Genomic DNA, 114,047 nt, shown 5'->3' on the forward strand with positions numbered 1-114,047 from the left:
GAGCAGGCCGCGGGTGTAGGGATGCAGCGGCTTTTCGAACAAGGCCCGGGTGTCCTGCTCCTCGACCAGCCGGCCCTGATCCATGACCCCGACACGCCGGCACATATTGGCGATCACGCCGAGATCGTGACTGACCAGCAGCACGGCCGTTCCCTCGGCTTTGCAAAGCTCGGCGATCAGTTCCAGGATGCCCGCCTGCACCGTCACGTCGAGCGCGGTGGTGGGCTCGTCGGCAATCAGCAGGTCGGGCCGGCAGGCCAGCGCGATCGCGATCATGACGCGCTGGCGCATGCCTCCCGACAGTTGATGCGGATAGGACCGGGCGCGTTCCTCCGGTGACGGGACGCGAACGCTTTCCAGTGCCTCGACGGCCTTGCGGCGCGCCTCGGACCACCCAAGGCCGCTGTGGATGACGAACATTTCTGCGATCTGCCGGCCGATCGTCACCAGCGGGTTGAGGGCCGTCATCGGCTCCTGGAACACCATGGCCATGCGCTCGCCGCGCAGCCGGCGCCTGGCGCGGCTGCCAAGCTTCAGGACATCCTGGCCCTGGAAGACGATCGAGCCGCCGGTCACTTGCAGCGGACGCTTCAGCAGCCCCATCACCGATAGGCCGGTGATGCTTTTGCCGGAGCCGGATTCCCCGACAAGCCCGTAGGTTTCGCCCGGCAGGATGTCGAAGGACACGTCGTGCAGGAGTTCATTGCGCCTGCCGACGCCGATGCGCAGGTTGCGGACGGACAGGACCGGATCGGGAAGAGCGCTGCTCATGTCCTGCGGGTCCTCATATGGGGATCGAGCATGTCGCGCAGCCCGTCGCCAAGCAGATTGAAGCCAAGCACGGTGATGAAGATGGCGAGGCCGGGGAAGATCGCGGCCCAGGGCGCGCTGCGCAACAGTTCGCGCGCGTCGGTCAGCATGTTGCCCCAGCTCGGCTGCGGCGGACGGATACCGACCCCCAGGAAGGACAGCGCCGCTTCCGACAGGACCGCCCCGCCGATGCCGAGCGTGGCGATGACCAGGACCGGGCCGAGGATGTTCGGCAGGATCTGCGTGCGCATGATGTTGGCGTCGCCGAAGCCCGCCGTCCTGGCGGCCTGCACGAAGCCCTGGTTCCTGAGCGACAAGGTCGAACCGCGGGCGATGCGGCAGGTCCAGGACCAGTTGGTCAGGCCGAGCGCGATGAGAAGGCTGGGCAGGCCCGGCCCCAGCACCGCCATGATGGCGAGTGCGAAGACCAGGGACGGGATCGCCAGCATGACATTGGTCAGCCCGTTGACCAGGTCGTCCCACCAGCCGCCGAAATAGCCGGCCGAAACGCCGAGCGCCGTGCCGATGACAGAGTTGATCAGCTGCGAGACGAGACCGACGGTCAGGGATACCCTTGCGCCATAAAGCACACGCGAAAGGACGTCGCGGCCCTGCCCGTCCGTGCCCAGCCAATGCTCCCAGCTCGGCGGCATTTCGGAGTTCATCAAATCCGCGTCGATGATCGGATCGTAGGGCGCGATCCACCCGGCGCAGATCGCGGCGACGACCACGAGCAGCACCAGCGCGAGGCCAAAGGCGAAGTTGAAGCGCAGCCGCATCGATCAACTCACCTTGATGCGCGGGTCGATCGCCGCATAGGCGATATCGACCAGCATGTTGATGACCAGGAACCACAGGACGATCACGATGACCGTACCCTGCACGACAGGGATGTCGCGCGCCGACACGCTGTCGACCAGCAGCGATCCGATCCCCGGCCAGGAGAACAGCTTCTCGATCACGATCGCCTGGCCCATCAGCGAACCGACCTGGAGGCCGAGCGTGGTCAGGATCAGCACCAGCACGTTGCGGGTGACGTGGCTGCGCACCAGGCGCGGTTCGGACAGCCCCTTGGCGCGCGCGGTGCGGATGAAATCGGCGTTCATCACATCGAGCACGCCGGCACGGGTGGTCCGCGCCAGCAGCGCCATGGGCGACACGCCGAGCGCGATGGCGGGCAGGATGATGTGTCTGAAGCTGCCGGCCTGATAGCCGAAGCTCGGCAGCAGGCCGAGCTCCAGCGCAAAGACATACATCAGCAGCAGGCCGAACCAGAATTCGGGAAGCGACAGGCCGGAAACCGCCACCATCATCGTGCCGGTGTCGAACACGCTGCCGGGCTTCAGCGCCGCGAGGAACCCCAGCGGAATGCCGACCGCGGCAGCAAAGCACATCGCAGCCAGCGCCAGCTTGACCGAGGGCCAGAGCCGCGGCTCGATCACGTTCCACACCGGCTCGCGGGTGCGGTAGGAAATGCCGAGGTCGAAATGCCCGAGGTTCCACAGATAGTCCCACAGGCGCACCGGCAGGGGTTTGTCCAGGCCGAACTGCGCGTTCAGATGCGCCATCACGTCGGCATTGGTGGCATTGCGCCCTTCCGCCATCAGGCTCGATATGAAGCTGCCCGGAATGACGGAGAAGATCACGAAGATGATCACGACGACCGCCAGCAGGGTCGGGATCATCTGCAATGTGCGGCGAAGGATGAAGCGCAACATCTGCGGGCTCGGCCTTTCGTTCGGCGGTCGCAAGGCATCGCGTGCGACCGGCGCAACCGATCCCACGCGATGGCCGTCTCAGCTCGCTATTTGCGCGATGCCGGCGCCTTGTCGTCGATCCAGATGTCTTCGTAGTCCTGGATCGCCAGTTCCATGGCGTTCGCCTTCAACCCGTGCACCCATGGCTGGTAGGCCATGACGGCCTTGTTGTAGTTGAAGAACCAGACCGGCGCTTCTTCCTGCAGCAGGTTGTTGGCCTGCTTCAGGAGATCGCTCTGCTTGGCCGGATCGGTTTCGTTGCCCGCCTGTTCGATGAGCTTGTCGAAGTCGGCGTTGGAGAACTTGACGTAGTTGCAGGCGGTCTGCGAGGTCTTCGAATAGAAGCAGTTGAGATATTTCAGCGGGTCCGGACCCGACGAGTTCGACCAGATGAAGGTTTCGAAATTGTCGGACAGGATCTTGTCCGACAGGACCGAGCTTTCCACCGGATCCGTCGTGACCTCGACGCCGACCTTGGCAAGCATCGGAATGATCGCCTCGACGATCGGCACGCCCCAGCTTTCATTGGAAGTCGCGGTGACCGAGAACTTCAGGCCGGTCTCGAAGCCGGCTTCCTTCAGCAGCGCCTTGGCCTTTTCCGGATCATAGGCATAGGGCTTGGCGTTCTTGTCGAAAGCGGGCGACGAGATCGGCAGCCAGGAAACCGCCGGATAGGCCTTGTTCTTCAGCAGCTTGGTGACGATCACGTCCTTGTTGATCGCGTAGTTGATCGCCTGCCGGACACGCTTGTCCTGGAACGCCTTGACCTTCGGGTTGAAGCCGATGTTGCGGGTATAGACCTCGGCCACTTCGAGGATGTGATCCTTGAGTGCCGGATCCTGATTGTAGGCGTCGTACTGCACCGGGCCCAGGATGTTGGCGTCGATCTCGCCGTTGCGGAAAGCGACGTCGCGGGCCGAGGCTTCGCCCATCAGCATGATGTCGAGCTTGTCGAGATGCGGCTTGCCCTTCTCGTAGTAGCCGTCGAACTTGGCCAGCTCGACCTTGGAGCCGGGAACGTAGTTCGCCAGCTTGAACGGGCCGAGGCCGTTCGGCTTGGAGGCAAGCTGGTCTTCCGGATAGTCCTTGGAATAGATCGGCGCATAGTTCGACATCAGGTTCCAGCCCGGATCGGCCAGATTGACGACGGTGATCTCGACGGTCCTGTCGTCGATCTTCTTCACCCCGGAAATATGGTCGGCCTTGCCGGCCTGGAATTCGGCGACGCCGGCGATCTGCAGCATCTGCTCGGCGCCCGGCAGCGCCTTCTTGGGATCGGCCAGGCGGTTGTAGGACCAGACCACGTCATCGGCGTCGAGCTTGTCGCCATTGTGGAAGGTCGCTTCCCTCAGCTTGTAGGTATAGGTCTTGCCATCGTCCGACTTCGTGAAGGATTCTGCGAGGTCGAGCTCGGGCTTGCCGCTTTCCGGGTTCCATTTGTAGAGCGAGCGGTTGATCGCTTTGGCCACGATCTCGTCTTGCGTATGCGGTGTGGCGGTGATGTCGAGCGACGTGATGGAGTTCCCGTAAGCCGCGGTGAACACCAGTTTCCCGCCATCCTTCGGGGTGGCATCCTGCGCCAGCGCGGCGCTGGCCGTTCCAAGCGCAAGCGCTGCGATAAAGCCAAGTCTGGTCAACATCCCTCAGTTCCTCCCTGGGTGTTTCTCTCTCGTTGCTGACTTCCTGTGGAAATCCCCTGTCTCAGCTTCGTTGGTGGACGATGCGCCCATTCAGAATTGTCATCTCGCAGCGCGTTTCGCGCAGGATCTTTTCCGGCGCCGCCGTCAGAAGGTCGTTGGAGAAGACGGCGATGTCGGCGAGCATGCCAGGCTCCAGCCGGCCCTTCACGGTTTCCGCGCCCTGCGAGTAGGCGCCATGTTCGGTATAGGCGCGCAACGCCTGTTCGGGCGTCAGCATCTCGGACGCGTCCATGACCGTGCCCTTGTGCGTCCTGCGCGTCAGCATCGCGTAGAGGTCGGGGAAGGGATTGGGCGAACAGACAGGCGAGTCGCTGCCGGTGGACGGCTTCATGCCCAGGCGGTCCCAGGTCGCGATCGGATAGGAGCGCAGGCCGCGCTCCGGCCCGAGAACCGAGACGTAGGCGTCGCCGAAATCGTAGATGAAGGCCTGCTGCGGCGCGGGCAGGATGCCTGCCTGCAGCATCCGCCGGTTGATGTCATCGTCGACATAGCCGCAATGCTCGATGCGGTGCCGGTGGCCGTGACCCGGATCGGCGGCGCGCACGCGCTCATAGGCGCGCACGAGCTGGTCGATCGCGGCGTCGCCGATGCCGTGGCAGACCATGGTGTAGCCCATGGCGGTGTAGCGGTCGACCAGTTCGAACAGTTGCGCGTCCGGCAGCATCCGGACGCCGAAATTGTCAGGCTGGCCGACATAGGGCCGGCGCATCCAGGCCGTGCGTCCGCCGGCCGAACCATCGGTGAACACCTTCACGCCGCCGATGCGGAACATGTCGCTGCCGACGCCGGTGACGAGGCCGGCGGCATGGCACGGCTCGACGATGGACGAGCCGGGGTCGCCCAGAAGCGTCGCCCAGACCCGCACCGGCAGCCGGCCGCCATGTTCGGCCTGCCGGTAGGCCTCGATCTCGGTCATGCCGTCGACCTGGCCGACAGCCGCGTCCATGCAGGAGGTGATGCCGAACTGCAAAAGATGACGGCCGCCCGCCTCGATGGCATCGACGATCTCGGCGAGCGACGGCGTCGGCTGGATGTCGTAGACGAGGTTCTGCGCATTCTCGGCCAGCATGCCGGTGAGCGCACCGCCCTCGCGCCCGATCAGGCCGCCGTCGGGATCGGGCGTGCCGATGTCTATCCCCGCCAGCGCCAGCGCACGTGAGTTCACGACCGTGACATGGCCGCAGGCGCGGGTGACCGAAACCGGGTGATCCGGCAGCGCTGCATCCAGTTCCTTGGCGCTCGGCATCAATCCGTCGGGATAGCGGGTCTGGTCGAAGCCGCGCGCCATGACCCATTTTCCCCTGGGCGTTTCGGCGGCACGCGCCTGCAAGGCGGCCATCAGGGCGCCGCGGGTCGGAGCGGCGTCCGGTGTCGCGTCGACCTTGCCGCGCAGCAGCCCGGTCGAGATCAGATGCAGATGCGCATCGTTCAGACCCGGCATCGCAAAACGCCCGGCCAGGTCCACGACCTTGGTACCCGATCCGGCCAGGGCCTTGATATCAGAGTTGGAGCCGCAGGCCAGGACCCTGTTGCCCGCGATCGCGATCGCCTCCACGACCGGATTTCCGTATCCGGTCCAGATCTTGCCGCCATGCAGAACGAGATCGGCCTGGGAATTCATGCTGCTTTTTCTTCTCCCCCCGGCGCTCATGAAGCGTCGCCGATTCCGAATGGTGCGCGGTACGTTCCTTCGCTGGCAGCGATAGGGTTTCGCCTGGCACTCGATTTGCTTTCGACTGACAGGTTGCGGTGTCAACGGTGACATGGCCAATTCGGTTTTCGCAATCACAAATGCAAAAATTGCATAAGGTTGCAATTGTGATGGAACGCCCAGGCGTTCGACGGCAGTTGGCCGCATCGGAGGACGCCGCGTGGAAATCAAATGGCTCGAGGATTTTGTGACGCTTGCGGAAACATCGAGCTTTTCGCGCGCGGCCGAGATCCGCAACGTCACCCAGCCCGCTTTCAGCCGGCGGATCAAGCAACTCGAGACCTGGATCGGAGCCCCGCTCATCAGTCGCGCCACCTTGCCCGCGGAACTCACGCCGGCAGGCCGCAACTTTCTTCCCATGGCCCAGGATGCGATCCGAAGGTTCTATTCGGTGCGCGAAACGCTGCGGCCGCCATCGGCGCAGGGGCTCGTGCGCTTCGCAGCGCTTCACACCTTGACCATCACCTTCTTTCCGATCTGGCTGCGGGAACTGCAGGGCGACAACCGCATGTTCGGCACGTCGTTCATCGCCGACAGGGGCGGCATCGAGGCGAACCTTGCCGCGTTGACCGACGGCGAAGCGGACTTCTTCCTGACCTACGCGCATCATGAGGTGCCGTTTCACCTCGACCGCGACAAGTTTTCCTCTGTGACGATCGGATCGGACCGGCTCATCCCCGTCGCCGCGCCGGAGCTGCGTCTCGACAGGTCGCCGGTGCCTGCACGAGGCATCCTCGACAAGGTGGACACGACAAAGCGCACCTTGCCCTATCTGGGCTACGGCTACAGCTCCTTCTTCGGCGTCGCCCTCGGCAGCATCTTTTCCAGGCGCTCGCCGTTCCGGCGCCAGACCGTGCATGAAAGCACGATCAGCGCAGGCCTCAAGGAATTGGCACTGACCGGTGTCGGCATCTGCTGGCTGCCGGAAAGTCTCGTCGAGAAAGACATCTCCAGCGGCGGCCTTGTCGCCTGTTCAAGCGATCGCTCATGGATGCTCGACCTCGAGATCCGATTGTACCGCAGCTCGGAGAAATCGAGCGGCGCGACGATGGAAGCAATCTGGCAATCGTCGCAGGCGCTGGCGGCGAAACGTCTCGGCGCTTCTTGAGGTGGCAACCGGATGCGTCGGTGAACCGCTCTAGAACAGGCTGAGGGCCAGATAGGTCAGGCCGGAGATCGCCGCGGTGGCGGGCAGTGTCACGACCCAGGCGACGACGATGTTGCCGGCGATGCCCCAGCGCACGGCCGAGACGCGGCGTGCGGCGCCCACGCCGATGATCGCGCCGGTGATGGTGTGCGTGGTCGAGACCGGGATGCCCAGCCAGGTCGCCGCGAACAGGGTGATGGCGCCGCCGGTTTCGGCGCAGAAGCCCTGCATGGGATTGAGCCGGGTGATCTTGGAACCCATCGTGTGCACGATGCGCCAGCCGCCGAACAGCGTGCCGATGGCCAGCGCGCTCTGACAGGTGATGACCACCCAGAACGGCACATAGAAAGTGTCGCCCAGCATGCCTTGCGAATAGAGCAGCACCGCGATGATGCCCATGGTCTTCTGCGCGTCGTTGCCGCCATGGCCAAGCGAATAGAGAGAGGCCGAGAAGAACTGCAGCACGCGAAAGGAGCTGTCGACGGCGAAGGGCGTCTGCCGCACGAACGTCCAGGACACGATCAGCACCAGAACGAGCGCCAGCACGAAGCCGGTGAGCGGAGAGAGCACGATGGCGGCGACCGTCTTCAAAAGCCCGCTCCAGACGATGGCGCTGAAGCCCGTCTTGGCGAGGCCCGCGCCGACCAGCCCGCCGATCAGCGCATGCGAGGAGCTGGACGGAATGCCGGCGAGCCAGGTGACGATGTTCCACACGATCGCGCCAGTCAGGGCCGCGAAGATGACGCCCGGCGTGACGATGTCGGCATCGACGATGCCTTTGCCGATGGTCTCGGCGACATGCAGGCCGAAGACCGTGAAGGCTATGAAGTTGAAGAAGGCGGCCCACAGTACGGCGTATTGCGGCCGCAGCACCCGGGTCGAAACGATCGTGGCGATCGAGTTCGCGGCATCGTGCAGGCCGTTCAGGAAATCGAAGAACAGCGCGACGCCGATCAGCGCGACCAGGATCGGAAAGGCGATGGTGGGATCCATGCTGGTCAGACGTTCTCGATGACGATGCCGCTGATCTCGTTGGCGACGTCCTCGAAACGGTCGACGACCTTCTCGAGCTGCCCGTAGATCTCGGAGCCGATCATGTAGGCCATCGGATCGGACTTGCCGTGCCGGCGGAAGAGATCCTTGAGGCCCTGCTCATGCAGGTCGTCGGCGCGGCCCTCGACGCGCATCACCTGCTCGGCGATGGCGTTGAGCTGCGTCGCATGCGTGCCGATCTTGTTCAGCAGCGGGATCGCCTCCGCGACCAGCTTCGCCGCCTCCACGATGACGACGCCCATCTCCTGCATCAGCGGGTCGAATTCGCGCTTCTCGAACAGCTTCACCGTCTTGACGGTCTTGTGCATCATGTCGATGGCATCATCCATCGACTGGATCAGGTCCTTGATGTCGCCGCGGTCGAACGGCGTGATGAAGGAGCGGCGCACCGCCAGCAGCACTTCGGCGGTGATCGCGTCGGCCTGGTTCTCGAGAGCGACGATCTCCCTGCACCAGCGCTCGACATCGTTGCCCGACAGAAGCTGCTGCAAGGCTTCCGCACCGCCGACGACGGTCTGGGAATGCTGTTCGAAAAGATCGAAGAAACGATCTTCGCGCGGCAGCAGCCGCCTGAACCAGCCCAACATGATTTCTCTCCGCATCGTCTGAACGCCGGCAAACGCAATAGCGCCATTATGCCGGATAACGCAAACAGATAGCCGGCTTTTGAACACCGATCATTTTCTGCTTATGCGGGATCATCGCGTTCGCCGGGCTCGGGAACGCAGGCGAAGGTGCAGCTCTCCAGCACGAGCTTCGGCCAAGATCAGCCCGCGAGGCGCGCACGAAACAACGTGCCGCCGTCCTTCATGCGCGACCTGGTGATGCCCCGGAATCCAGCCTCGGTCATCCATGCGCGATACTGACCCTCGGTGTAGGATTCGCCGTGGCGATAGAGGTTCAGGAAGGTGAGGTTGAGAAAGACACCCTCAGGCGGGCCGAGGCGGTCGTCATCGATGACACCCGATCCCGCAATCGCGATCTCACCTCCCGGTGTGAGGCACCGCGCCGCGTTCAGGATCGCGCTGCGCGCCTGATCCGGCGGCAGGACCTGGACGACGGCTTTCAGGATCGCCAGATCGTGCCGGCCAACCGATGGCGCGACGGTTATGTCGCCCTCTTCGACCACCACGTCGCCGGCACCGTATTCCGACAGGATAGCTGGCGCTACCGCCGCGACCGTCGGAAGTTCCATCAGCGTCGCCACAATCTGCGGCCGCCGCTCGCGAAGTCCGACGAGAATGGTCCCGGGTCCCCCGCCGATGTCGATTACCGAACCGATCGCCGAGAGGTCTATTTCCTCGGCCAAATTTCGGCCGAAAATCAACCCGCCCGGCGCGAGTCTGCGGCCGAAGGCGGCCGCCGCCTCGGGCCCCGCTTCGGAAAAATCGTGCAGCGCAGCCGGCTGGTTCCGCCGCAGCGACTCCGCGGTCAGGAGGTCGGCTGCCCAGAGCTCGCGCAGGAGCGCATGATCGCCGCCGCGATAGGCCGGCTTCGAAGCGTCGAGGAAAGCCGATGCTTCGGCTCCGTTGCGAAATCGACCGTCCCTGACTTCGAGAAGACCGATGCTGGCGAGCGCGTAGAGGAGCCGCGACAGACGATCGGGCTCGACTTCGAGCGCGGCCCCGAGGCTGTCAGCGGTCGCGGCGCCGCCACCGAGCCGGGTGAAAATGCCGAGATCCAACCCGGCGCGAAGTGCCAGGGCAGCGGGTACCGCTGCGATCAGCCTGTCGATCCGATCAGGATCCACCATGTCACATCCCTTTCCGCAGTCCAGGACCGATTTTGAAGCAACTCTGAAGATCGAATTCAACGACGATTTGCTCACCCATCGCGGCGATGAGCCATCAGCATCCTTTACGGCGTCTGAATGCCGGCAAAGGAAGTAGCGCCATTCCGCCGAAGCAACAGATGGCCGGCTTTTGAACATCCTTTGCCATCCAGGGCGATTGCGTATGGCCGTGGTGGAGCCGTTCTGATCAGCGTTCCGGAATGGATCCCCGACACTCTCCAGTCGCTTCGCTCCTCGCGAGGTCGAGGATGACGGAGTTCCTATGTCTCACGCCAATCGCCAACGCTGTTGCGGCCATCACCGTTGGAGATCAGCTACGGTGCTTCCACCTTTGTCATCCTGGGCACGCCCCGGTTGCTTCGTTCCTACGAGGCCGGAGACGAGGATGTTTCCAGTTCGCTTGGATTTATCATCAGCGCAGATGTCGGGTGGCGACGGTTGCGGTTAGCGCGGATCGCCAATACAGCCCGTCATCCTCGACCTCGTGAGCGACCGAAGGAGCGGAGAGTGTCGGGGATCCATTCCGGAACGCTGATGAAGGCACGGCGGTCCAGACCCGCTTAAAGTCGCGCCGGGCGGCTTATGCGACTGCCTTGTGCTGCCGCCAGCAAACCGCCGGTATTCACAGCGGGTCACAAAATGGTCAAGTTCCGTATGTCACCATGAGCGACGATACTGAAGGGGCGCGAAAGCGCTCTGGCGGTCCATGGGGACGGTAACTGGTCCGCGCAAGTGTCGGGCGGCGCAGCCGCTTCAGGGCTATGGGGCTTATCAAGGAGATGAGATCCACCATGGCTTATATTCCCGGTACTGAAAAAGACGATCAGCTCTACGGCACAAGCGGCCGCGACCAGATACTCGGCTTCGGCGGCAACGACCGCCTGTTCGGTTTCGGCGGTGACGACGTCATCCAGGGCGGTGCCGGCGACGACCGGATCGAGGGCAATGAAGGCAATGACGGCCTGTGGGGCGATGCCGGACGCGATGAGCTTTATGGCGGCGACGGCGACGATACGCTGCATGGAGGTCTTGGCGGTGACTTCTTCCACGGCGGCGCCGGTATCGACACGGTGAGTTACGCCGACGCCCCAGGCTATATTTCGCTCTACCTTAGTACAGATGGTACAGGGCAGGGTTTTGGCGACCCGCAATATTATCCCGGTATGGGGGCTCGCGATTCCTATTTCGACATCGAGAATGTCGACGGTTCGGCCTTCGATGATGGGATGATCGGAAGCTATGCAGACAATGTGCTGCGCGGTGGCGGCGGCAACGACTATCTGATGGGCGAAGTCGGCAACGACACGCTCGAAGGCGGCACCGGGCGTGACCAGCTCTATGGCGGCGACGGCAATGATATCCTCGACGGCGGCGCCGGCGGCGACAAGTTGTGGGGCGGCACCGGCAACGACACCTATACCATCGACAGCATAGAGGACCGGGTCGACGAAGCCCCCGATGGCGGCATCCCTCCGGACGGCATCGACACGGTGAAGTCGAGCTATTCCGTCTCGCTCTCGAACACGACGATCTTCAAGGGCGACATCGAGAACCTGACATTGACCGGCAGCGGCAATCTCAACGGCAGCGGCAATGATCTCGACAACATCGTGACCGGCAACACCGGAGCCAACAGGCTGGACGGCCGCGCCGGCGACGACACGCTTGCCGGCGGCTTCGGCAACGACACGCTGGTGGGAGGCGACGGCAACGACACCTTCCTGTTCAACACGGCCCTCAACCCCAACAGCAATGTCGACAGGATCGCCGACTTCTCGGTTGCCGACGACACGATCCAGCTGGACAACGCCGTGTTCACGGCGCTGACCACGCCCGGCACGCTCGACGCCGCCGCCTTCTACATCGGCACGGCGGCGCATGATGCCAACGACCGCGTCATCTACGACCCGACAACCGGCCACCTCACCTACGATGCGAACGGCGATGCCGCAGGCGGGTTCACCGACTTCGCCGTGCTCGAAGCGGGTCTCGCGCTGACCAATTCGGACTTCATCGTGGTGTGACCGAACGGCGCCGGCGCGTTCGCCGCGCCGGCGTCCTCTCACCCTGGCAGCATGTGATCCGCCACGCTGTAGCTGTGGCTCGCCTGATAGGCGTTCCGCCCGCGGTTCATGTGCGTGAGGTTGAACGTGCGGATGGCGCGCAGCGCGCGGGGGTTGGCGAGGAACTTGCGGATCGAGACGGAGCCGCGCACCCTGACGCCGAACATGTCGGCACCGCTCGGCACGAACCAGCTGACGTCTTCCGGCGTCGCGACGCTCTGCTCGAGAAAGGCTTCGTCCACCAGGCCGGGCGTAGCAGACCCATCCGTGGTGAAATCCGAGAGATGCAGGATGAACCTGGCGCGGACATCCTCGCCATCGGCATAAAGCGTGAAAAGCTCCATCCAGCTTGCATTGACGCGCGTGAGCGGCTTGTCCGAGGTCGACGGCAGGCACGACACCGACCAGTAGAAACGCTCGGTCCGGCGTGGGATCGGAATGCAGGTCGGACCGTAGAGGCCGAGGATTGCCAGCACTTCCTTTCCCTGCGGGCGGGAAAGCAGCTTCTCGAACCGGGCGGCATATCTGAAGCGGTGTTCCACGGATTCCGAGCGCTCGTCGGCGTCCGTCAGCTCGGCCCTGCCCTCTATCCACGCGCGCTGCTGCTCGAGATCGAGGAATTGCCGCAGACCGGTGGGTGTCTTGGGCGCCCTGCGCATTCGTGTGCCCGTCACCAGCCGGCTCCTGTTCTCGTTTCCGCGTCTCCGTTTTCACGGAAACGCTCTAACTCTTTGTTTTCACGCAATTCCAGGAAAACCGTTACACGCTTTTCCTGGAATTGCGCTGGGGCGAATCCAAGCATCGCGCAGCCTGCGGACGATACATCGTCTCCCGCGCCTTCGCCTCACCTGTCGTCGGGAATGCACAATCAAGAGCGAAGGTGGAAGCCGCCCACGGCACGCTATATCTGCCGGTGACCATGCAGCGGGAACTCTGTCGTTGAGACCGCAGATGGAGCAGCCTCGCGGAGGCGGAGCCATTCCCGTCAATGTTCCGGAATGGATCCCCGACACTCTCCGGTCGCTTCGCTCCCTGCGAGGTCGAGGATGACGAGGGGATAAGCGTCTCGGGCTAATTTCCAACGTTGGGGATGACGCTGTCGTCGGCAGCAATGCGCCGCTTGCGCTTGGCGATGACATCGACATTCGCTACCGGCGCAGACATGGAACTCCGTCATCCTCGACCTCGGAGCGACCGGAGGGAGCGGAGAGTGTCGGGGATCCATTCCGGAACGCCGAGGAATGCATAGCGGTCCAGACCTGGCTTCTGAGTTTGCCCGATGGGCTGGGGTCATTCCCGTCAGTGTTCCGGAATCGATGCACAGCGGTCCAGATTCCGCCAAAGCTCGATCCACCGCCCTCCAGACCTTGACGAAAATTGCCACGCCTGTTTGAGACCGGACGGTGGGGAACATTTGCTCAGGGGCAATCAGGCAAGTGGCGGGGCAGCCGTGAAGCGCGTTTTTCGATTGGTCGTGGCGGCGATCATGGTGTCCGGCGTCGCTGGCTGCACCAGCATTTCCTATTACGCGACCTCGCTGGAAGGCCATATGCAGATCATGGCCGCGCGGAAAAATGTAGGCACCCTGATCCAGGATCCCGCGACGCCCGAGACGCTGCGCGCCAAGCTGGCATCGGCGGATGCCATCAGGCGGTTTGCGACGGACGAGCTGGCACTGCCCGACAACAGCAGCTACCGCAGCTATGTCGACATCGGCCGCGAGGCCGTGACCTGGGCGGTGTTCGCCGCCCCGCAATTCTCGCTGACGCCGCGAACCTGGTGCTTTCCCGTTTTCGGCTGCGTTGCGTACAAGGGTTATTTCGACCGGAAAGCCGCGGCTGAAACCGCCGGCGAACTTCAGCGGGAGGGGCTGGACGTCTACGTCACCGGCGTCACCGCCTATTCGACCCTCGGCTGGTCCAGCGACCCGCTGCTCTCGACCATGCTGCGCCAGGACGACACGTCTGTCGCAAGCCTCGTCTTTCACGAGCTGGCGCACCAGCGCATCTATGTGAACGACGATTCCGCCTTCAATGAAGCCTTCGCGGTCGCCGTCGAGACCACCGGCGTCAGGAAATGGCTGCGCGCCGGCGGCAATCTCGCCGGACTGCGCCGCTACGAAGCCGATCGCAAACGCAGGGCCGATTTTCTGGACCTTGTGTCGAAAACGCGGAAGGAATTGCGGCAGGTCTACGGAAGTGCCCGCACCCCGGCGCAGATGGCGGCGGCCAAGGCAGCCACGATCGAGAAGCTGCGGATGCGCTACCGGCACATGCGCGACAGGCGCTGGGCGGGATACCGGGGATATGACGGCTGGTTCGAAACACCGATCAACAACGCCAAGCTCGCCGCGACGGCCGTCTACGGCGAACAGGTTCCGGCGTTTCTCAGACTGTTCGACCTGTGCGCCGGCGACTATCCAAGGTTCTACGCCGCCGTTCGACGGATCGGGGATCTGCCCAAGGCTTCCCACGCCAGGGCGCTCGAGGCTGCGAAATCTTGCGATTGACCTGACGGCTTTCGGATTGCGCCGATATCCGAACGGGCTGACCGACAGCCTCGCCCGTGAGGCAATGGAACAACAACCGCAGGCTCATTGCAGGCGATAACGAGGCGACCCATTATCGGTGTGGCCCGATGAAGCTTCCGGGACGAAAAGGAGGAAATGCCGTGCACGACCTTGCGATCCTGTTCTCCATCCTCGGCGTCTTCCTGCTCGGCGCCATCAGCCCGGGCCCGAGCTTCGTCGTGGTGTCGCGCATCGCCATCTCCGGCTCGCGCGCCGACGGTGTGATGGCGGCGATCGGGATGGGCCTGGGCGGCTTCCTGTTCGCCTGCATCGCGATGGCCGGCCTCACCGCGATCCTGCTGCAGGTCGAATGGCTGAACCTGGCGCTGCGGCTGGCGGGCGGCGCCTATCTCGTCTGGCTCGGCATCAACATCTGGCGCGCCGCGCCCGAACCGCTCGAGGTTGCCGAGACGACAGCCGGGCGACCGGGCACGCTGTGGAAGTCGCTGCTGCGCGGCCTGTTCGTGCAGCTGTCCAATCCGAAGACGGCGATCTTCTACGCCTCGATGTTCGCAGCACTGCTGCCTTCGCCGACGCCATCCTGGATGCTGTTCGCCCTGCCGCCATTGCTCTTCCTCAACGAGGCCCTGTGGTACACGATCGTGGCGCTGGGGTTCTCGTCCCGCCGGCCGAGGGCCGTCTATTTGCGGTCCAAGGCCTGGATCGACCGGGCCGCGGGACTGGTGGTGGGCGCGCTCGGGTTGAAGCTGATCACCGACAGCGCGCGGACGTCTCTGTAGAGGCGCCGGGGCCGCGCCTCTATCTCCCCCCTTGCGGGGGAGAAAGCGATTTCAGCATCTTAGCGAGCATGCCCGCAGGGCAGCGCAGTCTAAGTGCTAGAAATCGCAAGAGAGGGGATTTTCAGCCGCAGCCCCTCGCAGCCTGCAGGATCGCGGAGCACACCGCGTCGATGTTATGCTCCACCTCGTCGTTCCAGAAACGAAGGATGCGGAAGCCCTGCTCTTCGAAATGCCGGTCGCGGATTCCATCTGTCTGCGATTCCGCATGCTGGCTGCCATCGACTTCGACGATCAGCCGAACCTCGAAACAGACAAAGTCGAGAATGTAGCCATCGAGAGGAACTTGTCGTTTGAACTTCAGCCCATCGAGCTGACGGTTCCGCAGGGCTTGCCAGAGAACGTTCTCGGCCTTCGTCGCATCGGCCCGCATCGAGCGGGCAAAGCTTTGAAGGGGTAACTGGCTGGCGCATTGCGGGCAAATCCCCTCTCTTGCGATTTCTAGCACTTAGCCTGCGCCGCCCTGACGGGCGTGCTCGTCTAAGATGCTGAAATCGCTTTCTCCCCCGCAAGGGGGGAGATAGGGCAGCGCCCGCGGCCGTCCCTACCGCCGGAACGTCAGGTGAATGACCCCGCTCTCCGCCGTTTCGGACTCCACCGTGTAGCCGGATTCCAGCCCGCGCAGGTCGTCCCACAGGCGGATGCCGCGGCCGAGCAGGATGGGGACGATGGCGACGTGGAGGCGATCGACGAAGCCCGCCTTGAGGAAGTCGCGCACGGTGCTGGCGCCGCCGCCGATGCGAACGTCCTTGCCGCCCGCGACGGCAACAGCCTGCTTCAGCGCCTCGGCCGGCGTGGTGTCGATGAAGTGGAATGTCGTGCCGCCGGCCATGTCGATCGAGGGTCGCTTCCTGTGGGTCAGCACGAAGACCGGGCAGCGGAACGGCGGCTCGTCGCCCCACCAGCCCTTCCAGTCCGGATCGTCGGGGAAGGAGTGCAGCCCGAACATCCCGGCGCCCATGATCTCGGCACCGATGTTGACGAAGTATCCCCTGGCATATCTGTCGTCGATGCCGGTCGTGCCTTTGCCGCTGGTGTCGTGGAACACACGCTCGCGGAACGTCCTTGTCTCGATATAGGCGCCGACGAGGCGCATCCAGTCCGGCCCCATCGGCTGCTCGGGTGTCTGATCCGTCGTTGTCGCGAAACCGTCGAGCGAGATGTTGAAATCGACACGAACTGCCACAGAAGTCTCCTCTTGGTGTTTGCCCGGCACGGGCCTGATAGTAAGGTAAGTGCCTTTATGTTCCAATGCGAACGCTAAGGCAAGTACCTTTCTTTTATTGACCGGTGCCCTCGACCGGTTTACGGATTACGCATGCCCTACCATTCGACCCCGCTCGACCTTGCCTTCCACGCGCTCAGCGACCCGACGCGGCGCGCAGTGGTGTCGCGGCTGGCCGAGGGCGAGGTGCCGGTCAGCGTGCTGGCCGAGCCGTTCGACATGGCGCTGCCCTCCTTCGCCCAGCATCTCAGGGTGCTGGAAGAATGCGGGCTGATCACATCGGAGAAGCGCGGGCGCAGCCGCTGGTGCCGGCTGGTGAAGGCGCGCTTCGACGAGGCGGCCAACTGGATGGAAGCGGAGCGCCGCAACTGGGCCATGCGGCTGGAACGGCTGGACGTCTATCTGGATAGTGCCGGAGAGAATAAATGAAAGACGTGGCAACCCCGCTCGAGAGCTGGTCGCTCGATCGCGAGATCGTGCTGGTCAAACTCATCAACCATCCGCGCGCCAAGGTGTTTGCCGCCTGGACGAAGCCCGAGGCGCTGGCCGCATGGTTCGGCCCGACGGGCCTGCGCATCGAGAGCCACGAGGCCGACATCCGCGAGGGCGGCATCTGGCGCTTCGACATGGTGGGTACGTTCGAGGGCAAGGAGCAGCGCTTCCCCAACATGATGCGCTTCCTGGAGATCGTGCCGAACGAGCGCATCGTGATGGACCACGGCTCGCCCGACCCGAACGACCCCGACCGCTTCCGCGTGACGGTGACCTTCGACGAGCAGAGCGACGGCAAGACGATCCTGACGCTGCGCCAGCTCCACCCCAGCCGCGAACGGCGCCAGATCGTCATCGGCTTCGGCGCGGTGGAGTACGGGCTGCAGACGCTGGACAAGCTGGCGGCCTGGCTGGAGGGGTGAATATCCGCTTTCCACGGATTGGAGAAACGCTCCCTGTCACGCCGCTCTAGGCCGCCAGAAGAGCGCTGACCATGCCGGCGGTGCGGGGCGCAAGCGTGAGACCGATGTGGCCGTGGCCGAAGGCGAGGACGATGTCGCGCCCTCCCCGCGATGGCCGGATGACGGGAACGGAGTCGGGCATGGACGGGCGGAAGCCGAGCCAGCGGCGGTCCGGTTCGCCGAGCTCCGGGAAAATCCGGCGTGCGTTCGCCGCCAGCGACTGCAGCCGCCGCGCATTGGCCGGAGCAGTGTTTCCGCCAAGTTCGACAAGACCGGCGACGCGCAGCCGGCCGCGCATCGGGCAGAAATAGAAGCCATGCGCGGTCGGGCAGACCGGCCGTTCCACCGGCGGCGTATCCATGTCGAACTCGACATGGTAGCCGCGCTCGGTGTCGAGACGGACCGGATCGCCGATCTGGGCGGCCAGCTTCCGGGAACGGCTGCCGGCGGCGATGACCGCGACACGCGCGCCGATCTCGAAGGCCCCGGCCAGGATGCGGACCCCGGCGGACGCGCGCGCGATCGCCTGCGCGGAAGCCTGCACGAATTCTACTCCCGCGCTGCGGGCCGCCACCGACAGGCGGCGCATCGTCTCGCCCGGATCGACGAGATTGATCGCATCGGGGAAGAACAGGCCGCCGCCCTCGACAGGCGGCAGCCGGGGTTCCAGCCGCAGCACCTCGTCGGGCGAAAGCAGTTCCTGGGCGACGCCATAGCTGCGGCGCAGCGCGACGTCGGCCGAGGCCGCCCGGAAGGCCTTTTGCGTGTTGTAGAGGTAGAGGCAGCCTTTCGCCGAGATGAGGTCCGATGCGCCGATTTCCGCCGCCAGCTCGCGCCATGCCGCAGGCGCATCGGACAGGAGTTCGGCGATGCGGCGGGTGTTGTCACGGTAGCGGTGCGGCAGCGACTCGTAAGCGAAGCGCGCCAGCCACGGAAACAAAGCGGGCAAGGCGGCGGCGCGGATCGACAGGGGACCCTCCGCGTCGAGCAGCAGCGGCAAAAGGTTGCGCAGGACCGCGGGCGTCCCCACCGGCAGCACCGCATAATCCGCGATGGTGCCGGCATTGCCGTAGGAGGCGCCGCTGCCGGGCTCGTTCGGCTCGATCACCACGACCTCGCGGCCATCGGCGCGAAGCCGAAGCGCGATCGCCAGACCGATGACGCCGCCGCCGATCACGGCGACGTCGGTCGAAATCCTGCTCATCCGATCCACACCAGGTTAGAAGGAGGACAATCGGCGGCGCCACCGCCTTGCGCAGCCGATCATGGGAACGACCGACGCCGGCGTTCAGCCGGACGCCGCGTATTTCGCGACATAGGCGCGCGTGCGCGCCTCGCGCGGCCGGTCGAGCACATCCGCCGCGGCGCCCTGCTCGATGATCTTGCCGCCGTCGATGAACACGACCCAGTCCGATACTTCCCGCGCGAAGGGCAGTTCGTGGGTGACCAGGATCATCGTCATGCCGTCGGCGGCGAGTTCGCGCATCACCCGCAGCACCTCGCCCGTCGATTCCGGATCGAGCGCCGAGGTCGGTTCGTCGAACAGAAGCACGGTGGGCCCCAGCGCCAGCGCCCGGGCAATCGCCACGCGCTGCTGCTCCCCACCCGACATGCGCTCCGGATAGGCGGTCGCCCGATGCGCCAGGCCGACGCGGGTAAGCAGGCGCACGGCACGTTCGACCGCCTCGCGCTCGCCGATGCCGGCAGCGTGCATCTGCGCGAGAACGACGTTTTCGACCGCGGTCAGATGCGGGAACAGGTTGAAGCGCTGGAACACCATGCCGACGCGCTGGCGCAGCCTGGCGAGATCCTTGCACGTCACCGCGCCCCCGGCGCAGATCGCCTCGCCATTGACCTCGATGACGCCGTCGTCGGGCTGCTCGAGCAGGTTGACGCAGCGCATCAGCGTCGTCTTGCCGCCGCCGCTCTGGCCGATGATGCTGACGATGCGGCCGCCCGGCACGTCGAGATCGATGCCGCCGAGAACCTGCCTGCCGTCGAAGGATTTCCTGAGGCCGCGGATGGTGACGGCCGGCCTGGCGGTGGCTGCCTCTACGTTGACTGCGTGCTGTGTCATGGGGTTTCCCCTGCGAGCAATGTCCTGGCCAGCCGCAACCGCCGGCGCCGGCCGCGCGAGAGCGGTACGCCTGCCTGGATCGTGCGCTCCAGCCACAGAAGGCTCTGCGACACCGGATAGCAGACCGCGAAATAGATGGCCGCGATGACGAGATAGACCTCCAGCGCGCGGAACGTCTCGGATGCGATCAGCTGCGCCTGGGTCATCAGTTCGGCGGCCGAGATCGTCACCAGCAGCGAGGTCGATTTGAGCAGGTCGACGAACATGGTGTTGGTGCCGGGCAGCGCCAGCCGCAGCGCCTGCGGCAGCACGACGTGGCCGAAGGTGGTGCCGCGGCCGAGGCCCAGCGCCTGCGCCGCCTCGTTCTGGCCGGAATGGATGCCGGCGATGGCCGCGCGGAAGATCTCCGACAGATAGGCCGCGTAGAACAGGACAAGGCTGAGCACGCCGGCGGCGAAGACGCTGAGCTTGATCCCCACCGACGGCAGGCCGAAATAGGTGACGAAGATGATCGCCAGCAGCGGCACGTTCTTGAAGACCTCCGTGTAGAGCGCGGCCGGCAGCCGCACCAGGCGCAGGCGGTTGAGACGCATCAGCGCGAGCAGCAGGCCGAGAACCGCGGCGCCGAGGAAGCTGGCGACGGTGTAGGCAAGGGTCCTGGCGAGACCCCAGCCGATATTGCCCGCATAGTCGCCCCAGGGAACATGCAGAAACCCGGTGAAGACATCGGAAGGTGACACGATCCGGCCCTCCGCTCTTCAGGGCGCGATCGAGGGTGGCGACCAGTCCGCCGGACGATCGACGCCACGGCGCTGTGCCGCCATTTCCGGCGAAGGAACCAGGAACTGCTTGGGGTCACCGCCCCATTTGGTGATCAGCGCCGAGAGCGAGCCATCCTTGTACATGGCGTCGATCTGGTCGGAGACCGCTTTGGCCAGCTTCGGCGCCTCTTTAGGCAGGTAGAAGCCGGTCATGTAGGGCTGGAAATACTGGTAGTCGGGATGCGCCTTGACCTCGTCGGCGGTCGGCGGCGTCAGGTATTCGACGCTGAACTTCATGTCCGGCCGCTGCTTCTGCTGATAGACGATCAGCAGCGGATCGAGGAAGCCGACATTCAGCCGGCCCGACGCCAGGTCCTGGAACACGCTGTCGGCCGAGGGATAGGTGTGCGGCGTGGCATTCGGCACCTGGGCAATCGATTTCGCCCAGACATAGCCGGTGACCGTGCCGAGGTCCTTGCCTTCGAGGCTCTTGACGTCCGGAAATTTGTCGGTGCCCGCGACGGCCATGGCCGGCGGCGAATAATAGGGCGGATCGGTGAACAGGCCGACCTTCTGGCGCGCGTCCGACCAGGCGATGCCGCCGATGGTGATGTCGGCGCGGCGCGACTGCACCGAGGCCAGCATGCCGGGGAAATCGGTGACGTTGACTTCCATCTTGAGGCCGAGCTTGTCGGCGACCGCGGCGAGGATGTCGCTGTCCAGCCCGACCAGCTTGTCATCCTTCATCGCCGTGTAGGGCATGTAGGGCTGGATGGTGACCTGCAGGACGCCGGGCTTCAGCGTCTCGAGCTCCTCCGCCCGGGCGGGCTGAAGCGCCGCCAGCAATCCCATGCCGAGGCCGAGCAGCGCGGCGACACCTCCCTTGAAAGACGACGGCGAAAATTTCCCCTTTTTCATGACCGATACCTCCCTGTAACCGGATCAATATATTTGTAATATATCGATCAATATATTATACATATCCATTGTCAAGCGATTCTCGGCGATCGGTCGGCGGCACGGTGGAGACAGGGCGATGGACGCTTGGATGCGTGAGGGAGACGATGAGGCCGGCTCGACGCTGGCCGAACGCACCTATCTGCAATTGCGGGAGGACATCATCACGGTGAAGCTGGCGCCGGGCACGCTGCTGCGCGAGAGCGAGCTGATGAAGCGGCTCGACGTCGGCCGCACGCCGGTGCGCGAGGCGCTGCTGCGGCTGCAGCGCGACGGCTTCGTCGACGTCAACGGCCGCCGGGGCACATCCGTCAGCAAGATCGACATCAGCGACCTGTCGGCGATCTATGAAGCGCGCGCGACCATCGAGTCCTGGGCGACACGGCTGGCCGCGGAGCGCCTGCGCGAACCGGAGCGCCGGGAAGCGCGAAAGCTGCTCGAAGAACTGGCGGCCTTTTCGGATCGACCGGAAGCCGAGCCGCTGCTGGCGCTCGACCGCCGCATCCACCGCTTCATCTACCGCGCCGCCAAGAACCCCTATCTGTTCGACACGCTCGACCACTACCACAACCTGTCGCTGCGCATCTTGCATGTGGCGACACGGCGCTTCCCGGAATTGCTGTCGGGCCTGGACAAGGTCCTGCACGAGCAGACCCAGATGCTCGAAGCGGTCTGCCGCGGCGACGGCGAAACCGCCGAACGCATCGCGCTGCATCATGTGCTGAGTTTTGAAGAGGACGTGCGGAAGGTCATTTGAGTGGCGGGGCGGGATGCGTTGCTGCTGACCGGCTGAACCGAAGTACCGGCGCCTGCCTTGCCGCGCCAGTCCTTTCACCGGCGCGGGAGTTCCGGTGTGCTACTTGGCGATCAGCATCTGGGTGGCCAGATCTTTCGGTTGAGCCGACTGAAGCGCTGCCCCCTCCGAGAACAGCTTCTTTTTCTTCTTGGTTATCGGCTTGCCTTTCTTGTCGAAGCCGACAACGACGTCGTTTGGCACCAGCTTGACGCTGATGGTCTGGACGTCCGACCGGCTTGCCAATTGGGATGCCGACAGCGAAAGCGGTATCATCTTGAGACCGACGCCGCCGCTTGCGTTGACCTTCCTCTCCACCGAGAAGATGGTCTGGTAGTCGAGCTGGCTCACGGCAAAGAGCGGGGCGCCGTCGGCAGCCTTGTCCAACCCACGCGCGATGCCCCAAAGCCACGCCCCGAAGCCGATGCCCGGCTTGGTGCCTTTCAGGCTGTCGCAAATCCTGGTGTCCGACACTTTCGGATCGAGCTCGAAGGTTATCGTGGTGACAACCGTATGCTTGCGCGTCGTCTGCGAACTCAATCCCAGGTCAACCGAGACGCCCTGATAGGGGACAAGGCCGGTTATCGTGGCACCGGTCTGGCGATCGACCGATTGAGCGATGTTCAGATTCATCGTCCCGGTTACAGGCCAACCCTTCAGCGGCAGGTGCGCGCCATGATAGTTGACGATATAGTCGGCATAGTCGCACTTCAGGGAATTGACGAACAAATCTACAGGGATAGGCGTATACTGGCCTGTCGGCTCAGGTAAACTCGCGCAACCCTGCACTGCAAACGCGATCACGACTGCCGAGACCGCCAAATAGCGGGTAGCCATCTTTGAAATCCCCCAATCCCCAAGCATAAGGCTTGCGCAATAGTGGATTGGAGTCAATCGGAAGCTTCTGAACGACCACGAAAGCTTTGCGACTTCTGTCTTGCCTTCGAATTCAACAGTGCTTTCCTGGCATTGCCCCTCGCCTCGATGAACGAGCGAGGGCAGACCGGAGCTGACACAGCAGCAGCTCCGGGGCGCAAAACAGCGCCGTGCGCCTGCCCCCCTAGCCGCCGGCCATTTCTCCATGGAGCGGCAAGGCTGCTGCCGTCTCAGGGGAGACTGGGCGCCGGATGGTCAGCGCGCTGGTCGTTGGGATTCCCCGCAGCGCGCCGAGCACCATGTTGTGCGAGAGGGCGCGCTTGTGGATCCGCTCCAGATCGGCGCGCGGCGCGGAGGACTCCACGGTCGCGGCGAGATGAAGGGACAGGTAGCAGTGGCGGGCATCGGCTGGTGCTTCGAGCCCATCCAGACCGTCGAACTCGCCGCGCGGATCGAACACGCCTTCCACGACGAACTCGACCGAATGCAGGTCGACCCCTTCATGCGCCGCCAGCATCGGATAGTCCGAACCGGCACAGACGGCCGCAGCCGTGAAGATCTGCTCCCAGGGAAACACGACATCGGCCGGGTTGCCTTCAAGGCTCCGCGGCCGCTCGAGCGAGGCGCCGGCATAAGGATTGTCCGATTGCGGATCGAAGCGATAGCGGGCGCGATAGGTGCCGCGCACCGCATCGCCATGCTTCTTCAGAACGGAAACGATATCGTGAGCCGTGCTCACGGCTTCTCCAAAGACGACTGGCATCTTCTTCTCCTTTCGAGGACGAATGTTGCTGCGTCGCGGTCAAGGCGCGGACGGCCATGACCGCCTGCCGATGCGGCGCGCCTATTTGGCCGCGCCGGCCGTCTCGGCATTGCCGCCGAGGTCCTTCTTGAAGGTGTCGAGGTCGACCTGCATGCCGTTGAAGATGGTGCTCCAGTGGCGTGTCGACGCGGCGATCGCGACCGCCTCCTGGATCTCGTCCTCCGTCGCGCCCGCCTGCTTGGCGTTCTTGGTGTCTTCCCAGATGCAGTAGCTGCACGGGATCTGGGCCGCGACGGCAAGCGAGATCAGCGCCTTGAACTTCGGCGGCAGGGCGGTGTCGCCCGAAAACTGCAGCGCCTTCACCTCGGCCCAGGCACCGGGAAGTGCCGTCTTGGACACCTGGTGCAGGAAGCTGGGCACCGAACCGAGCGTCTGCTGGACATCCTTGTAGGTGGCGTCGACCTCGGCCTGGCCGGCGAGCGTCGCGGCGGGTGCGCCGAGCGTTCCGCCGGCGACGGCGCAAGCGAAGGCGCCCATGAGGCACCAGCGTGGCCGGCTGGCCCGGCAAATGTCGGAAACAAGCTTGGACATGATCTTTCTCCCATCTGGACCCGCGCCCTGTGTGGCTGCGTCCTTCAAGGAGTCGCGGGCGCGGGAGAAAGTTCGATCAGTCCTCACCTGTCCGAGGCGGACGCGGCGAAAGATGGAGATGAAGGCGCCGGGCCGTTCCATCCCGCTGGAAGATCACCAGGACGACACCGGGCGGACAATGGAAGGGATCCTCCGGCGGATTTGCGAACCGCCCCTCGACGACGATGACGTTGCCGGCGCCGAGAACGCGTTGCGGCTCGAGCCGGACGCCGGCATCCGTGTCGGAATCGACCTCGCAGGCGAGATACGAGCGCCCCTGCACCGGCTGCCCTCCCCCGCGCACGAGACAGAGGTCTTCCGCGAAATGGGTGAGAAAGCGGTCGCGCTCGCCATTGCGATTGAGGCGATCGAAGATCTCGAAATAGAACCGCTGATGCTCCTGCGATTGCTGCCGGCTCTCGCCATCGACGAGGCCCGCCGTCTCCAGCAGCATCTCGGCCAGTTTGCGCTTGGCTTCCGACAGGCGGCTGCGCACGGTGCCGATCGGCACCCCCAGGATGGTGGCCAGTTCCTCATAGGATGGATAGCTGCCGAAATAGCGCAGCAAGGCGGTGGCCTGCAGCGGCTCGGGCAGCTTGCGCAGGGCATCCCACACCCAGTCGCGCAGTGCTGCCTTCTCCAGCCGTTCCTCGACGCCGGCGCTCTCGTCGCTGCGCTCGGGAACCTCGGCGACCAGCACCTCGCCGCGCCTGCGGCGCAACTGCTGCAGGCAGCAACGGCGCAGCACGGTGTGCAGCCAGCCGACGACCGCCTGTGCATCCTTCACATCGCCGATGTGCCTGAGCGCGATCAGAAACGTGTCGTGAACGGCATCTTCGGCTTCCGGCCCGTAACCGAGCAGCCGCAACGCCGCCGCATAAAGCCTCGGCCGATGGCGCTCCAGCAGCAGCCCAAGACAGGCGCAATCCCCGCCACTGGCCGCGACAGCCAGCTCAGCATCCGTCAGCCGGATATGAGCCTGATATCCCATGGACCATAAGATGCGCCGAAGTCGGGAAAAGTTCGAATCGGAATTTGGCTGGATCGGTTCATCCAGCCGGGATGGGAGCCAGCTCGGGTGCATCCAGCCCCTGGAACGGATCGCGCCAGGCATCGATCGCTTCGAGCTGGCCATACCAGCGGCTCAGGGAAGGATAATCGCCGAGCGGCAATCTGGCGGCATCGTTGAAGGGCAGGAAGGTTGCCATCCGGAAGTCGGCGTAGGAAACCGTATCCCCCACCAGCCAGCTTCGCCCGGAAAGCTCGGCCTCCAGGATCGCGGCGGCGGTGGCGAAGCGTCTCAGCCCCTCCTCGACCTGTTCATGATCGATCGCGCCAAGCCCGTAGCGCTGTTTGGTGCCGCGCTCGAAATGCACGATGTCGCAAGCCCGCGCGAAGTTCTCCTTGCCCCAGCTCAGCCAGCGGATCATCTCCGGCTCGTCGTCGCCGGCCCTCCAGAAATCGGAACCCGCATCGCGCGACAGCCGGCACGCGATGGCATCGGCCTCCCAGAGGCTTTTTGCCGGGCCGACCAGGATGGGTAATGAAAGATTGGGATTGAGCGGCCGATAGCGCTCCGCCTGCCCCGGCGCAAAAGGCGAGGCGAATTCAAACTCGACCTTAGCATCGAGATGGCGGGCGACCGCGACTGCCAAGCGAGGATTGGGGTTGCGGCTGAAGAGGAGTTTCATTGGGTGGCGGTCCTTGGAGGGCGGTTCGGTTTTATCGCCAAGGGTACAACCTGTTGGCAGGTACTTCGTTGGCTCTAAGCGCGGAATCATCAAACTCAACGAACCGGATGTGATCGGCAGAAGGTAAACAGGTTCGACTTGAGTTTTTAATTTTACGAAACACCCACAGGCGATCAATCAGAGCCAAAGCCCTATGCCGCACTTATCGAAAGACAGGCGACGAATTTGATCCTTGTTTCAACCACTTTTTTGTATCCCATGAGATGATTTAATTGAATCCGCCGTATATATATTTGGCTGCACTGCCCGGGGGGGCACTTGGAACTACATGAGCTGAAATCGGCGCTACAGCGCCACTTCACCGACGGTCTCGTGACGGTCGTGGGATCTGGCCTATCGTCTGCAGAAGGGCTCCCCAGCATGGGGGCGCTGGCATGTTACCTGCAAGAGACGGTTGCAGTTGGGCTTTCAGATGAGGATATGGCGCTTTGGGCAGAGCTGTCACCCATGATCACTGCGAGCGGATTAGAGGCGGCTCTGCTTGCCAAACCTCCTAGCGTTAGCCTTGAAGCAGTGATCGTTGCGAAGACTGCTGAATTGATCGCACAAAAGGAGCGAGAAATCGTAACGGAGGTCTTCAATAGGACGCGAACGCTACGTTTCACAAGACTTTTAAATCACCTCTTGAAGCCGACCAGCGGTGTGTCTGTAATCACTACAAACTATGATCGGCTTATCGAAATCGCTTCGGAAGAGGCCGGCCTTGGTGTCGACACGCTCTTTGTGGGCCAATTTGCTGGACATCTGAACGAGCAGGAAAGTCGTCTAAGCTTTATTCGAGACGTGATACTGAAAGGTAAGATCGCTCAGTATCGCTATCGACCGCGTGTGAATGTCTTCAAACCTCATGGAAGCCTTGATTGGTACTATCGTGAAGGAAAGCCCGTCAGCTATGCGGGAGACCTGCCGCTTCCTCGTCTTATCATTACTCCTGGGCTAAATAAGTTTCGCAACGGGTATGAAAGCCCATTCGATCGACATCGCGAGCGCGCGAATGGAGCAATCGACAAGGCAAGCCGTTTTCTGATTCTCGGATACGGGTTCAATGACGACCATCTCGAAACTCATCTGACGCCGCGTATCAGGGGCGGTGTGCCAACGCTTCTTCTAACATACGCACTTTCAGAAAATGCCCTAAAGCTTGCTCAAGAGCACGCCAATATTACTGCCATCCAGCGGGGGTCTAGCGCCGGCAAGGAGGGATCATCGGTCTTCATCAACAAGATGGAACACTTCCTTCCGGGTCTCGCGCTGTGGGATCTCGCCGCTTTTATTTCAGAGGTACTCGAACCATGACTGATGCGGCACTCCAATTTTCCGAAGATGACAAGATTGGTCGTGTGGCCTCAGTCGATACCAGCCGGGTCGCGATCGATGTGGCAAACTCTCAATTGCTGACACGTATTGGAATTGGCCAACTCGTGGCAATCCGAGGAGCTACCGAGCGAGAATATCTTATCTCTATGACGGAACGCGTAACTCGAACCGTGAGAGAGGAGTTGCCGGACTTCGAACTAACAGGCGAAGATGGCGGATTACTTGCTACGGTGCCAACTGATCTCATACGGGCCGTGCTTATTGGAACATTTCGAACGGTCGAAGGAGCAAAATCGAATACTTTCAAACGTGGTGCAGATAGTTTTCCACAAATCGATCGAGAATGCTTCGTAATTGAAGGAGCAAACCTTCAACGATTTATGGGTATCCTCGGCGCTGGGTTCTCGGAGGATGAACGCCTCAAACTAGGTACATTTGTCGCGGATCGGTCAGCTGACGCTATTGCAAGCGGCGACAAGTTTTTTCAGCGCCATGCTGCAATCTTGGGAAGTACCGGGTCCGGTAAAAGTTGGGCCGTCGCGTTGATCCTGGAGAGAGCTGCCAAACTGAAGTTCCCAAACATCATCATATTCGACATGCATGGTGAATATGCACCACTGGCCGACAAGACAAGGGACGGCTTCGCTTGTCGATTTCGCATAGCCGGGCCAGGCGATCTAGAAAAGCCAGGTGACGATGTTCTGTTTCTACCTTACTGGCTTCTGAACCGCGACGAAATGCTGTCAATGATCTTGGACCGTAGTGACCAAAACGCTCCGAATCAGGCTTCTCGGTTCACATTACATGTGAGAACGCTGAAAGCCGAAACACTGGACGTAGAAAGACGCGATTCAGTAAAGAAAACCTTCACTGTCGACTCGCCGATCCCCTACGATGTGAAGAAGCTTGTTCGATTGCTTGAAGCCGACAATACTACAAAGGGCGTCGGGAAAAACGGCCCCGTCAAAGGTGAATGGGAAGACAAACTTACTCGTTTCTTATCGAGACTTGAGGCAAAGCTTGATGACAGACGATATGGATTTATGTTCGCCCCTCCAGATCAAGCAATGTCATATGATTGGCTGACAGAACAGGTTCTCAAGCTTTTCGCTTCCGATGATCGCTCTGGGATCAAGGTAATCGACTTTTCTGAGGTGCCAGCCGACGTTCTTCCTGTTGTGACCGGAACACTCGCGCGTCTCTTATACGATGTCCAGTTTTGGATGAGTCCAAAAGACCGAACTCCCGTCACGCTATTGTGTGACGAAGCCCATCTTTACCTTCCTGTACGCGACGATGCCGATGTCGTGCAGCGTCAAGCTCTTGGCTCTTTCGAACGGATTGCGAAAGAGGGCCGAAAGTACGGCTTTTCCCTATTGGTCGTCAGCCAACGCCCCTCAGATGTGAGCCGAACAATTCTGAGCCAGTGCAACAATTTTCTCGCACTGCGATTGACGAACGAGACAGATCAGGGGGTGATAAAACGCCTCATGCCAGATTCGCTTGCAGGGCTCACGAGCATCCTTCCCCTCCTAGACACCGGGGAAGCGCTACTTCTCGGTGATGCTGTACTGCTTCCTACTCGCATTAAACTGGATATCCCAAAAATAACGCCTGACAGCGCAACACGGGATTTTTGGAAGGAATGGGGCACTCTGCAACCACAGAATCATGCCATTCAATCAGCGATTGAATGCTTGCGAAGTCAAACCCGGATTTAACTTGATGAAGCTGTAAACTTGCCCTTCGAGATCGCAGGCAGCCCGCGTCCGTTGTGGGGTTGAAGGCTAACTGGAGATCCGGCCTAATTTAGGTCTAGGCGTTGTGGTGGCTAACCGGGGGAGGCTATGGCAAGTCAACAAATTCAGAATATGACGGCGGGCTTGCCGTATTCACTGAAAGAGAGCGTCAACGGTTATGTGGATGCGGTTGCAGCTGCAATTTCAGATATAGCGAAAGAAGCCCGAGTCGATATTCAGGGCGAGCGATTGGACCAATTCTTGCTAATCGTAGCGATTCGTAGAATTTGGTCATTCGTAAATAGCCAATATTGGATCATGGCTGATTGCATTGGAGCCGCTACGCGGACTGAGACACGTGCTGAAGGTGCGATCCAGGTGAGAGGCTTTCGTGTGGGGCGAGACGAAATCAGCCAAGACTCACGGCCGTTTTTAGAGGGGCGGCATTTACGCGAGACATTGCAGCAGTTGATGACCCAACTCCGTATTGAAGAGTTGGTGATTGAAGCTAACAGCCTCAGTGAGATAGCGCATAAAATGTTTGCGGAGTCAGATTGAACGCCCCTGAAATCGAAAAATCGCTGAAGGCGTTCATCAATTCGCATGCGGTCCAATTTCATCAGCTCGCGGTGCGCGAAACTGCGTTGCTTGAATTGGGTGCTCTCACAATGGCATCGGAACACTATCGACTCGCCGGCTACACCGTTACCGTTGAGAATGCGATAAATGGCCTATTCGTAGCTAAGCTATCCTCTCGCGGATACCCTTACAACTTCTCATGGTTTCAGTGCGTAAAAGGGGATGAGCTTTATGAGATTCACTCGAATCTATCCGTAATGGGCGCGCACAAGGATGGAGCGGTTTACGTTGTGGATGTAGCCGTTGTAGTTGGTTCCGACCAAGTCCCAAAAGAAAAACCTAAGACAGCATGGGTAGCATTGGACAATGCAGCGCTCGCAACCTTTGCTGAAGTTAAAAAACTCGTTGTATATCCGATGCTTCTCGCACAATTCATTGGAATAGTGCATGAAATTACACCATCGAAGCTCAAGAAATTGAAGCCAGGAACCCCCACGGACGAACACTTCAATCCTTCATTGATAACATTAGGCTATCTAACAAAAACATCCAGCAAAGCTCTAAAAGGCTTCGCAAAAAGAAAATTTAGGGTCTGCGTCGTCCATAATTTCGATATTTATCTCTCACAAATGAGACAAGGGAAAGCAGAAAAGTCTCCGTTCATTCTTGTTGAAAATTTCATCTAAGCGAGCCAGAAATACTCCAACCTCTTCCGGAAGCGCCTCATCGTCTCCGACACTCAAGAGGCAATCAACCTTCTCGTGTATAACCAATCGTAAATCTGCCTTCTATCTTCCATTCTGGGAGGGCTAAGCCGTCATCGATCAGCGGCTTGTCGAGCTGTCGAGCGAACATATTAGCCGACCGCGCCATACGATGGATAAGAGAGGATTTGGTTAGTTCTGGCAAACCTTCCCACCAGTCGGGGGAAATGTGGACATTCTCAAAGTGCTCGAACATGAGCCTGACCAACGCCGCGCCTATTCCTGCGCTATCAACGCGGTCAAGCGAACCAATGAACCGGCGGCAGACGTCGTCATCTTGTGCGAACCACTGAAAAACTATCGCGCCCTTTGTACCCCCCCACATCGATGTCACAGTCATCGCGGCGAGACGCTTAGGTGCAGCAATGTCCTGCAGTTCGTTTCCATCAAAATCTGATGAAGGCAGCCAGCCGGCAGAGCACATGACGGGAGGTGGATCGACTGTCTCGATCACATACGCCCTGACGTCTCCGTAATCCCCGGTCATCAACCGCGAGGAGTAGCCTTCCATCTGAGCTATCGTATCTTCTACACCAGCTGCAAGCCCGTACTCGAACAACTGATTCAGCATCTGCACTTCTATTTGACGGTCAACGCCCTTGCCTCGATCGGCAAGGCGGCGGATCGACGACATACGTACCGAACTCTCCTTAGTGTAACGCTCACGCGCCATTGCACGGTAGCCAAGGAGAAAACATTGTTCCGCTGACGCGGTGAACGATAGCTTTTCAACTGGCGCGAAGATCGCATCGTCGTGTACCGAGCAGAAACCTGTGAAGGTTGATGCGCTGTGCACGCCAACTAATACCGGGTCGAGCTTGCCCGCATTCTTGTTAAGGTTTTCGATGGTCGGGATGAACGCATAAACATGCCCGTCTCGTGCGATGCGATTCAAGCTTCCAGATCGAGGCACAGTGTGGGCACGGATGATTCTGCCGCTGCAGCATGGGTGCCAGTCGACGGGAGCAGAGCAAGTTGGTTTCCGGAACTCGTCGCGGAATGCTCTCTCGGCCTCCCATTCTTTGATTGGCGCCTGACTTTCTCGGGCAAGATGGCACAGCTTGAACTTGCGGCCTGAGCCACACCAGCACTTCTCGTTGCGCTTAACTCCTAACCCCATTGATATATCCAATCACCCAAGCTCAGCGTGATCCTAGCAAACGCCATTTTCGTGCCTGATAGGATTGGCTAGATAGCTAGTTGCTCGCCCTCTCACCCCGGCCGCAGCATCGCCCCCGAAATCGCAAACACCCGCTCCGCCCCCAGCATATACGCCATCAGCGTCTCGCGCCTGAACAGCCCCTGATAGGCGCGGTCGAGTACGTTGAGGGAGCCGGTGTAGGCGCCGAAGGCGGGCATGATGAGGCGGGTGCCGTCGCCGGCGAAGCAGCGGCGGCGGACGGAGCGGCCGCGCTGGACGATGCGGGCGCAGGGGTGCAGGTGGCCGGCGATCTCGCCTTCGACGCGCAGCTTCGACGGCTCGTGGCGGAACAGCACGGCGCCGACGGCGAGCTCCAGCACGGTTTCGCCGGGTAGGTCGGCCGGGGCTTCCGGGTCATGGTTGCCGGCGATCCAGAACCAGTCGCGCCCCGTCATCAGCTCTCCCAGCCGCAGGCGGAAATCGGGATGCAGGCGCTCGGCGCCCTTGCCGTCATGGAAGGAGTCGCCGAGGCTGACGACGATGCGCGGCTGATAGTCGGCGATCACCGTTTCCAGGCGGGCCAAGGTGGCTGCGGTGTCGTAAGGCGGGATCAGCGCGCCGCGGCGGGCGAAGGACGAGCCTTTTTCCAGATGCAGGTCGGAGACGGCGAGCAGCGAAAGGTCGGGGAAGAAGAGCGTGCCGCGCGGATCGCACAACGCGCGCTCGCCGGCGACGGTCACCGCCTCGCCGCCTATGGCTGTCACTGCACGCGCGGCCGAAAAATTCATCTGGGTCCCATCGCCTCTTCGACCAGATCGGCCGCTTCCATCAGCAGCGACTCATTGGCGCCGCCGTTCACCGGCTCCTTGCCGATCTCCAGCATCACCGGCACGGCCAGCGGCGAAATGCGATCCAGCACCTTATGCACGATTCGACCGCGAATGCGCGAGAGCAGCGCGCCAAGCCTGCTGACATCGAGCAGGCCGGCGGCGGCGTCGCTGCGGGTGGCCTGCAGCAGGATGTGGTCGGGCTCGTGGCTGCGCAGCACGTCGTAGATCAGGTCTGCCGAGACGGTGACCTGGCGGCCGCTCTTTTCCTGGCCGGGGAAACGCTTCTCGATCAGGCCGGCGATGACGGCGCAGTTGCGGAAGGTGCGCTTCAGCATCCAGCTGTCGTTCAGCCAGGCGTCGAGATCGTCGCCCAGCATGTCCTCGTCGAAGAGTTCGGCGAGCGAAGGCTGCTTTTTCCTGAACAGCGCGCCCATGTCGTCCAGCGCCCACACGGCCAGCGAATAGTCAGTGGCGACGAAGCCGAGCGGGCGGGCATTGGCGCGCTCCAGCCGGCGGGTGAGCAGCATGCCCAGCGTCTGGTGTGCCAGCCGGCCCTCGAAGGGGTAACACACCATGTAGTGGCGGTTGCCCTTCGGAAAGGTCTCGACCAGCATGTCGCCCTTTTTCGGCAGCACCGAACGCAGCTTCTGCATGGCCAGCCATTCGGCGACCTGTTCGGGCAGGTTTTGCCAACGCTCCGGGTCGGCCAGCATTGCGCGCACCTGCTCGGCCAGATAGGTGGAGAGTGGGAACTTGCCGCCGGCATAGCTCGGCACGATGATGTTGGCGCCGCTGCCGTTGGAGACGATGCACTCGTTCTCGCGGATGCCTTCGAAGTGCAATATCTTGCCGGCAAATAAAAAGTTATCTCCCGGCCGCAGGGTCTCGGCGAAATATTCCTCGATCTTGCCCAGCACCGGGCCGCCGCGCCCGGCCATGCCGCGGCCCTGGCGCACATAACGCACATTGAGCTCGGGCATCTCGACGATGGTGCCGACATTGAGGCGGTATTGCTGGGCGATGCGCGGATGGGTGACGCGCCACAGCCCCTCTTTCGTGCGGCGGATGCGGGCGTAGCGTTCGTAGCTCCTCAGCGCGTAGCCGCCGGTGGCGACGAAATCGACGACGCGGTCGAAGGTTTCGCGGGTGAGCTCGGCATAAGGCGCGGCGGTGCGGATCTCGGCATAAAGCTGGTCGGCGTCGAAGGGGGCGGCGCAGGCGGAGCCCAGCACGTGCTGCGCCAGCACATCCAGCGTGCCGGCGAGCAGCGGCGGCGTGTCCTGCGCGCCGAGATAGTTGGCGTCGAGTGCTGCGCGGCATTCCAGCACCTCGAAGCGGTTGGCCGGGATGAGGATCGCCTTGGAAGGCTCGTCCATGCGGTGGTTGGCGCGGCCGATGCGCTGGGCAAGGCGGCTGGCCCCCTTCGGCGCGCCGACATGCACGACGAGGTCGACATCGCCCCAGTCGATGCCGAGGTCGAGCGTGGAGGTGGCGACGATGGCGCTGAGCGCGTTGTCGGCCATGGCCTGCTCGACGCGGCGGCGCTGGCCGACTTCCAGCGAGCCGTGATGCAGCGCGATCGGCAGTGCATCCTCATTGGCCCGCCACAGTTCCTGGAACAGCAGCTCGGCCTGGCTGCGCGTGTTGACGAACAACAGCGTCATTTTATGCCGGCGGATCGCCTCGTAGATTTCGGGAATGGCATAGCGCGCCGAATGGCCGGACCACGGCACGCGCGCGCGGGAATCGAGAATGGCGATGTCGGGCTTGGCGCCGCCGGCGACGGTGATGAGGCCGGCCATGGGGGCCGCTCCCGGCGGCTGCGGCACCAGCCAGCGGCGCAGCTCGTCGGGCTCGGCGACGGTGGCGGAAAGCCCGATGGCGGTGAGGTCCGGCACGAAGGAGCGCAGGCGCGCCAGCCCCAGCGCCAGCAGGTGGCCGCGCTTGGAGGTGACCAGCGAATGCAGCTCGTCGAGCACGATGTAGCGCAGGTCCTCGAAGAAACGGTCGGCGCCGTTGGAGGCGATCAGCAGCGCCAGCTGTTCGGGCGTGGTGAGCAGGATGTCGGGCGGCGCCAGCTTCTGGCGCTGGCGCTTGTGGGCGGGCGTGTCGCCGGTCCGCGTCTCGATGGAGATCGGCAGACCGATCTCCTCGACAGGCTTGCCGAGATTGCGCTCGATGTCGACGGCCAGCGCCTTGAGCGGCGAGATGTAGAGCGTGTGCACGCCGCGCGGCCGCTCGCCTGGCCGGCGCCTGGGGCGGCCTGCGAGTTCGGTCAGCGAAGGCAGGAAGCCGGCCAGCGTCTTGCCGGCACCGGTCGGCGCGATCAAAAGCATGGAGCGGCCGGCGCGGGCATTGGCGAGCAGCTCCAGCTGATGCGCGCGCGGCGCCCAGCCCTTGGCCGCGAACCACCGGGTGAACGGTTCGGGCAGCAGGGCGGGCTCGTCGGCAAGGCGCGGTTCGGCGGTCACGGGAAAGACCTAGCGCGGGTGTGGGCGAGAGCCAAGCGGAATTTGGAACAAAAGGGGATCGGTTTTTGTGGAAGCGCCGGCGCCTCTATCTCCCCCCTTGCGGGGGAGAAAGCGATTTCAGCACCTTAGCGAGCATGCCCGCAGGGCAGCACAGCTAAGTGCTAGAAATCGCAAGAGAGGGGGTGAGAGCCTGGTTCGCCAGAGGCGAATTGAAAGGTCCTGTGGACCTTTCAAAGGGCTCGAACGCCCGAGGCCATAGCCGAGGGCCGGGCAACGTCGGCGATCTGCTCTTCTCATCTGTTTCGGAGAAGAGAAGGCTCTCACTTATGAAACCCCTCAGCTGAAAATCCCCTCTCTTGGATTTTCTACGACTTAGACTGCGCCGCCCTGCGGGCGTGCTCGCTAAGATCGTGAAAATCCTTTCTCCCCCGCAAGGGGGGAGATAGCAGCGTCGACGCTTCGCCCAGACGATGCGAATTGGGCACCCTTGGTCAGATGGTGCAAGACTCTGTCCTTTGCCGGTTGATAGTGAGAGGCGACCGGCGCGGCCCCTTATCTCTCCCCTTGCGGGAGAGAAAGCGATTTCAGCATCTTAGACGAGCACGCCCGTCAGGGCGGCGCAGGCTAAGTGCTAGAAATCGCAAGAGAGGGGGTGAGAGCCTGGTTCGCCCTAGGCGAATTGAAAGGTCCAGTGGACCTTTCAAAGGGCTCGAACGCCCGAGGCCATAGCCGAGGGCCGGGCAACGTCGGCGATCTGCTCTTCTCATCTGTTTCGGAGAAGAGAAGGCTCTCACTTATGAAATCCCTCAGCTGAAGATCCCCTCTCTTGGATTTTCTACGACTTAGACTGCGCCGCCCTGCGGGCATGCTCGCTAAGATCGTGAAAATCCTTTCTCCCCCGCAAGGGGGGAGATAGCAGCGTCGCGCTTTCAGAAAGGGGATCGTTTCAGGTGGATGGGATTGTGTAAATTGAACGCCACCGCAGCGGACAAGCGCGGCGCGCCCTTATCTCCCCCCTTGCGGGGGAGAAAGCGATTTCAGCACCTTAGCGAGCATGCCCGAAGGGCAGCGGAGCTAAGTGCTAGAAATCGCAAGAGAGGGGATCTTCAGCCGCGACCCTTCGCAGCCTGCAAGATCGCCAGGCACACGGCATCGATGTTTTGCTCCACCTCATCGTTCCAGAAACGAAGAATGCGAAAGCCTAGCTCTTCGAAATGCCGGTCACGCGCAACATCACGCTGCGAATCCGCGTGCTGGCTGCCATCGACCTCTATGATCAGCCTTACCTCGAAACAGACAAAATCGAGGATGTAGCCCTCGAGCGGTACTTGCCGCTTAAACTTCAATCCTTCGAGCTGACGGTTCCGCAGGGTTTGCCAGAGGACGTTTTCTGCCTTCGTCGCATCGGCACGCATCGAACGGGCAAAGCCACGGCTTGAAGGTGTAACTGGCTGACGCATTGCGGGCAGATCCCCTCTCTTGCGATTTCTAGCACTTAGCCTGCGCCGCCCTGCGGGCGTGCTCGTCTAAGTTGCTGAAATCGCTTTCTCCCCCGCAAGGGGGGGAGATAGCGCGCCTGCGCCCCTACCGCCCCGCCACCACAATCAATCCCGCGACCGGTTCGCGCCTGTCCTGGCGGATGACACGCTCCGCGAGCGACAGCACGGAAAACCCGTTGGCGGAAAGTACGGCGCGGACATAGGGTTCGGAGTGCGCGTAGCGGCGCGAGGGCTGCAGGGCGAAGCCGTCGGGTCCGGAGAGCTTCTCGACCGAGAAGGCGAACAGGCCGTCCGCGGCCAACAGGCCGGCGACCGTGGCGACGATTGCCTCCAGCGCGCCGACATACATGAAGACATCGGCCGCGGTGACGAGATCGGGGGCCGGCCCGTCATAGGAGAACTGCTGCAGGTCGGCCTTGCCGAGCCGGTCGTAGACGCCCTTGCGCTCGGCCTTGCGCAGCATCGCGGCGGAAATGTCGAAGCCTTCGAGGCGATCGGCGATCGGGCGCAGCCTTTCGCCCATCAGCCCGGTGCCGCAGCCGAGATCGAGCGCCAGCCGGAAGCGGCGGTTGTCCTGCGCGCGGATCGCCTCGTCCAGATATTCCGGCACGCGGTAGTCCAGCTTCTCCACCAGCGAGGTGTCGAAGTTCGGCGCATAATGGTCGAACAGCGCCTCGACGAAGGCGCTGGGCGGGGCGGCGGCAACCGGTGCCTTGCCGATCAGCGCCAGTTTCAGCGCGGAGCCCGGCCGGTCGGCGGGGTCGAGCTTCAGCGCCATCGTCCAGGCGTGGGCGGCGGCATCAAGATCGCCCGCCGCTTCCTGCATTTCGCCCAGCCGGAACCAGCCCAGCGTCCAGCCGGGCGCCAGCTCCAGCGCGCCCAGCATCAGCGCGGCGGCATCGACATAATCGTGCGAAGCGAACAGCGCCTCCGCGTAATCGGCGCGGCGGTCGGCAAGCAGGTCGCCCGACGAAGCGGGTAGCGGTTTCATGAGGAGAATCTCCGGCGCGTCGCTTAGCCGGAGAGCGGTGGCGTGCGCAAGCCCCCTGCTGCCTTCTCCCCTTGTAGGAGAAGGTGGCCGAGCCCCGGCGGCTATGCCGCCGTTTTGGGCGAGGTCGGATGAGGGGTGTTGGACGGAGTGCCGCTTTCGCGATTGTTCGCTTCAAACGGTGCAGGAGATCCTCCGCCTCGTTTCTTCCAACACCCCTCATCCGGCCCTTCGGGCCACCTTCTCCCACAAGGGGAGAAGGGGATGTGCCACGGCATCTCCCCCCCTTGCGGGGGAGAAAGCGATTTCAGCATCTTAGACGAGCACGCCCGAAGGGCGGCGCAGGCTAAGTGCTAGAAATCGCAAGAGAGGGGATTTGCCGGCACAACGTTGGCGATCTGCTTTCAAACACCCTGCTTTGAAGAGCAGAAGAAGGGCTCTCACCTATGAAACCCCTCAGCTGAAGATCCCCTCTCTTCGATTTTCTACGACTTAGCCTGCGCCGCCCTAAAGGGCGTGCTCGTCTAAGATCGTGAAAATCCTATCTCCCCCGCAAGGGGGGAGATAAGGGCGCCGCGTCGAAGCTGCCTTTCTCGCCCCGTTTACGGGGAGAGATGCCCGGCAGGGCAGAGAGGGGCGGAGCCAACTTCGGCAGGTTTGGCGCCGCCCCTCATCCGTCACTTCGTGACACCTTCTCCCCGTGAACGGGGAGAAGGAAGGGCCTCTCATCCTGACAAATCTGGCAGCAGGCTTGTCAGGAGCATCTTTCATCCGGCCGCCGATGACCTATCCTGAAAGAATGCGCCCAAGCGACCTGCTCTGTTCCCGGCCCCAGGGTCTCTACTGCCCGCCCGGCGACTTCTTCATCGATCCCGTCAGCCCGGTCGATCGCGCGCTGATCACACACGGCCATTCCGACCATGCCCGCTCCGGCCATCGCTCGGTACTGGCGACGCGGGAGACGCTCGACATCATGGCCCTGCGCTATGGCGAGGATTTCGCCGGCACCACCCAGGCGGCCCGGCTCGGCGAGACGATCACGCTGAACGGCGTTTCCATCTCCTTCCACCCGGCCGGCCATGTGCTGGGATCGGCGCAGATCGCCGTGCGATACAACGGCCTCACCATCGTGGCTTCGGGCGACTACAAGCGCCAGGCCGACCCGACCTGCGCCGCCTTCGAAGTGGTGCCGTGCGATGTCTTCATCACCGAGGCGACCTTCGCGCTGCCAGTGTTCAGGCATCCGCCGGCTGAGGACGAGATCGCCAAGCTGCTGCGCTCGGTGGAGCAGTTCCCAGAGCGCTCGCACCTGGTCGGCGCCTATGCGCTGGGCAAGGCGCAGCGCGTGATGCGGCTGCTGCGCGATGCCGGCTACGACCGGCCGATCTACATCCACGGCGCGATGGCCAAGATCTCGGACTATTACCAGAGCCAGGGCATCGATCTCGGCCAGCTCGAACCGGCGACGGTCGAGACCGGCACCAAGGCGGACTTCGCCGGGGCCGTCGTCATCGGCCCGCCGTCCACCTTCGCCGACCGCTGGGCGCGGCGCTTCCCAGACCCGGTGTCCTCCTTCGCGTCGGGCTGGATGCGCATCCGCCAGCGTGCCAAGCAGGGCGGCGTCGAGCTGCCGCTGATCATCTCCGACCATGGCGACTGGGACGAACTGGCGGAAACGATCAAGGAGACCGGGGCGCGCGAGATCTGGGTCACCCACGGCCGCGAGGAAGCGCTGGTGCGCTGGTGCGAGCTGGAAGGGCTGACGGCCAAGCCGCTGCACCTCATCGGCTATGAGGATGAGGGGCAATGATGGACGGCGGGCGTTCGGAGGTGAGCCAGGAGGTGAGCCGGGGGCTCTTCATCCCACGTTCCGGAATGGATCCCCGACACTCTCTGGTCGCTCCGCTCCCGACGAGGTCGAGGATGACGGACTTTCTACGCCTCGCGCAACCCGCAAACGCCGACCCCACGATCAGCGCCGGAGCCGATGTCATCATCGACGCCGGAGATTGGCGGAAACGCCTCATACCAGCCGTCATCCTCGACCTCGCAAGCGACCGCAGGGAGCGGCGAGTGTCGGGGATCCATTCCGGAACGGGGACGCTAGCAGGGCGGTGCAGACCATCGCGTGAGACAGCCCTGACAGGAAGTTCAGCTCGGACAGAAAGCACCGGTGTCATCGTCAACGTTGGAGATTGGCGGAGACGTTCCATACCAACCGTCATCCTCGACCTCGTGAGGGAGCGGAGCGACCGGAGAGTGTCGGGGATCCATTCCGGAACGGTGACGTCGCCGAGGCGGTGCAGGACATCGCATGCGACATCCTCGGCCAATCGAGGATGCGGCCATAGGCAGGACATCCGCCCATGAACCGCTTCGCCGAACTGCTCGACCGGCTGGTGCTGACGCCTTCGCGCAACGGCAAGCTGAAATTGCTCACCGACTATTTCCGCAGCGTCGAGGACCCGGACCGCGGCTATGCGCTGGCGGCGATCACCGGGGATCTGTCGATCGCGGCGGTGAAGCCGGCCATGCTGCGCGCGCTGGTGACCGAGCGCATGGACCCGGTGCTGTTCGGCTATTCCTACGACTATGTCGGCGACCTTGCCGAGACCGTCTCGCTGGTGTGGCCGGCCGACCCGGCCACGCGCGCCAATCATGTGCCGACGCTGGGCGAAGTCGTGGCGAAATTGCAGGCGGCCAGCCGCTCCGACGCGCGACAAGTGCTGGCGCGCCTGCTCGACAGCGCCGGCATCTCGGCGCGCTTCGCCATCATCAAGCTGGTCACCGGCGGCCTGCGCATCGGCGTGTCGGCCAGGCTCGCCAAGCAGGCGGTGGCCGATCTCGGCCCGGTCGACGTGAGTGAGATCGAGGAGCTGTGGCACGGGCTGACGCCGCCCTACAGCGAGCTGTTCGCCTGGCTGGAGGGCAAGACCGGCAAGCCCGAGCGCGCGGCCAAGGCGCTGTTTCGGCCCGTCATGCTGGCGCATCCGGCCGAGGACAAGGATTTCGAGAAGCTCGACCCTGCCGACTACGCCGCCGAATGGAAATGGGACGGCATCCGCGTGCAGGCGGCTTCCGAAGGCGGCGTGCGCCGGCTCTATTCGCGCACCGGCGAGGATGTCGCCGGCGCCTTCCCGGACCTCACCGGCGCGATCGACTTCGAGGCGGTGCTGGACGGCGAACTGCTGGTCGGCTCGCCCAGCGCCACCGGCACCTTCTCCGACCTGCAGCAGCGGCTGAACCGCAAGAGCGTGTCGCCGAAGATCCAGGCGCAATATCCAGCCTTCATGCGCTGCTATGACCTGCTGCAGATAGGCGGCGAAGACCTGCGCGCCCTGCCCTTCCGCGAACGGCGCGCGCGGCCGGAAGACTTCATCAAGACGCTCGACCCGGCCCGCTTCGACCTGTCGCCCCTGGTGGCATTCACCGGTTGGGCCAAACTCGAAGCCGGCCGCAGCAACCCGCCGCACCCGATCATCGAAGGCGTGATGCTGAAGCGCTGGGATTCGCCCTACGTCGCCGGCCGGCCGAAAGGCCCGTGGTTCAAGTGGAAACGCGACCCGCACACGGTGGATGCGGTGCTGATGTATGCCCAGCGCGGCCACGGCAAGCGCTCCTCCTTCTATTCCGACTACACCTTCGGGGTCTGGTCGGGCCCGGAAGGCGCGGAAGAGCTGGTGCCGGTCGGCAAGGCCTATTTCGGCTTCACCGACGAGGAGCTGAAACAGATCGACAAATATGTGCGCGACAACACCATCGAGCGCTTCGGCCCGGTGCGCTCGGTGCGCGCCGACCGCACCGCCGGCCTGGTGCTGGAAGTCGCCTTCGAAGGCCTGAACCGCTCGACCCGCCACAAATCCGGCGTCGCCATGCGCTTCCCCCGCATCTCCCGCCTGCGCTGGGACAAGCCGACCGCCGAAGCCGACCGCATCGAGACGCTGCAGGCGCTGCTGGATTAGAGGCTAATCGAGAAATCACGCGAACCTCTCAGCTGAAAATCCCCTCTCTTGGATTTTCTACGACTTAGCCTGCGCCGCCCTGCGGGCGTGCTCGTCTAAGATCGTGAAAATCCTTTCTCCCCCGCAAGGGGGGAGATAGAGGCGCCGGCGCTTCCAACTCACAGGGAAACGAATTGCGCACGCAATGGATCAGACCGTGCGAGGGCGCGGCGCTGTTATCTCCCCCCTTGCGGGGGGTGAGAGCCTGGTTCGCCACAGGCGAATTGAAAGGTCCAGTGGACCTTTCAAAAGGCTCGAACGCCCGAGGCCATAGCCGAGGGCCGGGTAGCGATTTCAGCATCTTAGACGAGCACGCCCTTTAGGGCGGCGCAGGCTAAGTGCTAGAAATCGCAAGAGAGGGGATATGCCCGCAATGCGTCAGCCAGTTACACCTTCACACCGTGGCTTTGCTCGCACGATGCGTGTCGATGCGACGAAGGCTGAGAATGTCCTCTGGCAAGCCTTGCGTAACCGTCAGCTCGAAGGATTGAAGTTCAAGCGGCAGGTGCCACTAGATGGCTACATCCTCGACTTTGTCTGTTTCGAGGTACGGCTGATCGTGGAAGTTGATGGCAGCCAGCACGCGGAATCGCAGCGGGATGTTATTCGCGATCGGCATTTCGAGGGACAGGGCTTTCAAGTTCTTCGATTCTGGAATGACGAGGTGGAGCAAAACATCGACGCGGTGTGTTCTGCGATCCTGCAGGCTGCGAAAGGTCGCGGCTGAAAATCCCCTCTCTTGCGATTTCTAGCACTTAGCCTGCGCCGCGCTTGTCTGCTGCGCTGGCGTTCAATTTACACAATCCCATCCACCTAAAACGATCCCTTTCTGAAGGCGCGGCGCCTCTATCTCCCCCCTTGCGGGGGAGAAAGGATTTTCACGATCTTAGCGAGCACGCCCGTCAGGGCGGCGCAGTCTAAGTCGTAGAAAATCCAAGAGAGGGGATCTTCAGCTGAGGGGCTGCGTAAATGAGAGCCCTCTCTTTTCCGAAAGAGATGAGAAAAGCAGATGGCCAGCGTTGCCCGGCCCTCGGCTATGGCCTCAGGCGTTCGTGCCTTTTGAAAGGTCCACTGGACCTTTCAATTCGCCTGCGGCGAACCAGGCCCTCACCCCCCGCAAGGGGGGAGATACCAACGCCGCGCTAGGCCGCAAGGCGCGCGCCTACTCCGTCACCGACACCCGAATCTCGTAGATGTCCACCGACTTGCCCTGCTTGTCGAAGTCGGAGTTGATGGCGATGGTGCCGGCGGAGCCGGGGCGGCCGGACGGCAGCTGCACGTCGAACAGATATTCGTTGCGCTCGTTGCCGACGACGTAGCGCTTGCGGCCGCAGTCGCCCAGTTCGCCGAAATTGCAGTCGACCGACATCTGCGTTTCCTTGCCGTCCTCGGCGCGGGCGATGATGTCGAACACGGCTTTCTTGCCGGCGATCTGTTCCAGGATGCCCTGGCCGACGTCGAAGGAGACGGCGGAACCGGACGCGCCGGAGGTGACGCGGATGAAGGCGCCGGATTCGTCCTTCATCACTTCAGCCTTCGCATCCGACGGCGTGGCAACCTGCGCCGGGCTCTCCGGCGAGAAGACGTTGATCCAGTTGCGGTTCTGCGTGTCGTCGCCGGAAAGCTTCGGCGCGCCTTCCGGCTGGTAATCCTCGTCGGAGACCGTCGGCGTCTGCGCCGGCGACTGGCCGAGCTGTTCGAGCGTCTTGAAGGCGTTGGACTGAATGGCCCACCACAGGCCGATGCCGACGAGAGCCAGGATCGTCACGCCGAAGAAGATCGCCGTCAGCGGCAGGCGGCGGCCGATGCGGCGCGTGTCGCGATCCGGCGAGACCTGCAGGCTGCCGGCAAGGGCTGCCTCCGCCGCCGAGGGCGGCAGGCTGCCCTCGGGGATGATGTCGGGCACCACGGGCAGCACGCGCGAACGCGGCGCCTCCCCCGGGGCGCCAAGCGAAGGCTCGACGCGCCCACCGGGCTGGCTGGGCGCGGCGGATGACGGCGCACGGTCGCCGATTTCGCCATCGAGGTCGACCTCGGGTGCTGCGCCCGGCACCGCCGGCAGGAATTCCGATTCGATCTCGGCGATCTTGGCCTGCATCGCCTTGCGGCGCTTCATCGCCACTTCGACGGTGACGTTCGGATTGGCCAGCAAGGCGCGGTCGAGCGCCGCGAAGGCCGATCGATAGACCCGCTCGCGGAATGCGCGATCGTCGGGGTCGCCTTTTTCGAAGGCGTTGCGGATCGCCTTTTCGATCGGGTCCAAATCGATTTCCTTCCGGGCGGCGGTCACATTTCCTTGATGGTTAGCCGCCGGAACACAATCAATCAACGGTCGGCTGCTGCCATTTTCCCCTAAGCAACGCCCATTGCTTGTATTTTTGCGCTCAACCGTGGCTTTCGGGAGTCGTATCGCGGCACTGCGCTTCCCTGTGGATACATTGAGGACGCTTTAAGCTGCTGCCTGGAGCGCCGCGCGTCCAGCGGACGCGCAAAGGACGCTCCAGCACTTTTTAGTTGCGCATCGTGCTTTCCGAAAATCGTTCCGATTTTCGGGCCGATGCGCGATTGCCGAGGCCAACGGCTTGCGCTATGAAATTGACGTTTACGGAAACGTCAATGCAAAGGGAGGCTGCAGCGTGGCCCTGCCAGACATTCTCACCAAGCGTGTTCGGATACCGGTGGTCGGCTCGCCGCTGTTCATCATATCGCATCCGCCGCTGGTGCTGGCGCAGTGCAAGGCCGGCATCGTCGGCTCGTTTCCGGCACTGAACGCGCGCCCCGAAGCCCAGCTCGACGACTGGCTGGCCGAGATCACTGAAGAACTCGCCCGCCACGATGCCGCCAGCCCCGAGCGCCCTTCGGCGCCTTTCGCTGTCAACCAGATCGTGCACAAGACCAACACCCGCCTGGAGCACGACCTTCGGCTCTGCGTGAAATACAAGGTGCCGGTGGTGATCACCTCGCTGGGCGCGGTCGAGGAAGTGAACCAGGCCGTGCATTCCTATGGCGGCATCGTGCTGCACGACATCATCCATGACCGCCATGCCAGGAAGGCCATCGAAAAGGGCGCCGACGGGCTGATCGCGGTTGCGGCCGGCGCAGGCGGCCACGCCGGTACGCTGTCGCCCTTCGCGCTGGTGCAGGAAATCCGGCAATGGTTCGACGGACCGCTGCTTCTGTCGGGGGCGATCGCCCATGGCGGCGCGGTGCTGGCGGCGCAGGCGATGGGCGCCGACATGGCCTATATCGGCTCGCCCTTCATCGCCACCGAAGAGGCGCGCGCGATGGACGGCTACAAGAAGATGATCGTCGACTCCAAGGCCGCCGACATCGTCTATTCCAACCTCTTCACCGGCGTGCACGGCAACTATCTGAAAGGCTCGATCCGCGCCCAGGGCCTGGACCCGGACAATCTGCCGGTCTCCGACCCGACCAAGATGGATTTCGCCAGCGCCAAGGCGTGGAAGGAGATCTGGGGCTGCGGCCAGGGCATCGGCGCCGTCGACAAGGTCGTGCCCGCGGCCGAACTGGTCGAGCGGCTGGTGCGCGAATACGAGGCGGCGAAGACGAGGCTGGCGGCTTAGAGCCTTTTCTTCTCCCCTTGCGGGAGAAGGCAACGCCACTGCCGCGCCAGATGTCTCTCCTTGGGCCGCTCAGTCCAATCCTTCGGCGTTTCGGAATGGATCCCCGACACTCTCCGCTCCCTACGGTCGCTCACGAGGTCGAGGATGACGGAGTTCCTTGTTCGCCTTCGCCAAGCGTAGGCCTTGGCCGCTAAGACCGTTGTACGACTGGGAGCGCCAGGTGACGCTGGACGCCAACGGTGACAGTTGGCACCGGCCATACATGGAGCCGTCATCCTCGACCTCGCAAGGAGCGCAGCGACTGGAGAGTGTCGGGGATCCATTCCGGAACGTTGAGGAAAGCGCGGCGGTGCAGAACGGTTTTAGCCCCGCGCGAACTGCCTGCTCGGCCTCGTTTCTTCCAACACCCCTGATCCGTCTCGGCGCATGCGCGCCGATCCACCTTCTCCCGCAAGGGGAGAAGGGAACGCCACCGCCGCGCCGTACGAGCCGCATGAGTTTCCGGCAGAATCGGCGACAACCCATCTTGAATTTGCCAAAGCTTGCGGCTATCACGCAGCCACCTTCGCGGGTTTCCAGCCCGCCGGGCCGCTTTAGCTCAGTCGGTAGAGCACATCATTCGTAATGATGGGGTCGCGTGTTCGAGTCACGCAAGCGGCACCACTTTTTCCCGCCCGCATCCCTGCGCCAGATCGAGCCGCCGTGGCTGCGCCTTTCGCAGCCTAGGCTTTCTTCACGAATTCGGTCTTCAGCACCAGGCCCTTGACCTGCTTGGTGTTGGCTTCGATCTCGCCCGGATTGCCGTTCAGGCGGATGTTCTTGACCAGTGTGCCGCGCTTGATCGTCTCGGAGGTCCCCTTGACCTTCAGATCCTTGATCAGCGTGACGGAATCGCCGTCGTTCAGCTGCGCGCCATTGCTGTCGCGTACCACCACATCGTCGCTCATGCTGTCCATCTCCAGATTGCGTCCCCGCACTACAACGGCGCGATGGGTAAGCCAAGCCGAGCTGTGACAATATGCAAAATGCGGGCAAGCATCCCCGGCGCTAGACTGCAGGAATGAGTAGTGAAAATCCCCTCACTGACCCAAATATCGCGCATCCGGACATAGACGAGGCGCTGATCGCCCGCCTTGTCCGCACGTTCTACGATCGTGCCCGCAAGGATGAGCTGATCGGCCCGATTTTCACCGAAGCGGTGCATGATTGGGATGAACACATCGCGCAGATCACAGCCTTCTGGTCGTCGGTGACCTTGCGCACGGGCCGATACAGCGGCCGCCCGATGCGGCCGCATCTGAGACTCCCGCTCGAAAACGAGCATTTCGACCGCTGGCTGGCGCTGTTCGAGGCCACTGCGAAAGAGCTCTGCTCACCCGGGGCCGCGAACGCCTTCATCATCCGGGCGCGCCGGATCGCCGACAGTTTCGAGATGGCGATCGGCACCCAGCGCGGAGAAATGCGCCGCCCGCGTCACTCCCGGATGTGATCCCCGGGGTGCCGGCTGCGGCTGCGCAGTCACAAGTCTTGAAGCACGGCAGCAAGCGCCGCTACATGGCGGCATGAGCAACCTCAGCACCCTGGTCGCGACCGTCACCGCCCGGCAGGAGATCAAAAAGAGCCGCTTCGTCGCGGTCGCCGGCCCCGTGCCGGATGAAGCCGCCGCGAAGGAATTCATCGCCGCGCATTCAGACCAGACCGCGAACCATAACTGCTGGGCGTGGCGGATCGGACAAGCCTATCGATTCAGCGATGACGGGGAACCCAGTGGAACGGCCGGCAAGCCGATGCTGCAGGCGATCGACGGTCAATCGCTCAACCGCGTCGCTGTCATCGTCACGCGCTGGTTCGGTGGTGTGCTGCTCGGCAGTGGGGGCTTGATCAGGGCGTATGGCGGCACCGCGGCCCTATGTTTGCGAGAGGCCGAAAAGATACCGCTGGTCGACACGATAGCGGCGACGGTTCGATGCGGGTTTGGCGATCTGGCTCTCTTGCAGGCGCGGCTGGAGGCGTTTCCCGGCGCGCAGCTTCGCAGCCAGGCATTCACCGATGCGGGGGCGGAACTGTCGGTTCTGGTTCCGAAAGGCGAGGCCGACAGCATGGCACGCATGGTGGCGGATCTGACGAGCGGACGGGCGGCGTTCAAGATTGAGGACTAGCGCAAATTCCAGCAAAAATGCGCAGCGGCGCGGCCACACCAGGGCAGACAGCGCACATCAGCCCGCGGGCTTCAACGTCTCAGGGCACGTCGTCCTTCCCTGTCGTGCCCCCTTCACCTTCCAGGACGCTCAGCCGCCTGGTGAGTGACCGATTGAACTTGAGCCTTACGCCGATGCCCTGGGAGCCTTCCTCAGGAAGAAAAACCGCCCCAAGTTCTTCCAATGCAACGCGAATGGCGTCGATTGCTGCTCCATTCGGGACGTCAATGCCACGTTCGAAGTGCTCTATGGCTTTTTCATCGACGTTTGCATTGGCCGCAAGCTTGGCACGGCTGACTTCGACCAAGGCTCGGCCAGCCTTGCATAAAGGCCCGGTGATCATCTTCGTCTCCGTTGTTGATGGAGCGTAGCACAGATGTTGAAGCGCCTGTTACCCCGCGCGGGTCGAACAGCCTGTCGCGGCATGGTGGTGGCTTCGTTTGCAGCGACCGCGGCCACCCGGGCCAATGGATCGCCGGCGCCCGATCAGCCCGCTGGCTTCAACGTGACATGGAACCGGCCGTCGCGGATCGCCGCCTTGCCGTCCAGCGATTCCATGTCGGCGGAGAATGTGCCTTCAATGGAATTGCCTTCGACCCTGGTGATCCTGAGCACCGCGGGCTCCTTGGAGGTGCGGTCGATGAGGAATTCGTGGCCGTCGCCGTGCAGCTCGATGCAGGGTCCGTTGGCGTTGCAGTCGCGTGCCAGCATCTGTTCCTGCAGCGACGTCGCGTCGAACTGCAGCTTGAGCGTGGTGAGATCGATGTCATCGCCTTGCACTGAAGGCGTGGTCTGAACCAGCAGGACGTTGCCGAGCGTAACCGCAATCATGCCGGTGCCCGAAGTCGACCAGTCCTTGTCACCGATTTTGGCGCTGATGCTGTCGCCGGCCTGCGCGGTGGATTCGATCTTCTGCTCGGCCGCCTTCGGCGCTTGCGGCTGTGTCGGCGGCGTCTGCTCCACCTGCTTCGGCGGCTCAGGCGCTTTCGGCTGTTCCGCCTGCTGGCCGGGGTTGGCGCCCGGAGGTGCCAGCTCGAAGTTGAACACCTGCCATTGACCGGCCTCGTTCTTGACGAGGTTGACCGTTGCCGGAAGCGTCACGTCGCCTTCCAGCGTCACGGTTCCGACGACCTTGCCCTGGCCGTTCTGCATCTCGCGCGTCGGCCAGGACGCGCTCTTGAATTTGGCGAGCCCGAGACGATCGACGATGGCCTCGAAATCCTGCTCCGAAACGGCCTGCCGGAAGCCGCCCGCTGCCTTCTTGTAGGCTGCGGGCGCGCCGGAACTGGCGGTGGTGGCGAAGAAGTCGGTCGCGGCGTCGCTGATGCCGCTGGTGAAATAAAACACCGCGCTGACGATGATGGCGGCCACCACGGCGACAGCGCCAAGTCCGATCAGGAGCTTCTTGTAGAACGGCATACGGATCACACCCCGTGATCGAGAATCAAACCGCCCGCGCGGACCATATCGAGAGGGCTTTTGGGGAGCAACTGACGATGACGGCCATGTGAGATCGCCGATATTTCCCTCCAAAATGAGAGTTGATGACGCGATGCTTTCGAACCGGAGAGGCATCGCCTAGGCTGACCACCATGAGGAAATCAGATGATCGGCTTCACATGATCCGCTCCGCAGCCCTGATCGTCATCGGCCTGAGCGTTGCCGGGTGCGGCATGTCGCGAGAGAGCTATGAGGTCGGGCAGGCCCAGATGCGCTCCAGCCCCGCATTCCGGCAAGGCGCGATGGAGACCTGCATCAACGATGCGGATCGCGCACCGGCCGAGGAGAGGAAACGCTTCGCCGCACGCCACAGAATCCCGACGCGCGACGTATCGCGCACCGCCTGCCGGCGCCTCGTTAACGCCATCGCCCAGAACCGTCTCACCTATGAGAAATATCGTGAGGTGTTCTCGTCAGGAGACGGCTCCAAAGTACTTCAGGCCGCCGAGGCGGCTTATTGAAGGACAGGCCCTTGGAGCGTTTCCGTTTTTCCCGGAGACGGCCACCTGCACTTGGATTGTTCTGGTTCCGCAGAGGCGAACCGGGAACTTCGTCATCCTCGACCTCGGAGCGACCGGAGGGAGTGGAGAGTGTCGGGGATGACGGCTGTAAAGGGCGTCTCGGCCAATCTCCAACGGCAGCGCTGACACCGACGGTCGTTGTCGAGCGTCACCGATGATGGACGACGCCAGCTCCCCCTCGCCTAAACCGCCGTCCCTGTCGGCTCACTCCTCGCCGCGCGCAGCAGTTCCGAACGCACCCACGGGTCGGCCATGGCGCTGGGAACGGCGCGGGCGCGGACGTCGTCGGGCAGGGTCGAGACCTCGCCGTAGAGACACGACCAGCGCTGGCAATGTTCGGCGAGCGGGCGTTCGTTTTGTTCCCATGCGGCCAGCCGTGCAGGGATGTCGCGCGGGTCGGCGAGGTCTTCCATATGGGCGGCCAGCGCCAACGCGCTCTGCATGGCCATGCCGCCGCCCTGCCCGAGATTCGGCGGCTGGGCGTGTGCTGCGTCGCCCAGGATCGCGGCGCGGCCGGCCGACCAGGATTTCACGGTGACGATGCTGTAAGGGCTCCAGGCCAGCACATCGCCGATGCGGTCGATGAGATGTGCCCAGGCGGGGAACGAGGCGCGCCAGGTTTCCTTGTCGAGCGGATAGGCGCGGCCCTTCCCGTCCGTGTCCTGACAGGTCAGCGCGAGATAGATCCGGCCCCCGGCCAGCGGGGTGATCAGGAAGCGGCGCATGCCCGACCAGCATTCGATGTATTTGTCCGCGCCGCCCTGGCCGAGGTCCTCGATGCCGCCATCGATGATGGTGCGGATTGCGCCCTCCGTCGTCTGCCGGTGGCTGAGCTCGAGGCCGAGCGACTTGCGGATCGGTGACCACACGCCGTCGGCGCCGATGACGAGATCGCCCCGCGCGGCGTGATTGCCGGCAAAATGCAGCTCGCCTTGGGCGCCGGCGCCGATCGCCTCATGGCCGGTGCGGATCTCCACCCCGGCTTTTTCGGCGGCACCCTTCAGGCCTTCGAGCAGGTCGCGCCGGTGCAGGGTGACCAGCCGCACCTGCGGCGGCAGGCCGCCATCGTCGAGGATGGCATTGTCATGGCCGCGCTGTTCCATGGCGTGGCCGCGATAGGCGTTCTTCGACAGGCCGCCCAGGCCGAGCGCCTCGAGGATGCGCAGGCCGTTCTCCCAGATGTAGATGCCGGCGCCTGAAGCCCTGAGTTCGGCCTGCCGCTCGAACACGGTGACCTTCCAGTCGCGCTGCGCCAGCGCCGTTGCCGCCGTCAGCCCCGCGAAGCCCGCGCCGGCGATGAGCGCCGTTGGTTTGCCTGTCATCTTGTCCTCCTCTTGCCGCATGCCTGCGGCCATGCCGCGTCACATGCCGAAATAGCGGCGCTTCACTTCCGGATCGTCGACCAGCTGGTGTGCCGGCCCCGACAGCGTCACGATGCCGTTTTCGATGATGTAGCCATGGTCGGCGGTTTCGAGCGCCAGCTTCGAATTCTGCTCCGACAGCAGCACGGTATAGCCGTCGGCGCGCAGCTGGCTAATGATCTCGAACACCTTCTTGACCATGATCGGCGCCAGCCCCAGCGTCGGCTCGTCGAGCAGGATCAGCCGCGGCTTCGCCATCAGGCTGCGGCCGATGGCCAACATCTGCTGTTCGCCGCCGGACATCGAGCCGGCCAGCTGCCGGCGCCGCTCCTTCAGCCTCGGGAACTGGCGATAGATCTCCTCCAGCCTTGCCAGCGCGCCGCCATGGGCACGAGGCACGACGGCGCCGAGCCTGAGATTCTGCTCCACCGTCAGCGCGGCGAACACCATGCGCCCTTCCGGCACCAGAGCGATGCCGCCGTCGACACGGCTGTGCGAGGGGCTTCTGGAGATATCGGCGCCGTCATAGGCGATCGAGCCGCTGTTGGCGCGGATCAGCCCCAGGATGGTCTTCATCAGCGTCGTCTTGCCGGCGCCGTTGGGGCCGACCAGCGCGGTGATCGAGCCGGGTTCGACGCCGAGGCTGATGTCGCGCAGGATCACCACCGGACCGTAGCCGGCGGAGAGGCCCTTGATGTCGAGCAGCGCCGTCATCCGAAATACACCTTCAGGACGTTCTCATCCGCGACGACCTGCTCGGGAGGCCCCATGGCGATGGGCACGCCATGATCCAGCACCAGGATGCGGTCGGACAGGTTCATCAGCGCGCCCATGACGTGCTCGATGATGAGGATGGTGAGGCCGCGCTCCTGCCGCAGCCTGAACAGCGTCTCGGTCATCTCGGCAACCTCCGTCGCGGTGAGCCCGGCCATGACCTCGTCGAGCAGCACCAGCCTGGCGCCGGTCGCCAGTGCGCGGGCGATCTCCAGCCGCTTCTGGTTGGACAGGGTCAGGCTTGCCGCGAGCTGGTCGGCAAGAGGCGCGAGGCCGACATCCTCCAGCGCCTGGCGCCCGGCGGTGGTCGCATCCACCAGCCGGTGCGCGCGCGCCGAGCCGTACATGGCCGAGACGATGACGTTGTCGAGCACGCTGAGATTGCCGAACGGGCGCACGATCTGGAACGTCCGGCCGAGACCGAGGCGGCATATCTGGTCGGGCCGCTGCCCGGCCAGCGTTTTGCCGGCAAAGCTGATCGATCCGCCATTCGGCCTGATCTGGCCAGCGATGACGCCGAACAGGGTCGTCTTGCCGGCGCCGTTGGCGCCCATCAGACCGAAGATCGTGCCTTCGTCAACCGAGAAGGAGACATCCTGCAGGGCCTTCAGCCCGCCGAACTGCTTGGAGACGTTCTGGACATCGAGGATGGTCATCAGCGTTTCAGCCCCCTGCCCACCAGGCCGGCCAGCCCTTGCGGAACGAACAGGATGAAGACGATGAGCAGGGCGCCCAGGATCATCATGTAGGCCTGCGGAAAGCGCGCCCACAGAAGCTCGGACAGGATGACCAGAAACAGCGTGCCGAGCAGCGGCCCCGACACCCGGCCGAGCCCTCCGACGATGGCCGTGGTGACGATGGTGAAGGACACTGCCGGGTCGAAGGCCTGGTCGGCGGCGAAATAGCTGGTGCGCAGCACCAGCAGCCCGCCGACGATGCCCGGGATGATCGCCGAGGCGACGAAGGCGAAGAGCTTCAGCCGCGTCACCGGCACGCCGATGGCTTCGGCCGCGACCTCGTTCTCGCGGATGGCGGCGAGCCCGCGGCCGAAGCGCGATTGCGCGGTCCAGGCGGCGAGCGCGGTGGCGATGACGGCCAGCGCCAGCATGGCGTAGTAGAGCGCTTCGAGCGACGGCGCGTCGAAGATCATCCGGCTGAACTGGCCGAGCCGCGTCTCCAGCAGCATGACCAGGTTCTTGACCAGCTCGGCGAAACCGAAGGTCAGGATGACGAAGTACGGCCCCTTGACGCGCAGCACCGGCAGCCCGACCACCAGCGCCAGCAGGCCGGCGGCAGCGCCCGAAAGCGCCAGCGCATAAGGCACCGACATCCAGTCCAGGCTGACGACCAGCACATAGGCGCCGATGCCGTAGAAAACGGCATGGCCTAGCGAGATGTAGCCCGTCGTCGCCGACAGCAGCGACCAGCTCTGGATGAGAGCGATCCACATGGCGACGATGAAGGCAACGCCCAGCCAGTATTCGGACCCGAGCTGCGGCACCAGCGCCAGCAGGCCGGCCACCACGGCGAAGGCGGCGATCAGGAAAGGCTTGCCGGTCATCGTGCCTGCACCGCCTTGCCGAACAGGCCCTGCGGGCGCAGCAGAAGCACGCCGACGAAGATGCCGTAGATGAGGATCGACCGATAGGTCGCGGAGGTCAGCGCGACGCCGAAGGTCTCGACGAAGCCGAGCACGAAGCCTGCGGCGATGCCGGCTGCGATGTTGCCAAGCCCGCCCATGATGACGACGACGAAGGCGGCGATGGTGAAGGGAAAGCCCATGAAGGGCGTGATCTGCTGCGTCATGGAGACCAGCACGCCTGCGACGCCGGCAATGGCGAAACCGGCGCAGATCGAGATCATCTGCACGCGCTCGACATTGACGCCGACGACGGCTGCCGCATCCTTGCGCTCGATGACCGCAAGCAAGCTCCAGCCGGCGACATGGAAGCGCAGGAAGGCGAGCGCGCCAAGCGTGATGGCGGCGGCGACGCCGAGCAGCAAGAGCATGCTGCCGGTGGCGGAAACACCGGCGAAGCTATGGACGCCGTCGAGGAACTGGTAGCCGCGCGAGGTGGCGCTGAAGGCCAGCGAGGCGCCGTTCTGCAGGATCACCGACAGGCCATAGAAGATGATGAGAGAATTGGCTTCCAGCCGCTGCGCCAGCGCCGGCGAACCGAGCTGCCGCTTCAACAGCACGACATAGACCAGGAAGCCGAACGCCGCGCATAGCACCGTCGTGGTGGCCAGTGAGACGACCGGCGAGATGCCGAGCAGCGTGAACGACCAGAACGCCGTATAGGCGCCGATCATGACCAGATCGCCGTGGGCGATGTTGAGCAGCCGCAGCGAACCATAGACGAGGTTCAGGCCAAGAGCGACGAGCGCGTAGAGCGCGCCGGAAACGACCGCCGCGAACAACAATTGTTGGAACATGGGCCTCTCACCAGCCGGTCTTCGGCCTGAAGTCCTTGGTCTTGATCTGATCCGGCCAGACCAGCTCAAGGCTGCCGTCCTGGATCTGCAGGAAGGAGGTCGGCGTCGTGGTGTTCTGGACGCCGTCGAACTTGACCGGCCCGTTGATGGTGTCGAAGGTCGCGGACGCGATCGTCTCGCGCAGCTTCTCCTTGTCGAGGCCGGCCGTCGCCACCGCCTGCTCAAGGATCTCCATCGACATGAAGGACAGAACACTGTCCAGCGCGTCGGGCGCTTCCTTGTACTTGGCGAGATAGGCGTCGAAGAACGGCTTGGCCTTCGGCCACTTGCTCTGGTTGGGCGACCAGTGGCCGACCGTCACGATGTTGTTGGCACCCGTGCCGAAGGCCTGCTGGTAGGCCTGGATCGTCGGACCGATCAGCGACAGCACGAACGGCGCCTTGACGTTGAGCTGCTTGGCCTGGGTGGCGAACAGGAAGGTGTCCGACGGATAGCTCAGCACGATGAAGGCATCCGGGTTGGACTGGTTGGCGCCGCTGATCAGCGTCGTCATGTCCTTGATATCGGGCGGGAAGTCTTCGTTGGCGACCAGCTTGATGCCGTGCCTCTCCAAAGCCGGCAAAAGGTAGGTCTTGATCTCCTGCGCCAGTGGCAGGACGTTGGCGAAGACAGCCGCCGTCTTGACGTTCTCCTTGGCCATGAAAGCGGCGAGCTCTTCGCCGACCTTGTCGGGGATAACGGCGGTGGGGAACCAGATATAGCCGGGCTTCACTTCCCGCAGCTTCACGGAAGCCGCGGTGTTGCCGACCATCGGGAACTTGTGCTTGGCCAGCACCGGCGCGATCGCCAGGTGGATCGGCGTGCTCCAGGGAGCGGCGAGCAGGTCGACCTTGTCCTGCGTGATCAGCTTCTCGTAGATGCGCACGGCATTGGCCGGATTGGACTGGTCGTCATAGCTGACGAACTCGACCGGACGACGCTGGCCGCCGCCGATGTCGAGCCCGCCGGCGGCGTTGACCTGGTCTTTCCAGAGCTCATAGGCGTTGACCTGCGAAGGCGCGGCCTGCGCGAACAGCCCGGTCAGGCACATGGAATAGCCGATGCGCAGCGGGCCATCGGCGGCCATCGCCAGGCGCGTCGTCACCGGGGCAAGGGCCGCGGCGGCCAGGAACGTCCTGCGGCTTATCGTGAAAGTCATATGTCCTCCTCCGGCGCGTCTTGATGCGCTGCCTTCCATGCCCTCGACGGGGCTGTTCCCACATCATCGCCCGGTGCCTGTTTGCACTCTTGAACGAATGACGTTCTTTAATGAACGACGATATCGCAGCGGGTGTCAATAGCGAATTGCATTCTTTTATAGTGAGCCTAGGTTGCGGCTGGAGACAGCCCGCGGTGCATGTCGACACGACGCAATGAATCATCCACAGGCGACCGCGCCAACGGCGGGAATCAGCCCTGACATGTGCCTGCTCGGGCATCCTGTTCTGCAGCGTTCCGGAATGGATCCCCGACACTCTCCGGTCGCTTCGCTCCCTTCGAGGTCGAGGATGACGGGTTTCCATTGTCGCGCCCAAATCGCGAACGCTTGCGCCAACAACAAGACCAACGAAGGACACCGATGCCAACGCAGTCGGGAACGCCGGTGTCGTCACCGACGTTGGAGATTGGCCAAGGCACCCCTCACGGCCGTCATCCTCGACCTCGTGAGCGACCGTAGGGAGCGGAGAGTGTCGGGGATCCATTCCGGAACGCCGACGAAGGCGCAGCGGCCCAGAACGGCCGAGCTCTCGCAGCCCGAAATCTCTAGCGGCCGCCGATCAGCATGCCGACCAAAGCTTCCTCGACATCGCTCCTGTTGGCGGTGCTTTCATTGGCGGCGCGCTGCGATTTCACGCGCATGGCGACACCGTCGAAGGTCAGCATCAGGAGGTGGGCGAAAGCGCGCAGACGCGGGTCTTCCGGCTTGGCGCCCTCGATCGCGTTGCAGACGATCTGCACGATCTTGTTTTCGGCCCAGTGCAGCAGATCTGGCTTGTACTTGTCCTTCGGCATGACGATGGCCAGGCCCTCCATCAGGGCAGAGGTGTAGCCGGTCTTGTCGTCGGCGATGTCGTTGAGCAGGCCGCCGACGAGGCGCTGGATCTTGCGTTCCGGCGTCTTCAGCCGTGCCACGGCGCGCTCCAGCGCCAGCACCTGCGCTTCGAACCAGGGCGTGTAGATGGTGAAATAGATCTGCAGCTTCGATTCGAAATAGACATAGACGTTCGACGGCGCGATGCCGGCACCCTTGGCGATCTTGGCGACCGTGGTGTCCATGTAGCTGGTCATCGCGATCTGCGACGCCGCCGATGTGAGGATCGCCTGCCGAACCGATTCATTCTTGACGCGGGCCAAGATCACCCCTCTCGCGCAAATCAGAATATTACGCTTAAGCGCGGAATCTTCGGTGGTCAAACGGCCAGCCGACAAAAGACCATGCTCCGGCGACGCAACGAACCATCGGTCCAAAAAAGAATGACATTCTCTATTGACATCGACAGGCTTCGACTCTTTTCATAAAAGAACGTCATTCGTTATAGCACAGGGAACGCATAACTTATGGCCAGCAATGGAGCCAGGCGCAAAGGATGCCCGGTCCAGAAAACGGGAGAAGCCTGATGCCGACCTTGCAGATCAACAACCATCCGATCGCCTATCTGGAATTCGGCGACCCGAACAACGACACCATCATCCTGTTGTCGGGCTGGGCACAGGACAACCGCCTGTTCAAGAACCTGTCGCCGCTGCTGGCCGAGACGTTGCATGTGCTGGTGCCCGACTATCGCGGCCATGACGCCAACGAGACCGTGCATGGCGACTTCGGCACCGAGGAGCTGATCGACGACATCGCCGCCTTCATCGAGATCAAGGCGCCGAAGAACCCGATGCTGGTTTCGACGTCGCACGGCTGCTGGGTCAATATCGGCCTGTGCGAGCGGCTAGGCCTGGAGCGCACCATCCTGATCGACTGGCTGATGCAGCCGCATCCGGGCTTCATCAAGCAGCTCGAGGACGGGCAGGACCCGCAGCGCTACAAGGAAGGCCGCGACAGCTTCTTCAACGAATGGGAAGCGACGACCGACAATGTCGACGTCATCAACCACATGAAGAAGGAAATGGCCTGGTTCTCCGGCCCGATGTGGATGCGCGCCTGCCGCGAGATCCTTAGGGCCTACACCAAGTACGGTTCACCACTGCAGCGTATGGAAGGGCTGAAGAAACAGCCCGAGCTCATCCACATCTACTCCCAGCCGCTCTCGGCCGAATACCGCAAATTCCAGGAAGACTACTCCGCCGGCCACCCCTGGTTCCGCCCCGTCCACATCCCCGGCCAGACGCACTTCCCGACGCTGGAGAACCCGGCAGCGGTGGCGAAGGCGATCGTGGAGTTCAGGAGGGGCTAAAAAGCGCCCCAGTGTTGGTTGGAGGTTTCACCGCGGCAGCGGCCGACCGAGGTCTCAATCGGCCTCGGTCTTGATGGAGCAGTGTGTTCCATCGGCTTATGCTGCCTTCGCCTCCATCGCGGCGAATATTCCCTCGGCGCTGCAGTTCCGGAGAAATCGTTCTCCGGCGGATCAAGCCGTCGCCGCACCGGGTTCGGCAGCACCGTCAGTTTTGCGCTCCTCCCGGAAAGGGCGGTCGGGGCGGATCCACAAGGCCATGAACGCGCCAAGCAAAAGCAGGACCATGGAAGCCGCGAACGGCAGGTCCCACCGCCCGGTCAGGTCGATGGTAAGGCCGAAGACGACCGGCGAGATCATGCCGGCAAGGCCGAAACCGAAATTCATGAACCCGCTCGCCGTCCCTGAATATTGGGGGGCGATGTCCATCGGCGTGGCCCAGATCGGCGCGACGATCAGTTCGGCGAAGAAGAACGCCGCGCTGAGGCTGAGCGCGACCGTCACGAGATCGGTGGAGAACATCACCGGCAGCATGCAGGCGAAAGCGCCGAGGAAACCGACGACGATCACGCCGATGCGGGCCCAGCCGATATTGCCGGTCCTGCGAAGAATGCCGTCGCTGGCCCAGCCGCCCACCAGATCCCCGACGACGCCCGCAAGAAACACGCCTGCCGAGAAGAAAGCGGATTTCTTCAGGTCGAGATGGTGCTGGTGCAGGAAGTAGGAAGGGATCCAGTTCAGGAAAAGCCAGAGCATCCAGCCATAACAGAAGTCGGTCATGGTGACCGGAAGCATGCGCTTCAGGAGCGGTATCCAGGGCAGTCTCTTGCGCTCGCCCGCGATCTTCTGCTTCGGCAGCGCCTCCAGTTCCTCTTGCGTGACGCCCTTGTGCTGTCGGGGATCGTCGCGGAAGTACCACCACCACAGGACGACCCACAGGAAGCTGACCAGCCCGACGATGATGAAGGAATCCCGCCACGACAGCGCGATGACCAGAAATGCGATCAGCGGTGGGCTCAGCGCATTGCCGAAGCGGGCGAAGGCATGCGTGATGCCTTGGGCAAAGCCGCGCTTTTGCGCGGGCATCCAGTTGGAGAGCGCACGTGTGGCGGTGGGAAAAGCCGATCCTTCGCCGATGCCGAGCAGGATCCTGGCGATGACCAGCGAAACCGCGCCCTCGACGAAGCCGATCATGATCGTGGCCGCCGACCAGATGCTGCCGCAGATGATCAGCGTCTTGTGCGGGCCCAGCCAGTCGCCGAGCCGGCCGCCGAGAATCTGGAAAAGAGCGTAGGGGTAGGCGAAGGCCGAGAAGGCAAGCCCCAGCTCCACGTTCGAGAGGCCGAGTTCGGCCTGCATGGCCGGAGCGGCGGTGCTGATGTTGACCCTGTCTATGTAGGTGACCAGATACATCAGGCAGATGATGAACAGGACGCGGTCCGTCGTCCTGAAACGGGTAAGCCGTAACATGTCTCCTCCCACGATTTTCGGGCGGAAGCTGCGGCCTTTCGTTCGCGAGGCCGGTTCCCGCTCCGATCAGGAAAACCCGCCCTCCTCGACGGGCTTTCCGGCTTTTGGGGTCCGGTCGGACCCCGATGCATTGCTCCTTTCAGATCCGACGCCCGGTCGGCTTCATTCCGTCATCTGCGCCAGTTTCAACCGCTGGATCTTGCCTGACGGCCCTTTCGGCAGGGCAGCCATGACATGGATGCGCTCTGGCGACTTGAATTTCCCAAACCTCTGTTCGCAAAGGCAGATCAGCTCCGACACGGCCAGGGTCGAGCCTGGCCGCAGCGTGACGGCCGCTTCGACACGTTCGCCATATCGGTCGCATTTGCGCGCGAACGCCGCCGCCTCGATGACATCGGGATGGGAATAGAGCGCCTCGTCGATCTCGCGTGGCGCAATGTTCTCGCCGCCCTTGATGATCAGTTCCTTCAGGCGCCCGGTCACGAAGACATAGCCGTCCTCGTCCAGGCGCCCGAGGTCGCCGGTCCGCAGCCAGCCGTCCGCGGTCAGCGCCGCGGCGGTGGCGGCGCTGTCGCCGAGATAGCCCCGCATCACATTCGCGCCACGCACCGCGATCTCGCCCTCGGCGCCGGGCGGCAGCGGCGAGAGGTCGGGGGAAAGCACCGTAACCTCGTTGCCGACCGCACGGCCCGGAGAGCCGATCTTGCGCAGGTCCGGCGGCAGCGGATTCGACAGGATCTGCGCCGCCGTTTCCGTCAGCCCCATGGTTTCGACGATCGGAATGCCGAAGCGCCGCTCGAAACCGTTCTGGACTTCCGGCGCAAGCGCCGCGGAGGCGGAGCGTCCGAAACGGATACGCGCCCGACAGGAGGATTGCGGTTCACCGTCTCCGTGCAGGAGGTGCGAAATGATCGTCGGCACCACCGAAAACCAGGTCGCCTTGTACTCCTCGCATATCGCCCAGAACTGGCTGGCCGAGAACCGTTCGCAGACCACGACCGAACCGCCCGACAGCAGCGGGGCGAGGATCGTCACGCACAGGCCGTTGATGTGATAGATGGGCAGGACGCACAGGGCACGGTCGTGCGCCGTCAGCTCATGCGCCACCGCCGTATTCCAGCCGCCGGCAAGCAGGCTCGAATGGCTGTGAACCACGCCCTTCGGCCGCCCCGTCGTCCCCGACGTGTACATCAGCAGCGCGTCGTCCTCCGCGCCATGGGCAAGCGGATCGGTTCGCTCGGTCCCTGCCGGCCAGCGGAACGCGCCATCGACTTCGATCAGGATCGGCGAGGCTGGATAAGCGGCCATGGCGCTGTCCAGCAACGGTCGCTGCCCGGCATCGACAAGCAAGGCTTTCGCGCCGGAATGCGACAGCGCGTAGCCGATCGCATCCGCCCCGGCGACCAGATTGATCATCGTGGCGCGGAAGCCACCATAGAGCACGCCATAGAGGCCCAGGACCACCTGGCGGCTGTTGGGCATCATCAGCGCCACGCTGTCGCCCCGCGCGATGCCCAGTCCGCCAAGCCTGCCGGCAATCTCGGCGGCCGCGTCGCGCAGCGCCCGCCAGGTCAGCGTCGTACCGTCGGAGGGAAAAAGATGACTGACGGCATCGCCTTGGTGATCGGCGCGATCGTCGAGCCAGTCCCGGACCGTTCCCCGCGGCGGCCGATGCGGGTCGAGCCTCATTTCCCGGCCTCCTGCCAATAGAAGGCAAAGATCTCCTCGAGCGTCGGCTCCCTGGGCGGGATCGGCCGCACGATCCGCGTGCGCTGCATGAAATGCCGCCAGTGGAGATTGGTGTCGATCGCGTTGCCGCCCCAGCTTCCGCAGCCCATGGAGAGCGAGAACGGCAGGCCGTTGTCGAAGGCCCCGCCCGTGGCGAAACTGTGGGCCTGGTTCACGATCACACGGCAGACGGGAAGGCTGCTGCCCAGCACGACCGGCCGTGCGGTGTCGCGCGAGTGCAGACCGACGGAATGGCCCGCCCCCTGATGCTGCAGGATGCGGCGGGCCAGCTCTGCCGCGTGGTCGAAATCGCGGGCCCGGTAAAGTGCGGCGACGCGGCTGAGCTTTTCACCCGAAAGCGGATGCCCAGGCCCGATCCCTTCGGTTTCGACCGCGACGAAGCGCGTGCCTTGCGCAACCTTGCCGGCAAGCCCCAGCTTGCCGATCATGACGTCGGCATCCTGCGCGATGACCTCGCGGTTCAGATGCCCGTCCTGCCAGAGGCGGCAGACGATCGCTTGCGCTTGCGAGGACGGAACCACCGCGCCGCCTTCGGCGGCAAGCGCGGCCAGGAAGTCGTCATAGACCGCATCGACCACGATCAGCGCGTTCTCCGACGAACAGGATGTCGCGTTGTCGAAGGTCTTCGACAGGGTGATCTTGCGCGCCGCGTCGATCAGGTCGGCCGTTTCGTCGACGATGACGGCGACATTGCCGGCGCCGACACCGATCGCCGGCGTGCCGCTTTCATAGGCCCTGCGGACATTGTCCTGGCTGCCCGTCACGACCACGAGGTCGGCGGTTTCCAGCAGCCGCTGCGTCTTGGCCTTGCTGCCCGCGCCCGGCAGCATCTGCACGAGGTCGTGGTCCTCCCCGATCTTGTCGAACTCGGCGTGGATGAAGGCAAGCAGCATCTCGCAACAGGCAGTCCCCTTCGGCGATGGCGAGAGCACGATGGCATTGCCGCATTTCAGGGCGTTGACGATGTTGTTGGTCGGCGTCGCAACCGGGTTGGTGGAAGGAACCACTGCGCCGATGACGCCGATAGGCCGGGCGATTTCGGCTATTCCGGTATCCGGATCGTCGGACAGGACGCCGTGGGTCCGGATGCCCTGGATATCGCGCAGCAGCCCCAGGGTCTTGCGATGGTTCTTGGCGATCTTGTCGGCGACATTGCCGAGCCCGGTGGTGCGAACCGCCAGTTCGGCAAGCTGGCGGTTTCGCTCCGGCTGCATGACCGCCCAGCCCGCGGCCTGCGCCGCAAGGTCATAGCGACGCTGGCTGCCATGCGCCTCGTAGGCCGCCTGGGCGGCGCGCGCCCTGGCCAGCATCGCATCGACCAATTGAAGATCGTTCGTAATGTCCATGCCTTGCTACTCGCCTTGCTTCCGGCGCGCCAATGAAACGGGATCAAGGCCGCTCCAGAAGCGGCCCAGCCATGGCTTGCCCACGTGCCTGCAATGTCGGTTTGGCGCATCCTCCTCTTGATGCACCAGGAAAGCCTACGCCATGAAAATAGCCTTGCAAATGTTTTCATAGAAAATTATCATTTGATAGATTTCAGGATAAAAATCATATGGTTAAGCCAGATATCGTTTTCGTAGCCCGGCTTGCAGGCGTTTCACCGGCTACGGTTTCGCGGGCCATCAACCATCCGGAACTGGTGAGCGCGGCCACCCGCAGAAAGATCGATCTCGCCATCGAGAAATCGGGCTATATCCGCAACCGCGCCGCGCAAGCGATGCACGGCAAGCGCAGCGCAACCATCGGCCTGGTGATGCCCACCATCTCCAACATGATCTTTGCCGAGGTCACGCAGGCGTTCAACGACACGGTCAGCGATCAGGGCTTCACGCTTCTGCTGGCGTCCCATGGCTACGATCTCGACACGGAATACCGCTTGATCCGCAAACTGTTCGAGCACCGGGTCGACGCGCTGGCCGTCATCGGGCTGGATCACAGCCATGGCACCTTCCGCATGATCGCCGAGCAGCGTGTTCCGGTGCTGGCGATCTGGAACTATGCCCCGGACTCCGCCTTGCCCTGCATAGGCGTCGACAATCGCGAGGCGGGACAACTGGCGGCCCAACATCTTGTCGCCCTGGGCCACCGGCGCATCGGCATGGTGTTTCCCTCGACCGTCGACAATGACCGCGCGCGCGGTCGCCAGGCGGGAGCCATCGCGGTTTTCCAAGCCGCCGGCGTCGAACTGAAGGACCACTGGCGGATCGAGGTGCCTTACAACATCGCGCAGGCAAAATCCGCCATCGCCGAACTGCTGGGCCGCGACGACAGGCCGACCGCGCTGCTCTGCGGCAATGACGTCATCGCGCAAGGCGCGATCTATGCCGCCGCCAGACTGGGAATTTCGATCCCACAGGCGCTGTCCGTCATCGGGGTCGGCGATTTTGCCGGTTCGGCACAGGTGGAGCCGACATTGACGACGGTGCGCATTCCCGCACGGCAAATCGGGGTTTCAGCGGGCCAGGTCATCGTCGATGCGGTGAGCCGCTCCGATCCCGACTTCATGGTCCGCACCCGGATCGACCTAGACCTGATCATGCGGGCTTCCACCGGCATGCCGGCTGACGCGCGCCGCGCCGGTTGAAGCCGTGCGCTCACCCGCCTGCACCGTCGTCACCGCGATCATGGAGAACACATCCTCGGCGCTGCATCCGCGCGACAGATCGTTAGCCGGCTTCGCCAAGCCCTGCAGGATCGGCCCGATGGCGGTGGCGCCGCCGATGCGTTGGGCGATCTTGTAGCCGATGTTGGCGGCGTCGAGATTGGGGAAGACGAAGACATTGGCCTCGCCGTGCAGCGCCGAATTCGGCGCCTTGGCGGCACTCACCGCTTCGACGAAGGCGGTGTCGAACTGCAGTTCGCCGTCGATGATGAGCTCGGGATCGGCGGCATGGGCGAGACGGGTGGCCTCCACCACCTTCGAGACGCGCTCATGCGCGGCGCTGCCATTGGTCGAGAAGGACAGCATCGCCACCTTGGGCGCAGCACGAGCCAGCGCCTGATAGGAGCGCGCCGACATGCGGGCGATGTCGGCAAGGCCGGCGGCATCCGGATCGACCACGAGGCCGCAATCGGCGAAGACGAATGCACCCTTCTTCACGTGATGGGGCTGGCACAGCATCATCAGGAAGAAGGAAGAGACCAGCCCGACGCCGGGCGCGCGGCCGATGCATTGCAGCGCCGCCCGCACCGTGTCGGCGGTGGTGGCGACCGCGCCGCCGACGGTGCCGTCGGCCTCGCCCTCACGCACCATCATGGCGGCGAAGGTGAGCGGCGCGCGCACGGCCGCATAGGCTTGCGCCCCGTCGACGCCCTTGTCCTTGCGCAGCGCATGATAGGCCGCTGCCAGGCGCGCGGTCAGCGCCGAAGTCTCGGGGTCCTCGATGCGGATGTCCTCACCCGCGGCACCGGCCTCGGCAAGCCTTTGCTCCACAACATTGCGGCGGCCGACCAGCGTGATCGCGGCAATGCCCTCGCGCACCGAACGGAGTGCCGCCTCGGCGATGCGCGGGTCCTCGCCTTCCGGCAGGACGATGCGACGCGGCGATGCCTTGGCGGCGGCGAGGATGCGTTCCAGCGGCTTCATCAGGCGTGTCCCAGATAGTAGATGCCGGCGAGGATGAAGAGGCCGATGAAGACGGTCTCGGCGACGATCAGCGCCACCGCGTCGCCACCGACATCGAGCACGCGGCGCAGCGAGGTCTTCATGCCGACGGCGACGATGCCGGCCAGCAGCGCCCAGCGCGACACCTCCATGCCGGCCTTCGAGACCGCTTCCGGCACGAAGCCCAGCGAATTGGCGGCGGCGAGGATCAGGAAGGCGATGACGAAGCCGGGCAGCAGCGGCGGCCTCTTGCCGGCTTCGCCCACCGGACCGGCGCCGCGCGTGGCGAGGGAGAACACCAGCACGACCGGCGCCAGCATGGTGACGCGGATGAGCTTGACCAGCGTGGCGGTCTCGCCCGCCTCGGGTGAAACCGAGAAACCGGCGCCGACCACCTGGGCGACGTCGTGGATGGTGCCGCCGAAGAAGATGCCGGTGGCGCGCGCGTCGAGGCCGATGCCTTCGGCGATCATCGGATAGAAGATCATGGCCAGCGTCGACAGCACCGTCACCGACAGCACGGTGAAGATCAGGTTGCGCTCGGAAAATTCGTTGCGCGGCAGCACCGCGGCGATCGCCATGGCGGCCGACGCGCCGCAGATGGCGACCGAGCCGCTGGTGATCAGCGCAAGCCGCCAGCCCCGGCCGAGCAGCCTGGCGGCGACAAGGCCGAACAGGATGGTGGCGGCGATGGCACAGACCAGCAGCAGGATGGTGCTGGCGCCGAGCCCGACCAGCAGGTCGACGCTGATGCGCATGCCGAGCAGGGCGACGCCGATGCGCAGCACCTTCTTGGCGCTGAGGTCGATGCCGGCGACGCAGCGCCCCTCCTCCGACAGGAAGTTGAAGGCAATGCCGAGCAGCAGCGCCATCAGCATCGCCGGCGCGCCATAATGATCCGACAGGAACTGCGCCGCAATCGCCACGGCTCCGGTCACGGCAAGACCCGGCCACCAGGCTTGCACCATCGAAGGCAGGCTGTTGAGACGTCGGGTCGCGGCGGCGGTGTTCATTCCTTCATTCCCTCACGTGTGGCGCTATCCCCCTCTCCGTCTCGGCTTCGCCGAGCCACCTCTCCCCCGCTTTGCGGGGGAGAGGAATCCAAGCTGGAGAGGCGTCGGCGTTGCAACAGCGGTTCCTCGCCCCTGCCGAAGGCGGGGGAGAGGTGGCTCGCCCAAAGGGCGAGACGGAGAGGGGGCAACTGACAGGCAATTGCCCTGGAATAGAGCGCCCTGCCCGGCGAACCGGGCAGGTTGCGCAACATCAGGCGCGCTGCTGCGGCCGCATGTCGGCGGCGTCGATGCCGGCCACCGGCACCGGCTTCTTCATCGCGTCGCGGCGGAAAGGCTCGCCGAGCTCCTGGTTGAGGATCACCTCGACGAAGGTGGTGATGCCCTTGGCCTGGTCCTCGATCGCCTTGGCCAGCGCCTCGGTGAGCTTGGCCGTGGAGTCGACGACGACGCCTTTCAGCCCACAGCCATCGGCCACCTTGGCGTAGCTGAGGTTCGGGTTGAGCTCGGTGCCGACGAAGTTGTTGGCGTACCACAGCGTGGTGTTGCGCTTCTCCGCCCCCCACTGGTAGTTGCGGAAGATCACCATGGTGATCGCCGGCCAGCCTTCGCGGCCGATCGCGCCCATCTCGTTCATCGAGATGCCGAAAGCGCCGTCGCCGGCGAAGCCGACCACCGGAACGTCGGGGCAGCCGATCTTGGCGCCGACGATCGAGGGGAAGCCGTAGCCGCAAGGACCGAACATGCCGGGCGCCAGATATTTGCGGCCCTGCTCGAAGCTCGGATAGGCATTGCCGATGGCGCAGTTGTTGCCGATGTCGGTCGAGATGATCGCTTCCTTCGGCAAGGCTGCCTGGATCGCGCGCCAGGCCTGGCGCGGCGACATGCGGTCGGCCTCGCGACGGCGCGCCGACGCATTCCATTCCGTACCCGGATCGTCGTCCTCGTGGTCCATCGACGACAGCTGCTGCAGCCAGGCCGAGCGGGTCTGGTGGATCGCCGCCTTGCGCTCGTCGCGGCCCTGATTGCCGGCCGATGGGCCGAGCTTTTCGAGGATCTGGCGCGCCACCTGTTTCGCGTCACCGCAGATGCCGACGGACACCTTCTTGGTCAGGCCGATGCGGTCTGCGTTGATGTCGACCTGGATGATGGCGGCGTTCTTCGGCCAGTAGTCGATGCCGTAGCCCGGCAACGTCGAGAACGGGTTGAGGCGCGTGCCCAGCGCCAGCACCACGTCTGCCTTGGCGATCAGCTCCATCGCCGCCTTCGAACCGTTGTAGCCGAGCGGACCTACGGCCAGGCGATGACTGCCCGGGAAGGCGTCGTTGTGCTGGTAGCCGCAGCAGACCGGCGCGTCGAGCTTCTCGGCCAGCGCCATGGATTCGGCAATCGCATTGCCGATGACGACGCCGGCGCCGTTGAGGATGACCGGGAACTTCGCTTCCGACAGAAGCTTCGCCGCCTCGGCGATCGCCTGCGGTCCGCCGGCCGGGCGTTCGAAGCGCACGATCGCCGGCAGGTCGACGTCGATGACCTGGGTCCAGAAGTCACGCGGGATGTTGATCTGCGCCGGCGCGCAGCCGCGCCAGGCCTTCTCGATGACGCGGTTCAGCACTTCTGGAATGCGCGAGGGGTCGCGTACCTCTTCCTGGTAGCAGACCATCTCCTCGAACATCGCCATCTGGTCGACTTCCTGGAAGCCGCCCTGGCCGATGGTCTTGTTGGCCGCCTGCGGCGTGACCATCAAAAGCGGCGTGTGGTTCCAGTAGGCGGTCTTCATGGCGGTGATGAAGCCGGTGACGCCGGGGCCGTTCTGGCCGATCGCCATCGACATGGTGCCGGTGGCGCGGCTGAAACCGTCGGCCATCATGCCGGCATTGGTTTCATGGGCGCAGTCCCAGAATTTGATGCCGGCCTTGGGGAACAGGTCGGACACCGGCATCATGGCCGAGCCGATGATGCCGAAGGCATGCTCGATGCCATGCATCTGCAGGACTTTGACGAAGGCTTCTTCCGTGGTCATCTTCATGACAAATTCTCTTTCAGCTGGTGTTGACGGGTTGATGTGCGAAGCGGCTGGCTAGCCGGCCGGGCTTCGGGTGCGGGACGGATGAGGGCGGCGCAGACCATCGAGACGAGCGCGGCGAACACGACATAGCCGGCCAGAAGCCATGGCTCGCCATCGCCGAAGTCGATGAGATAGGTCGCGACGATCGGGGTGATGCCGCTCGCGAAGATGCCGGAGAACTGGTAGACGAAGGAGATGCCGGTGTAGCGCACCTTGACGTCGAACAGGTCCGAGAACAGCGCGGCCTCGGGGCCGTAGCACATGGCGTAGATGATGCCGAAGGGCACGACGAGCGCGAGGCCGATCCACAAGAGATTGCCGCTTCCCATCATCATGAAGGCCGGGAAGGTGACCAGCGCCAGAAGCAGGCTGCCGATGGCGTAGGTCTTGGGCCGGCCCCAGCGGTCGGACAGTTTGCCGAACAGCGGAATGGCCACCACCATCACCAGCGCCGACAGGCACACCAGCCAGAGCGCCGTGGCCCGGTCGACCTTCACGTGCTTCGACAGATAGACGATCGAGAACACCGCGAAGACGTTGAAGAAGACACCGTCGATATAGCGCGCGCCCATGCCGAGCAGGATGTTCTTCGGATAGGTACGGATCAGTTCGAGGAACGGGATCTTGACCTCCTGCTGCTCCTCCTTGACCGCCGCGAAATCCGGCGTCTCGGCGACCTTCAGCCTGATGTAGAGGCCGACGATGATCAGGACGATCGAGCCGACGAAAGCAGCGCGCCAGCCCCAGGCGAGGAAGGCTTCCTCGGGCATCAGGCTGAGCAGGGCAACGACGCCGGAGGACAGGCACAGGCCGATGGCGAGGCCGATCTGCGGGATCGAGGCGTAATAGCCGCGCTTGTTCTCGGGTGCGAATTCATAGGCCATGAGCACGGCCCCGCCCCATTCGCCGCCTATGCCGATGCCCTGGGCGATGCGCAAGATGAGCAGCAGGATGGGCGCCGCGACGCCGATCTGCTGATAGGTCGGCAGCAGGCCGATCAGCACGGTGGCGACACCCATGATCAGGATGGTCAGCACCAGCATCTGCTTGCGGCCGAGCCTGTCGCCGAAATGACCGAACACGATGCCGCCGAGCGGGCGCGCCACGAAGCCCACCGCGAAGGTCGCATAGGCCAGCACCATCGAAACCAGCGGATCGTGCGTCGGGAAATAGAGCTGGTTGAAAACGATGCCGGCGACGACCCCATAGAGGAAGAAGTCATACCATTCGATCGTCGCGCCAATCAGAGAGGCGAACACGACCCGTCTTACGTCGCGCTCCCTCTCGCCTGCAGCTTTCTTCAACATGGTTCTCCTCCCAATGTTGGAATTCTCAATGCTGGAAATCCCAGTGCTGGAATTCCCAGCCCTCGAATTCATTGCAAAAGAAGATCGGACAGCTTCTCCCCGATCATGATTGCGGGCAGGTTGGTGTTTCCCGATACGATGCGGGGCATCACCGAGCAGTCGGCGACCCACAGGCCGTCGAACCCGCGCACCTTCAGGTTAGGATCGACGACCGCTCCCCTGTCGTCGTCCTGGCCCATCCGGCAGGTGCTGGTCGGATGGAAAATGGTGGCGCCGTTCTGACGCGCGAAATCGAGCAGGGCCTCGTCGCTGTCGGCGGTCCCTCCGGGCAGTTCCTCATTGGCGACGAGCCGGCTGAGCGGCTCGGTGCGGGCAATGCGGCGGGCGAGCCGGATGCCGCCGACCGCCACCTGGCGGTCGAGCTCGGTATCCAGATAGTTGGGATGGATGGCCGGAGCCGCCGTCGGATCGCCCGAGGCGAGGCGGATCGAGCCCCTGCTTTCGGGGCGAAGCTGGCAGACCGACATGGTGAAGCCGGAGAACGGATGCACCTTGCCGCCCGCCATGTCGGCCGACAGGGTGGCGACATGGAACTGCACGTCGGGGCGCGTCTCGCCCGGAGCGACCGCGGTGAACAGCGCGCCCTGGTTGATGCCGACCGCCAGCGGACCGCTGCGGGCGAGCAGCCATTGCAGGCCGATCTTCACCTTGCCGGTCAGGCTGTTGAGTTCGTCATTGGTCGTGATCGGCTTATTGCAGCGATAGATCAGGCGCAGCTGCAGATGATCCTGCAGATCGGCGCCGACGCCCGGGCTGTCCGCCAGCACCTCCATGCCATGCTCCTTCAGATGTGCGGCGGGGCCGATGCCCGACAGCATCATCAGATGCGGCGTGTGCACCGCGCCGGCGCTCAGGATGACGCCGCGCCGGGCGTCGAGACGCACCGTGCGGCCGCCGCTTCTATAGTCGATGCCCTCGGCGCGACGTCCCGCAAAGCGGACCCGCGTGACCTGGGCGTCGGTCAGGATGTCGAGATTGGAGCGACCGCGCGCCTGGCGCAGATAGCCCACCGCCGCGCTGCTGCGCAGGCCGTTGCGGGTGGTCAGGCTGTAATAGCCCACCCCCTCCTGCCGAGGCCCGTTGAAATCGTCATTGGCCGGAATGCCGAGATGGTTGGCCGAGGCGATGACGGCGTCGATCACCGGATGCGGCCGGCGGATCGGGTCGACGCTGATGGGGCCGCTCGTGCCATGATAGTCGGGATTGAGCTTGCTGTTGAAGGTCTCGAGCCGGCGGAAATAAGGGAGCACGTTGCGGTAGCTCCACTGGTCGCCGCCATAGCGCGCCCACTCGTCGTAATCCTCTGCCTGCCCGCGGATGGCGATCAGCCCGTTGATCGCGGAACTGCCGCCCAGGACCTTGCCGCGCGGCCAGTAGATGCTGCGGCCGTTCATGTTCGGATCGGGCTGGGTGTAGAGCTTCCAGTTGACGCGCTCGTCCCACATCGTCTTGCCGTAGCCGAGCGGCAGATGGATCCACGGGCTGGTGTCCTTCGGCCCGGCTTCGACGAGGGCGACACGGAACCTGCCGTTCTCGGAAAGACGCGCAGCGACGGCGCAGCCGGAAGAACCGGCGCCGACGACGATATAGTCGTAACTCAATTCACTCACTGCAATTCCTCCCACGGCCAGACGGGAGGCAAAGGCGACTGGAGTCAAACGAAACGAGATGAAATATCTCACACACTGAGATTTGAATTGAATTTTCATGCTGTGATGGCTAATCAAGCCAGAAGCAATCTCACTGAGTGAGACAAGGAACGCTGCATGGAAAACTCGGCCATCACCCGCAGCCTCAACCTGATCGAGGTCGTCGGCCTTTCCGAGCGGCCGGTGACGCTGCTCGAACTCGCCTCGAAGATCGACATGCCGAAGGCCACGCTGCACAGGCTCTGCCAGCGCCTGGTGGAGGAAGGCTTCCTGTTTCGCGAACCCGACAGGCGGCACTATTCGGTCGGCCCTCGCCTGTTCAAGATGGGTCTCACCATCGTCGGCTCGGGTGTCGGCACGCAGCGCCATGCCATCCTGCGGCAGGTCGTCGACGTGACGGGCGAGACCTGCAATTTCGTGGCGCGCTCCGGCACCGACGCCATCTATCTGGCGCGTGTCGAGTCCAACTGGCCGCTGCGCGTCCACCTGGAGCCGGGTGCGCGGGTGCCGCTGCATTGCACGGCCAGCGGCAAGCTGCTGCTTGCCCATCTGGACGAGCAGCAGCGGCAGAAGCTGCTTGGCCTGATGACCTTCGAGCGGCTCACCCCCGCGACGCTTCTGTCGGCCGATGCGCTCGAAGCCGAGTTCGCCGAGATCCTGCGCAACGGCTACAGCACCGACCGCGAGGAGTTCATGGTCGGCCTGATCGCCATCGCCGTACCGGTGCTGGATGCAACCGGCCGCGTGGTGGCGACGCTCGCCTGCCACGCCCCGAAAGCGCGCCTGTCGCTGGAGAAGGCGAAACGCTATGTGCCCGTGCTCCAGGCGGCGGCGCGCAAGCTGGCCAAGACTTTCTGAGGCGTTTCTGCGGAATTCCGGACGCAAAACCGCGGCACACTTTTGCTGGAATTGGGCTTCTTCTCCCCGCAATTCCGGACGCAAAACCGCGGCACACTTTTGCTGGAATTGCGGTGCCACTACAGGATCTCGTCGTTGAGATAGTACCATCGGTACATGCCCCACTGGCCGAGGCGCCGGAACGGCGTCAAAAGACCGTGGCTGGGCAGCGGCGAGGTGAAGATCGGCAGGTCGAGCCCGCCGCCCTTGCCGGCGACCATCTGCGCCATGCGGCGGCCGGCCTGGGCCGAATACATCACGCCGTTGCCGCCGTAGCCGAGGGCGTAGAACAGGCGCTGGCCGGGGTCGGGCTGGAAGATGCGCGGCATCATGTCGTGGCTGACGTCGACCCAGCCCCACCAGGAATAGTCGATCTCGATGCCGCGCAGGATGGGGAACTTCCGGTAGAGGCCTTCCAGCAGCAGCGCGAGATGCTTGGGATTGACCGCGTCGCGGCCGGTGATGGCGCTGCGGCTGCCGATCTGCACGCGCCTGTCGGGCAGCATGCGGTAATAGTGGCGCAAGGTGCGCGTGTCGGTGAGCGGGATCCGCGCCTTGAAGTTCAGCGCCTCGCATTCATCCTCCGTCAGCCGGCGGGTGACGACCGAGTTGGACAGGATCGGCATCAGCCGGTGCCGGGTCAGCTTGTGCATGCCGGGCGAGGTGTAGCCGGCGGTGGCGATGCAGACGGTGCGCGCCCGTACCGTGCCGCCGGGCGTCCTGAGATGATGCACGCCGCCTTTCAGCGCGCTGCCGAGCACCGGGCTCGATGTGTGCACCTTCGCGCCAAGCTTGCGCGCGAGTTTCAGATAGCCGAAGGCCAGTTTCGCGGCATGGATGCCCATGCCGTCGGGTTCATACATCGCACCCCTCGCCTCGGCGTCGCGCACGAAATCGCTGTGCACCTCGTCGCGGCCGACCATGCGGGCCTTGTAGCCGAACACCTCATTGAGCAGGCGGGTCTCCTTCTCCAGCGCCGGCAGCACCTTGTCGCGATGGGCGATGTAGAGGTGGCCGCCATCCTGCGGATCGCAGTCGATCTCCGGCTCCCGGATCAGGCCGCGGAATAGGTCGAAGGCTTCGGCGATCTCGGCATGCAGCTTGCGGGCGACGTCGACGCCCCAGCGCTCGATCCATTGCGAGCGCTTCAGCCGGCCGGCCGAGATCTGGGCCTGGCCGCCATTGCGGGTCGAACAGCCCCAGGCGACGCCATTGGCTTCGAGCACGGTGGCCTTGATGCCATGCTCGCGGGCGAGATGGATGGCGCAGGACAGGCCGGTGTAGCCGGAGCCGACGATGGCGACGTCGACGTCGATATCCTGCGTGACGGGGCCGTCGTCTTCCGGCTCCGGACCGGCGGTGGCGATCCAGTAGGTGGGGGCATAGTCCTTGCCGTCGCCGGGGTTCGGCGCGTGCACCGGATCATAGGCAGGGTCGAACGGCTTGCGCCGCATCGCCGACGTGACAAGTTGCTGTTCCATGGCCCGATCCTCCCCCGAATCCTGTCAGGCGCCCGCTGCGATCAGCGGCCGGTTCTTGCGGAAGGCCTGCTTGCGCACGATCCTGTTGCCGGCGAGCGTGAACAGGTCGCAGCCCTCGGCCTCGATGCGGCTGCCGTCGGCATTGGTGCCGGTGAAGGTCCATTCCGAGACGGCGCGGTCGCCGTGGACGAAATGACCGTGATGGGCCCAGTGGGCGTCGGGCATCGCCTTCCAGACACCGCTGAAGGCATTGGCGATGGCATCAGGGCCTTCGAAGCGCGTGCCGTAGGCCTCCGGGCCGCCGACGGCGTTGAAGACGCAGTCGTCGGAAAAGAAGCTCATCACGCCATCGATGTCGTGCCGGTTGAAGGCATCGAACAGCTTGGCAAGGTCATCGGCGGTCAGCGCCATGGTGCAGTCCTCGTATCTTGTCATGGGGGTCTTCGGGGCGACGCCGGACATGGCTCCGCCGTGGCCGGTGGAGCCGGCCGATTGAACGTCATCCGCATGGGTGTGGGGCGCCTACCTTGGCGGCGCGGTAGCTGGGTGATCCGGCATCGTCATCAGATCTTGCCCTTCCAGGGGATCAGGATCTTCTCGAGGTAGCGCAGCAGGAGATCGAAGGCGAAGGCGAAGATGCCGATCACGATGATGCCCATGATGACGGTGTCGCTGGCCAGATATTCGGCCGCGTTCAGCACCATGAAGCCGAGACCGCGATGCGCGGCCACCATCTCGGCCGCCACCAGCGTGGTCCAGCCGACGCCGATGCCGATGCGCATGCCGGTGAAGATCTCGGGCAGCGCCGCCTTGAGGATCACCTGGGTGATGACCTGCGTGCGGGTGGCGCCCATCGCATAAGCGGCGTGGATCTGCTCGGTCGAGACGGAGCGCACCCCGGCGCGGGCGGCGATCGCCATCGGCGCGAAGATCGCCAGATAGATCAGGAAGACCTTCGGGAACTCGCCGATGCCCAGCCAGATGATGATCAGCGGCAGGTAGGCGAGCGGCGGCAGCGGACGGTAGAACTCGATGATCGGATCGAACAGGCCGCGAATGGTGCGGTTGACGCCCATCAGAATGCCGACCGGCACGGCGGTGACCAGCGCCAGGACGAAGGCGCCGAGCACCCGGCCGAGGCTGGCCAGCGTGTGCTGCGTCAGCGTCGAGTTCGAAACGCCTTCGGTCATGGCCAGCACGAATTTGCCCCAGACGGCGAGCGGCGACGGCAGGAACAATGGCCTGACCCAGCCCATCTCGGTGACCAGCAGCCAGAGCCCGAACAGCACCAACGCGGTGATCAGGCTGATGTGGCCGCTGGCGCCGTCGCCGGGCGCGCCGTAGATCTTGCCGGGCGTGACCGGCCGGGCCCTGGAGAGGCGCTCAAGCATGGAGGTGTTCCGGGCTGCCGGCCTGACGCTCGTCGCCGTAGATGATGCCGAGGATCTGTTCGCGCATGTCGATGAAATCGCGGCTGGACTTGATTGCACGGGCGTTTCCCTCCTCGAGGAAGCGTCGATTGAAATCGAGCTCGTAGGTGTGGGTGATGCGGCCTGGCCGCGGCGACATGACGATCAGCCGGGAGCCGAGGAACAGCGCCTCCTCGACGCTGTGGGTGATGAAGAAGAACATCTTGTTGGTGAGCTGCCAGACCTCGAGCAGCAGTTCCTGGATGGTCTCGCGGGTGAGCGCGTCGAGCGCCGCCATCGGCTCGTCCATCAAAAGCATGGCGGGATCGCAGGTCAGCGCCCGGGCTATGCCGACGCGCTGCTGCATGCCGCCCGACAAATGGTAGATCATGTGCTTGTGGAAGTCCTGCAGGCCGACCAGCGCCAGGTTCTTCGTGGCGATCTCGCGCCGCGTCTTCTTGTCGACGCCGCGCAGCTTGAGGCCGAATTCGGTGTTGTCGATGACGTTTAGCCAGGGCAGCAGCGCGTGCTTCTGGAAGACGACGCCGCGTTCGGCGCCGGGGCCGACGACCTGGTTGCCGCCCAGCGTGATGTCGCCGTCGGTCGGAGCCATGAAGCCGGCCATGAGGTTGAGCAGCGTGGTCTTGCCGCAGCCGGAAGCGCCGAGCGCGACGACGAAATCGCCGCTTTTGACTTCAAGGCTCACGCCCTTGAGGGCGATCACTGCCTGGTCTGAATAGAGGCCTGGGTAGGTCAGGCTGACATTGCTGACGTTGAGGGTTTCCATCGCGCCGATGCCTTTCGCGGATTTCGCCAGAGCGTTTCCGTTTTTGACGAAAACGCTCTAACTCTTTGTTTTTACGCAATTCCGGATGCAAAACCGCTGCACATTTTTGCTGGAATTGCTCTGGAAAGAAAGGCGGCCGCCGGCCTCGACCGACGGCCGAACTGGGTCAGGACCTACTTGGACGCCTCCTTGGCATAGCTCGCATTGACGAAGGGCGTGTAGTCGTCGAGTGCCTTGTCGATCTGCTTCTGGGCGACGAGGAACTTGGCGCTCTCAGTCAGCGCCTTGAGTGCGCCGCCGCCGAGCCAGGTCTCGGAGGCCTGTTCGCCAACATCCGGGAAGGACAGAAGGCCCAACGCCTCGACCGTGCCGGCGCCATCGCCGCCGATCATCTTGACGATGCCCTTGACCTGTTCGGAGTCAGCCGTCCAGCTCGCCTTGTTCTTGTTGTAGTCGGCATAGGCCTCGGCCAGCACCTTGGTGAAGGCAGCCATGAATTTCGGATTGTCGGCGGCCCATTTCTTGTCGGCGACAAGGCCGTCGAAGGTCGGCACAGAGGCCGCACCGATGGTTTCGGAATCGGCGATGGTCTTGCCGGTCTTGGTGAGTTCCGTCAGCGCCGGCGGCCAGACATAGGCGGCGTCGATGTCGCCGCGCTGCCAGGCGGCGATGATCTGCGGCGGCTTCATGTTGAGGATGTTGACCTCGCGCGGATCGACTTTCCAGACCTGTTCGAGGCCGACCAGCAGATGGAAGTGCGAGGTCGAGACGAAGGGCACGCCGACATTCTTGCCCTTGAGGTCTTCCGGTTTCTCGATGCCCGAGCCGTTGCGCACGACGAGCGCTTCCGACTTGCCGATGTTGTCGAGGATCCAGAACAGTTCGAGCTCGACGCCGCGGGTGGCAGCAGCTGCCGTGCCTGTCGAACCGAGGACGCCGACCGGCACATTGCCGGAGGCGAGCGCGGTGGAGATGTCGCCGCCAGACGAGAACTGGCGCCAGTCGATGGTGTAGCCGGCTTCCTTGGCGGCCTTGTCGAAACGGCCGTCGGCGATGGCGGTGACGAACGGCCCGACGATCTGCTGATAGCCGACGACGACGGTCTCCTCGGCATAGGCGAGACTTGCCTGGAAAAGGCCGGCGGCGAGCGAGACGGCGCCCGCAAAATGCTTGAGATGCTTGAATGCGTTCATTGTTACCCTCTTTTGTTTTGATAGCTTCCGGTTGGTTCCGGGAACTCGCCGGCTTTGGCGCCGGTCTTGGTTCTGCATCATAGGGTTAAATGAGCGCCCCCGATTGCCTTATATCCAGTTTGGAAGTTGAATGATTCCAGTTCAAACATGCGATGGACATGTGCGGCTGGAGTGAACAGAGCTTTCCGTGCCCATTCCTTCTGCATTCCGGAATGGATCCCCGACACTCGCCGCTCCCTGCGGTCGCTTACGAGGTCGAGGATGACGGACTGCCGTGAGGTCCGCGCCAACTGTCACCGTGGGCGCCTGGCACCTGCGCTGGAGACTGGTGCAGACGAAAAGGGAGCTCCGTCATCCTCGACCTCGCAGGGAGCGGAGCGACCGAAGAGTGTCGGGGATCCGTTCCGGAACGTCGACGATACGATACAGTCCAGGACGGCCTTCATGACCCCTATGAAATCAGCGCGTTCTTGAGATCACTGCAAAGGCTCCCATGGCGCATCCGACGGTTTCCGAAACGGTGTTCTTCCTCGACCGCGCCAGCCGGGTGGGCCTGCAGGCGCAGATCCGCGAGACGGTGGTGTCGGCGGTGCTGGCCGGCCGCATCCAGCCCGGCGCGCAGCTGCCGTCGACGCGCAAGCTGGCCGACTATCTCAACATATCGCGCATCACGGTGACGCTGGCCTATCAGGAGCTTGCTTCGCAGGGCTATGTCGATGCGGCGAGCCGCAGCGCCTATCGCATATCGGACAATCCACCGATCAGGCTGATCGCGGCCGAGACGCCGGAGGCCGCGGACGACGCCATCGACTGGTCGGCGAAGCTGCGGTCCAGTTTCATCGTCGCCAAGCAGATGCAGAAGCCGCTGGACTGGCGACGCTTCCCCTACCCGTTCCTGTACGGCCAGATGGACCCTTCCCTGTTCGATCTCAATGCATGGCGCGACTGCGCGCGGCGGGCGCTGGCGCGCGAGGATTTCGAGCTGATGGCCGGCGACTTCGCCGCCGCCGACGACGTGCTCCTGGTCAACTACATCTGTTCGCGCACCCTGCCCAGCCGAGGCATCCGGGCGCATCCCGACGAAATCCTGGTGACGGTGGGAGCGCAGAACGCGCTGTGGATCGTCAACCAGCTTTTGCTGGCCATGGGCGCGCACGCCGTGTGCGAGAACCCGTGCCATCCCGACATGAGTGCTGCACTGATGCTGAGCGGTGCCCGCGTGACGGCGATCAACGTCGACAGGCAAGGCCTGCCGCCGGAGGCGATACCGGCGGACGTCGACGCGGTGTTCGTCACGCCCAGCCACCATTCGCCGACCGGGGCGACCATGCCGATCGACAGGCGGGCGCGCCTGCTCGAAGCGGCCGCCGAGCAGGACTTCATCATCATCGAGGACGACTACGAGTTCGAGATGAGTTTCCTGGCGCCGCCCTCGCCGGCGCTGAAGGCCTTCGACCGCAGCGGCCGGGTGTTCTACATCGGCAGTTTCTCGAAGTCGCTGTTTCCCGGCCTGAGGCTCGGCTATCTGGTGGCGCCGGCGCCGGTGATCCGCGAGGCGCGGGCCTTGCGGGCGCTGATGCTGCGCCACCCGCCCGGCCACCTGCAGCGCACCGCCGCCTACTTCCTGGCGCTCGGCCACCATGATGCGGTGCTGCACCGCATGCGCGGCGAATACCACAAACGCCACATCGTCATGGCCGATGCGCTGAAGCGCTATGGCTTCACCATAGCGGGCTCCTCGGCCTTCGGCGGCACGTCATTCTGGGTGGAAGGTCCCGAAGGGCTCGATGCGGACCTGTTGATGGCGGAGCTGAGACAGGACGGCGTGCTGATCGAATCCGGCTCGCCCTTCTTCCCCGACGCCGCCGGCCCCTGCCGCTTCTTCCGCATGGGCTATTCCTCGATCGACAAGGACCGGATCGTCGAGGGCGTGGCGCGCACGCGTGCACGGATCGATGTGCTGCTTGCACCCTGAACAGGCAGCACGGTTTTCCCGCCCTGTCGTTCCGGCATGGGCTGCTGTCACACGACCGCGACGATCCCGGCGGTGTCGTAATAGAACGGCGTGCCGTCGAGCAGCAGCCCGTTCCTGAAGTGGAGGACCTCGGCGAAAGGCTGTTCGATGACGGCGCCGGTGGCGCGCGAGGTGAGCTTCAGCGTGCACGCCATGAACACGGTGTCCTCGACGCGGGCCGCCGTCATGTCCGCGACCGCCATGTCGCTCCAGACCTCGCTCATCCTGCCGAGCAGAGCGGCGATCCCTTCCAGCCCCTTCCAGTCTCCGGCATAGGGCAAGGATGCGGGTTCGTGCACGACCACATCGGGATGAAAGGCCCTGGCGAGGCTCTCGACATCCTTCTCCTCCGATCTGAGAAATCCCAGTTCGACTTCAAACATGCGCTCGAGAAGCGGCATGGCATCGGTGCAGTCGCAGGTCATTCGAGGCTGGCTCCATTCGGTTTGTGCATCCGATGTGAAGTCCAAACCCGATCGCCGCCACCCGTTTCCTGCTGCCGATGGGCTTCAAGCATAGGACGCCTCCGGTTAAGCGCCCGGCAGTGTGCATGCGTAAAAATGCCCGCCTTGCTGCCAAGGCGGGCAGACAGGGAAACCCGAACGCTCCCCCGTCAGTCGGCAACCTGTTCCGCAGTGCGCCGCAACGCGCGAACAATCAGTTCGCGCCACCGAGCTGCTTCGTCATCTTGCAGAAATTGTCGTGCTGCTTGGCGATGACTTCGTCGCCGCAATCCTTCATCATGCTGGCGCGGTCCTCATCGGTCAGAGCCATCCACGCTGCCTTGAAGTCGACTTCCGATTTCATCGTCTTCATGTCGGCATCGGTGTAGAAAGGCGCCATCTTCGCTGAATCATCGAGCGCGGAAGTGCCCTTGTCACCGGCGGCGAGCGCCGAGCCCGTCATCAACGCAAGCGCCATCGCGCCCATGGTAAGCATCTTCACGTTCATGGAACGTCCTCCTATTTGGCAACTGCTGGGAGTAACAGCTGTGCTAACCCAACGTCGATTTTTGGAAGACGGTTCCGAAAAGATGACTGCCGCGCGCCGCATCGTTCCTGCACCTTGGGATTCTGCCGCCCGACTGAGGCCCCATTCGAACGCTTAGCTCGCGTTGCGACACGCGATTCATTCAGCACGAGGCTGCATTGTCGGTGTCATCTGCAGGAGGGAGAGATACGATGGAGAACCAAACGCGACAGGCGATCGACGCCTTTCAAACCGGATTCCAGCAGTTGAGCGGTTTGGCCGTGACCTACGCCTTTTCGGTGCTGGGCGCGATCATCCTGCTCCTTCTCGGCTATTTCCTGGCGGGGGTGATCGAGCGTGCGCTGAAAGGCGCTATCGGTCGTGTTCCGGGTTTCGATCAGACATTGGCGCAGTTCTTTGCAAAGATCGGCCGCTATGTGGTGCTGGCGCTCTTCATCGTCATGGTGCTCGGCCAGTTCGGGGTCCAGACGGCTTCGATCATTGCCGCCATCGGCGCGATCGGGCTGGCTGTAGGCCTGGCGCTGCAGGGCACCCTGCAGAACATCGCCGCAGGCCTCATGCTGCTGGCGCTCAGGCCGCTGCGTGTCGGCGAATATATCGAGGCCGGTACCGTCAAGGGCACAGTCGAGGATATCGGTCTTTTCGCCACGCGGCTGCGCACCATCGAAGGCGTGTATATCCTGGCCCCGAATTCCACGCTGTGGAGCGAGCCGGTCTACAACTTCAATCGCAACAAGGTGCGCCGCAACGACCTGATCATCGGCATCGGCTACGACGACGATATCGACCTGGCCCAGAAAACCATGCTGGACCTTGCCGCGAAGGACAAACGCATCCTGCGTGAGCCGGCGCCCAGCGCATCGGTTTCGGAACTCGGCGCAAGTTCGGTCAGCGTGACGCTAAGATATTGGACGTCGGCAGCGGACTACCTCACGACACGGTTCGACATGACCAAGGCAGCCAAGCTCGCCTTCGACGAGAAAGGCATCTCGATTCCGTACCCGCAGCAGGAGATCGTCTATCGCGAGGTGGCCAAGCAGGGCGCGGGCTGAGGGCCGCGATCTCTTCCTTCTTCGCAGCGGCTTCGGCGGCGAGATCGAAGGCTGCATGTTCAGAACTGTGGGGCGAAGAACTTCGCCAGCCGAAGAGCGGTATCGGGTGTAACCGGCACTCATCTGTTGGTGACAAAGTAGAAGATTTGCTCTTCAAACCGTTGCATCGTGATATCGCCACTGATCAGTTTTACGAGTTCTTGGGCGATCTCTTCCGAATCCCATGTGATGTCATAGCCATTCAGGGCCATGAACATCATCCCCGCCGTCCACCCTGTGCGTTTATTGCCTTGCTCAAATGGATGGTCACGCGCGATCGCAACAATCAGAATGACGGCAAGACGCAAGATATCGATCTCGCCGTCGTAGAGATAATGATTGATTGGACTGGCTACCGCGCTTTCAAGCAAATTTCGACTGAGAAGCTGATAAGGCTCCCCGGTTGCTGCCACTTCGTCCTGATTTATTTTTATGACTTCCTCTGCCGGAAGCCACACAGGTTCATTTTGCAAGCTCTGCCCGGATCTTAGGGAACTTGCTCATGATTTCAGCCCGCAATGCATTCATGTCCACCGGTCCTTGAGGAGGACGCGGCGGGAACTGAACGGAGTCGCTTTTGACGACTGGAACTGCAAAACGATTGATCATGACACCCGTCTCCCTCAACCAAAGAGGGCATTCTAATAATCGTGAATCAGCACGATGGTTGCAACACCTTGGCGCAAAATATTTATCGTTTCTCTATCGGCCATCGGAACGAACACTGCAAAAAGTCGACGATAAGCACGATGAACCCCTTTCCACGTCGCGATATCCTCTGGCCATTCTTCACCTGAGTGGGGTTCTTGCCGATATGCTACAGACTAGCTGCCCGACCGACAACTATCCTACCTCCCCCGCCAGACCTGTGTGCGTGAAAGCAAAAACCGCGAGACGGCCGCGTGGATCAGGCGAGCGGCAATGTTGGTGTAGAAGATCATCATGCCCATGGCGGCTGCCGGCGCGACGTCGCCCGCATCGTCCATGTTGAGCACGGCCACCGAGGCGAGCTGCGTCTGCGTCGAATAGAGGAAGACCACGGCCGACACCGTCGTCATGGCGTTGACGAACAGATAGATCGAGATGTCGAGGATCGCCGGCAGGCAGACCGGCAGCGTGACGCGGAAGAACAGCTTGTGGAAGGGCTGCTTCAGCGAAGCGGCGACCGGCTCGAACTCACGGTCCATCTGCTTCAGCGCCGTCAGCGCGGTGAGATGGGAGACGGTGTAGAAATGGGTGATCGTGCAGATCACCAGGATGGCCATCGAGCCATAGATGACATGCATCGGATTGGCCGGGTTGTTGAAGAAGAAGATGTAGGCCAGGCCGAGCACCATGCCGGGCACAGCCATCGGCAACATGGCGAGAAACTGGAACAGGGAACGCCCGGCGCGGAAGCCATCGCTCTTCTCCACCATATAAGCTCCGGTGAAGACGATGATGGTGCCGAAGACAGCGGTCAGAAGCGCCATCTTGATGGAGTTGTGGTAGGAGGCCCAGCCACCGCCGTCCATCAGGTCGAAGCGGAAATTCTTCAGGCTCGGCGTGAGATCATAGGGCCAGAACTTCACCATGGCGGCGAGCTGGCACACGCCGATCATGGTCAGGATGAAGGCCGCGATCAGTGCGCAATAGGCAAAGCAGCCCCAGTCGAAACCCGGATTCGGCTTCGGCTCGTAAGGCACCGAGCGGGCCGACAAGAGCGCCACCTGTTTCTTCTGGATGGTGCGGTCGACGAAGAAGGCGGCGATGGCCGGGATGATGAGCAGTACCGACACCACCGCCCCCATCTCGAAATTCTGCTGCCCGATGACCTGCTTGTAGATGTCGACGGCGAGCATATTGTACTGGCCGCCGATGACCTTGGGCAGGCCGAAATCGGTGATGACCATGGTGAAGACCACGAAAGCCGCCGAGATGACGCCGTAGCGCGCGCCGGGCACGGTCACGGTCCAGAAGGTACGCCATTTGGTGGCGCGTAGTGCGGCGGCTGCCTCGTAGTGGCGGGCATCCGCGACGCTGAGCGACGTCGAGATGATGAGCAGCGCATGCGGCAGCGTGAAGAAGACCGAGCCGATGACGATGCCGATCGGCCCGTAGATCGAATGGCCCATCATCCAGCTTTTCAGCAGGCCCTGGTTGCCGAACAGATAGACGAGCGCGATGCCGGGCAGCAGCGACGGCACAAGGATCGGCGCCGTCATGATCAGCCGGAACAGGCCCTTGAGGCGCATGCGGCTGCGGTTCATCGCATAGGCAAGGCCGAAGGCGATGGCGATGACCAAAATCGTGCTGATCGCGCCCATCAGCACGGAATTCCAGATCGCCTGCGCCAGCGAGGGCGTCGAGAAATAGGCGACGAAATTGTCGAAGCCGACGGTGCGGGCGGGCCGCAGCACCACGCGGCGGAAGGTGTTGGAATCGACCTCCACCCAGTCGGTGCCGCGCTTGAGGTCCGAACCGACCAGGAAGGCGGCATCATCGGTGGTGCCACGGATGCGGTATTTGACCGGGCTGCGGAAACTGAAATCCTCGTAGAGCTTGGTCAGCGACAGCCGCCCGTCGGAGCCGGTGTCGAGCTGGTCGTCCGGGATCGCCTTCGCGTCGGCGTTGAGTGCTGCGACGGTGCGCGCGGGGCCGAAGGCGGTTCCGCTTTCGTCGCTGCGCGTAATCTCGAAGGCGTTGAGGTCGAAGCGGTAGGTCGACATCGACTTCGACAACAGCACGTAGAGCGGCGCGGCCAGCGCCAGCACGAGATAGAGCGCGATGACCAGCATCAGCCCGCGCTTGACGACATCGTCGGACGACAGTTGCAGGCGCGGCGCGCGCCCAGTTGGAAGGACGAGAGCTGCGGCGCTCATCTCAACTCGCCTTCGGGAACACGAGCACGCGGTTCTGCGGCAGCTCGACCCGCATGGCGCCGCCCTTCTCGATCCCCAGGCGACGGACCGCGTTGATCGAGAAATCGGCGATCAGCACACGCTCGCCGAAGCGCGGGGACGACAGGCGGCAGCGCCAGAAAGCGCCGAGGAATTCCATCTCCTCGACCGTGACCTCGACCAGATTTTGCGGGGTCTTGATGTCCTCGCGCCCGTCGAGCGAATGGGGAATGATATCGACCGGTCGGATCACCGCCGTCACGTCGCTGCCCGCCGCCACCTCGCATGATGCGCAGACCAGTTCCGTACCGGCGAGCCCGACCGTGTCGTTCTGAAGCATCCTTGCCGGGAACTGGTTCGTCTCGCCGATGAAGTCGGCGACGAACAGGGTGTTGGGATGACGGTAGACCTCGGTCGGCGTTCCGACCTGCTCGATCACGCCGTGGTTCATGACCACGATGCGGTCGGCCATCGACAGCGCTTCCTCCTGATCGTGCGTGACCATGATGGTGGTGACGCCGAGCTTGCGCTGCAGCTCCTTGATCTCGTGGCGCAGATGGACGCGCACCTTGGCGTCGAGCGCCGACAGCGGCTCGTCGAGCAGGAGCAGGCCCGGAGAGACGGCCATGGCGCGAGCCAACGCGATGCGCTGCTGCTGACCGCCGGAAAGCTGGGCCGGATATTTCTTCGCCTGTTCCGAGAGGCCGACCAAAGCGAGCAGTTCGGCGACGCGGGCCTGGATCTTCTGTTTCGGCCGCCGGGCATTCTCCAGGCCGAAGGCGATGTTCTTCTCGATCGTCAGATTCGGGAACAGCGCATAGGACTGGAAGACGATGCCGTAGTCGCGCTTCGACGGCGGCAGGTTGGAAATGTCCCTGCCCGCCTGCCGTATTGTACCGCGCGTCTGCAGGTCGAGGCCAGCGATGGCGCGCAGCAAGGTGGTCTTGCCGCAGCCGGACGGCCCGAGGAAACAGACGAACTCGCCCTCCCTGATGTCCAGCGACACGCCCTTCAGCGCGACGAAATCGCCGAACGCCTTCCACAGCTGATCGATTGCCAGATAGCTGGGCTTCGCGGGGGCTTGCGGCTCAAAGTGCATCGGAGCGGCGGCCGCTCCGGTGACGGTCTCGTGTTTCATCTCGCGGCCCATCTGTTTCCACGCAATTCCGGACGCAAAACCGCTACACACTTTTGCTGGAATTGCTCTTGCAAAACGGGCGCCGCTTCTGGCGGCGCCCGGCTGGAATGCTCAGCTCTTCGGCTCGGACTTGGCGTCGTAGCGCTTGGCCCATTCCGCCAGCACCGCCTTGCGGTTGTTGGCCGCCCACTCGAAGTCGTTCTTGATCATGTGGTCGGCGACATCGGCAGGCAGGTGCTCGACCGGCTTGGCGATGCCCGGATAGGCAAGCACGGCGTAGCCTTCATTGTACATCTCGTTGGCCTCCTTCGAGACCGCGAAGTCGACCAGCTTCTTGGCGGCCTCGATATTGGCAGTGCCGGCAACGATGGCCGTGGCCTCCGCTTCCCAGCCGGAGCCTTCCTCCGGGAAGATGATGTCGATCGGCGCGCCGGCGGACTTCGCCTTCGCGCCGGGGAATTCGAATGAAACGCCGACCACCGTCTCGCCGGCGCCGGCCATCTTGCAGGGCTTGGAGCCCGAATGCGTGTAGGCGGAGATGTTCTGGTGCAGGCCGTCCATGAAGGCCCAGGCGTCCTTCTCGCCGAACATCTGCAGCCAGGCCGAGACGTCGAGGAAACCGGTGCCCGAGGAGTTCGGGTTCGGCATCACGACATGGCCCTTGAATTCAGGCTTGGTCAGGTCCTTCCAGCTTTTCGGCGCCGCGATGCCGAGCTTCTTCGCTTCCACGGTGTTGAAGCAGATGGCGGCGACATAGGCATCCATGCCGGTCCAGGACGGCGGATTGGCGCTGTCGACGAAACGCTTGTCGAGCTTGTCGACGCCGGCCGGCGCGTAAGGCTCCAGCATGCCTTCGCTCTTCAAAAGCAGCAGCGAGGTGGCGGCAAGGCCCCAAACGACATCGGCCTGCGGATTGTCCTTCTCGGCCAGCAGCTTGGCTGTCATCACCCCAGTGGAGTCACGCACCCAGTTGATCTTGATGTCGGGATAGGCCTTCTCGAAGGTTGCCTTGTAGCGGTCGAGGTCGACGGCCTCGATGGCAGTGTAGACCGTCAGGTTGGTCTCGGCGATCGCCGTCGAGGCAACGAAGGTTGCGGCAAGCGCTGCAAGCACGGATAGGGTGCGAGATTTCATGATTAAAGTTCCCCGTCTGGTGACACATTCTGCGATGCATTGGGACGCCGTTTTCAGAATGTGCAGGCCCAGAGAATGCCGGCACGCGTCGTCCATGAGCCACTCTAGATGAGGGGAGTACGATAAGTGAAATCTATTTATCCTATGGTGGAATAGGTTCAGCTGATGTTTGTCATGAGCCCGTCATGGAGGGGCGTTGGTTCTCTTTGCCGGCAGCGAAGTGCGAAACGATGGGCACGGACTGCTGCGCTTTGTCCACGTTCCGGAATGGATCCCCGACACTCTCCGTTCCCTCCGGTCGCTTCGAGGTCGAGGATGACGAAGGTAAAAGCGCCCCGGCAAATCTCGAACGTTGACGACGACATCCGAGGTCACTCCAGGGCGCCGACGATGATCGTTAGCCACGACAGCACATGAAATCCGTCATCCTCGACCTCGGAAGGAGCGAAGCGACTGGAGAGTGTCGGGGATCCATTCCGGAACGCTGGAGAACAAAACTGGCTGACCGTTCAGACCCCTTTTCCAGGCGGAGACAGCCCCTGTCGCCTCATCCCGTGCAGGGTTGGTGGGCCCCTTCCAGTGCCGCCATCATGTCCGGCCTCGTGGAATCGACCGGCTTGGCCGTCATGGCCTGCATCGCGTCGGCCAGAACCGCGAAACGCGTTGCGTTCAGCCTGCGAGCCACGGCTATATAGAGGAACGACTTGCTCGCCCAAACGGCCGATTGGACATTTCCGTCGTCGGTGATGCGCAAACCCTGATCCGCGCCCGTTTGCGGAATGCGGAACAGGCTGAGCCTGCACCCATGCGGTCCCTGATAACTTGCCTGGATCGCCTGCATGCCGGAGATACCCACGTCCGATCGCAACGACACCAGTGTCAGGTCCGCCTTGGTCAATTCCGGTGCCTGGAAGTCATCGATGCGCGTGGCCGGCACGGACGAATTCATGACCTTGGCCGACCATTGGTCGTGCAAGGTAAGCGCCCGGGCGATTTCCGGGGAGGCCCGCGTCTGGAGATTGGAAAAGGCCACGGCGCCGAGCCAGCCGCCGGCGAAGATCAGGCAGAACGCCGCCGCGGCGATGGCCATCCCGACGGGCGAAATGCGCGCTCCGGGAGACGGGAGTTGCACGACCGCGATTTCCGAGCCGAGGCCCTGCACCTGTTTCTTCAATCGTGCCAGCTGCTCGAACCGATGGGCAAGAGCAGGGTCCGTGGCCAGGCGGTCCCTCATCAGCCGTTGCGCATCCGGTGACAATTCGCCGTCCACATAGGCATTCAGCGCCTCAAGATCGCGATCGATATCGTTCATGCTTTTCTTGCGTTTCCTGAAAAGGGGACGACACGCGGTGCCTCGTCGACCAGCAGCTTTCCCAGTGCCTCGCGTGCGCGGCTGATCCGGCTCATCACCGTACCGCGCGGAACGTTCAGCAGGTCGGCGGCCTCCTGGTAGCTGAATCCGGAAATATCGACCAGCGCCAGCACTTCCCGGTGGTCGTGCGAAAGGCGCTCGAATGCCTGCCTGAGCGCGAATGTTTCCACCGTCACGCTTTCGAGCGAAACGGGCATGCCCAACATCATGTCGCACAGTGTTTCATTGGCCTGCGAACGTCGCTGATCGGCGCGGATCTGGTCTATCCAGAGGTTGCGCATGATGGTGAAGAGCCAGGCACGGAAGGCGGGTTCCGCTACAGGACGATCACGGGCGCTGGCCGCGCGCACCAGGCAATCCTGCAGCAGATCGCGCGCACGGTCGTGGTCGCGGGTAATGGCGACCGCATAGCCGTAGAGCCGTTGCTGATGGCGCGTGATGCGCTCCTCAAAGCGTGCGCGCGTCAGCATCGTTCCTTTCCTGGCTTCCCGCTCGGACATCGCTCCATGGAAAAGGAAAGCGGCTGCCCCGGGGCGCTGGGTTACGGTGTTCGATCTTACAGCGTCCTTCTCAATAGGTCGCGGAAAGATAATCGGCGATGCCTTTCAAGTCTGCATCCTCAATAGGCGCACCATAGGTCTTCTTCATCTTCTTGACTTCCGCCTCCCAGAAGGAAGCCCCCATCCGGGGCGGCTGGGTGTTGATGTAATCGGCGGAATGGCAAGCCGTGCAGTTGGTCTGCGCCAGTTCGACACCCGGCCCCGGCCTGAACTCGGCGGTTTCGTCCGGCAATTCATAGCTATCGGCCAAGGCATAACCGCCGGCCAGCATGGCGGCCGCGGCGACGACGAGGACCTTGATGGAAACGAATTTCATGATCTTCCTCCTCAAGCCGCGACGACCCTGGTGGTCTCGATGACGTTGCGCATGTAGCCGGAAGGATTCCAGGGCTGCTTTTCAGGTTGCGTCTTGCCCTCGTTGGAGGTGGCGCGCACCCGCAACTCATGCTCGCCTTTGGCGAGCTTCACGGTGGCGGTCCATTCACGGAAGGAATATTTGCCAAGATCCTCGCCCAGGGCGGTCGGCTGCCAGGTCTTGCCGCCGTCGCTCGACACGGCCACCTCCTTGATGCCGGAACCGCCGTCGAAGGCGATGCCGCGCAGCTTGAGCGGCGCTTCCGCCTGAACCTTGTCGCCCTCCATCACGCTGGTTATGAAGGAGCGCACCTTGAACCTGTTGATGGGAACCGTCTTTTCAGCCGGCTTGCCGGGTTCGGTGCAGGCGCAATCGTTGTCGGGGATGCGATAGGCGGTCTTCATCCAGAAATTGTCGAGCGGCTTGTCCAGCACCGTGATCTCGTTGAGGTGCTTGACCCAATAGGTGCCGTACCAGCCCGGCACGACCAGCCGCACGGGGAACCCGTTGAGCCACGGAAGGTCCTCGCCGTTCATCGCGTAGGCGATCATCACCTCGCCGTCGCGGGCATGGTCGATGTCGAGCGCCTTGGCGAAATCCGGCGTTTCCGCCAGCGGTGGCCCATCCAGCCCGCCGAACGACACCTGCACGGCACCTGGCTTGACCCCTGCCTTGTCCAGCACGGCTTTCAGCGGCACGCCCTTCCAGCGCGCATTGCCCATGGCGCCATTGCCCAGCTGGCCACCGCCCATGCGCGGCTCGAAGAAACCGCGGCTGTTGCCCGAGCATTGATGGACGGCGACCATCTCGACCGGATCATGCAGCGACTTCAACGCATCGAGGGAAAGTGACACGGGCTTTTCGACAAGGCCCTTGACCTCGATGCGATAGGCTGCGGGATCGATGTCGAGCGGAACATCGGACAGATGATAGCGCACGAAGAAAGCGTCGTTGGGTGTGATGAGGCCTTCGTTGAAGACGCTGAATGGCGTTTCAAGCTGCGGCGGCCGCGCGGTCTGCCCGATCAGCGCACGCTTGCCCGGATATTTCACCAGCGGACGTTCGCCATTGGCAAACGGCAAGGTGGCGATTTCGGCGGCGCGTGCCGCCAGCCCCGAAAAAGCAAGTCCTCCGGCGGCTCCAAGAGCAGCCGAACCGGCAGTCTTGAGCATCAGACGTCTGCTGATCATTCGTTCCTCCAATTTTTGTGTCAGAGGAGACGAGCGCCGCGACCGGAATATTCCATGCGTCTGGAAAAAAATGTTTGGGAAATTCGATCCGTGGAACGGGCACCAGCGTTCGACGCCCGTCAGTTCGATCGGTTCGCGCTAGATCGCTTCACCGTTTCACGGAAGCGGCCACCTGCTGAGATGCCAAGCTTGGAGACAACGCCGCGTACCCACAGTGCCGCCAGGGGCGTCGGCGTCGGCACCATCGTTGGAGATTGGCCGAGACGCCCTTTACCCTCGTCATCCTCGACCTCGTAAGGAGCGAAGCGACTGGAGAGTGTCGGGGATCCATTCCGGAACACTGATGGTAAGAACGCTGATGGAAACGGAACCAACTCCGGCCGATCGGGCAAAATTGATGCTTGGACCGCTGCGCCTGCGTCCATGTTCCGGAATGGATCCCCGACACTCTTCGCTCCCTTCGGTCGCTCAGAGGTCGAGGATGACGGACTTCATTTGCTGCCAACGCTGATTGTCACCGTCGGATCCACGCCAGAGCAATTCCAGGGAATGTGTAACGGTTCCCGTCCGGAATTGCGTAAAACAAAGAGTTGGAGCGTTTCCGCTTTCCGTGAAAAACGGGAACACCCTACAGGCTGTTGGGCTAAACAAAATCGGCGCGGTGCGGGGTGAAGCTGTCGACGAGACGGCCCGCCTCGAGTGCCCGCACGCCGTGGACGAGGTTCGACGGCACGATGAAGCTATCGCCCGCATCGAGCGTCTCCACCCTGCCGTCGATGGTCACCTCGAAGCGTCCCTCCGCAACATAGCTCGCCTGCACATGGGGATGCGAATGCAGGGCGCCGACGCCGCCCTTGTCGAAGCCGAACTCGACCACCATAAGCTCGTCGGTATGGACCAGCACGCGGCGGCGGTTGCCGTCCGGCGTGGCGGTCCATTCGCGGTCGACAGCGCGGGAAAACATCTCGGTCTCTTTCACGATCGACACTCCTTCAACGCGCAAGCCAGCCGCCGTCCACCGGCACCACCGCGCCATGCATGTATTTCGAGGCCGGCGCCAGCAGGAACACGGCGGCGTCGCCGATGTCGCCTGGTTCGCCCCAGCGGCCGGCCGGGATGCGGCCGAGGATGGCGGCGTTGCGGTCGGGATCGTTGCGCAGCGCCTCGGTGTTGTTGGAGACGATATAGCCGGGCGCGATGGCGTTGACGTTGATGCCCCTGGCGGCCCATTCGCAAGCGAGCAGCCGGGTAATGCCGAGCACGCCGTGCTTGGAGGCGGTGTAGGACGCGACCCGGATGCCGCCCTGGAAGGACAGCAGCGAGGCGATGTTGACGACGCGCGCCGTGCGGCCGGCGGCCAGCACCTTGCGGGCGAAAGCCTGGGTCAGGAAGAACAGGGATTTCAGGTTGACGTCCATGACGTCGTCCCAATCCTCTTCGGTGAAGTCGATCGCGTCGGCACGGCGGATGATGCCGGCATTGTTGACGATGCCGTCGATCGGCCCATGTTCCTCCCAGGCCGCGTCCAGCATCGCGGCCGCGGCCTGGTGATCGCCAAGGTCGCAGGCGATGGGCGAAAAGGAAGCGCCGATTGCCGCGAGTTGAGCGGCGGTCTCATCCATGGCCGAGCGGCCGACACCCAGAACGGCACCGCCGGCCTTGCCGACAGAAATGGCGATGCCCTGGCCGATGCCGGTGTTGGCGCCGGTCACCAGGATGCGCTGGCCCTCCAGGCTGAAGGCGGAAAGATCGCTCACCGCAGTTCGCCGATATCGACCGGATCGACGTCGGTGTAGTCGACATTGTCGCCCGCCATCGCCCAGATGAAGGCGTAGTTGGACGTGCCCGCCCCGGAATGGATCGACCAGCCCGGCGACAGCACCGCCTCCTCGTTCTTCATGACGATGTGGCGGGTCTCGTCCGGTTCGCCCATGAGATGGAACACGCGCGCGCCCTCGGCGAGATCGAAATAGAGATAGGCCTCCATGCGCCGGTCATGGACGTGGCACGGCATGGTGTTCCACACCGAGCCCGGCGCCAGCTGCGTCATGCCGACGACCAGCTGGCAGGTCTTCGCGCCTTCGGGATGGATGAACTGGAAGATCGAGCGTTCGTTCGAGGTCTGCTGGCTGCCGAGGTCGAGCCGCCTGGCATCGGCGATGCGGATCAGCTTTGACGGAAGCTCCTGATGCGCGGGCGCGCTCAGCAGGTAGAACTTCGCCGGGTTCTGCGGATCGGCCGAGGCGAAGGAAACCGCTTCGGTGCCCTTGCCGACATAGACCATGTCGCGCGTGCCGGCATGGAAGGTCTCGCTGCCCGCCTGCACGGTGCCGGCGCCGCCGATGTTGACGGCGATCAGTTCACGCCGGTCGAGGAAGTTCTTCGTCCCGGTCGGCTTGATCGCCTCCAGCGTGAGCGGGCTGTCCAGCGGGACCGCACCGCCGACGACCATGCGGTCGTAATGGGTGTAGGTGAGATGGACCGCGCCGGCATGGAAGAGATCGCCGATATGGAAGTTGTGGCGCAACTCGTCCGTGCCCATGGCCGCCGCGGCATTGGGGTCGATGGCATAACGGGACGAATAGCTGGTGGCTGTCATGTCGGGATGCTCTTTCTGGATTACGGTCAGGGCTTCTTTGGTGATTTCTCGGCGGCCAGATAGTCCGACTGCTGGGTGGTGAGGCGCTGGCGGTAGCGATCCTGCGCGGCGATCAGATGCGCGCGCATGGCTGCGCGGGCCGCATCCGCGTCTCCGGCGGAAATGGCCTGCAGGATCGAGAGATGCTCGCGTTGCAGGCCGGTCAGATATTCGTTCGACAGCACCTCGACCGAGTACCAGGGCGAGGCGCGGTCGCAGGGGATGGTACGGTCGCCGAGCGCATCGAGGATCTCGACATAGAACGGATTGTTGGTGGCCGAGGCGATCTCGCGGTGGAAGGCGAAGTCGGCCTTGCCGGTGGGTTCGCCGAGATGCAGCAGGCGGTCGAATTCGAAGAAGGCTTCCTGGATCAGCGCCTCCTGCGCGGCGTTGCGGCGCATGGCGGCCAGCCCCGCGCTCTCGATCTCGATGCCCATGCGCACTTCCAGCACGTTGATCGCCTGGCTGACCTTCTTGATCTCCTGGCTGAAGGAGGAAAAGGTCAGCGCCGGGTGCTCGAGCACGAAGACGCCGGCGCCCTGCCTGGATTCCACCAGGCCGTCGGCGGCAAGGCTTGCCATCGCCTCGCGGATCACGGTGCGCGAAACGCCGAAGGTCTCCGTCATCTGCCCTTCCGTCGGCAGCTTCTGGCCGGGCATGATCTGGCCGCTGACGATCTGGGCGCGCAAGGTCGCCACCACGCGCTCGGCGAGCTTGGGTTTGCGTTCGATGCGCAGGTCTTCGACGGTTTCTGATGCCATGATTTAGATGCCTATCTGAATACGCTCGGCAGCCAGAGCGAGAGCGCGGGTATGTAGGTGACCAGGCCTAATACCACGAGGCCGGCGGCATAGAAGGGCCAGATGGAGCGCATCGCCTCCCACACCGAGATCTTGCCGACCGCGCAGGCGACGAACTGCACTGCCCCCACCGGCGGCGTGTTCAGCCCGATGCCGAAGTTCAGGATCATGATGACGCCGAAATGCACCGGGTCGACGCCATAGGCTACCGCCACCGGCAGGAAGATCGGCGTGCAGATGATGATGGTCGGCCCCATGTCCATGAAGGTGCCCAGCACCAGCATCAGCACATTGATCAAGAGCAGGATGATGATCGGGTTGTCGGAGATCGTGTTCATCCAGGCAATCAGCGATGCCGGCACGCGCATGAACGCCATCAGCCAGGAAAAGGCGGCTGCCATGCCGATGATCAGAAGCACCATCGCCGTGGTGCGCACCGCGCCGAAGGTGGCGTGCACGAAGTCGTTCCAGGTCATGCGGCGATAGACGAAGGTGGTGACCGCGAGCGCGTAGAGCACGGCGATGCAGGAGCTTTCGGTGGCGGTGAACACGCCCGAACGCACGCCGCCGAAGATGATGCCGATCAGGAGCAGGCCGGGGATCGAGATCAGGAAATACTGGCCAACCTTGGCAAACCCCGGAAACGGCTCGGTCGGATAGCCGCGCGAGCGCGCGACGAAATAGGCGGTCACCATCAGGGCGGCGGCGTAGAGCAGGCCAGGGATGACGCCGGCGGTGAACAGGTCGGCGATCGAGATCTTTCCGCCGGCGGAGATCGAATAGATGATCATGTTGTGCGAGGGCGGCAGCATCAGCGCGATCAGCGCCGCCATCGAGGTGACGTTGACGGCGTAGTCGGCGCCATAGCCGCGCTGCTTCATCTGCGGGATCATGACGCCGCCGACAGCCGCTGCCTCCGCCACCGCAGAGCCGGAAATGCCGCCGAACAGCGTCGCGGTGACGATGTTGACCTGGCCGAGGCCGCCGCGGATATGGCCGACCAGCGAGGCCGCGAAGGCGATGATCTTCTGCGCGATGCCGCCGCGCACCATCAGGTCGCCGGCATAGATGAAGAACGGGATGGCCAGCATCGAGAACACGCTCATGCCGGAGTTGAGCCGCTGGAAGACGACAAGCGGCGGCAGGCCCATATAGAGCACCGTGGCGAAGGAAGACACGCCGAGGCAGAAGGCGATCGGCGTGCCGATCAGCATCAACAGGGTGAAGACACCGAAGAGGATCAGGATTTCCATCGCGTCAGGCCTTCACTTTGGCGGTGTCGAGTTCGGCGGCGACTTCCGCCGGCGGCAATTCGTCGAGGATGTCGTCGATCGGCTGCCCCGCCAGCCTCAGCACCATGCGCTCCAGCGAAAACAGACAGACCAGGGCACCGCCGACGACCAGCGGCACGTAGTCCCAGCCGCCCGAGATGCGCAGCGACGGCAGCGTGGTATTCCAGGTCAGCATGACGAGCTGTGACCCGTACCAGACCATGCCGACGCCGAAGGCGAAGGCGACGGTGTCGGAGATCATGCGCAGCCAGGCCTTGCCGCCGCTCGGCACGACATAGAGCAGCACGTCGAAGCCCATATGGTAGTTCTCGCGCACGCCGACGGCGGCGCCCAGGAAGATGAACCAGCTCATCAGCATGACGGCGCCGGGTTCGGTCCAGCTCGGCGAGTCGTTCAGCACGTAGCGGCAGAACACCTGCCAGGCGACGATCGCCGTCATCACCACCAGGCCGGCGCCGGCCAGCCAGAGCGACAGCGTGCTCAGCCAGGACAGTGCCTTGGCCGTTCTTTCCAGTCTTGCAGGCATGGTCTCTTGCTTTCCAAGAAGAATGGACAGGCCGGATCACGACCTGTCCATCGACTGCGTCACTGCACGGCCTGAACGTCTTCGACCAGCTTCTTCAGCACCGGATCGGTGATGTGCTTTTCGTAGACGGGCTTCATGGCGTCGATGAAGCTCTGCTTGTCCGGGCTGGTGATCTTGGCGCCTGCCGCCTCCACCTTGGAGCGCGACTCGGCGGTCTTGGCGGCCCACAATTCGCGCTGCTTGGCGACGCTGTCCTTGGCTGCCTGTTTGAAGATCGCCTGGTCTTCCGGCGTCAGCTTGTCGAAGGCGGCCTTGTTCATCACGAACACTTCCGGAAGGATGGTGTGTTCATCGAGCGAGAAGTTCTTCGCCACCTCGAAATGCTTCGCCGTGTCGTAGCTCGGGAAGTTGTTCTCGGCACCGTCGATGACGCCGGTTTCGATCGCCGAATAGACTTCGCCATAAGGCATCGGCGTCGCATTGGCGCCGAGGGCCGCCACCATGTCGACGAAGATGTCCGACTGGATGACGCGGAACTTCAGCCCCTTCATGTCGGCCACCGAATTGATTGGCTTCTGCTTGTTGTAGAAAGAGCGCGAACCGGCGTCGTAGAACGCCAGCGCCACCAGTCCGGCCGGCTCGAACGCCGCCTTGATCTGGTCGCCGATGGCGCCGTCCATCACCTTGTGCATATGGTCTTCCGAGCGGAAGATGTAGGGCAGCGCCGGAACGATGGTTTCCTTCACCGTGCCGTTGAAGGGCGCCATGGAAACGCGATTGAGCTCGATGACGCCCGAACGCACCTGCTCGATCGTGTCCTTCTCCTCGCCGAGCTGGGCCGAGTGATAGACCTCGACCGCATAACGGCCGGCCGTGCGCTCCTTGACCAGCTCACCGAAATACTTGACGGCCTCGACGGTCGGATATCCGTCGGGGTGCGTGTCGGACGATTTCAGCACGGTCTGGGCAAGTGCCGTTCCGGTCATCAGGGATGCGGCAAGCAGCGCCAGACCGGCCAAAGCAAAAGAACAAAGCGTTGGAGCGTTTCCGCGTTTCCGTGGAAAACGGAAACGCTCTGGTTTCGAAAAATGCAGCATTGGTTCCTCCCATTTATTATTCGCTAGAGTCGGTACGCCCTCTTTGCCAGCGCATAGGCCAGCTCCGGCGCCAGCTCGCGCGCCTCGTCCTCCCTCAGGCGATGCTCTGAAACGAGGCGGGCGAGAAAGGCGCAGTCGACCCGGCGCGCCACGTCGTGGCGGGCCGGTATGGATGGAAAGGCGCGGGTGTCGTCGTTGAAGCCGACGGTGTTGTAGAAGCCGGCGCTTTCGGTGGTCATCTCGCGGAAGCGGCGCATGCCTTCCGGGCTGTCGTGGAACCACCAGGCGGGGCCGAGCCGCAGCGCCGGATAGACGCCGGCGAGCGGCGCCAGTTCGCGCGCGTAGCTGGTCTCGTCCAGCGTGAAGAGGATGACGGTGAGGTCGCGTTCGAGCCCGACAGCGTCGAGCAGCGGCTTCAGCGCCGCGACATAGTCGGTGCGGTTCGGGATGTCGAAGCCCTTGTCGCGGCCGAAGCGCTTGAGCATGGCCGGCGAATGGTTGCGCCAGGAACCTGGATGGATCTGCAGCACCAGCCCGTCGTCGAGGCTCATCTTCGCCATCTCGGTCAGCATCTGGGCGCGGAACAGCCGGCGCTCGCGCTCGTCGGTCGAACCGGCGCGGATGCGGTTGAACAGTTCCTGCGCGGCGGTCGGCGAAAGATTGGCGGTGTCGGCCGTGGCATGGCCGTGATCGGTCGAGGTGGCGCCGTAGCTCTTGAAATAGCCGCGGCGCTGGCGGTGCGCATCGAGATAACCGGCCCAACTGCCGGTGTCGCAGCCGGTGATCTCGCCGAGGCGGTCGAGATTGCCGGCGAAACCTTCGAAATCGGGATCCACCACCGCGTCCGGCCGGTAGGCGGATACGACACGGCCCTGCCAGCCGCTGTCGCGGATCTGCCGGTGCCAGGCAAGATCGTCCAGCGCGCCATCGGTGGTGGCGATCACCTCGATGTTGAACCGCTCGAACAGCGCACGCGGCCGGAATTCGTCGCGCCGCAGGCAATCGGCGATTGTGTCGTAGTGGCGGTCGGCATTCGCCGCGCTCAGCGGTTCGGTGATGCCGAAGAGATCGGTCAGCACATGGTCGAACCACAGCCGGGTCGGCGTGCCGCGGAACAGAAAATAGTTCTCGGCGAACAGGCGCCAGATCCTGCGGCCGTCGGTCTCGACCGGTGCGCCGTCGAGCGTCGGCACGCCAAGGTCTTCCAGCCGGATGCCCTGGCTGAACAGCATGCGAAAAACATAGTGGTCCGGCACGATCAGAAGCTGCGCCGGGTCCGAGAACGGCTCGTTGAGCGCGTACCAGCGCGGCTCGGTATGCCCGTGCGGGCTGACGATCGGAAGGGATTTGACGAGACCGTAGAGGTCGCGCGCGATCTGGCGAACCGACGGCTCGGCCGGAAACAGCAAGTCTGGATCGACAAGTGAACTGGCGACGGGCGAGCTCATGGAACCGTGCCGCTCCTCCTTCGGCGCTTTAATGGCTAGGAGCAGCACGAAGTAATGTCAACATACAAAAACTGTCATGTTGTATGATAACTTTGTTGCGCCTTTCCGGACCCCGGTGTACGCAACGGACATGACGTTGCGTATGGTCGGGTTTTCAGCGAAATCCGAACCAGCGGCTTCGGGGAGGAATGCCATGACAAAGAGAACGGTCGCGTGACGGGCTTGTCCAACGCATCGCTCGCTGCTTTGCCGGCGGATATCGGGCGCCCGCGCTACGATCGTTCGGTGGTAACGCCGGGCATCGTGCACCTCGGCGTCGGCGCCTTCCATCGCGCGCACCAGGCCGTCTATGTCGACGACTGCCTGGCCGCCGGCGAAACCGGCTGGGGCATCGTCGGCGCCTCGCTGCGCAGCACGGACACACGCGACGCCCTTGCGCCGCAGGACGGCCTCTACACGCTGGCGGTGCGCGGCGGCGAAGGCGAAGAGCTGCGCGTTGTCGGCTCGATCCTGTCGCTGCTCGTCGCGCCCGAGGATCCGGCAAGGTTGCTGGAGGCGCTCTGCCTGCCGTCGGTGCGCATCGTCACGCTGACCGTCACCGAAAAGGCCTATCTGCGCAATGCGGCGGGAGGCCTCGACTTCGCCCATGCCGACATCGTGTGGGACCTCGCCCACCACGACCGCCCGAAGACCGTCTACGGCTTCCTCACCGAGGCCATCGCCCGCCGGCAGGGGACGGCGCCGTTCACCGTGCTTTGCTGCGACAACCTGCCGGCCAATGGCGCAACGCTGCGCCGCCTGCTGTTCGAATTCACCGAGGCCCGCGACAAGAAGCTGGCCGCCTATATCGAACGGTCGATCGCCTTTCCATCCAGCATGGTCGACCGTATCGTGCCGGCGACGACCGACGCCGACCGCGCCCATGTCGCCGCTGCGCTCGGCGTGGCGGATGCCTGGCCGGTGCGCACCGAACCGTTCAGCCAATGGGTGGTCGAGGACCGCTTTCCGGCGGGCCGGCCGGCCTGGGAGCGGTTCGGCGTCACCATGGTGGAGGACGTCCGCCCGTTCGAGGACATGAAGCTTCGCCTGCTCAACGGCTCGCATTCGGCGATCGCCTATCTCGGCCTGCTTTCCGGCCACGAGACGGTGGCGGATGCCTTCGGCGACCCGGCGATCCGGCGTTTCGTGCAGGGGCTTTGGGCCGAGGCCATCCCGACCCTGCCCGGCAACGCCGGCCTTGACCCAGAGACCTATACCGGGAGCCTGACGGCCCGTTACGACAATCCGGCCCTGCAGCACCGCACCGCGCAGATCGCCAATGACGGCAGCCAGAAACTGCCGCAGCGCATCGTGGCGACGGCCGTCGAACAGCTTCGGCGCGGCGCACCGGTCGATCACCTGACGCTGGCCATCGCCGCCTGGATCGCGGCCTGCGAGGCGCGCGGCCGCACGCTCGACGCAGGCCTGTTCACCGATCCGCTCGACGCGCAGCTCACGATGATATTTGCCGGCTCACCGTCTGCCGCCGACACCGTCTCGCAGGTGTTCGCCCATGCCGGCTTCGCCTCGCAGCAGGCAGAGCGGACGGAACTGCAAAGGGCCGTGGCCACCCATCTCGAAACCGTTCGCGCCGCCGGTATAAGCGCCGCCCTATCAACGCTCGCGGGGGAATAAATGGAACAGACCTGGCGCTGGTTCGGGCCCGACGATCCGGTCACGCTCGCACATGTCACACAGGCCGGCGCCACCGGCATCGTCAGCGCGCTGCATCACATGAACGATGGCCGCGTCTGGCCGGACGACGAGATCGCCAGACGCAAGCAGGAGATCGGACGGGCCGGCCTGAGCTGGCCGGTGGTCGAGAGCATCGTCGTGCACGAAGAGATCAAGACCCGCACCGGCCGCTATCGCGACTGGATCGAAAACTACAAGCAGTCGATCCGCGCCGTCGCCAAGGCCGGCATCCGCACGATCTGCTACAACTTCATGGCCATTACCGACTGGACGCGCACCGACCTCGATTTCGCCATGCCGCATGGCGGCACGGCACTGCGCTTCGATGCGGTCGACTTCTGCGCCTATGACGTGCAGGTGCTGAAGCGCGCCGGCGCCGAGGCCGACCATCCGCCCGAGCGCATCGAGGCCGCGCGCAAACGCCTGGCCGGGATGAGCGAAAGCAAGCTCGCGACGCTGGAGCAGAACCTCATCGGCTGGGTGCCGGCGCGGGAATTCATCTTCGACCGCGACAGCTTCCGGCGCGCGCTCGACGTCTATCGCGACATCTCGCTGGAGGGTTTCCGCGACAATCTCTTCGCCTTCCTGCGCGAGATCGTGCCGGTGGCGGAAGAGGCCGGCGTGCGCATGGCGATCCATCCCGACGATCCGCCCTTCCCGATCTTCGGCCTGCCACGGGTGGTTTCCACGGCGGCCGATGCGCGCAAGCTGCTCGACGCCTGCCGCTCGCCGTCGAATGGGCTGACGCTGTGCGCCGGATCCTATGGCGCCAACCCCGCCAACGATCTTGTCGCCATGGCCGGCGAGTTCGCCCCCGACATCCACTTCGCGCATCTGCGCAATGTGACGAAGGAGCCAGACGGATCCTTCCACGAAGCCGAGCACCTCGAAGGCGACACCAACATGGTGCGCCTGGTGGCGGCGCTGATGCGGGAGGAAGCGCGGCGCAAGGCGGAAGGGCGCGCCGACTGGCAGATCCCGATGCGGCCCGACCACGGCCACGCCATCGTCGACGACATCGGCAAGAAGGTGAATCCCGGCTATTCCTGCATCGGCCGCCTGAAGGGTCTGGCGGAGCTGCGCGGCATCATGCGCAGTTTCGAGACCTTTGGCATTCCGGCCGAGGCTGGCCGATGAGCCGGCTGCGCCTCGGCATGATCGGCCTTGGCATGGCATCGGCGCCGCATGCCAGAAGCCTGCTCGACCTTGCCGACCGTGTCGAGGTGGTCGCTGCCTACAGCCCGACGCCGGCGCGCCGCGAGGCTTTCGCGAAAAGCTACGGCCTGCCTGTTGGCGACGACCCCGCTGCGATCTTCGACGACCGCGGCATCGACGCCGTCCTCATCCTGACGCCGCCCAACACGCATCTCGACCTGGTGCGGCGCGCGGCCGCAAGCGGCAAGCACATCCTGCTCGAAAAACCGCTGGAAACCAGCCTCGGGCGCGCCGAGGCGCTGGTGGCGGCGGCGGAGGAAGCGAAGGTGAAGCTCGGCATGGTGCTGCAGCATCGGTTCCGGCCGACCGGGGCGGCACTGGCCGAGATGGTCAGCAGCGGCCGGCTGGGCACGGTGGTCAGCGCGTCCGCGCGCCTGAACAACTGGCGGCCGCAAGACTATTACGACCAGCCCGGGCGCGGCACCAAGGCACGCGACGGCGGCGGCGTGCTCTTGACCCAGGCGATCCACACGCTGGACCTTTTGATCGCGGTGGCCGGCGCGCCGGACGAAGTGACGGCCTACGCGGTGACGAGCCCGGTGCACCGCATGGAGACCGAGGATCTGGTGGCCGGCGCCATGCGTTTCGACAATGGCGCCATCGGCTCCGTCACCGCCACCACCGCGGCCTATCCCGGCCATCCCGACGCCATCGACATCATCGGCACCAAGGGCATGGCACGGCTGGAAGGCACGAGACTGTCGGCCGCCTTCCATGACGGCAGCGAATACCAGCTCGAGGACGAAGCGCCCGGCGGCGGCACCGGCGCCGATCCGATGGCGTTTTCCCACCAGCACCACCGCGCGGTGCTGAGCGATTTCCTCGACGCCGTCGCGACAGGGCGGGAGCCGAAAGTCAGCGGCCGCGAGGCGCTGAAGGTGCATCGGCTGATCGAGGCGCTGCTGGCGTCTTCCGAAAGTGGCAAGCCGCGGAAGGTGCAGTGTTGAGAGGAACGCAGCGCTGGTATCTCCCCCCTTGCGGGGGAGAAAGCGATTTCAGCATCTTAGCGAGCACGCCCGCAGGGCGGCACAGCTAAGTGCTAGAAATCGCAAGAGAGGGGATTTGCCGGCACAACGTCGGCAATCTGCTCTCAAAACGCCCTGCTTCGGAGATGCAGAAGAAGGGCACTCGCTTATGAAGCCCTCAGATGAAAATCCCCTCTCTTGGATTTTCTACGACTTAGCCTGCGCCGCCCTAAAGGGCGTGCTCGTCTAAGATCGTGAAAATCCTTTCTCCCCCGCAAGGGGGGAGATAGAGGCGCCGGGCCTCCGCAAGGGCGGATCACCGCCTATCGGCCTCGCTCACCCAAACAACTCCGCCACCGTCTCCTCACCCAGCGCGAAGCCGGTGCTGGCGCCGGTGCCGGAGGTGACCATGACCAGCCGCACATCCTCATGCGGGGCGTCGCGGAAGGCGGCGTGGGTGGCGGAGGAGTAGGTGCCGGTCCAGCGCGCGGTCACCACCGGCGCGGCTTGCGGAAACAGCCGGGCGTATTCACCAAGGATCAGCCGGTCGACCGCGTCGGAAGCGAAGGGGTCGGGCGTCGGGCCGTAGTGGTGGGAATCGCCGATGACCAGCGAGCCGTCGGCGCTCTGGGTGACGATGAGATGCACGCCGTTGGCCAGCTCGCCGGCCTGCTCGCCTTCGAGCCGGCGCCTGAGCGCCGCCGCCTCGGGCAGCGCCGCGTAACCTTCATAGCGCAGCAGGCTGAGGTCGGAGACCAGGGCTGCATCCAGCCGGAAACCGGGATCGGCCAGGCGCAGCATCTGCAGCTTGCAGCGGCGCACGCCGTATTGCCCGATCCGTTCCGGAAAGAGGCTGGTCAGGTCGTCGCCCGGGCACACCGCCACCTTGGCGGCATGGACCGGTCCGGCGCTGGTCACCACCTTGCCGGGTTCGATCGCGCTGACGGCCACGCCGAAGCGGAATTCGACACCCAGTTGCTCGGCCAGGAAGGCGGTCAGTTTCGGCAAGACCTCGCGTGACTCGACACGCAGTTCAAACGGGCTGTAGAGACCGCCGGCTATTTCGGCGCCGTGCAAGGCTGGCAGCCGGGCGACGACTTCCGCCGGCGACAGCAGCCCGCATTCAGCACCGTCCGGGGTCGCGGCGAAGGCCTGCAGAACGGCAAGCGCCTCGGGCCGGCGGGCGACGACAAGCTTGCCGCGATGCAGGACGTCGAGCCCGGCCTGCCCGGCAAGGTCCAGCCAGATGGCGCGGCTGCGTTCGGCGCGCAGACGCGAGATGCCCGGCTCCTGCCCGCTGACCACGACCAGCCCGAAATTGCGGATCGAGGCGCCATTCGCCTGGACGTCGCGGTCGATGACCACGACACGCAGCCCGCGCCGTACCGCCGCGAGCGCATGGGCGAGCCCCACGATGCCGGCCCCGACCACCGCCAGATCATACTGCGCCACTGTCGTCTCCCGTCTTCCTGCTTGTTCTTGCCGCCTATCCCGCCAGTACGGCCCGCTCGACGATGGCCAGCGCGCGGTCGAGATCGGTGCGATCGATGACCAGCGGCGGCGACAGGGTCAGCACGTTGCCGGCGCTGACCTTGAAGCTCAGCCCCTCCTCCAGGCAGCGGTAGTAGACGCGCTCCGCGAGCTCCCGCGCCGGCCTGTAGCTGTCGCGGTCCTCGACCAGTTCGACGCCCATCATCAGGCCACGGCCGCGCACTTCGCCGACATGCGGCGAACGGCCGATCAGTTCGGCAAGCCGCCCCATGGCGTAGGTGCCAAGTTCGGCGGCGCGCCCGGCCAGCCCCTCTTCCTCGATGATGGCGATGGTGGTGAGCGCGGCGCGCGCCGTCACCGGGTTCTTCTCATGGGTGTAGTGGCCGATGGCGAAATCGCCGGCGACGTCGAGCGCGCGCCGCGCGATGACCGAGGCGATCGGCAGCACGCCGCCGCCCAGTGCCTTGCCCAGCACCAATATGTCGGGCGTGACGTCGTCATGCTGGTGCGAGAAGAACTTGCCGGTCTTGGCCAACCCGGTCGGGATCTCGTCGAAGATCAACAGCGTGCCGTGCCGGTTGCAGGCCTCGCGCACCGCCTTCCAGAAACCGGGCGCCGGCACCAGCGGCGTCGCGCGCATCGGCTCGGCGACGACGGCGGCGAAGTCACCCTCGCGGCCGAGCACATAGGAGATCATGCCGGCGCAGGCGCGGGCCGAGGCCTCGAGGCTGTCATGGCCGTAGGCGCAGTTGCGGCTGGCCCAGGGCGCGACGTGCTCGGCGCCGGTCATCAACGGCCCGGCGATCTGCGAACGGAAGGTCGCCTCGCCGCCGACACTGGCCGCGCCGAACCCGGCGCCGTGGAAGGCATCCCAGAAGGACAAGGTCTTGAAACGGCCGGTGGCGGCGCGCGCGATCTTCAGCGCCACCTCGATGGCGTCCGACCCGCCGGTGGTGAACAGCACTTTCGAGAGGTCCGCCGGCGCCAGTTGGCCGAGCTTCTCGGCAAGCTCGACAGCCGGCTCGTTGGCGAAGCGGCGTGGCGCGAAGGACAGCTCGTCGAGCTGCTGCTTGATGGCGGCGATCAGGCGCGGATGTGCATAGCCGATATGGTGGACGCTGTTGCCGTGGAAATCCATGTAGCGCCGGCCGGCCAGATCCTCGATCCAGATGCCCTCGGCCTTGGCAATGGTCGACACGCAGGGGCTGGATAGCGACTGGTGCAGGAAGGCATCGGCATCGCGCTTCAGCAGGTCGCGCGACGGCGCATGCTCCTGGCGCGCGTCCCAATCCCTGCGAGCCGGCGCCTTGTTGGATTCGCCTTCGGTATGGACGATCGTCATGTCCCGCTCTCAACGCCTCGCCGAAGCCATATGGTGGGCGTGCGCGCCACCATCGTCATTTTCAGGCAACTTTTTCCATCATCGCCGGCGGCCTGATCTTATGGCCCTTGGGATCGTAAGCCGGCTTCAGATGGACATGGGCACGATAGCGGACACCGGCGAGATCGATCTCGAAATCGCCCGTTGTGAGAAACGCCTTGTCCACGCCATTGGCACTTTCGACATGACCCAGCGCCACCGACCGGCCAAGGCTATGGCCGTAGGCGGCCGAACGCAGTTCGCCCACCGGCTTGCCATCACGCAGGATCAACTCGCCGCCCCAAAGCATCGGCGCGCTGTCTTCGAGCGTGAACTGGACGACACGCTTTGTCACCGGCTGTTCCTTTGCCGCGACGATGGCCTCCTTGCCTATGAAGCCTGAAGCCTTGGCGAGATCGACAGCGAAACCCAGACCGGCCTGCCATGGATTGATGTCCGGCGTAAGCTCGCGGCTCCAGGCGCGATAGCCCTTCTCGAGCCGAAGCGCTTCGAGGGCATAATATCCGGCGTCGACCAGGCCGAGATCGTCGCCCGCGCGGAACAGGGCTTCATAGACGCCGACCGCGAGCTCGGTCGGCACGATCAGCTCCCAGCCGAGTTCGCCGACATAGGTCATGCGGTTGGCTATGCAGACGCCGTAGCCCACATCGATCTGGCGGTGGGTCGCGAACGGAAAAGCCGCTTCGCAAAGATCCGCCGAACTGATGCGCGACAGGATCGTCCGGGCATTGGGGCCCATCAGGCCCAGTATGGCGTAAGACGAGGTGACGTCGGTCAGCACGGCATGAGCCCCGTCGGGTATGTTGCTGCTGATCCAGTCGAAGTCGCGGACGGGCTGCGCCGACCCGGTGACGACGAGAAACCGGTCATCGGCCAAACGCAAGACGGTCAGGTCACTCTCATAGCCACCCCTCGCATTGAACATGCCGGTATAGACGCTGCGTCCTACCGCGACATCGATATCGGCCCCGCACAAGCGGTTCAGGACCGCGCAGGCATCGCGCCCCTGCACCAGTATCTTGGCGAAGGAGGTCTGATCGAAGACCGCGACGGCCTCGCGCGTCGCCTTCATCTCGCGGCCTACGGCTTCATGCCAGTTCTGCCGGCCGAAACTGTATTCGGTGGCAGCCGTCTCACCGGCACTCGCGAACCAGTTGACCCGTTCCCAGCCCATCTTGGAGCCGAACACCGCGCCCTTGGCTTTGAGGATCTCGTAGAGCGGTGAACGCCGCAGCGGACGCGCAAGGTCGAGCTCCCGGTTCGGCCACGGCATCGCATAGTGGAGGCCGAGCGTTTCCTTGACCCGATCGTGCAGGAAACGCGGATTGTTGTTGAACGAAGCGAAGCGGCGGATGTCGACCGGCCAGAGGTCCATCGTCGGCTCGCCCTGGACGATCCATTCCGCCAGCGCCTTTCCGGCGCCGCCGGCGCTGGCGATGCCCATCGAGTTGAACCCGGCGCCTACGAAGAAGTTCTTCAGTTCCGGTGCTTCGCCGAGGATGAAGTTGTTGTCGGGCGTAAAACTCTCTGGTCCGTTGTAGAATTTCCTGACCTCGCTCTCGGCCATCTGCGGCACGCGAACCAGCGCATTCTCCATCAGGATCTCGAACTGGTCCCAGTCGTCGGGCAGAAGCGCGAATTCGAAATCGTCGGGAATGCCATCCATGCCCCAGGGCTTGGCTTGCGGTTCGAAACCACCCATGACCAGCCCGCCAACTTCCTCCTTGAAATATATATAGCCGTCGGGGTCGCGCATGACCGGAAGGTCCGGGTGCACTCCTTCGATTCGGCCGGTGACGATGTACATATGCTCAGCCGAGTGCAGCGGCACCGAGACGCCGCACATCAGGCCGATCTTGCGTGCCCATTGGCCCGCGCAGTTGACGACGATCTCGGCGGCGATGTCTCCCTGGTTGGTCGACACGCCGGTCGCGCGGCCGTTTTTCGTCCTGATGCCGGTGACCCTCACGCGCTCGACGATCCTGGCGCCTCCCATGCGGGCGCCCTTGGCCAGCGACTGGGTGAGGTCGGTTGGATTGGCCTTGCCATCACCCGGCAGCCAGACGGCACCGACAAGATCGTCGATCGCCATGACGGGCCAGAGGTTTCCGGCCTCCTCGGGCGTGATGACCTCGACGGCAACGCCTTGCGCCCGCGCCGACGCCGCGGTGCGCTTCAGCTGCGTCATACGGTCCTGCGTGCGCGCAACGCTGATCGAGCCGCAATTCTTCCAGCCCGTCGCCAGGCCGGTTTCCGCTTCCAGCCGGCCGTATAGCTCGGTCGAGTAGCGGACCAGTGTGGTCATGCTGGACTGGCTGCGCAACTGGCCGACCAACCCGGCTGCGTGCCAGGTGGTGCCGCCACTCAACTGGCCCTGCTCCAGCAGGACGACATCGGACCAACCCAATTTCGTCAGATGATAGGCGACCGAACAGCCGACAACGCCGCCGCCGATGATGACGACCCTGGCCTGGCTTGGAAGTTGGGATGGCATTGCACTGTCCTTTGAAAGGTTGAGGACGAGAGGCGGCCGCAAGGCACGCCCGCTTCATCAGGGCATCGAGTGGTGGCTACCAGGGCAGTGAGAAGGTCTTGACGTTGGTGAAGGATTTCATCGCCTCGATGACGCCTTCCTTGTAGCCGTTGCCGCTGTCCTTGATGCCGCCGAACGGGCTCATCTCGATGCGGTAGCCCGGCACCTCCCAGATGTTGACGGTGCCGACCTGCAGGCCGGAGATGTATTTCTGCATGCGGCGGAAATCATTGGTGCAGACACCCGAGGACAGTCCGAAGGCGGTGGAGTTGGACAGGGCGATCAGCGCGTCATCGTCATCGGGCGCGCGGATGATCGGCACGATCGGACCGAAGGTCTCTTCCATCACCAGTTCGGATTGATGCGGCACGCGGTCGACCACGATCGGCGGCAACAGCGCACCCTTGCGGCCAGGATTGTAGAGCACGTCCGCGCCCTGCTCCGCCGCCATGTGGACCCGGCGTTCGAACAGCGCGGCGGCCTTCTCATGCACGACGGTGCCGAGCTGCGTGGCGAGGTCCATCGGGTCGCCGAACACGATCTTTTTGGCGCGTTCCAGCACCATGGGCACGAAACGGTCGGCCACCTTCTCCTGCACCAGGATGCGCTTCACCGCCGTGCAGCGCTGGCCGGAATTCTTGGTGGCGCCGGCGACGGCCAGATCGGCCGCCTTGGCGAGATCGTCGTCGGAAAGATCGTTGAGGATGATCAGCGGATCGTTGCCGCCGAGCTCCAGCACCTGGCGCCGGTAGCCCGCCTTCGCTGCGATCATCTTGCCGACCGGCACGCCGCCGGTGAAGGTGATCAGCTCGATGTTGGGATTGGTGATCATCTCGTCGCCGATGTCCTTCGGCCAGCCGGTGACGACCGACAGCATCTGCGGCGGCAGGCCGGCCTCATAGAGGATGTCGGCCAGTACGAGGGCGGTCATCGGCGTCAGTTCGGTCGGCTTGACGACGACGCAGTTGTTGGTGGCGATCGCCGGCGCCACCTTGTGCGCCACCATGTTGAGCGGGTGGTTGAACGGCGTGATCGCCGAGATCGCCTTCAGCGGCTCGCGCAGCGTGAAGATCTTGCGCTGCTTGCCGTGCGGGGTGAGATCGCAGGAGAAGATCTGGCCGTCATCCTGGATCGCCATCTGGCCGGCCAGCGTGAACACGTCATAGGCGCGGCCGACCTCGTAGAGCGAATCCTGCTTGGAGATGCCGAGCTCCAGCGTGACCAGGTCGGAGATCTCCTCCTTGCGGGCGTTGAGCAGCTCGGCGGTCTTAAGCAGGATCTTCTGGCGCTCGTATCGCGTCAGCTTGGAGGTGTAGCCGGCGGCGATCGCGAAGGCTTCCCTGGCATGCGTGGCATTGCCGGCCGGAACCGTGCCGGCCACCGTGTCGTCCCAGGGGTAACGCACCTCGACGACATCGTCGGCATCGACCTTTTTGCCAGCGATGCGCATCGGCTCATGGCGGACTTTGATCGAGGTTTCAGCCTTGGTCATGGAAGGGCTCCTTGCCGCTCATGGAGCGGGAAAACACGTGTGGGGTTTGGCTTACTGGCGCTCCGGAATGAGAAGGGCAGGCGCTATAGCCCCCTCTCCGTCTCGGGCTTTGCCCGAGCCACCTCTCCCCCGCTTTGCGGGGGCGAGGAACCCAAGCTGGAAAAGCGCCGGCGTTCCGACAGTGGTTCCTCGCCCCTGCCGAAGGCGGGGGAGAGGTGGCTCACCCGCAGGGTGAGACGGAGAGGGGGTTCTTGCCATATGCGACTGCTCCACTTCCCCTGCCCGTTCACCCCGGCAACGCGGCTGCCATCACCGCGTAGTAGAAGGCGTCGAAATTGCGCAGCGTGGGCGCCTCGGGCTGGTTGGGAAGCACCCGGTTGGTGATGAAGGGAACCGCCTGCTCGGTGAGGCCGCCATGCGAACGCAGCGGCTCGTCGAGCGCTGCCAGATCGTGGCGGTGCTCCGAGGTGCCGATGGTCTTGTTTTCGCCGGAGACCATGATGATGTCGCCCATGCGGTCCTCGGGCAGTTCGAAGCGGGCGCAGCCTTCCTCGCGGCCGAGCACCACGGTGATGCCCTCGACCCTGGCAAGCCGCGCCATGATGTCGGCGCGATCGGCGCCCTTCGGCAGGTAGGCGGTGGCGAAGGAACCCAGCGCGCCGTGGTGCACCACATAGGGATCGGTGATCGGCAGGATGACGCGGGCGGCGTCCTTGCCCAGCCATTCGTCGAGCAGGTCCTGGACATAGACGACATTGGGCGTGCCGTCGGCATGATGCTTGGGCTTCATGCCATGGTCGGCGGTGACGACGATGGCCGCACCCAGCGCGTCGAGCTCTGCGAGATAGCGGTCGAACATGGCGTAGAAGTCGTTGGCCTGCTTCACGCCCGGCGCGTATTTGTGCTGCACGTAGTCGGTGGTGGTCAGGTACATGACGTCCGGCCGGAACTCCTTGAGCAGCTTGACGCCGGCGGCGAAGACGAATTCCGACAGCTCGGCGGAATAGACTTCCGGCACCGGGCGGCCGAGCCAGGCCGAGGCATTGTCGATGCCGTTGGCAGCCTTGGTGGTGGTGTCCGACTTCTCGGAGGAGAAGCAGATCGCGCGGTTGTCGCCATAGGCGAGGCCATGGCCGAGCAGCGCGCGCAGCTTGTCCTTGGCCGTCACCACCGCCACCTTGGCGCCGGCATCGTAGAAGGCCTTGAACACGGTCGGGGCGCGCAGGAACTTCGGATCGTTCATCATCACCTCCTCGCCCGTTTCCGGGTTGTAGAGGTAGTTGCCGCAGATGCCGTGCACGGCGGGCGGACGGCCGGTGGCGATCGAGAGGTTGTTGGGGTTGGTGAAGGACGGGATCACCGAATGCGCGGTGCGCACGGTGCCCCTCTCCTTGATCCGCTCCAGCGCCGGCATCAGCCCGGCCTTGATCGCCTCGTCGAGATAGGCGGGCTCGCAGCCGTCCAGGCAGATGGCGATGGCCGGCACCCGTGGCCAGGCATAGTCGCGGCCATTGGCCGACACGGTGACGGGGGACATCTGGTTCATCGGGGGTTCCTTTTGATCAGGTTCAGGCGGCGAGCTTGGCGCGTTCGGCCAAGGCTGCCTGGGGTGGTGCCGCGCTCGCGACGCCCATTTCGGCCAGCGACTGACGGGCGGCCTCGACGACGCGGCGCATGACATGTTCGTCCATCCGGCCGATGCAGCCGACCCGGAAGGAATCGACCACCGTCAGCTTGCCGGGATAGATGATGAAGCCCTTGTCCTTCATCAGCTCGTAGAAGCGTTCGAAGACAAAATTGCCGTCGGCCGGACAGAAGAAGGTGACGATGATCGGCGACAGCCAGCGGTCGGAGAGCAAGGTCTCGAAGCCGAGGTTGCGCATGCCTTCGACCATGACGTTGCGGTTCTGCATGTAGCGGGCGCCGCGCGCGGCGACGCCGCCTTCCGCCTCATGCATGCGCAGGGCTTCGAGGAAGGCGGCCACGACATGGGTGGGCGGAGTGAAGCGCCACTGGCCGGTCTTTTCCATCGCAGCCCATTGCGCATGGATGTCCAGCGACAGCGAGTGGCTGTTGCCCTTGGCCTTTTCCAGTTCGCTCTTCCTGGCGATGACGAAACCGAAGCCCGGCACGCCCTCGATGCATTTGTTGGCCGAGGAGACCATCGCCTCGTAGCGGATCCTGCCGACTTCGAGCGGGATGGCGCCGAAAGCGCTCATGGAATCGACCAGCAGCTTGCGGCCCCTGGCATAGGTCGCCTCGGAGATCTCGGCGACCGGGTTGAGGATGCCGGAACTCGTCTCGCAATGGATGGCGAGAACATGGGTAATAGCAGGATCGGCATCGAGAGCCGCACCCACCTCGTCGCCGCGCGGCGGCAGGTAGTCGCCCTTGTCGATCAGCGTGAAGGCACGGCCGAGATATTGCATGGTCTGGGCGGCGCGCAGGCCGTAGGCGCCGTTGGCCAGCACCAGCACCTTGCCGTCCTTCGGCACGAAGGAGCCGAGCATCGCTTCGACACAGAAGGAGCCGGAGCCCTGGATCGGCACGCAGTCATATTCGGATTTCGTGTCACCGATCAGCGCCAGCAGGCGCCGGCGCAGCTCCGCCGTCATCGCCCGAAAATCGCCGTCCCACGACCCCCAGTCGCGCAGCATCGCCTGCTTGACGGCGTAGGAGGTGGTGAGCGGTCCCGGCGTCAGCAGATAAGGCTCGCCCAGGGCCGGCGGATCGAAACCTTCCACGGGTGAAACTCGCATCGACTGTCCTCCACGGCGCTCATGCTATTGCGCTTCCATGTGAGGATTGTTGCAGAGAGCGAGATATCTGCAAAATCGTTATTTTGTATTCGAGTATAAGTGGAGTTTATGGATTTCATTCCCGCGGAAAGCGCCTCTATCTTCCCCCTTGCGGGGGAGAAAGCGATTTCAGCATCTTAGACGAGCACGCCCGCAGGGCGGCGCAGGCTAAGTGCCAGAAATCGCAAGAGAGGGGATTTGCCCGCACAACGCTGGCGATCTGCTCTCAAAACACCCTGCTTCGGAGAGCGGAAGAAGGCTCCCACCTATGAAACCCCTCAGCTGAAGATCCCCTCTCTTGGATTTTCTACGACTTAGACTGCGCCGCCCTGCGGGCGTGCTCGCTAAGATCGTGAAAATCCTTTCTCCCCCGCAAGGGGGGAGATAGAGGCGCCGCGCCTTCAGAAAGGGGATCGTCTTAGGTGGATGGGATTGTGTAAATTGAACGCCAGCGCAGCGAACAAGCGCGGCGCTGGTATCTCCCCCCCTTGCGGAGGAGATAGCAGTCGCACCGCTCCAGCTCCGATAATCAAAGCCGGCGGCCAACCCCCTCACCCCACCCGCACCAGACGGCTGCTGGCGAGGTCGCCGGTGCGGGTCAGCAGCGGATAGGCGGTGGCGACCAGCAGCGAGTTGATCTCCTTGAAGGCGCGCACGGCTTCGAGGTGAATGTCGCTGGTTTCGATGCTTTCGATCTTGCCCGACTGCAGCCGGCTGAGGTGACGCTCGTGGCTCGCGCGCTGCATGGCGCGGATGTGCTCCTTCTCGGCGACAAGCTGGCGCGCGGAGGCGACGTCGTTGGAGATCAGCACATTCAGCGCCAGCTGCATGTTTTCCACCACGCGCGCGTGCAATTCGTCGAGCTCGTGCAAACCCTCGGCGGAGAACTGCAGCGCCTTCTCGGCCCGCTCGGAGGCCAGGGCCAGAAGGTTCTTGGCGACGATGTCGCCGGCATACTCGAAATTGATGGCGACGTCGGTGAGCTCGATGCCGCGGCGCGCCTCGTCGGCGGTCAGCTGACCGCGATTGACCTCGGCGATGTAGAGCTTGATGCCGGTGTGGGTGTCGTTGATCTCGTCGTCGAGGCCGCGCAGGCCGGCGATCTGATCGGACGTTCCTGAGCGGAACATGTCCATGACCGGCCGGAACATCTGCTCGACAAGCTCGCCCATGCGCAAAAGTTCGCGTGTCGCGCTGGCCAGCGCCAGCGTCGGGGTGGCGATGACCGAACGGTCGAGCGCACTGAGCCGCTGGCGGGCGGTCTCGCCCTCCGGCTCCTGCGTGATGCGCGTCGCCAGCCGGGCCACCGGCTTGACAAAAGGCAGGCAGGCCAGGGCCAGCACGGCATTGAAGGCCAGATGGAAATCGACCAGCGCCGTCGCCGGATCCAGCCCGCGCATCAAGGCGGGCACGCCGAAGGTTTCGATGGCGATGAGCGCGATCACGGCGGCAACTGTACGAAACAGCAGGTTGCCGAGCGGCAGACGCTGCGCTGCCCTGTCCATGGAGCGCGACAGCCAGAAGGCGATCAGCCCGCTGCCGATATTGGCGCCGAGGATCAGCGGCACGCCCGCCTCCAGCGGAATGACGCCCTGGGCGGCGAAAGCCGAGATCATCAGGATCGCCGCCACGCTGGAGTGTATCAGCCAGGTGAAGAGCGCGCCGAGCAGCACGGCCATCATGGCGTCGCCGGCGAGATAGCCCGAGATCGCCGGCAACAGGGCGGCGTGGCGCAGCGGCCCCGTCGCCTCGCCGATGAACCGCAGCGACAAAAGGATGAAGCCGATGCCCAGCACCATGCGCCCGGTTTCGCGCAGCCTCTCGCCGGAGAGCTTCAGATGCATGATGCCGCCGACAGCCAGGCAGACCGGGACCAGCCAGCCGAGGTCGAAGGACAGGATTCGCACGACCAGCGCCGAGCCGAAATCGGCGCCGAGCAGCAGCGCGAGCCCCACCGGCACGGCGAGCAGGCCGCTGGCGACGAAGCCGCAGGCGATCATCGCCACCGCCGTCGAGCTCTGCAGCATCACCGCCATCGCGGCACCGCCGGCAACGGCGCGGATTATGCCGCCTTTCGCTTCGCCGAACAGCCGCCGCAGCAGCCCGGCATAGGCGCGCTCCATGCCGGTGCGCACCATATGCACGGCATAGAGCAGCAGCAGGGTCGCGCCGGCGAGATGAAGCAGGAGAAGTGAAAAATGCATGGCCGGCATCCCGTGGCTCAAAAAAGATCGGCCGGGCCTTTACATAAGTCAATTCGTTAGTTTCTATGGTTGGATCGGCTGATCTTATGGATGAATGCGATGCGATACGTGCAGTTGCGGGCCTTCCACTATGTAGCCGTCTGCGGCGGCTTCTCGCGCGCCGCCGAGACCCTGTTCCTGACCCAGCCGGCGATTTCCGACCAGGTGCGCAAGCTGGAGGAAGAGTATGACGTGCTGCTCTTCAACCGCCACAAGAAGCAGGTGACGCTGACCGCTCAGGGGGAAAGACTGCTCGAAATGACGCACCGCATGTTCGACAACGAGCAGCAGGCCAGCGACCTGCTTTCGGAGTCGCGCGCGCTGCGCGCCGGCACGCTGCGCATCATCGCGGATGCCGCGCACCACCTGCTGCACGTGCTGGCGGCCTTCCGGGCGAAATATCCGGGCGTGCAGGTGTCGCTGCGCGCCGGCAACACCGAAACGGTGATCGCCGGGCTCTACGCCTATGAGGCGGATATGGGCGTGCTGGGCGAGATCCCGGAAAGCTCCGACTTCCAGATCCTGAAGCTCAATTCATCGCCGATCATCGCCTTCGTCGCCCACAACCACCCGCTGGCCAGCGCCAAGCGGCTGTCCCTGGCCGACATCGTCACGCACCCGCTGGTGCTGCGCGAACGCGGCTCGAAAACCCGCTTCAAGCTGGAGGCCATGGCCGCCGAGATGCGCGTCGACATCAAACCCGCGATCGAGGCCGAAGGCCGCGAGGCGGTGCGCGAGATCGTGGCCTCCGGCGCCGGCGTCGGCTTCGTCACCCGCGCCGAGTTCGGCTATGACGGCAGGCTCAAGCCGATCCAGATCGACGCGCCCGAAGTGCTGATGGACGAAGCCCTGATCTGCCTGCGCGAACGTTCCAGCGGCAAGCTGGTCAAGGCGTTCTGGGACCTGGCGATGAGCTTGCCGAGTTGAGGGACTTGGCGCGCCTTTGCCGGCTTAAGAACAGCAAGCCTCCAGCTGCATTCCCTTGGAGGAGAGAGCGGAATGAGCGGCGCGCGGCAAGGTGGAGGAGAGTGGCATGAGTTTCCCGCTCTTCCTTGTGGTTTTCACGACCGCGATCTCCTCCGCCGCCATCGCGATCATGGGCAGAATGCCTTTCCCTCCGCTTCTGATATGGGTGGGCCGGATGATTGTGATCCTGGTCGCTGGCGCAACGATCTACGCCGGGTTGCAAGCGCAGTCGGGACAGTGAGACCAGAGGCACGAGGATGCGGGACATGCAGCAGGTGTCGCGTGCGGCAAGGCGGCGGAACGCGGCATAAAGTTCCCTCCGCCCGAACGTGCTTTCGTCTGCCTGGCTTTGCCGGTATGGGTGGACCTCGCTCGTCCCATCGCCCTTTCGACACACCCGTGACGTCCGGCTGATCTACAGAACCAGGAGCGGCGGACGGACGAGGTTAGCTGTCGTCTGGATTGTCGACTGCGCAGCCTACGCCGTTGCACCCCTGGTAGTTGCCTTGGGTGTCAAAGTTTGGATTGCCGTCCCTGTCGTAGCTTGGGCGGGTGTCGATGGCGTCGTCATTGTTGCGGCGGGCGGCCTTGCGGTCTTTCTCGCGTTGTTCCCGGTCGTGGAGACGGTCGAGATATCTCTGGTCGTCTTCATCGCGTTGAGCGTTTTGTTTCATCATGCAGTTCGCGAAG

Annotated in this window: 104 protein-coding genes and 1 tRNA gene (1 of these 105 running past the window's edge); 29 read left to right on the forward strand and 76 right to left on the reverse strand. The window is 63.8% G+C overall.

Going from position 1 to position 114,047, the window contains the following annotated elements; all coding sequences use genetic code 11:
- The 5 genes from AO692_RS20850 to AO692_RS20870 all read right to left on the reverse strand — a co-directional run.
- Nucleotides 1–771 (reverse strand): ABC transporter ATP-binding protein (locus AO692_RS20850; RefSeq protein WP_054311976.1); only part of this gene is annotated, 771 nt, incomplete at its 3' end.
- A complete protein-coding gene (locus AO692_RS20855) occupies nt 768–1,589 on the reverse strand; it encodes an ABC transporter permease (RefSeq protein WP_054311977.1) in 822 nt (273 codons plus the stop codon). The genes AO692_RS20855 and AO692_RS20850, both read right to left, overlap by 4 nt.
- A 3-nt stretch (nt 1,590–1,592) precedes the next feature.
- Entirely contained in the window at nt 1,593–2,528 is a 936-nt protein-coding gene (locus AO692_RS20860) for an ABC transporter permease (RefSeq protein ID WP_054312399.1), read from the reverse strand.
- Nucleotides 2,529–2,614: 86 nt separating this feature from the next.
- Complete coding sequence (locus AO692_RS20865; protein WP_054311978.1) at nt 2,615–4,207, reverse strand: ABC transporter substrate-binding protein; 1,593 nt, start codon at nt 4,205–4,207, stop codon at nt 2,615–2,617.
- 61 nt (nt 4,208–4,268) lie between these two features.
- Nucleotides 4,269–5,888 (reverse strand): amidohydrolase, encoded by a 1,620-nt coding sequence (locus AO692_RS20870; protein ID WP_054311979.1) that lies wholly within the window; start codon nt 5,886–5,888, stop codon nt 4,269–4,271.
- Nucleotides 5,889–6,138: 250 nt separating this feature from the next.
- Between AO692_RS20870 and AO692_RS20875 the strand changes: the two genes are divergently transcribed.
- Nucleotides 6,139–7,086: a LysR family transcriptional regulator gene (locus AO692_RS20875; RefSeq protein WP_054311980.1), complete on the forward strand. Its 948-nt coding sequence runs from the start codon at nt 6,139–6,141 to the stop codon at nt 7,084–7,086.
- Between the two features lie 30 nt (nt 7,087–7,116).
- Here the strand turns inward: AO692_RS20875 and AO692_RS20880 are convergent, their stop codons facing one another.
- From AO692_RS20880 to AO692_RS20890, 3 genes are all read right to left on the reverse strand, one after another.
- Nucleotides 7,117–8,118 (reverse strand): inorganic phosphate transporter, encoded by a 1,002-nt coding sequence (locus AO692_RS20880; protein ID WP_054311981.1) that lies wholly within the window; start codon nt 8,116–8,118, stop codon nt 7,117–7,119.
- Between the two features lie 5 nt (nt 8,119–8,123).
- Nucleotides 8,124–8,765, reverse strand: a complete 642-nt coding sequence (locus tag AO692_RS20885; RefSeq protein WP_054311982.1) for a DUF47 domain-containing protein — start codon at nt 8,763–8,765, stop codon at nt 8,124–8,126.
- A 179-nt stretch (nt 8,766–8,944) separates the two neighbouring features.
- Entirely contained in the window at nt 8,945–9,931 is a 987-nt protein-coding gene (locus tag AO692_RS20890) for a methyltransferase (protein WP_054311983.1), read from the reverse strand.
- 830 nt (nt 9,932–10,761) lie between these two features.
- On the opposite strand from AO692_RS20890, the gene AO692_RS20895 reads away from it, so the two are divergent.
- Complete coding sequence (locus AO692_RS20895) at nt 10,762–11,994, forward strand: calcium-binding protein (RefSeq protein ID WP_054311984.1); 1,233 nt, start codon at nt 10,762–10,764, stop codon at nt 11,992–11,994.
- Nucleotides 11,995–12,032: 38 nt separating this feature from the next.
- Here AO692_RS20895 and AO692_RS20900 read toward each other — a convergent pair whose 3' ends face one another.
- A complete protein-coding gene (locus AO692_RS20900) occupies nt 12,033–12,692 on the reverse strand; it encodes a hypothetical protein (RefSeq protein ID WP_054311985.1) in 660 nt (219 codons plus the stop codon).
- 791 nt (nt 12,693–13,483) lie between these two features.
- Between AO692_RS20900 and AO692_RS20905 the strand changes: the two genes are divergently transcribed.
- Nucleotides 13,484–14,542: an aminopeptidase gene (locus AO692_RS20905; RefSeq protein WP_244483434.1), complete on the forward strand. Its 1,059-nt coding sequence runs from the start codon at nt 13,484–13,486 to the stop codon at nt 14,540–14,542.
- Between the two features lie 161 nt (nt 14,543–14,703).
- Nucleotides 14,704–15,342, forward strand: a complete 639-nt coding sequence (locus tag AO692_RS20910; RefSeq protein WP_152979912.1) for a LysE family transporter — start codon at nt 14,704–14,706, stop codon at nt 15,340–15,342.
- A gap of 121 nt (nt 15,343–15,463) precedes the next feature.
- On the opposite strand, the gene AO692_RS20915 is transcribed toward AO692_RS20910, so the two are convergent.
- Entirely contained in the window at nt 15,464–15,772 is a 309-nt protein-coding gene (locus AO692_RS20915) for a DUF559 domain-containing protein (RefSeq protein WP_054311987.1), read from the reverse strand.
- Nucleotides 15,773–15,943: 171 nt separating this feature from the next.
- The gene (locus AO692_RS20920) at nt 15,944–16,585 is read right to left on the reverse strand and encodes a dihydrofolate reductase family protein (protein ID WP_054311988.1); all 642 of its coding nucleotides are present in this window, start codon (nt 16,583–16,585) and stop codon (nt 15,944–15,946) included.
- Nucleotides 16,586–16,717: 132 nt separating this feature from the next.
- On the opposite strand from AO692_RS20920, the gene AO692_RS20925 reads away from it, so the two are divergent.
- On the forward strand, nt 16,718–17,053 hold the full coding sequence (locus AO692_RS20925; protein WP_054311989.1) for a metalloregulator ArsR/SmtB family transcription factor: 336 nt from the start codon (nt 16,718–16,720) through the stop codon (nt 17,051–17,053).
- Entirely contained in the window at nt 17,050–17,538 is a 489-nt protein-coding gene (locus AO692_RS20930; RefSeq protein WP_200911763.1) for an SRPBCC family protein, read from the forward strand. Before AO692_RS20925 ends, AO692_RS20930 begins: the two co-directional genes overlap by 4 nt.
- Nucleotides 17,539–17,584: 46 nt before the next feature.
- Here AO692_RS20930 and AO692_RS20935 read toward each other — a convergent pair whose 3' ends face one another.
- From AO692_RS20935 to AO692_RS20950, 4 genes are all read right to left on the reverse strand, one after another.
- Nucleotides 17,585–18,781 carry an FAD-dependent oxidoreductase gene (locus AO692_RS20935; protein WP_054311990.1) on the reverse strand — a complete coding sequence of 399 codons (1,197 nt, stop codon included), beginning with the start codon at nt 18,779–18,781 and terminating at the stop codon, nt 17,585–17,587.
- Between the two features lie 84 nt (nt 18,782–18,865).
- Nucleotides 18,866–19,654 carry an amino acid ABC transporter ATP-binding protein gene (locus AO692_RS20940; protein ID WP_054311991.1) on the reverse strand — a complete coding sequence of 263 codons (789 nt, stop codon included), beginning with the start codon at nt 19,652–19,654 and terminating at the stop codon, nt 18,866–18,868.
- A complete protein-coding gene (locus AO692_RS20945; protein WP_054311992.1) occupies nt 19,651–20,394 on the reverse strand; it encodes an amino acid ABC transporter permease in 744 nt (247 codons plus the stop codon). Before AO692_RS20945 ends, AO692_RS20940 begins: the two co-directional genes overlap by 4 nt.
- A gap of 18 nt (nt 20,395–20,412) precedes the next feature.
- Nucleotides 20,413–21,333, reverse strand: a complete 921-nt coding sequence (locus tag AO692_RS20950) for a transporter substrate-binding domain-containing protein (RefSeq protein WP_054311993.1) — start codon at nt 21,331–21,333, stop codon at nt 20,413–20,415.
- Between the two features lie 118 nt (nt 21,334–21,451).
- On the opposite strand from AO692_RS20950, the gene AO692_RS20955 reads away from it, so the two are divergent.
- Entirely contained in the window at nt 21,452–22,129 is a 678-nt protein-coding gene (locus tag AO692_RS20955) for a GntR family transcriptional regulator (protein ID WP_054311994.1), read from the forward strand.
- Nucleotides 22,130–22,228: 99 nt separating this feature from the next.
- Here AO692_RS20955 and AO692_RS20960 read toward each other — a convergent pair whose 3' ends face one another.
- The 5 genes from AO692_RS20960 to AO692_RS20980 all read right to left on the reverse strand — a co-directional run bounded on the left by AO692_RS20960 (nt 22,229) and on the right by AO692_RS20980 (nt 26,125).
- Nucleotides 22,229–23,002: a trypco2 family protein gene (locus AO692_RS20960; RefSeq protein ID WP_152979913.1), complete on the reverse strand. Its 774-nt coding sequence runs from the start codon at nt 23,000–23,002 to the stop codon at nt 22,229–22,231.
- Nucleotides 23,003–23,225: 223 nt separating this feature from the next.
- Nucleotides 23,226–23,804, reverse strand: a complete 579-nt coding sequence (locus tag AO692_RS20965; protein ID WP_054311996.1) for an OsmC family protein — start codon at nt 23,802–23,804, stop codon at nt 23,226–23,228.
- Nucleotides 23,805–23,885: 81 nt separating this feature from the next.
- Nucleotides 23,886–24,395 (reverse strand): carboxymuconolactone decarboxylase family protein, encoded by a 510-nt coding sequence (locus tag AO692_RS20970; protein ID WP_054311997.1) that lies wholly within the window; start codon nt 24,393–24,395, stop codon nt 23,886–23,888.
- A gap of 76 nt (nt 24,396–24,471) precedes the next feature.
- Nucleotides 24,472–25,425, reverse strand: coding sequence for a sigma-70 family RNA polymerase sigma factor (locus AO692_RS20975; protein WP_054311998.1), 954 nt, complete (start codon nt 25,423–25,425; stop codon nt 24,472–24,474).
- A 58-nt stretch (nt 25,426–25,483) separates the two neighbouring features.
- Nucleotides 25,484–26,125, reverse strand: a complete 642-nt coding sequence (locus AO692_RS20980; RefSeq protein WP_054311999.1) for a glutathione S-transferase family protein — start codon at nt 26,123–26,125, stop codon at nt 25,484–25,486.
- 318 nt (nt 26,126–26,443) lie between these two features.
- On the opposite strand from AO692_RS20980, the gene AO692_RS20985 reads away from it, so the two are divergent.
- The 4 genes from AO692_RS20985 to AO692_RS21000 all read left to right on the forward strand — a co-directional run bounded on the left by AO692_RS20985 (nt 26,444) and on the right by AO692_RS21000 (nt 30,506).
- Nucleotides 26,444–27,481, forward strand: coding sequence for an SIR2 family protein (locus AO692_RS20985; RefSeq protein WP_054312000.1), 1,038 nt, complete (start codon nt 26,444–26,446; stop codon nt 27,479–27,481).
- A complete protein-coding gene (locus AO692_RS20990; RefSeq protein WP_054312001.1) occupies nt 27,478–29,223 on the forward strand; it encodes an ATP-binding protein in 1,746 nt (581 codons plus the stop codon). The genes AO692_RS20985 and AO692_RS20990 overlap by 4 nt, the downstream gene beginning before the upstream one ends.
- Nucleotides 29,224–29,349: 126 nt before the next feature.
- Nucleotides 29,350–29,799 (forward strand): hypothetical protein, encoded by a 450-nt coding sequence (locus AO692_RS20995; protein WP_054312002.1) that lies wholly within the window; start codon nt 29,350–29,352, stop codon nt 29,797–29,799.
- The gene (locus tag AO692_RS21000) at nt 29,796–30,506 is read left to right on the forward strand and encodes a hypothetical protein (RefSeq protein ID WP_054312003.1); all 711 of its coding nucleotides are present in this window, start codon (nt 29,796–29,798) and stop codon (nt 30,504–30,506) included. The genes AO692_RS20995 and AO692_RS21000 overlap by 4 nt, the downstream gene beginning before the upstream one ends.
- Nucleotides 30,507–30,570: 64 nt before the next feature.
- On the opposite strand, the gene AO692_RS21005 is transcribed toward AO692_RS21000, so the two are convergent.
- The 5 genes from AO692_RS21005 to AO692_RS21025 all read right to left on the reverse strand — a co-directional run bounded on the left by AO692_RS21005 (nt 30,571) and on the right by AO692_RS21025 (nt 37,516).
- Nucleotides 30,571–31,479 carry a hypothetical protein gene (locus AO692_RS21005; RefSeq protein ID WP_054312004.1) on the reverse strand — a complete coding sequence of 303 codons (909 nt, stop codon included), beginning with the start codon at nt 31,477–31,479 and terminating at the stop codon, nt 30,571–30,573.
- Nucleotides 31,480–31,796: 317 nt separating this feature from the next.
- Nucleotides 31,797–32,513, reverse strand: coding sequence for a ligase-associated DNA damage response endonuclease PdeM (gene pdeM, locus AO692_RS21010; protein WP_054312005.1), 717 nt, complete (start codon nt 32,511–32,513; stop codon nt 31,797–31,799).
- Nucleotides 32,510–35,026, reverse strand: coding sequence for a ligase-associated DNA damage response DEXH box helicase (locus AO692_RS21015; RefSeq protein WP_054312006.1), 2,517 nt, complete (start codon nt 35,024–35,026; stop codon nt 32,510–32,512). The genes pdeM and AO692_RS21015 overlap by 4 nt, the downstream gene beginning before the upstream one ends.
- A gap of 1,106 nt (nt 35,027–36,132) precedes the next feature.
- Complete coding sequence (locus AO692_RS21020; protein ID WP_054312007.1) at nt 36,133–36,486, reverse strand: DUF559 domain-containing protein; 354 nt, start codon at nt 36,484–36,486, stop codon at nt 36,133–36,135.
- Between the two features lie 124 nt (nt 36,487–36,610).
- Nucleotides 36,611–37,516 (reverse strand): methyltransferase, encoded by a 906-nt coding sequence (locus tag AO692_RS21025; RefSeq protein ID WP_054312008.1) that lies wholly within the window; start codon nt 37,514–37,516, stop codon nt 36,611–36,613.
- Nucleotides 37,517–38,312: 796 nt separating this feature from the next.
- Here AO692_RS21025 and AO692_RS21030 point away from each other — a divergent pair.
- The 3 genes from AO692_RS21030 (at nt 38,313) to AO692_RS21040 (ending at nt 42,241) form a co-directional block, all read left to right on the forward strand.
- Nucleotides 38,313–39,323 (forward strand): ligase-associated DNA damage response exonuclease, encoded by a 1,011-nt coding sequence (locus AO692_RS21030; protein WP_054312402.1) that lies wholly within the window; start codon nt 38,313–38,315, stop codon nt 39,321–39,323.
- Between the two features lie 556 nt (nt 39,324–39,879).
- Complete coding sequence (locus AO692_RS21035; protein WP_054312009.1) at nt 39,880–41,475, forward strand: cisplatin damage response ATP-dependent DNA ligase; 1,596 nt, start codon at nt 39,880–39,882, stop codon at nt 41,473–41,475.
- Nucleotides 41,476–41,887: 412 nt separating this feature from the next.
- Nucleotides 41,888–42,241 (forward strand): DUF559 domain-containing protein, encoded by a 354-nt coding sequence (locus AO692_RS21040; protein ID WP_054312010.1) that lies wholly within the window; start codon nt 41,888–41,890, stop codon nt 42,239–42,241.
- Between the two features lie 435 nt (nt 42,242–42,676).
- Here AO692_RS21040 and AO692_RS21045 read toward each other — a convergent pair whose 3' ends face one another.
- Nucleotides 42,677–43,777: a hypothetical protein gene (locus AO692_RS21045; protein ID WP_054312403.1), complete on the reverse strand. Its 1,101-nt coding sequence runs from the start codon at nt 43,775–43,777 to the stop codon at nt 42,677–42,679.
- 373 nt (nt 43,778–44,150) lie between these two features.
- On the opposite strand from AO692_RS21045, the gene AO692_RS21050 reads away from it, so the two are divergent.
- Both AO692_RS21050 and AO692_RS21055 read left to right on the forward strand, forming a co-directional pair.
- Complete coding sequence (locus AO692_RS21050; RefSeq protein ID WP_054312404.1) at nt 44,151–45,098, forward strand: nitronate monooxygenase family protein; 948 nt, start codon at nt 44,151–44,153, stop codon at nt 45,096–45,098.
- A 587-nt stretch (nt 45,099–45,685) separates the two neighbouring features.
- Nucleotides 45,686–45,761: transfer RNA gene (locus AO692_RS21055), tRNA-Thr, on the forward strand.
- Between the two features lie 59 nt (nt 45,762–45,820).
- Here the strand turns inward: AO692_RS21055 and AO692_RS21060 are convergent.
- Nucleotides 45,821–46,045, reverse strand: a complete 225-nt coding sequence (locus AO692_RS21060; RefSeq protein WP_054312011.1) for an alkylphosphonate utilization protein — start codon at nt 46,043–46,045, stop codon at nt 45,821–45,823.
- Nucleotides 46,046–46,158: 113 nt separating this feature from the next.
- Between AO692_RS21060 and AO692_RS21065 the strand changes: the two genes are divergently transcribed.
- Both AO692_RS21065 and AO692_RS21070 read left to right on the forward strand, forming a co-directional pair.
- On the forward strand, nt 46,159–46,587 hold the full coding sequence (locus AO692_RS21065) for a group III truncated hemoglobin (protein WP_054312012.1): 429 nt from the start codon (nt 46,159–46,161) through the stop codon (nt 46,585–46,587).
- Between the two features lie 73 nt (nt 46,588–46,660).
- The gene (locus AO692_RS21070; RefSeq protein ID WP_054312013.1) at nt 46,661–47,257 is read left to right on the forward strand and encodes a YigZ family protein; all 597 of its coding nucleotides are present in this window, start codon (nt 46,661–46,663) and stop codon (nt 47,255–47,257) included.
- Between the two features lie 79 nt (nt 47,258–47,336).
- Here AO692_RS21070 and AO692_RS21075 read toward each other — a convergent pair whose 3' ends face one another.
- Nucleotides 47,337–47,639: a hypothetical protein gene (locus tag AO692_RS21075; RefSeq protein WP_054312014.1), complete on the reverse strand. Its 303-nt coding sequence runs from the start codon at nt 47,637–47,639 to the stop codon at nt 47,337–47,339.
- Nucleotides 47,640–47,782: 143 nt separating this feature from the next.
- Nucleotides 47,783–48,715: a hypothetical protein gene (locus AO692_RS21080; protein WP_054312015.1), complete on the reverse strand. Its 933-nt coding sequence runs from the start codon at nt 48,713–48,715 to the stop codon at nt 47,783–47,785.
- Between the two features lie 173 nt (nt 48,716–48,888).
- Between AO692_RS21080 and AO692_RS21085 the strand changes: the two genes are divergently transcribed.
- Nucleotides 48,889–49,257: a hypothetical protein gene (locus tag AO692_RS21085; protein WP_152979915.1), complete on the forward strand. Its 369-nt coding sequence runs from the start codon at nt 48,889–48,891 to the stop codon at nt 49,255–49,257.
- Nucleotides 49,258–49,499: 242 nt separating this feature from the next.
- Here AO692_RS21085 and AO692_RS21090 read toward each other — a convergent pair whose 3' ends face one another.
- The 7 genes from AO692_RS21090 to AO692_RS21120 all read right to left on the reverse strand — a co-directional run bounded on the left by AO692_RS21090 (nt 49,500) and on the right by AO692_RS21120 (nt 56,282).
- Nucleotides 49,500–50,639 (reverse strand): NAD(P)/FAD-dependent oxidoreductase, encoded by a 1,140-nt coding sequence (locus AO692_RS21090; RefSeq protein WP_054312405.1) that lies wholly within the window; start codon nt 50,637–50,639, stop codon nt 49,500–49,502.
- Nucleotides 50,640–50,678: 39 nt separating this feature from the next.
- Entirely contained in the window at nt 50,679–51,392 is a 714-nt protein-coding gene (locus tag AO692_RS21095) for an ABC transporter ATP-binding protein (protein ID WP_054312017.1), read from the reverse strand.
- Entirely contained in the window at nt 51,389–52,108 is a 720-nt protein-coding gene (locus tag AO692_RS21100) for an ABC transporter ATP-binding protein (protein ID WP_054312018.1), read from the reverse strand. Before AO692_RS21100 ends, AO692_RS21095 begins: the two co-directional genes overlap by 4 nt.
- A complete protein-coding gene (locus AO692_RS21105) occupies nt 52,108–53,013 on the reverse strand; it encodes a branched-chain amino acid ABC transporter permease (RefSeq protein WP_054312019.1) in 906 nt (301 codons plus the stop codon). Before AO692_RS21105 ends, AO692_RS21100 begins: the two co-directional genes overlap by 1 nt.
- On the reverse strand, nt 53,010–53,888 hold the full coding sequence (locus AO692_RS21110; RefSeq protein ID WP_054312020.1) for a branched-chain amino acid ABC transporter permease: 879 nt from the start codon (nt 53,886–53,888) through the stop codon (nt 53,010–53,012). Before AO692_RS21110 ends, AO692_RS21105 begins: the two co-directional genes overlap by 4 nt.
- A 7-nt stretch (nt 53,889–53,895) precedes the next feature.
- On the reverse strand, nt 53,896–55,086 hold the full coding sequence (locus tag AO692_RS21115) for an amino acid ABC transporter substrate-binding protein (protein WP_054312021.1): 1,191 nt from the start codon (nt 55,084–55,086) through the stop codon (nt 53,896–53,898).
- Nucleotides 55,087–55,691: 605 nt separating this feature from the next.
- Entirely contained in the window at nt 55,692–56,282 is a 591-nt protein-coding gene (locus AO692_RS21120; RefSeq protein ID WP_152979916.1) for a TetR/AcrR family transcriptional regulator, read from the reverse strand.
- A 263-nt stretch (nt 56,283–56,545) separates the two neighbouring features.
- Between AO692_RS21120 and AO692_RS21125 the strand changes: the two genes are divergently transcribed.
- Nucleotides 56,546–57,331 (forward strand): alpha/beta hydrolase, encoded by a 786-nt coding sequence (locus AO692_RS21125; RefSeq protein WP_054312023.1) that lies wholly within the window; start codon nt 56,546–56,548, stop codon nt 57,329–57,331.
- A gap of 171 nt (nt 57,332–57,502) precedes the next feature.
- Here AO692_RS21125 and AO692_RS21130 read toward each other — a convergent pair whose 3' ends face one another.
- The 3 genes from AO692_RS21130 to AO692_RS21140 form a co-directional block, all read right to left on the reverse strand.
- Complete coding sequence (locus AO692_RS21130; protein ID WP_054312024.1) at nt 57,503–58,798, reverse strand: MFS transporter; 1,296 nt, start codon at nt 58,796–58,798, stop codon at nt 57,503–57,505.
- Between the two features lie 162 nt (nt 58,799–58,960).
- Nucleotides 58,961–60,487, reverse strand: a complete 1,527-nt coding sequence (locus tag AO692_RS21135) for an AMP-binding protein (protein WP_054312025.1) — start codon at nt 60,485–60,487, stop codon at nt 58,961–58,963.
- Nucleotides 60,484–61,893: an aldehyde dehydrogenase family protein gene (locus AO692_RS21140; protein ID WP_054312026.1), complete on the reverse strand. Its 1,410-nt coding sequence runs from the start codon at nt 61,891–61,893 to the stop codon at nt 60,484–60,486. The genes AO692_RS21135 and AO692_RS21140 overlap by 4 nt, the downstream gene beginning before the upstream one ends.
- A 209-nt stretch (nt 61,894–62,102) precedes the next feature.
- On the opposite strand from AO692_RS21140, the gene AO692_RS21145 reads away from it, so the two are divergent.
- The gene (locus AO692_RS21145) at nt 62,103–63,134 is read left to right on the forward strand and encodes a LacI family DNA-binding transcriptional regulator (protein WP_054312027.1); all 1,032 of its coding nucleotides are present in this window, start codon (nt 62,103–62,105) and stop codon (nt 63,132–63,134) included.
- On the opposite strand, the gene pta is transcribed toward AO692_RS21145, so the two are convergent.
- The 5 genes from pta to AO692_RS21170 all read right to left on the reverse strand — a co-directional run bounded on the left by pta (nt 63,075) and on the right by AO692_RS21170 (nt 70,209).
- On the reverse strand, nt 63,075–64,136 hold the full coding sequence (pta, locus tag AO692_RS21150; protein WP_054312028.1) for a phosphate acetyltransferase: 1,062 nt from the start codon (nt 64,134–64,136) through the stop codon (nt 63,075–63,077). The genes AO692_RS21145 and pta overlap by 60 nt on opposite strands.
- Nucleotides 64,136–65,122 (reverse strand): YeiH family protein, encoded by a 987-nt coding sequence (locus tag AO692_RS21155; protein WP_244483454.1) that lies wholly within the window; start codon nt 65,120–65,122, stop codon nt 64,136–64,138. Before AO692_RS21155 ends, pta begins: the two co-directional genes overlap by 1 nt.
- Before the next feature lie 295 nt (nt 65,123–65,417).
- A complete protein-coding gene (gene xsc, locus AO692_RS21160; RefSeq protein WP_054312030.1) occupies nt 65,418–67,193 on the reverse strand; it encodes a sulfoacetaldehyde acetyltransferase in 1,776 nt (591 codons plus the stop codon).
- Nucleotides 67,190–68,539 carry an MFS transporter gene (locus AO692_RS21165; RefSeq protein WP_054312031.1) on the reverse strand — a complete coding sequence of 450 codons (1,350 nt, stop codon included), beginning with the start codon at nt 68,537–68,539 and terminating at the stop codon, nt 67,190–67,192. The genes xsc and AO692_RS21165 overlap by 4 nt, the downstream gene beginning before the upstream one ends.
- A 68-nt stretch (nt 68,540–68,607) precedes the next feature.
- Nucleotides 68,608–70,209 carry a GMC family oxidoreductase N-terminal domain-containing protein gene (locus AO692_RS21170; protein ID WP_054312032.1) on the reverse strand — a complete coding sequence of 534 codons (1,602 nt, stop codon included), beginning with the start codon at nt 70,207–70,209 and terminating at the stop codon, nt 68,608–68,610.
- Between the two features lie 156 nt (nt 70,210–70,365).
- Here AO692_RS21170 and AO692_RS21175 point away from each other — a divergent pair, with 156 nt between their 5' ends.
- Entirely contained in the window at nt 70,366–71,106 is a 741-nt protein-coding gene (locus tag AO692_RS21175) for an IclR family transcriptional regulator (protein WP_054312033.1), read from the forward strand.
- Between the two features lie 119 nt (nt 71,107–71,225).
- Here AO692_RS21175 and AO692_RS21180 read toward each other — a convergent pair whose 3' ends face one another.
- The 5 genes from AO692_RS21180 to tauA form a co-directional block, all read right to left on the reverse strand.
- Entirely contained in the window at nt 71,226–72,626 is a 1,401-nt protein-coding gene (locus tag AO692_RS21180) for an FAD-binding oxidoreductase (RefSeq protein ID WP_054312034.1), read from the reverse strand.
- Between the two features lie 24 nt (nt 72,627–72,650).
- Nucleotides 72,651–73,031, reverse strand: a complete 381-nt coding sequence (locus AO692_RS21185; RefSeq protein ID WP_152979941.1) for a nuclear transport factor 2 family protein — start codon at nt 73,029–73,031, stop codon at nt 72,651–72,653.
- 158 nt (nt 73,032–73,189) lie between these two features.
- Complete coding sequence (locus tag AO692_RS21190; protein ID WP_054312036.1) at nt 73,190–74,017, reverse strand: ABC transporter permease subunit; 828 nt, start codon at nt 74,015–74,017, stop codon at nt 73,190–73,192.
- Nucleotides 74,010–74,822, reverse strand: a complete 813-nt coding sequence (locus AO692_RS21195) for a taurine ABC transporter ATP-binding protein (protein WP_054312037.1) — start codon at nt 74,820–74,822, stop codon at nt 74,010–74,012. Before AO692_RS21195 ends, AO692_RS21190 begins: the two co-directional genes overlap by 8 nt.
- Nucleotides 74,823–74,995: 173 nt before the next feature.
- Nucleotides 74,996–76,015 (reverse strand): taurine ABC transporter substrate-binding protein, encoded by a 1,020-nt coding sequence (gene tauA, locus AO692_RS21200; RefSeq protein WP_054312038.1) that lies wholly within the window; start codon nt 76,013–76,015, stop codon nt 74,996–74,998.
- A gap of 493 nt (nt 76,016–76,508) precedes the next feature.
- Here tauA and AO692_RS21205 point away from each other — a divergent pair, with 493 nt between their 5' ends.
- A complete protein-coding gene (locus tag AO692_RS21205; protein WP_054312039.1) occupies nt 76,509–77,990 on the forward strand; it encodes a PLP-dependent aminotransferase family protein in 1,482 nt (493 codons plus the stop codon).
- 47 nt (nt 77,991–78,037) lie between these two features.
- On the opposite strand, the gene AO692_RS21210 is transcribed toward AO692_RS21205, so the two are convergent.
- Complete coding sequence (locus AO692_RS21210; RefSeq protein ID WP_244483435.1) at nt 78,038–78,454, reverse strand: nuclear transport factor 2 family protein; 417 nt, start codon at nt 78,452–78,454, stop codon at nt 78,038–78,040.
- 232 nt (nt 78,455–78,686) lie between these two features.
- Nucleotides 78,687–78,980 (reverse strand): hypothetical protein, encoded by a 294-nt coding sequence (locus tag AO692_RS21215; RefSeq protein WP_054312040.1) that lies wholly within the window; start codon nt 78,978–78,980, stop codon nt 78,687–78,689.
- A 230-nt stretch (nt 78,981–79,210) separates the two neighbouring features.
- Between AO692_RS21215 and AO692_RS21220 the strand changes: the two genes are divergently transcribed.
- Nucleotides 79,211–80,071, forward strand: a complete 861-nt coding sequence (locus tag AO692_RS21220; RefSeq protein ID WP_054312041.1) for a mechanosensitive ion channel domain-containing protein — start codon at nt 79,211–79,213, stop codon at nt 80,069–80,071.
- Nucleotides 80,072–80,190: 119 nt separating this feature from the next.
- Here the strand turns inward: AO692_RS21220 and AO692_RS21225 are convergent, their stop codons facing one another.
- The 17 genes from AO692_RS21225 to uxaC form a co-directional block, all read right to left on the reverse strand.
- Nucleotides 80,191–80,583 carry a type II toxin-antitoxin system death-on-curing family toxin gene (locus AO692_RS21225; RefSeq protein WP_082407475.1) on the reverse strand — a complete coding sequence of 131 codons (393 nt, stop codon included), beginning with the start codon at nt 80,581–80,583 and terminating at the stop codon, nt 80,191–80,193.
- A complete protein-coding gene (locus AO692_RS33175) occupies nt 80,573–80,719 on the reverse strand; it encodes a hypothetical protein (protein WP_161808098.1) in 147 nt (48 codons plus the stop codon). Before AO692_RS33175 ends, AO692_RS21225 begins: the two co-directional genes overlap by 11 nt.
- Before the next feature lie 239 nt (nt 80,720–80,958).
- Nucleotides 80,959–82,971 (reverse strand): putative 2-aminoethylphosphonate ABC transporter permease subunit, encoded by a 2,013-nt coding sequence (locus AO692_RS21230; protein ID WP_054312043.1) that lies wholly within the window; start codon nt 82,969–82,971, stop codon nt 80,959–80,961.
- A gap of 1 nt (nt 82,972) precedes the next feature.
- Complete coding sequence (locus AO692_RS21235; protein ID WP_152979942.1) at nt 82,973–84,088, reverse strand: putative 2-aminoethylphosphonate ABC transporter ATP-binding protein; 1,116 nt, start codon at nt 84,086–84,088, stop codon at nt 82,973–82,975.
- Nucleotides 84,089–84,238: 150 nt separating this feature from the next.
- Nucleotides 84,239–85,261 carry a putative 2-aminoethylphosphonate ABC transporter substrate-binding protein gene (locus AO692_RS21240; RefSeq protein WP_054312044.1) on the reverse strand — a complete coding sequence of 341 codons (1,023 nt, stop codon included), beginning with the start codon at nt 85,259–85,261 and terminating at the stop codon, nt 84,239–84,241.
- A gap of 547 nt (nt 85,262–85,808) precedes the next feature.
- On the reverse strand, nt 85,809–86,573 hold the full coding sequence (locus AO692_RS21245) for a hypothetical protein (protein WP_054312045.1): 765 nt from the start codon (nt 86,571–86,573) through the stop codon (nt 85,809–85,811).
- Nucleotides 86,570–87,103, reverse strand: coding sequence for an RNA polymerase sigma factor (locus AO692_RS21250; protein WP_054312046.1), 534 nt, complete (start codon nt 87,101–87,103; stop codon nt 86,570–86,572). Before AO692_RS21250 ends, AO692_RS21245 begins: the two co-directional genes overlap by 4 nt.
- Before the next feature lie 100 nt (nt 87,104–87,203).
- Nucleotides 87,204–87,464, reverse strand: a complete 261-nt coding sequence (locus tag AO692_RS21255) for a cytochrome c (protein ID WP_244483455.1) — start codon at nt 87,462–87,464, stop codon at nt 87,204–87,206.
- 56 nt (nt 87,465–87,520) lie between these two features.
- Entirely contained in the window at nt 87,521–88,738 is a 1,218-nt protein-coding gene (locus tag AO692_RS21260) for a molybdopterin-dependent oxidoreductase (RefSeq protein WP_054312048.1), read from the reverse strand.
- Nucleotides 88,739–89,381: 643 nt separating this feature from the next.
- Nucleotides 89,382–89,702 carry a cupin domain-containing protein gene (locus AO692_RS21265; RefSeq protein ID WP_152979943.1) on the reverse strand — a complete coding sequence of 107 codons (321 nt, stop codon included), beginning with the start codon at nt 89,700–89,702 and terminating at the stop codon, nt 89,382–89,384.
- Nucleotides 89,703–89,730: 28 nt separating this feature from the next.
- The gene (gene kduD / locus AO692_RS21270; RefSeq protein ID WP_054312049.1) at nt 89,731–90,495 is read right to left on the reverse strand and encodes a 2-dehydro-3-deoxy-D-gluconate 5-dehydrogenase KduD; all 765 of its coding nucleotides are present in this window, start codon (nt 90,493–90,495) and stop codon (nt 89,731–89,733) included.
- The gene (gene kduI / locus AO692_RS21275) at nt 90,492–91,337 is read right to left on the reverse strand and encodes a 5-dehydro-4-deoxy-D-glucuronate isomerase (RefSeq protein WP_054312050.1); all 846 of its coding nucleotides are present in this window, start codon (nt 91,335–91,337) and stop codon (nt 90,492–90,494) included. The genes kduD and kduI overlap by 4 nt, the downstream gene beginning before the upstream one ends.
- Nucleotides 91,338–91,363: 26 nt before the next feature.
- Nucleotides 91,364–92,137, reverse strand: a complete 774-nt coding sequence (locus AO692_RS21280; RefSeq protein WP_054312051.1) for a FadR/GntR family transcriptional regulator — start codon at nt 92,135–92,137, stop codon at nt 91,364–91,366.
- An 11-nt stretch (nt 92,138–92,148) separates the two neighbouring features.
- Nucleotides 92,149–93,429: a TRAP transporter large permease gene (locus tag AO692_RS21285; protein WP_054312052.1), complete on the reverse strand. Its 1,281-nt coding sequence runs from the start codon at nt 93,427–93,429 to the stop codon at nt 92,149–92,151.
- A gap of 4 nt (nt 93,430–93,433) precedes the next feature.
- Complete coding sequence (locus AO692_RS21290) at nt 93,434–93,994, reverse strand: TRAP transporter small permease (protein ID WP_054312053.1); 561 nt, start codon at nt 93,992–93,994, stop codon at nt 93,434–93,436.
- A 59-nt stretch (nt 93,995–94,053) separates the two neighbouring features.
- The gene (locus AO692_RS21295; protein WP_054312409.1) at nt 94,054–94,980 is read right to left on the reverse strand and encodes a TRAP transporter substrate-binding protein; all 927 of its coding nucleotides are present in this window, start codon (nt 94,978–94,980) and stop codon (nt 94,054–94,056) included.
- A gap of 134 nt (nt 94,981–95,114) precedes the next feature.
- On the reverse strand, nt 95,115–96,539 hold the full coding sequence (gene uxaC, locus AO692_RS21300; protein WP_054312054.1) for a glucuronate isomerase: 1,425 nt from the start codon (nt 96,537–96,539) through the stop codon (nt 95,115–95,117).
- A 213-nt stretch (nt 96,540–96,752) separates the two neighbouring features.
- Between uxaC and AO692_RS21305 the strand changes: the two genes are divergently transcribed.
- Genes AO692_RS21305 through AO692_RS21315 form a run of 3 tightly spaced genes read left to right on the forward strand, consistent with a single transcriptional unit; the run spans nt 96,753 to nt 100,435 of the window.
- On the forward strand, nt 96,753–98,213 hold the full coding sequence (locus AO692_RS21305) for a mannitol dehydrogenase family protein (RefSeq protein ID WP_054312055.1): 1,461 nt from the start codon (nt 96,753–96,755) through the stop codon (nt 98,211–98,213).
- Nucleotides 98,214–99,410: a mannonate dehydratase gene (gene uxuA, locus AO692_RS21310; protein WP_054312056.1), complete on the forward strand. Its 1,197-nt coding sequence runs from the start codon at nt 98,214–98,216 to the stop codon at nt 99,408–99,410.
- On the forward strand, nt 99,407–100,435 hold the full coding sequence (locus tag AO692_RS21315; RefSeq protein ID WP_054312057.1) for a Gfo/Idh/MocA family oxidoreductase: 1,029 nt from the start codon (nt 99,407–99,409) through the stop codon (nt 100,433–100,435). The genes uxuA and AO692_RS21315 overlap by 4 nt, the downstream gene beginning before the upstream one ends.
- Nucleotides 100,436–100,789: 354 nt before the next feature.
- Here AO692_RS21315 and AO692_RS21320 read toward each other — a convergent pair whose 3' ends face one another.
- The 7 genes from AO692_RS21320 to AO692_RS21350 form a co-directional block, all read right to left on the reverse strand.
- Nucleotides 100,790–101,905, reverse strand: a complete 1,116-nt coding sequence (locus tag AO692_RS21320; RefSeq protein ID WP_054312058.1) for a TIGR03364 family FAD-dependent oxidoreductase — start codon at nt 101,903–101,905, stop codon at nt 100,790–100,792.
- Between the two features lie 34 nt (nt 101,906–101,939).
- Nucleotides 101,940–103,286, reverse strand: a complete 1,347-nt coding sequence (locus AO692_RS21325; protein WP_054312059.1) for an aspartate aminotransferase family protein — start codon at nt 103,284–103,286, stop codon at nt 101,940–101,942.
- A 61-nt stretch (nt 103,287–103,347) separates the two neighbouring features.
- The gene (locus AO692_RS21330; RefSeq protein WP_054312060.1) at nt 103,348–105,819 is read right to left on the reverse strand and encodes an FAD-dependent oxidoreductase; all 2,472 of its coding nucleotides are present in this window, start codon (nt 105,817–105,819) and stop codon (nt 103,348–103,350) included.
- 76 nt (nt 105,820–105,895) lie between these two features.
- A complete protein-coding gene (phnY, locus tag AO692_RS21335; protein WP_054312061.1) occupies nt 105,896–107,350 on the reverse strand; it encodes a phosphonoacetaldehyde dehydrogenase in 1,455 nt (484 codons plus the stop codon).
- 286 nt (nt 107,351–107,636) lie between these two features.
- Entirely contained in the window at nt 107,637–108,896 is a 1,260-nt protein-coding gene (gene phnA, locus AO692_RS21340; RefSeq protein ID WP_054312062.1) for a phosphonoacetate hydrolase, read from the reverse strand.
- A 22-nt stretch (nt 108,897–108,918) separates the two neighbouring features.
- Nucleotides 108,919–110,109 (reverse strand): 2-aminoethylphosphonate--pyruvate transaminase, encoded by a 1,191-nt coding sequence (locus tag AO692_RS21345; protein WP_054312063.1) that lies wholly within the window; start codon nt 110,107–110,109, stop codon nt 108,919–108,921.
- Nucleotides 110,110–110,699: 590 nt separating this feature from the next.
- On the reverse strand, nt 110,700–112,352 hold the full coding sequence (locus AO692_RS21350; RefSeq protein WP_054312410.1) for a Na/Pi cotransporter family protein: 1,653 nt from the start codon (nt 112,350–112,352) through the stop codon (nt 110,700–110,702).
- Nucleotides 112,353–112,451: 99 nt separating this feature from the next.
- On the opposite strand from AO692_RS21350, the gene AO692_RS21355 reads away from it, so the two are divergent.
- Together AO692_RS21355 and AO692_RS33180 are read left to right on the forward strand one after the other, a co-directional pair.
- Complete coding sequence (locus AO692_RS21355) at nt 112,452–113,318, forward strand: LysR substrate-binding domain-containing protein (protein WP_054312064.1); 867 nt, start codon at nt 112,452–112,454, stop codon at nt 113,316–113,318.
- Nucleotides 113,319–113,424: 106 nt separating this feature from the next.
- Nucleotides 113,425–113,598: a hypothetical protein gene (locus AO692_RS33180; protein WP_161808099.1), complete on the forward strand. Its 174-nt coding sequence runs from the start codon at nt 113,425–113,427 to the stop codon at nt 113,596–113,598.
- A 205-nt stretch (nt 113,599–113,803) separates the two neighbouring features.
- On the opposite strand, the gene AO692_RS21360 is transcribed toward AO692_RS33180, so the two are convergent.
- Nucleotides 113,804–114,047: the 3' portion of a hypothetical protein gene (locus AO692_RS21360; protein WP_054312065.1), read on the reverse strand. The gene runs 137 nt beyond the window's last position; only the last 244 of its 381 coding nucleotides appear in the window; the start codon falls outside the window, past its right edge; the stop codon is at nt 113,804–113,806.

The organism is Mesorhizobium sp. 1M-11 (assembly GCF_001303895.1).
Classification (GTDB): domain Bacteria; phylum Pseudomonadota; class Alphaproteobacteria; order Rhizobiales; family Rhizobiaceae; genus Mesorhizobium.

Excerpts from the sequence above, each read along its gene's own strand:
- AO692_RS20955 (WP_054311994.1), top strand. The coding sequence starts at position 21,452 with ATGGACGCTTGGATGCGTGAGGGAGACGATGAGGCCGGCTCGACGCTG.
- AO692_RS21295 (WP_054312409.1), bottom strand. The coding sequence starts at position 94,980 with ATGACCGGAACGGCACTTGCCCAGACCGTGCTGAAATCGTCCGACACG.
- xsc (WP_054312030.1), bottom strand. The coding sequence starts at position 67,193 with ATGAAGATGACCACGGAAGAAGCCTTCGTCAAAGTCCTGCAGATGCAT.
- AO692_RS21065 (WP_054312012.1), top strand. The coding sequence starts at position 46,159 with ATGAGTAGTGAAAATCCCCTCACTGACCCAAATATCGCGCATCCGGAC.
- AO692_RS21330 (WP_054312060.1), bottom strand. The coding sequence starts at position 105,819 with ATGCCATCCCAACTTCCAAGCCAGGCCAGGGTCGTCATCATCGGCGGC.
- AO692_RS21285 (WP_054312052.1), bottom strand. The coding sequence starts at position 93,429 with ATGGAAATCCTGATCCTCTTCGGTGTCTTCACCCTGTTGATGCTGATC.
- AO692_RS21030 (WP_054312402.1), top strand. The coding sequence starts at position 38,313 with ATGCGCCCAAGCGACCTGCTCTGTTCCCGGCCCCAGGGTCTCTACTGC.
- AO692_RS21260 (WP_054312048.1), bottom strand. The coding sequence starts at position 88,738 with ATGATCAGCAGACGTCTGATGCTCAAGACTGCCGGTTCGGCTGCTCTT.
- AO692_RS21130 (WP_054312024.1), bottom strand. The coding sequence starts at position 58,798 with ATGTTACGGCTTACCCGTTTCAGGACGACGGACCGCGTCCTGTTCATC.
- AO692_RS20975 (WP_054311998.1), bottom strand. The coding sequence starts at position 25,425 with ATGGGATATCAGGCTCATATCCGGCTGACGGATGCTGAGCTGGCTGTC.
- AO692_RS33180 (WP_161808099.1), top strand. The coding sequence starts at position 113,425 with ATGAGTTTCCCGCTCTTCCTTGTGGTTTTCACGACCGCGATCTCCTCC.
- AO692_RS21145 (WP_054312027.1), top strand. The coding sequence starts at position 62,103 with ATGGTTAAGCCAGATATCGTTTTCGTAGCCCGGCTTGCAGGCGTTTCA.
- AO692_RS20925 (WP_054311989.1), top strand. The coding sequence starts at position 16,718 with ATGCCCTACCATTCGACCCCGCTCGACCTTGCCTTCCACGCGCTCAGC.
- AO692_RS21325 (WP_054312059.1), bottom strand. The coding sequence starts at position 103,286 with ATGACGATCGTCCATACCGAAGGCGAATCCAACAAGGCGCCGGCTCGC.
- AO692_RS21315 (WP_054312057.1), top strand. The coding sequence starts at position 99,407 with ATGAGCCGGCTGCGCCTCGGCATGATCGGCCTTGGCATGGCATCGGCG.
- AO692_RS20880 (WP_054311981.1), bottom strand. The coding sequence starts at position 8,118 with ATGGATCCCACCATCGCCTTTCCGATCCTGGTCGCGCTGATCGGCGTC.
- phnY (WP_054312061.1), bottom strand. The coding sequence starts at position 107,350 with ATGACCAAGGCTGAAACCTCGATCAAAGTCCGCCATGAGCCGATGCGC.
- uxaC (WP_054312054.1), bottom strand. The coding sequence starts at position 96,539 with ATGAGCTCGCCCGTCGCCAGTTCACTTGTCGATCCAGACTTGCTGTTT.
- AO692_RS21020 (WP_054312007.1), bottom strand. The coding sequence starts at position 36,486 with ATGCGTCAGCCAGTTACACCTTCAAGCCGTGGCTTTGCCCGTTCGATG.
- AO692_RS21105 (WP_054312019.1), bottom strand. The coding sequence starts at position 53,013 with ATGACCGGCAAGCCTTTCCTGATCGCCGCCTTCGCCGTGGTGGCCGGC.
- AO692_RS20870 (WP_054311979.1), bottom strand. The coding sequence starts at position 5,888 with ATGAATTCCCAGGCCGATCTCGTTCTGCATGGCGGCAAGATCTGGACC.
- AO692_RS21090 (WP_054312405.1), bottom strand. The coding sequence starts at position 50,639 with ATGACAGGCAAACCAACGGCGCTCATCGCCGGCGCGGGCTTCGCGGGG.
- AO692_RS21215 (WP_054312040.1), bottom strand. The coding sequence starts at position 78,980 with ATGAACGTGAAGATGCTTACCATGGGCGCGATGGCGCTTGCGTTGATG.
- AO692_RS20950 (WP_054311993.1), bottom strand. The coding sequence starts at position 21,333 with ATGAAAAAGGGGAAATTTTCGCCGTCGTCTTTCAAGGGAGGTGTCGCC.
- AO692_RS20855 (WP_054311977.1), bottom strand. The coding sequence starts at position 1,589 with ATGCGGCTGCGCTTCAACTTCGCCTTTGGCCTCGCGCTGGTGCTGCTC.
- AO692_RS21290 (WP_054312053.1), bottom strand. The coding sequence starts at position 93,994 with ATGCCTGCAAGACTGGAAAGAACGGCCAAGGCACTGTCCTGGCTGAGC.
- AO692_RS21240 (WP_054312044.1), bottom strand. The coding sequence starts at position 85,261 with ATGAAATCTCGCACCCTATCCGTGCTTGCAGCGCTTGCCGCAACCTTC.
- AO692_RS21135 (WP_054312025.1), bottom strand. The coding sequence starts at position 60,487 with ATGAGGCTCGACCCGCATCGGCCGCCGCGGGGAACGGTCCGGGACTGG.
- AO692_RS21080 (WP_054312015.1), bottom strand. The coding sequence starts at position 48,715 with ATGCCGTTCTACAAGAAGCTCCTGATCGGACTTGGCGCTGTCGCCGTG.
- AO692_RS20860 (WP_054312399.1), bottom strand. The coding sequence starts at position 2,528 with ATGTTGCGCTTCATCCTTCGCCGCACATTGCAGATGATCCCGACCCTG.
- AO692_RS20980 (WP_054311999.1), bottom strand. The coding sequence starts at position 26,125 with ATGAAACTCCTCTTCAGCCGCAACCCCAATCCTCGCTTGGCAGTCGCG.
- AO692_RS21155 (WP_244483454.1), bottom strand. The coding sequence starts at position 65,122 with ATGGTGCAAGCCTGGTGGCCGGGTCTTGCCGTGACCGGAGCCGTGGCG.
- AO692_RS20885 (WP_054311982.1), bottom strand. The coding sequence starts at position 8,765 with ATGTTGGGCTGGTTCAGGCGGCTGCTGCCGCGCGAAGATCGTTTCTTC.
- pta (WP_054312028.1), bottom strand. The coding sequence starts at position 64,136 with ATGAAGCCGCTGGAACGCATCCTCGCCGCCGCCAAGGCATCGCCGCGT.
- AO692_RS21125 (WP_054312023.1), top strand. The coding sequence starts at position 56,546 with ATGCCGACCTTGCAGATCAACAACCATCCGATCGCCTATCTGGAATTC.
- AO692_RS21280 (WP_054312051.1), bottom strand. The coding sequence starts at position 92,137 with ATGGCATCAGAAACCGTCGAAGACCTGCGCATCGAACGCAAACCCAAG.
- AO692_RS21025 (WP_054312008.1), bottom strand. The coding sequence starts at position 37,516 with ATGAAACCGCTACCCGCTTCGTCGGGCGACCTGCTTGCCGACCGCCGC.
- AO692_RS21165 (WP_054312031.1), bottom strand. The coding sequence starts at position 68,539 with ATGTTGAAGAAAGCTGCAGGCGAGAGGGAGCGCGACGTAAGACGGGTC.
- AO692_RS20995 (WP_054312002.1), top strand. The coding sequence starts at position 29,350 with ATGGCAAGTCAACAAATTCAGAATATGACGGCGGGCTTGCCGTATTCA.
- AO692_RS20990 (WP_054312001.1), top strand. The coding sequence starts at position 27,478 with ATGACTGATGCGGCACTCCAATTTTCCGAAGATGACAAGATTGGTCGT.
- AO692_RS20900 (WP_054311985.1), bottom strand. The coding sequence starts at position 12,692 with ATGCGCAGGGCGCCCAAGACACCCACCGGTCTGCGGCAATTCCTCGAT.
- AO692_RS21070 (WP_054312013.1), top strand. The coding sequence starts at position 46,661 with ATGAGCAACCTCAGCACCCTGGTCGCGACCGTCACCGCCCGGCAGGAG.
- AO692_RS21345 (WP_054312063.1), bottom strand. The coding sequence starts at position 110,109 with ATGCGAGTTTCACCCGTGGAAGGTTTCGATCCGCCGGCCCTGGGCGAG.
- AO692_RS21075 (WP_054312014.1), bottom strand. The coding sequence starts at position 47,639 with ATGATCACCGGGCCTTTATGCAAGGCTGGCCGAGCCTTGGTCGAAGTC.
- phnA (WP_054312062.1), bottom strand. The coding sequence starts at position 108,896 with ATGAACCAGATGTCCCCCGTCACCGTGTCGGCCAATGGCCGCGACTAT.
- AO692_RS21350 (WP_054312410.1), bottom strand. The coding sequence starts at position 112,352 with ATGCATTTTTCACTTCTCCTGCTTCATCTCGCCGGCGCGACCCTGCTG.
- AO692_RS21095 (WP_054312017.1), bottom strand. The coding sequence starts at position 51,392 with ATGACGGCGCTGCTCGACATCAAGGGCCTCTCCGCCGGCTACGGTCCG.
- AO692_RS20935 (WP_054311990.1), bottom strand. The coding sequence starts at position 18,781 with ATGAGCAGGATTTCGACCGACGTCGCCGTGATCGGCGGCGGCGTCATC.
- AO692_RS21115 (WP_054312021.1), bottom strand. The coding sequence starts at position 55,086 with ATGACTTTCACGATAAGCCGCAGGACGTTCCTGGCCGCCGCGGCCCTT.
- AO692_RS21190 (WP_054312036.1), bottom strand. The coding sequence starts at position 74,017 with ATGCTTGAGCGCCTCTCCAGGGCCCGGCCGGTCACGCCCGGCAAGATC.
- AO692_RS21255 (WP_244483455.1), bottom strand. The coding sequence starts at position 87,464 with ATGCTGGCCGGCGGTTATGCCTTGGCCGATAGCTATGAATTGCCGGAC.
- AO692_RS21220 (WP_054312041.1), top strand. The coding sequence starts at position 79,211 with ATGGAGAACCAAACGCGACAGGCGATCGACGCCTTTCAAACCGGATTC.
- AO692_RS21245 (WP_054312045.1), bottom strand. The coding sequence starts at position 86,573 with ATGAACGATATCGATCGCGATCTTGAGGCGCTGAATGCCTATGTGGAC.
- uxuA (WP_054312056.1), top strand. The coding sequence starts at position 98,214 with ATGGAACAGACCTGGCGCTGGTTCGGGCCCGACGATCCGGTCACGCTC.
- AO692_RS21205 (WP_054312039.1), top strand. The coding sequence starts at position 76,509 with ATGGCGCATCCGACGGTTTCCGAAACGGTGTTCTTCCTCGACCGCGCC.
- AO692_RS21195 (WP_054312037.1), bottom strand. The coding sequence starts at position 74,822 with ATGGAAACCCTCAACGTCAGCAATGTCAGCCTGACCTACCCAGGCCTC.
- AO692_RS20960 (WP_152979913.1), bottom strand. The coding sequence starts at position 23,002 with ATGGCTACCCGCTATTTGGCGGTCTCGGCAGTCGTGATCGCGTTTGCA.
- AO692_RS21060 (WP_054312011.1), bottom strand. The coding sequence starts at position 46,045 with ATGAGCGACGATGTGGTGGTACGCGACAGCAATGGCGCGCAGCTGAAC.
- AO692_RS21180 (WP_054312034.1), bottom strand. The coding sequence starts at position 72,626 with ATGGAACAGCAACTTGTCACGTCGGCGATGCGGCGCAAGCCGTTCGAC.
- AO692_RS20895 (WP_054311984.1), top strand. The coding sequence starts at position 10,762 with ATGGCTTATATTCCCGGTACTGAAAAAGACGATCAGCTCTACGGCACA.
- AO692_RS20940 (WP_054311991.1), bottom strand. The coding sequence starts at position 19,654 with ATGACACAGCACGCAGTCAACGTAGAGGCAGCCACCGCCAGGCCGGCC.
- AO692_RS20865 (WP_054311978.1), bottom strand. The coding sequence starts at position 4,207 with ATGTTGACCAGACTTGGCTTTATCGCAGCGCTTGCGCTTGGAACGGCC.
- AO692_RS20965 (WP_054311996.1), bottom strand. The coding sequence starts at position 23,804 with ATGCCAGTCGTCTTTGGAGAAGCCGTGAGCACGGCTCACGATATCGTT.
- AO692_RS33175 (WP_161808098.1), bottom strand. The coding sequence starts at position 80,719 with ATGATCAATCGTTTTGCAGTTCCAGTCGTCAAAAGCGACTCCGTTCAG.
- tauA (WP_054312038.1), bottom strand. The coding sequence starts at position 76,015 with ATGAACGCATTCAAGCATCTCAAGCATTTTGCGGGCGCCGTCTCGCTC.
- pdeM (WP_054312005.1), bottom strand. The coding sequence starts at position 32,513 with ATGAATTTTTCGGCCGCGCGTGCAGTGACAGCCATAGGCGGCGAGGCG.
- AO692_RS20915 (WP_054311987.1), bottom strand. The coding sequence starts at position 15,772 with ATGCGGGCCGATGCGACGAAGGCCGAGAACGTTCTCTGGCAAGCCCTG.
- AO692_RS21175 (WP_054312033.1), top strand. The coding sequence starts at position 70,366 with ATGGAAAACTCGGCCATCACCCGCAGCCTCAACCTGATCGAGGTCGTC.
- AO692_RS21040 (WP_054312010.1), top strand. The coding sequence starts at position 41,888 with ATGCGTCAGCCAGTTACACCTTCACACCGTGGCTTTGCTCGCACGATG.
- AO692_RS20930 (WP_200911763.1), top strand. The coding sequence starts at position 17,050 with ATGAAAGACGTGGCAACCCCGCTCGAGAGCTGGTCGCTCGATCGCGAG.
- AO692_RS20970 (WP_054311997.1), bottom strand. The coding sequence starts at position 24,395 with ATGTCCAAGCTTGTTTCCGACATTTGCCGGGCCAGCCGGCCACGCTGG.
- AO692_RS21035 (WP_054312009.1), top strand. The coding sequence starts at position 39,880 with ATGAACCGCTTCGCCGAACTGCTCGACCGGCTGGTGCTGACGCCTTCG.
- AO692_RS21140 (WP_054312026.1), bottom strand. The coding sequence starts at position 61,893 with ATGGACATTACGAACGATCTTCAATTGGTCGATGCGATGCTGGCCAGG.
- AO692_RS20890 (WP_054311983.1), bottom strand. The coding sequence starts at position 9,931 with ATGGTGGATCCTGATCGGATCGACAGGCTGATCGCAGCGGTACCCGCT.
- AO692_RS21355 (WP_054312064.1), top strand. The coding sequence starts at position 112,452 with ATGCGATACGTGCAGTTGCGGGCCTTCCACTATGTAGCCGTCTGCGGC.
- AO692_RS21235 (WP_152979942.1), bottom strand. The coding sequence starts at position 84,088 with ATGCACTTTGAGCCGCAAGCCCCCGCGAAGCCCAGCTATCTGGCAATC.
- AO692_RS21250 (WP_054312046.1), bottom strand. The coding sequence starts at position 87,103 with ATGCTGACGCGCGCACGCTTTGAGGAGCGCATCACGCGCCATCAGCAA.
- kduI (WP_054312050.1), bottom strand. The coding sequence starts at position 91,337 with ATGACAGCCACCAGCTATTCGTCCCGTTATGCCATCGACCCCAATGCC.
- AO692_RS21265 (WP_152979943.1), bottom strand. The coding sequence starts at position 89,702 with ATGTTTTCCCGCGCTGTCGACCGCGAATGGACCGCCACGCCGGACGGC.
- AO692_RS21210 (WP_244483435.1), bottom strand. The coding sequence starts at position 78,454 with ATGACCTGCGACTGCACCGATGCCATGCCGCTTCTCGAGCGCATGTTT.
- AO692_RS21085 (WP_152979915.1), top strand. The coding sequence starts at position 48,889 with ATGAGGAAATCAGATGATCGGCTTCACATGATCCGCTCCGCAGCCCTG.
- AO692_RS21230 (WP_054312043.1), bottom strand. The coding sequence starts at position 82,971 with ATGAGCGCCGCAGCTCTCGTCCTTCCAACTGGGCGCGCGCCGCGCCTG.
- AO692_RS21110 (WP_054312020.1), bottom strand. The coding sequence starts at position 53,888 with ATGTTCCAACAATTGTTGTTCGCGGCGGTCGTTTCCGGCGCGCTCTAC.
- AO692_RS21100 (WP_054312018.1), bottom strand. The coding sequence starts at position 52,108 with ATGACCATCCTCGATGTCCAGAACGTCTCCAAGCAGTTCGGCGGGCTG.